Here is a 112,323-nt window from a genome sequence, read left to right on the forward strand (position 1 = left end):
AAGTCATGGCCCGAGGCGCCGAGGCCGTGCAGCCAGATGACGGCGGCGGTGGGGTTGGGACCGGTTTCAACGACGAGGGGCTTATTCATATATACTGCGCTTGTTTTACTGCTGGATGGCGTTTGTGTCACATCATACTCAATTTACCAGTGCATTTGGCGGCTTATCCCTGTTCCGCTACAGCCGCAGCCGGACCCGTACAGAGGCTAACCTGCAAGCGTGGGATGCGGCCGATACGCTGCTGTTGGCGCATCTGGCCAAGCAATCCACCTTGGGGCGGGTATTGGTGCTGAATGACAGCAGCGGTGCCTTGGTGTGCGCATTAGCCCAGAGCGGCCGCGCAGAGGCCATTACCAGCGCGGGGGATTCCTGGGTGGCACAGCGCGCGGCAGAGGAAAATCTGGCGCGCAACGGCCTGACCGGCGTGAACTTTTGCTCAAGTATCGATCTGCCCGATGGCCCGGTGGATACATTGTTGATCAAATTGCCCAAGGCGCTGCGTTTGTTGGCGGATCAACTGTGTCGTTATCGCGCCCTGTTACATCAAAACACGCAAGTGATATTTGCCGGTATGGTCAAGCATATGAGTGCGGGCCACTTCACTACCATTGAATCGTTACTCGGCCCCACCACCACGTCACTGGCAGAGAAAAAAGCGCGGCTGATTTTTGCCCCGGTGGCGTTGCCTGCATCGCCGTTACCTGCGCCTGTGCAATACCAGTACCAGGGCCTGCCACTTATCGCCCTGGCCAATGTATTCAGTGGCGAATCACTGGACATTGGCGCACGCTGCCTGCTCAAACATTTTCCCGAACAGTTGCCGGGACCACGGGTGGCAGACCTGGGCTGTGGCAATGGCATTCTGGGTTTGTGGGCGGCAAAAAAACTTCCAGACGCGCGCGTGGATTTTTATGACGAATCCATGATGGCGGTTGCCAGTGCAGAACAGAATGCCGCGGCCTGGGGGCTGGCAGATCGCTGCCGCGCCATTTGTGGCGACGGCATGGCACTGGCGGAAGACGAGACCTACGATGTGATTCTGTGCAATCCGCCGTTTCATCAACAACAGGTGGTGGGGGATTTTATTGCCCGGCAGATGTTCCATGACGCGCGCCGCTGCTTGCGGGCGGGCGGCGAGCTGTGGGTGGTGGCCAACCGGCACATGAACTATCACCAAAGCCTGAAGCGGTTGTTCGGCGATTGCACTACCCGCAGCGACGACACGAAGTTTGTGGTGCTGACCTCGGTAAAAGCGTGATGGCGTGTCCCAAGTGCCATTATCAGCGTAAACCCACCGATCAGGGACATCCGGATCTTTGCCCGGCCTGCGGCATTGCGATCAATAAGTGGCGCCCGGCGGATGAGCCAGAAACCGCTGTGCGCACGGTTGAGGCGCGGCCGGGTCTGGTCGAAACACTGTTAGTGCCAGCCCGCGACGGATTTTTGTGGCCACGTGCGGGCTTGTGGCTGGCGTTACTCTTGTGGACCGGTTGGTTTGCAATGCACGGCATCGATTGGGAAGTGATTGGTGGTTCCTTCATGCATAACATCAATCTGCCGTTTCACGAATTCGGCCACGTTGCGTTTTCGCCCTTTGGCCGGTTTATGGCGATACTGGGTGGCAGCCTGTTCCAGCTGATATTGCCCTTGGGGCTGGCGGCGGCGTTTGTGTTGCAGCAGCACAATAATTTCGCCGGCAGTGTATGTTGCTGGTGGTGTGGCCAGAGTTTTGTGGATCTGGCGCCGTATATTCAGGATGCGCCATACCGGGCGTTGCCCTTGGTGGCGGGTATGGGCGAAGAGGCGCACGACTGGGGCAATTTATTGACCATGACCCATAGTTTGCATTGGGCGAAGCCCCTGGCAAACATCAGCTTTTTTGTCGGGTTAGTTTTGATGGGATTGGCGCTTTACTGGGGCTACCAGTTATTGCGTAAACAAAAACAAGCGGAGGCTGTATGAGTATTGCAATCGGGTGTTTGATTCTGGCGGCGGCATTGATTTATATCGCCAAAATTCCGGTGGCGGTAGCCATGGCCAAACTCGATGGTCGCTACGATAATCACCATCCCCGGGCGCAACAAGCCCGGCTTACGGGATTTGGCGCACGGGCGCTGGCGGCTCACCAGAATGCCATTGAAGCGTTTCCACTGTTTGCGGCCGGGGTCCTGGCCGCACTCTGGGCGGGGGCGGCACTGGAAACAGTGAACACCTTGTGTATCGTGTTCATCGTCGCACGGGTGATTTATATGGTGTTGTACTGGATGGACCTGGACAAGCTCCGGTCCACGGTCTGGTTCGTGGGGTTAATTGCGAGCTTCTGGCTTATGGCGTTAGCGGTCTGAGTCACAAGAAACGCGGAAATAGAGGGCACTATGGCATCGTTGCAGGAACAATTGCTGAAAGCAGGCTTGGCCGACAAAAAGAAGGCCAAGGAAATTAACAAGCAAAAACGCAAAGACAAACAGGTCGCACGGCGCAGTACCGACGCGCCTGTGGACGAGATAAAAGCGGCGGCAGAAGCGGCGCGTTTGCAAAAAGTCGAGAAAGACCGGGCGCTCAATGCCGAGCGGGACGCACTGGCACAGGAAAAGGCCATCGCGGCACAAATCCGGCAATTGATTGTTACCAATCGTCAGTCCAAGAAAGGCGGCGAGCTGGCATACAACTTTACCCACGGCAAAAAGATCAAAAAAATCTACGTTACGGAAGAATTGCAAAAACACCTGATTGCCGGACGGCTGGTGATTGCCATGCTGGACGAGCAGGCGGAAATCGTGCCGCGGGTGATCGGCGAAAAAATTGCCGAACGCAATGCCGACCTGGTGATTTTACCCGCGCAGGCTGCCGAGGTGCAGGAAGATGATCCCTATGCGGATTATCAGATCCCGGACGATCTGATGTGGTAAAGCTGTCAGCAGTGCTGGTCCAGTAAAAGGGTGTTGCCGTCCGGGTCTGTCAACGTGAGGCTGGCCGGCCCCTGCGAGTTGGGATCGACTTCCGAATCCAGCGCAATGCCCGCCGCTTTCAGTGCGGCCTGAATGTCCCGTATATCGGGGGCGTCCGGATTTTCCGTGCAGTCCTGATGCCAGCGTGGGTTGAAGGTGAGTATGTTGTTGTCGAACATGCCCTGAAACAGGCCAATCACGTGCTGGCCATTCTTCATAATCAGCCAGTTTTGCGCGATGTCGCCAGCGATCTCGTTAAAACCCAATGCCGAGTAAAACTGCCTGGAGGCGTGAATATCTTTGACCGCCAGGCTGACAGAAAATGCGCCTAAATCCATCGTGGTTCTCCTCCTGATTAGCGAAAGGCGCCTCAGCGCCCTTGGTGTTCTTTAACGATACCCTGCCAGGTTTTTTCGATAGCCGGTACCAGGTCCTCGAACGCGGCGCGTTCGGTGATGACCCGCATGTCATCCACGGCATCGGTGGTGCTCCAGACACTGGCAGCTTTGCTTTCTTTGGCAGTTGCTTCGGCAATGCCATAGAGAAATTCTGTGCGCACATCGAACAATGCCGCGGTGGCGGTGGTTGTCACCGATACGTCTTTGTTTTTCAGAAAGCCAAGGGCAATAGTATTGAGTGGCGCAAATTTTTGTTCGCCAGCGTGGAAGCTGGTATCAAAGGTATATATTAGCAGCACATCCGCGCGCAGGCGGGCGGCGGCCTGGCGGAGATCCTTGATGGAGTCCAGCCGGGTGGGCAGTAAAATCTGGTTGATCGGTGCCACGCCGCGCACGCCGGGCATTTGGTTCAGGCGCTCGATATCCGTTTCGGACTCTGCTTCCCGCGTGGTCATGACGCTGTAGCGGCCGTGACCGTAGCTGGCTTGTTTGTAATTCTGGTAGCCGGTGGCCTGAATGCGTGCAATGGCGATGTTGGCGGGGAAATTGGCGGCGGGTTGTTTTGACATCACTTCATTGATGTCATTGTCGGCCAGCTCGTTGAGCGGCGCACTGCCGCCGGGGGTGGTGTAAGACGCGCAGCCGGCCAGACCCGCGAGCACTAACAGACTGAGAAACAAAGCTTTCATTGCGTGGTTCCTTGAGCAATAGACGGCCTGCCAGAGTCTACACCCACTTGGCGGGTGCTCCAACCAAGGGGACAAATTGTCGTAAGTGTTGTGACACATCAGGTATTGGCCGCACGGGGCGTTATAATCGGCGTTTGTCTTCAACGCCTTGGTCAGGCAGGTGGAATTGATGAAGTCCGAATCGGAAATGATCGCTGCGGTGACACAGTGGGTAGAGGACGTGGTCATTGGCCTCAACCTGTGCCCGTTTGCACGCAAGCCCCAGCGGGCGGGCCTGGTGCGCTATCAGGTGTCGGGCGCCCGGGACGAAGAAGCACTTCTGGCCGACATGGCCTACGAGTGCGGATTACTCGCCGAACTGCCGGCCAGTGAACTCGAAACCACCCTGATCATTGTGCCCGGATGCCTGGCGGCGTTTGAGGACTACAACCAGTTTCTGGATCTGGCCGAGGCGCTGATTGCGCATTTGGGTTATACCGGTGAATTTCAGTTGGCGAGCTTTCACCCGGATTACCAGTTCGCCGGCACCGAGCCCGGGGATGCGGAAAATCTCACCAATCGCGCGCCCTATCCGGTATTGCACCTGATTCGGGAAGCGTCGATTGAGAAAGTCCTGGCGCACTATCCGGATCCTGAAGCCATACCCGAACACAATATCCGGCGCGTGTCCGCGCTGAGCGCAGACGAACGCGCGCGGCTCTTTCCGTATTTATTCGGTGGCCATTTGTCGGGTGGATAGCCGGCATTGAGACGCGCTGGCTGCAATGTGTATTCAAGCCGGTAAAGTAGGGCCATTGCTATTGCCTGAACCCTGGAGGATGTGAACATGACAGATCGGTTAACGCGGGGCGAAGCCATTCGCCGGCAAGTCATGGGGGACGCGCATGTAGATCGTTCGCTTAACAAGGTGTCGGACTTTGACCGCGATCTTCAACGCTACGTGATGGAGTCCGCCTGGGGCAGTGTCTGGGATCGCGACAGCGCGGTGTTGCCGCGCAAGACGCGTAGCCTGATGACTCTGAGTATGTTGATTGCGCTGCGCGCTACTGAAGAATTGAAGGGGCATGTGCGGGGCGCAATTAACAACGGTTGCTCCGAAGCGGAAATCCGCGAAGTCATTTTGCATTCGGCGGCCTACTGTGGTTGTCCCGCAGCGTTGGCGGCGAGCAGGGCGGCCGCGGAGGTGTTGGCCGAGCTGAAGTCAGCCTGACCCGGTCAGGCGAGGGGGCCGCGTTGCGCCCCCTGTGTCTCAATATCAGTTGCCGTCGGCACCTTCAACGGGGCCTTCTTCCTCGGCCGCCTGTGAAGCGGCAGCGCCTTCATACGTGCAATCCCAGCCCCAACCGCGCAGTTTGTCGGCAAAGCTATCGGCCTGGGCTTCACAGTAGCCGGCTTCATTCTGGGCCCGCCACAAGGTCTCTGAGCTGCCTTCCTTGGTGTACACCACTTCACAGGGGACTACCTGCCCCGGTGTGGTGTAAACCACGGCTACGCTGCGCTCATTGCCACCATTGGTGCAGGTGTAGTTGTTGGCCAGGGCGCTGGAGGCCAATCCCATCATGATCAGTGCGCTGATTGTTTTCATAGTGATGTCCTTGGTGTTGTTGCAGGTTCTGAGCCTCAGGCCGGGCTGTCGAACAGGGTGGGGTGCTCATTCAGGGCCTGATGCAAATTGAATTTACCTAACACACGGTAGGCGTCGAAATGCATCTCGTCAAAAAACTGGTCTGCGGTGCTGTCGTTGGGAAAGGCGTTGTCTGTGAGTGCAAAACTCTTGAGCAGCGTGGGGCTTTCAGGCGTGAGCAGGCTCTTCACGTAGATCAACACACCCTCTTTACCAGAGGCATAGTGAATGCGGCCGGTGGCAAAACAGCTGGCATGTTCATTGCCTTTTTTGCTCATCAGTTCGTCCACATCAATTTTGATCAGGCAATCAAAATCCGCTATGGCGTGCTGAATCAGCAACTGCAAATCGGACAAATTGGTTTCAGGGTCGGCACCGGCATCGCCGGCGATTATCACCGGCAGCTCGCGGCGCAATAATTCATACACGCCGAGGTTTTCGAAGTGGCCGCCATCGGTGAGGTGAATGTTGCTTTCCGTTTCACTCATGCCGATGCCAAACATTTCACGAAAAATCAGCCAGTAAGGCATGTGGCTGAAGCGGGCGCCGGCGGCGCGCGGTGCTTTGGTCCAGAAGCCCAAGCGGAAATTCAGCAGCGCCATCAGAAAGCTTAGCGCCCAGTTCGCGGTTTGCGCGGTACCCGGGTCCACGGCGGCACCGGAGGTGGTCATGGATTCGCCCAGGGTCATACGGCCAGACTGAAAAACTTCGCTCTTGGCAAACCCGGTCACGGGCGAGCCGCAGTAAAGCGGTGACAGGGTAAAACTGGCGCCGAGCCGATCGCGCCACAAGCGCTTTTTGGAATTGCGGGTGGTGAGTGTGGTATTGATCAGCGGCAGGGGTGCACCGGTTTCGGGGTTGAGGTTGCACAACAGCATATCGCCGGAATGGTCCCGGTCGTTGCCTTCCTTGCGCACAAAAAACGCATTGCACAAACGGGCCAGGTAGTAGCTGTGCATACTGGTGCGGTTAATGCTCGCGAAGGCGGCCAGCACCAGCGCAATACTGAGCCATATCCAGAAGCCGGTGGTTTCCACCAGCCCCATGTGAAACACCAGGTGATAACACAAGGCGGTGATGCCGTAGAGCAACAGGGTAATGCCCATCATGGCGAGCTTCGGGCGCAGTGCCCCGAATCTGAGCGCCGTGGCGCCGCCCACCAACGGCAACAGGTAGCTCATGTGTTTGCCAAGGGTCTCGATGGATTCTTCGCCGGCCATGGCCACCAGCATGTCGCCCAGTTGTGCCACCATGGGCAGGCTGCCAATCAGCCCCAGCACCAATGCTGCGGTGAGCAGATTGCCCATCCAGCGCCGGGGAGCAAAATTGTGACTGTGTATGCGCTGGCGCCAGAACGCCATGGTGGGAATCACCAGCAGGTAGAGCCCCAGGAAAAATCCGCTGAAACCAAGCGCAAGCAGGTAGCCCACGTGGCCTTCGATCTGATCCGCGCCCGGCATATGCCAGCCCTGGGGCCAGTCCACGGCGGCATGGGGCAGGCCAAACAGCCAGATCACAAACAACAATACCGGCAATACGATGAGCAAGTTGAATAGCGTACTGGCCAGCAGGGCCGCGAACAGCGTCATGCTGTTCACGCCTTTGCCGTCGATCAGGTATTTGCCGTGCGCGCGCAGCCAGCCCAGCACATTGCCGCCATTGGCGCGCTGACTGAACAGGTGGTCGTCGTCGGCGGTTTCGGCCTGATGCTTTAACCACTGGAAGCAGCTGCCGGTATAGCCGCCACCGGACACGGTGGACAGGTAATCCACCTGTTTCATCTTGCCGGCCTCAATCAGCGCTTCCAGAAAACCCAGATGAAAGCAGGCCGAGCGGATACCGCCGCCGGAAAACGCCACGCCCACGCGGGGTTTTGCCGGCGCAACGCCGGCCTTCTGCCGGCGTTGTTCAATCCAGCGGCTTTCGGCCGCACTCACATCGTCGAAGTTATGGGTTTCGCTCATGAAGCGTAATCCGCCAAACAGCTTTTTGATGGTTGGAACTGATAACCCACCGGGTTGTCGCGGTGTTGTTTCAGGTACTCAATCAGTGCCATGCGTTGTTCATGAGTGAATACAGGACCGATCACGCCCTTCGGTAATGGGTTGGCTTTGTAGTTGCTTTTGTACGCGCTCCATTGTTCCGGCGTGGCGGCAAAGGCGTGGCCGGTGTTGTGGTTGCCAGTGATGCTGGTGTCAAACCAGAAGCCGTTGTTTTCCTGATCGGGCAATGGTTCGTGTTCGTAGCCGAGTTTGACCGGGTCGTAGTCGCGGCGGCCTACAAAAAATTTCGTGGTGCGCTCGGCCGGGGGTACCAGCATTTCATAAATGTTGGGCACGGAACCGTTGTGCAGGAAGGGTGGGCTGGCCCACACACCGGCGAGGGGACGGGGTTTGTAGCCCGGCAATTGCTGGGGCAGGTCGAGCGTGCCGAAGCCTTCCAGACACATGATCTGCTCGTAGCTCAGGTTGTTGTCCTGGTAGTAACGGTTTTTGATCAACAAACCAATTACGTTCAGGCCCAGACCTTCGGTGATCGCAGCCGGGTCGATGGAGGCCAGCGTTTGTTCGATGTTTTGTTGGGCGAAATTGAGATCCCACCACAGGGCATTAATCTGGCACTGGGTGCTGCAGCTCAATTGCTTGTAGGGTGATTTCGCTGCGCTCAGTTTGTAAGAGGGCTTGAGCTCAAACTGATCCAGTACCGCTTTGATGGCCGGCGCAGGCGACGGTTGGAAACCGTTGTCGGCGAGGGTATCGGGTACCGGGAAGCCGGCGGCCAGTGTGGTGAAGGCCGCGCGCGCGTCTTCACTCAGTTTTTCGCTTTCGGCCAACGCCTGCAGACGTGCCAGCATGTCGCGCGCCAGTTGGCGTTGCAGCAGCGGATTCAGTTCGCGTTTGATGGTGTCGCGGGTGATCCCGGCCGGGGTCAGGTCGTAGGTTTTGTCGATGAACCCGCGCGCGGCGGTGGGGTCGGTGCCGATATGGTCCAGATCGATCACTTCAATCAGCCACTGATCTTCCACGTTGGTTTTCAATGGCGCCTCGGCCATCTGCCGGGGTTTGCTGGATACGTGCGGGCCGTGGCACTCCACGCAATGGTTTTCAAACAGGGCTTCGCCCTGTGCGGCCAGGTCGTGATCAATGGCGCCAAACAGGGCTTCCGGCCACTCGGGCTCCTGCAGGGTCTGCAGTGTGTGCTCGATTTTTTCAATGTCGGCGATCAGTACCGAGCTGCGGAACTGTTCGCTTGCCGGTAACGGCTCGCCTTCGGGCGTAGTGAGCGGAATGACCGCACCAACACCCAATGCTTCGCCCACATTGCGCGCCAACGGCTGGGCTACGGAGCCGTTGTACTGCACCCAGTTGAACTTCCAGATATTCCACAGGAAGGGGTAGCTCACCGGGGCTTCTGACACCTGCATGTTGGATTCGATCAGGTGATCACCGAACAGGGTGTTGGCAATGCGCCCCAACGCGTCGGTGCGTCCATAGCCTTCCCGGGTGGGGTAAAAGTGGGCCAGCGGGTTATTTTGTTTGATCTCCACAAACGCTTTTACCGTGTCAAACAACTCGGCTTTGAGTTTGTCTTTGTCGCCGCCATCTGCGAGTACCTTGTCCGCAAAGCGATTGAATTTCATCGGGTTGGCCCAGGTTTCCACCAGTGCGGTAATCAGACTGGGACCGAAGGTGCCACGGTTGAGGTCGGTAAAGGCGTGCATGGCCTGGCCACCATCCACTCGCACAGCGTAATTAATACCGTCTTTCTTGTAGTGCAGTTCACCCATGTGACAGGCGGCGCAGGAAATATCCAATACGTCTTCGCCCAGATCCTGATTGAAATGCTTGGTAAAGCCTACCGGCAGATGATCCGGGTTGGCACTGCTGGCGACCGGGTCCACAATGAATTTGAACCGGCGCATGTTGGCCGGGTCGGCAAAACGCTGTTCGGACAGCGGCATTTCCAGATTGATAAACCAGTTGTACCGCAACGCGGTCAGGTTTGCACCCTGCGGCACGGAGGTGCCTTGCGGTGTGTAGTAGTAGGTATCGCGTTCGGCCTGGGTCCAGTTCTGGTTCAGGTACACGGTTTTTTGCGTGACTTCTTCCGGCGGTTGCAGGCTTTTAGAGGTCTCCACAAAAAAGACGAAGCCGCCGACGACCAGCGCCGCCGCTGCAAAGCCCAGAATGAGCAACCACTTGATGAGTTTTATGATCCCTTTCATGGGTGTATTCCTGTCAGTGGGTGTGATTAAAGTGATTTGAGGTATTCGATAAGTGCGCGTTTATCTTCCGGGCTCAGGTGCGTGCCAAACAGGTGGCCGGCATTGCTGTTGCCTGGCAAGCGGGTGTCGAAGTCGCTGACCTGATCGGCCGCCAGCACCTCGTCCGACAAACCGACATTGACCGGATCGAACTCGACTTTGCCCACGGCGAACTGGGTCCGTCGTTTTTCCGGCGACAGCATTTCTGCCAGTGTCGGGACAGAGCCATTGTGCAGGTAAGGTGCGGATGCCCAGATGCCGGATAAAGGCCGCGCTTTGTAATAGCGCGGATCTTCATCAATCGGCGCATCCTTGACCTTATGCGCACTCAGTACCCCTTGCATGGTGGCGGCCAACGGGTGATCCAGCAATGCGCCGATGGTGGCGTGGGCCACCAGCTTGATGGCCGGTGCGGTTGCACCGAATTCCGGGCCAGCGGCAAACAGCAGTTTGCGGCCTTCAAAGTCGCCGGTTTGTGCCTGATTGCCGAGGAAGTTATCCACCATGGTGGGGTCGGTGCCCACCTGGTCAAGGCTGACTTTGGTGGCCTTGATCATGCGGTCGGGGTCGTTACGGTCCGACAGAGCATGACAAGCCAGACAGTTTTCGGCGTACAGGGTTTTGCCCTGCGTCACGAGATCGGAGTTGAGCGCACCCAATACCTGGGTTGGCCACTGCGGCGAGGTGAGTTTATACCAGCGATCCTGAATGGGACCGAGGTTGTTGATTTCGATGCTGGATTTGTAGCCCAGGCCATGATCGTTGTGGTGAATGTCCAGATCACCAAAGACCGCGAGGGCGGTGGTGGCATTCTGAATGAGTGGACCGGGGCCGGCATTGGGAGCGGAGGCGTTCCACTGCACCAGATCCATGTGCGGGGCATCCCACAGTACCGGATAACTCACCGGGGCGTCGGGGTCGCGGCGGTTTTCCTCAATGCCCAGAAAGGACACGGTTACGGCGTTGAATATCTGCCCGAACGCATCCAGTCGCCCGCGACCGTAATGGCTGTCGGTGCGATTGATGTGCTGGCGTTTGATCAGCGATTGGGTCCACTGGCTCACCTGTTCCCGCAGCGCAGGCTCCGCTTCGCCTACGGCCTGGGCAAAGCGGCTGAATTTTTCGTTGTCGCGCAAGGTGGCATTGAGCGCATCGATGACACTTTGTTCGAACAGCTGGAATTCCAGCATGGCCTGGCCGCCATCAATGTGGATTTGCTGATTCTGGTAGTAGACCTGACCCGAGTGACAGGCAGAGCAGCCAAGCCCGACCCAGGCGTGACCGTCGCGCGGCGGCGTGACAGTAATGCCAATGGGAAAATTGTCCGGGTTGGTGTCGCTCGCGCCGGAAAATGCGAAACCGAAACGACTCAGATTTTCTTCACTGGCAAAGGGCGATGTGTCATTGGCGCGTTCGAGCGCCTTGAACCAGGTGTCAGGCAATACGCGCGAGCCGAAGGTGGTAAACCAGGAAAATTCCCGGTCGGCATCGGTCCAGTTCTGGTCCAGCAACAGCATGCCGGTGTCGGTGTGAGTGGATGGTGTTTCAGGTGTGGAAGGGTTACAGGCGGCGAGCAAACCCGCAACCGCAAAGAGCAGCACCCCGTTCTGCCCTGGCAATGTGTTCACAATATGTCCTTGTGGCCTTGGCGGCTGAAAGTCAAAAACCGTCCCTGTGGCCCTGTTAGTTGTACCATCAAACAACCGGCGATAAGTGCCGGGTGTGAGGAAATCAGGCCCGCTGAATAAAACTGTGGAGGGTTGGTAACCGTCAGCCAGCGTTTTGTCGTTTTGATCATTATTCACGCTTGCCGGGTTTGGTACACAAACCGACAGAAAGCTGGCTTTTTTTACCACATTTACGCGCCAATTACATGTCATCTGGCGGCCTGTTGGTTTATTTACCGGCCATCAATTGGCACAATTGCGTTTGGTTTCAGGTGACCTGATGTTGGATTACGCGCCAACAGGCCAATCGCCGTGCCGTGCAGAGCGGAAGCACGACACGCGATAGATAAAAGATCAATCAACAAAAACAAACCAATAACAAGAACCGGGGGTGCCTATGCGCGCCATATTGCTATGGGGGATGCTACTGCTTGTCGGTGGCGTGATAACAGACGCCAATGCGCGCAGTATTGCGGTGACGGGGGATATGCCCGCCGCCACGGTGCAGGATCGCATGGCCTTCTATGAAGATCCGGATGCGCAGCTCAGTTTCGAGCGCCTGCGCGCGCGCGCGCCGGAATTGATGCAGCAGGCAGATGCAATGCCCACGGGCCTTGGTTTCAGCCGTTCGGCCTATTGGGTCAGCATTGAATTGCACAACCCGTCATCCGAGCCTGTGTCGGCCTTTGTGCGTCAGGACTACCCGCTGATCGATCATTTGTCAGTGTGGATGCCGGATGGCACCGGCGGTTACCAGCATTGGGAAACTGGCGATCGCACACCCTACGACACCCGTCCGATTGCGGTGCGGGATTTTGTGTTCCCCTTCACGCTGGCGCCGGGCAGCACGCAAACGGCCTATCTGCGGTTTAAATCGGACGGCCCCATCAATCTTGGCTTGTCGGTGGTGAGTGCGCCGGCACTGCTGAATATCACCAGCAGCGAGCAGTTATTGTTTGGCGCCTATTACGGTGGCTTTCTGGTGTTGGTGTTTTACAATCTGATTTTATTTCTGGCCGTAAAAGACTCCGCCTACGTGTACTACATGGTCTATGTGGTGGCCTACGGGTTTTATATGTCGGTGCACAACGGTCTGGCGTTCCAGTACCTGTGGCCTGGCAGCCCTTGGGCCGCGAATCAGAGCCTTTTACTGTTGCTGGGCATATCCCTGTTGTTCGGGCTGCATTTTTCGCGGGTGGTGTGTTCCACCCGGCGATGGTCGCCCGGATTGGATCGGGTGGCGGTGGTGCTGCTGGTGACCACTGCGGCGCTCCTGCTGGTGACGCCTTTCGTCGCCTATCAATACCTGATTCTGGCCTATTCGCTGCTCACGGTTTTGGTGTGCGTGACTATTCTGGTGTTGGGTACGCTCAGCTGGCTCAAAGGCTCGGTGCCGGCGCGCTATTTTATGGTGGCCTGGATTGGCCTGATGGTGTCGGTGCTCATCTACATGGGCAAGCAGTTTGGCTTCTTTCCGCACAATTTTTTCACCCAGAACAGTTTTCAGATGGGTTCGCTGGTGGAAATGGTGCTGCTCAGCCTGGCGCTCGGCGCGCGGGTGAACGAGATGCAGAAGCTGGGCTTTTCCGATGCGCTCACCGGCTTGGCAAACCGCCGGAAGTTTGACCAGGTGCTGCCCCTGGAACTGGAAAAATGGCATCAAAGCAAAAGCAGTTTTGCCCTGCTGGTGATGGACATAGATCACTTCAAACGCATTAACGATGAGCACGGTCATGCGGTGGGCGACAAGGTTCTGGCTGCGCTGGGCCAATTGCTGCGCAAAAATGTCCGGCGTCCGAGCCTGGCGTGTCGTTTTGGCGGCGAGGAATTTGTGCTGTTGCTACCCGGTGCCGGTGCCGAACAGGCCATGGGGCTGGCGGAACGTTTACGTGTACTGGTGTCGACCAAGCCGCTGGCCGAGGTGAATGTGACCGTGAGCATCGGGGTGGCGGTGTGTGATTCCTTTGCCATGACCCGGTCGGGCGCCTTGTTTGAGGCCGCCGATACGGCACTGTATGCGGCGAAACAAGCCGGTCGTAATCAATGTCTGTTGTATGAACTGCCGACCGAAGAGCGCCGTCTGGTGGAGGCCGTTTAGTGGTTCAACAAACAAAAAAGGCGATCGTTGGATCGCCTTTTTTATTGGAGCGACGCTGCCGCTCTTACTGCGCGTCAGGTCTTATTTCTTTTTGCCTGCGGGCTTGGCGGGTGCTGCTACTTTGCCAGCGGTATTTTTGGCGGCTGGTTTGGTTGGCACTTTAGAAGTCGCGGGTTTTTCAGTCTTAGCCATTTCAGTCTATCTCCTGGATAGTTGGCGGCAAGGTTCTTTACTTGCTGCGCCGGTTACCAACACCGTGTTGGCAACCATAAATCTATACCTTTTATGGCACTTGGCAAGGGGGCGGAAAAAATATTTTTCCGGCTCGATCCGTGCGCACTATTTTGGCGGCAAACTCAACGCAAAGGTCTCGGAAAGTTCGACCCAGGTAGACAGCTGTTCCTCGGAATCCACACCGGCGGCGGCGATGTAAACCATGCCGCGCAGGGGCTTGCCGGTAAAATCCATTTGCCGTACGTAGGGCACCTTCAGGCAGGCTTCGTAGCGATCCGGTCCGACCCGGGCCATGAGCTCTTCGCCCACCACGCCGCAACACATATTGCCATTGAGCATCATCGCCAGGCCGCCAAACATGTTGCGTTCACTGTAGTTGTCATGGTGCTGTAACTGGTCGCGGATGCGGCCAGCCAGCGCTTCAGAGTAGGCCATAGATTATGCCCTCCTGGGTTTCACGTAGATGAGTCGTGCTGTGGTAATCCATTTGCCGCGCAGTCGCTGTGGCGAGGTCGGGCGAGCTGAAACGCGCGACCAGGTGCAGGGCAAGATCGATGCCGGCGGATATGCCGGCCGAGGTTGCCAGCGAGCCGTGGTCGATGAACCGCACGTCCCGCTCGAGCTGCAAGGCGGGAAACTGTTGATGCAGCGCTTCAAAATCTTCCCAGTGGGTTGTGACTGGCCGATGATCCAGCACGCCGGCCTGTGCCAGTAAAAAAACGCCGGTGCACACGCTGGCCACGCAACGCGTTTGTCTGGCCGCCTGCGCAAGCCAGTGCATCAAGTCGGCATTTTTTTGCGCAGCGTCGGTGACGCCGCCGGGGACGATTAACAGGTCAAGCGGTGCCTGTGACAGGTCGGTATCCGCGCGGATGGTCAAGCCGGCGCGGGCGCGGATAGCGGGTTGCTGGGCGAGCGTGTGGGTGACAAACGGTGCCGGTTGGTTGTGTCGCTGTGCGACCCGGGTTGCCGTGGTGAACACTTCGTAGGGGCCGGCAAAGTCGAGCAGCTCTACATCGTCGTATAGCAGTATGCCTACGTTAAGCATAACGTCATTCCTTGGATGGTTTATTCGCATCCCGGGCGAACAGGTCTGGCGGGCAGGTGGGCAAGCGCACCACAACAAACGCCCCCAGTAACAACAGGCCAATGCCTGCCAGACGGACCGCGGTCGATTCGATCAGCCAGAGCGACACGCCACCGAATAATGCGATTGAACCAAGCGCGATGCGTTTAATGGCAGGATCAATGCAGCGCTGCGTTTGCCAGCGCAAAATCATAGGACCAAAGGTGGCGTTGCCCAGCAACCAGTTGTACCAACGTTCTGAGGAACGGGCAAAACACGCAGCCGCCAGAAGCAAAAAAGGTGTGGTGGGCAGCAGAGGAAGGGCTACACCTAAAGCCGCCAGCGCCACACATAAAAAGCCTAGCACTAAATACAGTGTTTTTCCTGTAAATACAGGCTTTTTCATTATTTGATCCCGGCACTGAAGCATTGAAATAAATCCATTAAACCCCATTTGGTTTTTGAGAGGTAGTCATCCATGAGCGAAAAACTGCGGCTGGTTTGCAGCCAATGCCAGACCATTAACCAATTTACCCCCGAACGACTGGCCGATGGTCCCAAGTGCGCCAAGTGCAAACAGGCGCTATTGAATGCCTCGCCGGTAGAGGTGAATGCCCACTCACTGCAGCGACACATTGCGCACAACGGTGTTCCGGTGCTGGTGGATTTCTGGGCGCCCTGGTGCGGCCCGTGCCGGCAATTTGCGCCGGTGTTCAGCCAGTTTGCCGCTGCTCAACCTGCCATCCGCTGCCTCAAACTCAATACCGAAGCCGAACCGGCTGCCGGGTCCGCTTTCCAGATTCGTTCTATCCCAACGCTCGCCTTATTCCTTCAAGGCAGGGAACGGGCGCGTATCTCGGGCGCGTTGCCGCCGCAGCAGTTGAGCCAGTGGGTGCAGCAACAGTTGGGGTGACGTGACGCACGGAAATGACGCCTGCACTGGACTAGAATCTTCTGACCGATACAAACAGCGGGACCGCGTTATGTTTTCTCTCTCCAAACTTCATCAATCCCTTTTTCTGACCCTGTTGGGTGCAGGCCTTACCGCCTGTGGCGGTGGTTCCGGTTCAACAGAAACGGCCACCTTTAATCTGGCCATTACCGACGGGCCGGTGGAAATGGCGGACGCTGTACGGGTCACGTTTACCGAAGTGGAATTGAAACCTGCCGGTGGTCCGGCTGTCTCGATTACCCTGGACGAACCGTTGACTCTCAACCTGTTGGATTACCAGGGCAGCCTGAGCGAACCCTTGGTGCAGAATGCGACCCTGCCTGCCGGCGAATACAATTGGGTGCGATTGGGTGTGGCCGATAACGCCGAGATAGAAATCAGTGGTGCCATCTATCCGTTGGAAATTCCCAGCAGCGCACAATCGGGGTTGAAACTCAATCGCGGTTTCACCCTGGCCGCGGGCGGCGTGTCCAGTTTCACGATTGATTTTGATCTGCGCAAATCAGTGCATCAGGAAGGCACGGGCGATTATAAACTGCGCCCGACATTACGCATGGTAGACAATCTGGAGGTGGGCAGCATTTCAGGCACGGTGGCTGAAAGCTGGATTACCGACGTGGAGTGCAACAATGGCGACAATAACGACACCGGCAATGCCGTGTATTTGTTTGCGGGTGCGGACGCCGAGGTAGCGGATATCAGCGGCGCGGCCACTGATCCCATCGCCACCGCGAGCGTGAACTGGAACAGCAACGCGTCGGCGTACGAATTCGGCTTTGGCTTTGTGGCTGCAGGCGATTACACCCTGGCGTTCACTTGCGATGCGATTCTGGATGACCCGATGGTAGTGGATGTGCTGGCATTCAGCATTCCGGTGAACGCCAGCGTCAGTGCCGATGCCGATACGCAAGTGCAGATCGGCGTGCCGGTACAATAAACTCAGCGGCCGATCAGATCGCGGGCAATGATGAGTTTCATGATCTCGTTAGTGCCCGCGTAAATCTTCTGGACCCGGGAATCCGCCCACGCGCGGGCCACCGGGTATTCCCACATATAGCCATAGCCTCCGTGCAGCTGCATGCATTCGTCAGCCACTTTGCATTGCAGGTCGGTGCAGAGTAATTTGGCTTTGGCGGCGGTGGGCACGTCGAGTTTGCCCTCCAGGTGCAGTTCCAGACACTTGTCGACAAAGACCCGCTGCATGGTGATTTCCGCGCTCAATTGGGCCAGCACAAACTGGGTGTTCTGGAACTGGCTGATCGGTTTGCCAAAGGCTTTGCGCTCGCGCACGTAATCGAGCGTGTGTTGCAAAATGGATTCCGCCGACGCCACCGCATTAATGGCAACCGACAAGCGCTCCTGCGGCAGTTCCTGCATCAGGTAAATAAATCCCTGACCTTCCTGGCCCAATAAATTGGCTTTGGGCACGCGCACGTCCTGGAAAAACAGCTCGGAAGTGTCCTGCGCTTTCATGCCCACTTTTTCGAGATTTTTACCGCGGCTGAAGCCGGGGCTGTCGGTGTCCACCAGCAGCAGGCTGGTACCGGCGGCGCCGGCACTGGGATCGGTTTTGGCAACAACGATCACCAGGTTGGCGAGTTGGCCGTTGGTGATAAAGGTTTTGGACCCATTCAATACGTAGTGATCGCCGTCGGGCATCGCCGTGGTCTGCACCGATTGTAAATCGGAGCCGGTGCCGGGTTCGGTCATGGCGATGGCGGTGATGATCTCGCCGCTCACACAGCCGGGCAGATAGCGCTGTTTTTGTTCTTCGCTGCCCAAGCGGATCAGGTAGGGCACGGCGATATCGGAGTGCAGGCCCCAGCCAATGCCGGACAGACCTGCGCGTGAGACTTCTTCATCGACAATGGCGTTGTAGCGGAAATCCACGCCCACGCCGCCGTAGGCTTCCGGTACAGTCGGCGCAAGAAAACCCTGCTCGCCGGCTTTGAGCCAGAGCGCCGGGTCCACGTGGCCCTGCTTTTCCCAGTCGGCGTGGTGCGGCGCAGCTTCGGCGGCGAGGAAGCGGCGCAGGTTGTCGCGAAAGAGTTCGTGTTCGGCGTCGAACAGGGTGCGGGGGATCATGGCGTCTGTCTCCTGTGAGTCATCGGATTAAATTACCGCCTGGCTGACGGCCCGGCTATGACCTCAGGTGACATTTGCGCTGACCTGAACGATATAATCCGTTATCCCCTTTCCGGAACAGACCCATGCGACGCAACCGTTTTGATCACACCGGCGAAGGCCTCAGTTGGCAGACCTTCCGCACCCTCGTGCCGTTCCTGTTCGAATACCGCACCCGGGTGGCCCTGGCCCTGGCCTGTCTGGTGTTGGCCAAGGTGGCGAGTGTGGGGCTGCCGTTTGTGCTCAAGTACCTGGTGGATGGCCTGGATGCCGAAGCCGGCACGCTGGTGGCCTTGCCGCTGGGGCTCTTGTTGGCCTATGGCGGGGTGCGGCTCAGCACGGTGCTGTTCGGCGAATTGCGCGATACCCTGTTTGGCCGGGTGACCGAGCGGGCTATGCGTCGGGTAGGCCTGAAAGTATTCGAGCACCTGCACAACCTCGATCTGGCCTTTCACCTGGATCGGCGCACCGGGGGGTTGGCGCGCGACATTGAGCGCGGTAATTCCGGTATCAGTTTTTTGCTCCGGTTCATGGTGTTCAATATCGTGCCCACCCTGTTGGAAGTGGGCATGGTGGTGGGGGTGTTGCTGATTAACTACGCGCCCGGTTTTGCCCTGATCACGCTCGCCTCGGTGGTGCTGTATGTGGCGTTTTCCATTTGGGCCACCGAGTGGCGCACGGGCTTTGTGCGTCAGGCCAATGAAGCCGAATCCGCTTCCAGCGCCCGCAGTGTGGACAGCCTGCTGAATTTCGAAACGGTCAAATACTTTGGCAACGAAGCTTTTGAGGCCGAGCGCTACGATCGCGAGCTGGCCGCGTGGGAGCAGGCCCGGCGCAAAAACCGGTTGAGTTTGTTCGCGCTCAATGGTGGGCAGGCGCTGATTGTGGCCAGCGCCATGACCGCCATGATGGTGTTGGCGGCAATAAAGGTGCAGGCCGGTGACATGACCATTGGCGATTTTGTGTTGATCAATGCGTTCATGATGCAGATTTTTTTGCCGCTGAATTTTCTCGGGTTTGTGTACCGGGAAATGAAAGGCGCCTTTGCCGGTATTGAACGCATGTTTGCATTGTTGCGGCGAGCACCTGCCGTGCAGGATAAGGCCGACGCGCTGGCGCTGACGGTGCCTGAAGGCCGGGTGAGTTTTGAGCAGGTCAGCTTTGGTTACAGCCCGGAGCGGTCGTTGATTGACAACCTGAGCTTTGAGGTTGAACCGCGCCAGAAACTGGCGATAGTGGGCCCGAGCGGTGCGGGTAAATCTACCCTGTTTAAACTGCTATTCCGGTTTTACGATATTCAGTCCGGCTGCATCAGAATTGACGGTCAGGACATCAGCCAGGTATCGCAGCACAGCCTGCGCCAGGCCATCGGCGTGGTGCCGCAGGATACGGTGTTGTTCAACACGTCCATTGTGGAAAATGTCCGTTATGGCCGGGTCGACGCCACCGATGAGGACGTGCGCGAGGCCCTGCGCCTGGCGCATCTGGATGAATTTGTGGCGCGCTTGCCCGAGGGTTGGGATACCCAGGTGGGCGAGCGCGGCCTGAAGCTTTCCGGTGGTGAAAAGCAGCGCATTGCCATTGCCCGCGCGTTGCTTAAGCGGCCGCCGATCATGGTGTTTGACGAGGCCACCTCGTCGCTCGACAGCCAGGCTGAACGAGCGATCATGACCGCCATTAACGAAGTGGCCCGGCACCAGACCACACTGGTGATTGCGCACCGCTTATCAACAGTAGTGGATGCGGATCAGATACTGGTATTGCGCGAAGGCCAGGTGGCAGAGCGGGGCACCCACCCGCAGCTGCTGGCCGCGGGCGGGGTCTACGCGGGCCTGTGGCGCGCGCAGCAGCAGGAATGATATTTTCTAATCGCTAGCTGCTAGTTTCTAGTATCGGGCCAGCGCGATATCAGCGGGCAATGGTGCGTCGCCCCGGAAGAACTGCAGTTCAGCGGCCGATACCGGCTGGCCCAGAATCATGGTCAGTTCGCGCGCGATCGCATCGGCATCAACACCTTCCGGCAAGGTGTCGGTCTGGCTCAGTTTCTTCGTGTGTTTATCCAGCGCAGAGGTGCCGCCGGCGGGGAGATAAATGGCACCGGTGGTCAAGTCGACGGCAAAAGCGACCACGCCGGGTAAAATGCCAAAGAGCAATCCGGCTGCATCCAGGATCACGACGGTCGGATCCACCTTGCCATCGGTTTGTCCCACCCGCTCGGGGTAGAGAAAATAGCCACAGCCCGCGAGCTGCAGGGCCAGAAGGTAAACGGCGATTTTTTTCATAGTGGGTATCTACTTGCGTTGTTTAGAGTCTTTATAGGCGCCAGGGGTCAGGCCTGTCCAGCGTTTGAATGCCTTGTAAAACACGCTGGGGTCGGAAAACCCCATTTTATAGGCAATGTCCTGGGCTGGCAGTGCGTCATGTAACAAAAAGTGAATGGCCAGCCGGCAGCGCACGGCATCTTTGATTTCCTGAAAACTGTTGCCTTCCTCTTTCAACCGGCGTCGCAAGGTCTGGCTGGTGAGGTGCAGGGCGTCGGCAACCTGCTCCAGACTGAACTCTTCGCCGGTGCCGCCCTGATCCACCGCCTGATGCAAAAACTTGCGCACCTGTGCCGACACGCTGGCATCGCGCCGGTAATGGCTCAGCAGGCTGGCGGGCGCCTGTTCCAGAAACAGTTTAAGACTGGCTTCGGTTTGCTGAATGCGCTCCTCTAAAAACCGGCTGGCAAAGGTGACCTGATTTCGGGTTTGTCCATAGTGCGGTTGGATACCAAAGATGGCTTCGGCTTCTTGTTCAGCCTCCGGCCCCGGACTCGGTGCCTCAAAATCGATGCGCGCCACCAGCAGCTTTTTATCGATCAGCCAGCTGGCCCAGCGGATAAAAATCAGCGCCAGGGTTTCCATGTAAAACAGGTTGCTGAGTGGTGCCGGAGGCGGTGGTTGTTGGCTGAAAATGAAGCTGGCTTCGCTGTCGTTTTCGGTCAGCGACAGCTGAATATCATCACTCACCAGGGTAAAAAAACGCCCGGCGCGTTCATAGGCTTTACGCAGATTGGCGGTGCCAATGCAGGCGTGGCACATCATGGCAAAGGTGCCGGGTTTAAGGGCGCGGGCACTGTAGCCCCCGGTTTCATCGCCGGTGAGTGCCCACACGTGCTGCATTAACAGCACGTAGTCGTCTACCGGTAAACGCTCACCGCGGGCGATGGCGGCCAGGCAATCGGGTTTGCGCGCTAGCGGTGCTAACAGCGTCGAGCGGGAAAAGCCCAGGTGTTCGGCACCCACCAATAAGTGTTCGACATAGTGGTGGGCAACGCTGTGATTCATGCTGGCGCGGGATCAGATGCCCGGCTCAACCGGCGCATGCAGGGTTTCCACTTCGCCATCGCGCCCCAGCAGCAACACGTCCGCCGGGCGGTTGGCAAACAGGCCGTTGGCGATCACGCCGACTATCTGGTTGATGGCTGCTTCCATGGCGGCGGGCTCGGTAATGTGCAGGCCATGCACATCGAGGATTTCGCCGCCGTTATCGGTGATGACACCGGCGCGGTGCACCGGGTCGCCGCCGAGCTTGACCAGCTGCCGGGCCACATGCGCCCGGGCCATGGGAATCACTTCCACTGGCAGGGGGAATTGGCCCAGGGTTTCCACCCATTTGGAGCCGTCGGCAATGCAGACAAATTCCTGCGCCACGGCGGCAACAATTTTTTCCCGGGTGAGGGCGGCGCCGCCGCCCTTGATCAGGTTCAGGCGTGGGTCGGTTTCATCGGCACCATCCACATAGACCACCACCTCATCGACCGCGTTCAGGTCGTACACCGGGATGCCGTGAGCCTTCAGGCGCTCGGCCGAGGCTTCACTGCTGGCCACGGCGCCATCGAAATGGCCCTTGATGTCGGCCAGGTAATCGATGAAGTAGTTGGCCGTGGAGCCGGTGCCGACGCCCACAATGCTGCGGGTGTCCAACTTGGGTTTGATGTAATCCACGGCGGCGCGGGCGACGGCCTGTTTCAGCTGGTCCTGGTTCATTGTGTGCTCCTGAGGCTGGGTCGGGGATTATAACAGGGGGTGAAGGCGGGGCATAAATTGTTTACTATCGCTTTCCGCGCACGAATGTCGCGCAAAACGGATTTTTTTACCCAAAAATTTCCCACTTTTCAGTCTTTTGGTCCGGTTCAGAGTCAGTTATGCCAGAGTCCTACATCAAGCGCATCCTCAATGCGCGCATTTACGATGTCGCCGTGGAAACCCCCCTCGACGAGGCGCGGGCTCTGTCGATTCGTCTGGACAACCGGGTGTTGCTCAAGCGCGAAGACCTCCAGCCGGTGTTTTCATTCAAAATCCGCGGTGCTTATAACAAATTGCTGCAGCTGAGCCAGGCCGAGCGCGAGGCCGGTGTGGTCACTGCCAGTGCGGGCAACCACGCCCAGGGACTTGCCTTGGGCGCGCAGAAACTGGGTGTCAAAGCCACCATCGTGATGCCGCGCACCACGCCCTCTATCAAAGTGGATGCCGTCCGGGCCCGGGGCGCGCGCGTGGTATTGCACGGTGATGCGTTTGACGAGGCTTTAGCGCACGCGCTCAAACTCACCAAAGACAAGGGCATGACCTATGTGCCGCCCTACGATGACCCGGATGTGATCGCCGGCCAGGGCACCATCGGTCTGGAAATCCTGCGCCAGTACCCGGGCGATATCGATGCCATTTTTCTCGCCGTGGGTGGTGGCGGCCTGTGCGCCGGCGTCGCCGCTTACATCAAGTATGTGCGCCCCGACATCAAAATCATCGCGGTGGAACCGGAAGACGCGGCCTGCCTGAAAGCGGCCATGGAAAAGGGTAAACGCGTGGTGCTGCCGCAGGTGGGCCTGTTTGCCGATGGCGTGGCGGTGGCCCAGATCGGCAAGGAACCCTTCCGCGTGATGCGCAAAACCGTGGATGAATGCATGACCGTCAGCACCGATGAGATCTGCGCTGGCATCAAGGATATTTTTGAGGATACCCGCTCCATTGCCGAACCCGCCGGTGCAGTGGCGCTGGCCGGCATGAAAAAATACGTGGACCAGCGCGGCGTCAAAGGCCAGACCCTGGTGGCGGTGGTGAGTGGTGCCAATACCAATTTCGACCGGTTGCGATACATTTCCGAGCGCACGGAAATCGGTGAAAAGCGCGAGGCGATTCTCGCGGTCACCATTCCGGAGCGCCCCGGTGCCTACAAACAGTTTTGCCAGGCCATCGGCAAGCGCAATATCACCGAGTTTAACTACCGCTATGGCGACCCGAGCGCTGCGCGGATTTTTGTGGGGGTGTCGGTAACCACCGACCCGGCCGACCGGATTTCCCTGGTGGCCGAGTTGCAGGCCAAGGGCTACCCGGTCGCCGATATGACCGACAACGAGATGGCCAAGCTGCACATCCGTCACATGGTGGGCGGTAAGGCACCGCAGGTCAGCCACGAACGCGTGCTCCGGTTTGAGTTCCCCGAACGCCCCGGTGCGCTGTATAACTTCCTCACCAAGGTGGCCGGCCGCTGGAACATTACCCTGTTTCACTACCGCAACCACGGTGCGGCTTATGGGCGGGTGCTGGTGGGCATGGCCGTGCCGCCGGCGGAAACCCAGATGCTCACCAGCTTCCTCGATGACCTGGGCTACCCCTGGTGGGATGAAACCCAGAATCCGGCCTACACCTTTTTCCTGGGTGCCAACGGCCTGTCCTCAGAGCATTGAAACCCGCGCCAGCACTGGCGTGTGACGGGGTTCTCAGGTTTTTGGATTGGTACTTTCCGCTTAATTGGTGCGGCTGTATGCTTTTTATTCACAAAATGCCTTTTAAGTAGTTGGGCTTTTAAGAAGTTTCGGGTATAAATATCGCCCCCGTCTGATGTTTTCGTTGGGTTGGGGCGTGGATGCAGGTTGTCCACTTAAAAAAACAAAGGTGATGTCATGAAAAACGATGTACTGACCATCACTGCGCTGGTATTTGTTATTGGGGTTTTGGTAACGGGTGTATTCAGTAGCGAGTGGTTCGAGGATGAACCGGAAGTGCCCACCGCCCTGTTGCAGGGTGTGGCGACGCGCTGATCAGTAGCTAGGGAAAGCGCACACTGCCGTAAAGTCTGGTAGTTTGAGCGCAGCGATACAAGATGTATAAAAAAGGGTGCCTTCTGGGCGCCCTTTTTTTATGCCTGCTTAAACCTTAAAACCCGCCAGCAGGGTCTGCAGGTTCACCGCCAATTCGTTCATATTTCGGCTGGCGTTGGCCGCCTGGCCAATGTTGCTGGTGGTGCTCATGGATTGCTGATCGATTTCCGACAGGTTTTCGTTCAGCTCAACGATGACGGCCGATTGTTCTTCCGCGGCGGTGGCAATCTGAATCGACATCTGGGTAATCTGATCCACGGCCGCGTTGATGGACGTGAGTGCTTCGTTCGCAGCGGTGGCTGAGTCAACAGTGGCCATGGCGTCACTGGCTGCAGCGCGCATGCCTTCCACAGCATCTTCCACTCCCGATTGCAACGCACCTAGCATCTGTTGAATGTGCAAGGTGGAATCCTGAGTTTTGCTGGCCAGTGTGCGCACTTCATCGGCGACCACGGCAAAACCTCTGCCTTGTTCGCCCGCGCGCGCGGCTTCGATAGCGGCATTGAGGGCGAGCAGATTGGTTTGTTCTGCGATACCGCTGATCACATCGAGCACGGAATTGGCGTCGCTGGCCTGCTGCTGGACTTTGCTGATCAACTCCGAGGTGTTTTCCACCAGTTTGGCGAGCGACGCAATCTGTTCTTTGGTGGTATTCACCGTGCTGGAGCCATCACTGGTCAGCTTGTTGGCGGTTTGTGCCTGCTCGGCGGTGAGGTTGGTGTTCTCGGCAATTTCGGTCACGGTTTTTGACAGCTCTGCAACCGAGGCCACCAACGCCCGGATGGCATTGTTCTGCGCGGACATGGTGGCGCGGTTGGCGTCACCGAGTGTGTGCATGTTATCCGAGGCTGCGCGCACTTCATCGGCTGTGTGTTTGGCGCTGGCGACGGTTTTCTGCAGTTTATCCATGAACAAATTGAAGCTGGCAGACAGGCTGCCCAGTTCATCTTTGGTTTTCAGCCGGGTGCGGCTGGTGAGATCGCCCTCACCCCGCGCAATGTCGGCCATGGTGGCGTTGATCTGGTTCAGACCCTGGGTGAATAAGGGCGGGAGCACAAACAGGGCCAGTGCGCCAAAGGCGCCGGCAACCACCAGTAAGACGGTTGCATGCGTGCCGGCATCATCGGCGTCCTGTTGTGCTTGCGCGACAAACCGGGTGACTGCGGCCTGGTGCGCCTCGCCGGCCTGGTCGAGTCTGCTGCGCAGGTCGGAAAACCGCTTGGCGACGTCACCGTAGCTGAGCGCGGTCAGGGCTGGGTCGCCCGCTTCCAGCAACGCCCGTTGTCTCAGCAGGCTTGCCGATGCGCTGACCCAATCGGCATGAAGCTCCCTGATGGCCTGTGACGGTGCCACTTGTGCGATAGCGGGTGACAATTGGCTGGCCTGGAGCGCGCGGTCGAGCGCCTGCTGCTGATTCTCCTTCAGGCTTTCATTCAGCGACCCGTAGTTGGGGTTGTCGGCGCTCAGGAATACCAGGCTTCGCTCGGCGGCCTGGGCCTGGTACATGTCCCGGTCGGCCTGCAACAAGAGGTCGAGCGCATTCAGGTATTTGTTGCCGAGCTCTTCTGCATCTCCGGCCAGCGTGTTTTTGATCATCAGGCCGTTGATGCCCACCATCAGATTGAGCACCAATAGCAGGCCAATGGGCAGGCTGATTTTCCAGCGATAGGAAAGATTGTGGAACCAGGTCATGAATTGCTCCGGAGAATCGACAGGGCATGCTCAGTATGTCGGCTGTTAGCCGCGAGCCCTTAGTCGTCAGTATAGGCAGCAATCAGACCGCGTGAAGGCGCGCTTCAGTCGCGATGGCGTGCAAGGGCACGTCCCAGGACGCCACAGGCAGCCGTACCACTTGTTGGCAGCTGTGCGCGAGGCCGATGCGCTTGCCTTGGGGGCGCGGATGGCCCGGTCTGTGGCAGAAGGTGCGGTCGTAATAACCGCCGCCCATGCCCAGGCGGCCGCCGCACAGGTCAAAACCCACCAACGGCAGTAAAACCAGCTGCAGCAGCCAGGGCTGACGTTGCGGTGCGCTCGCTGTGGGTTCGGGAATGCCAAAGCGGTTGGCGCGCAACATTGTGCCGGGGCGGTAGCGCCGGAAGTGCAACCGGCCATTTTTCTGCACTACGGGCAGGTAACAATGCTTGCCGGCCGCCAGTGCCAGGTTGAGCAATGGCCGCGGGTCCAATTCGCCATCGGCGGGCAAATAAAATGCCACGTGTTTGGCGCGCGCGAACCAGAGATGCTTGTGCAGGTGTTCGGCCAGCGCAAGTGCCGCGCTTTTTTGCTGGCGCTGGGGCAAGGCGCGTCGGCGCGCACGCAATTCGCGTCGGAGCGATTGGCGTTGGGCGTGAATCTGATCGGAATAGGCAGTCATAGATAAAGTAGGACCCCGAGTGTGCCGTAGCCGGCTTGGCCTTGAACCCGATGGTTCAAGGTGGCGGAATCTGTGGTGAATCAGGCTTTCCGACGCGCGGACATGCACACCAACACCAGCTAGACGCCGCCGGGTATAAATTTATCGGCTCGAGGACTTGCCGGACAAACGAACACCTCAGGGAGGGCTTTATTGTAACCCCGAGGCCCGCAAAAACAATCTTGACTTATCGAAGGAAATTTATTCCGCGTCAAGTTGCGCCAGGGTTTTATCCAACCGGCTGATCAGCGGGTGCAGGTCTTGTGCGGGTGCGGCGTTGCCAGATTTACCTGCCACCAATAATTCGTGGCTCAGGTTCAGGGCCGCCATCACGGCAATGCGCTCGAGGCCGATCACATGGCCGGAGGCGCGGATCGCGCGCATGCGTTCATCCAGTTGCCGGGCAGCGGAAGACAGCGCATCGCGCTCTTCCGGTGGACAAGCCACCTGATATTCGCGGTCCAATATGCGCACAACGACGGCATTGGCGGGGGGCTTGCTCATGCTTATCCCTCTGACTCCAGGCTTTTCAGACGCTTGATCATGGCCTCCACCCGGCTGCGGGCCAGTTCGTTTTTCTCGACCAGCCGCAGCTTCTCCTGTTGCCAGGTGGCCTCGCGGGCCTTGAGCGCGGCATTTTCTTTGTCCAGCCGCTGGCACAGCTCGATGAGCTGATTGAGCTTGCTTTCCAGTTGCGCGTATTGAGATTCGGCCATGATGTAGGGAGTTTGGTGGTACCTTTTGACGAATAACTATATGCAGCCCGTTGGCGGGGGTCAACAAGTGTTCAAGTAATTTCTCACTCATGTGAGGCATGTGCCCGAAAAATAAAGCTTTTTTGGTGCTTTTGGGCTAACGGGCCAGGCACTGGCGTCTGTTCAGCGTGGCGGCTTCTGGTAGCATGGCGGCAAATCACGCTATTCACCCGATGCAGGACCCCGTTATGTCTGATGTACCCGCCCCCGCCATGCCCGGTTTTGACGGTTTTGCCGATCAGTTGCTGGTGGCTAAATCCCTGGCCAGCCCGACCGATCTGCAGGGTGTGTTGTGTGGTCGGCTGTGCGGTTCGAAGGGCCTGAATCAGGCCCAATGGCACGACCTGGCCAGGTTGTTGATGGATCTTGAAACGCTGCCCACGGATCTGGTCGCGCAGCTGGACGCGCTGCACGCGGCGACGCTTGGCCAGTTGGCCGGTGAAGGCTTCGACTTTGATTTACTGTTGCCGGATGACCACATTGAACTGGCCATGCGGGTGCAAAGCCTGGCCAGTTTTTGTTCCAGTTTTATGCATGGCCTGGGCGGCGCCGGCATTAAAGGCGATACTCAGTTTTCAGCCGAAGCGGCCGAAGCCCTGCGCGATCTGGCGGCCATTGCCCAGATGGAAGCCGATACCGAATCCGACGAAGCGTCATTCATGGAAGTGGCCGAATATGTGCGCATGGCGGTACTGACACTGTACATGGAACTGGCACCACGCAAAGACGTGCATTAACGGAATGCAATGATGGGCATCAGCAAAGCGGAATTTGCGCGCCGGCGAAAAACCCTGATGGGCATGATGGAGCCCAACAGTATCGCCATTGTGCCCACCGCGCGGCCGAAAACCCGCTCGCGCGATACCGAATACCCTTTCCGCCCCGACAGCAATTTCTGGTACCTCACCGGCTTTACCGAGCCCGAGGCGGTGTTGGTGTTGCTGCCTGGCCGCAGCCACGGCGAATTTGTGCTGTTCTGCCGCGAGCGCAATCCGGAAAAAGAAATCTGGGACGGCGTGCGTGCCGGGCCTGAAGGTGTGATTGATAGCCTCGGTGCCGATGATGCGTTCCCGATCGACGATATCGACGACATTCTGCCGGGCCTGATTGAAGGCCGCGATCGGGTTTATTACGCCATGGGGCGCGATGCGCTGTTTGATCGCCGGGTGATGAACTGGGTCAACCGCATCCGCGAGAATATCGGCCAGGGCGCTGTGCCCCCGGGCGAATTTCTCGATCTGGATCACCTGCTGCACGACATGCGCTTGTACAAAAGCGCGGCGGAAATCCGCCTGATCCGCACTGCCTGCGAAATATCTGCCGATGCCCACCTGCGCGCCATGGCGGCATGCACGCCCGGTATGATGGAATATCAGCTGGAAGCGGAATTGGTGTACGAATTCACCCGCCGCGGCGCGCGGGCGCCGGCCTACCCGAGCATTGTGGGTGGTGGCGACAACGCCTGTATTCTGCATTACATCGATAACAACAGCAGCCTGCGCAGCGGCGATCTGGTGCTGATCGACGCCGGTTGCGAATACCAGGGCTACGCGGCCGACATTACCCGCACGTTTCCCGTCAGTGGCGCTTTCAGCCCACCGCAACGCGCACTCTATGAGCTGGTGTTGGCAGTTCAGGAGGCGGCGATTGCAACACTTAAACCCGGCGGCCATTGGAACCAAGCGCACGAAGTGTCGGTGCGGGTCATGACCGAAGGCCTGGTTGCCCTCGGCTTGCTGGAGGGTGAACCGGCGGCGCTGATTGAAAGCGGTGCCTACAAAGCGTTTTATATGCACCGTATCGGTCACTGGCTGGGCATGGACGTGCACGATGTGGGCGATTACCGGGTGGGCGATCAGTGGCGGGTACTGGAGCCCGGCATGGTCCTGACCGTGGAGCCCGGTCTTTACATCAGCCCGCAGGATGAGCGGGTGGCGAAAAAATGGCGTGGGCTGGCGATCCGCATTGAGGACGACGTACTGATTACCCGCGATGGCTGTGAAATTTTGTCCGGCGGCGTGCCGAAAACCTGCGACGCCATCGAAGCGCACATGGCGCGCGCGCGCAACCGGAAAAAAGGCACAGCGCAGGAAAGCCTGTGGTAAATCAACAGCCACCTGAAAAGCTTTGCGGTATTATCCGGTTATGACTCAAGCTTCTGAAATATCCGTCAGCGCAACCGACATCGCCATAATCGGCGGTGGCATGGTGGGGGTGACGGCGGCCCTGTTACTGGCGCATGCCTTGCCTGGCAAACGCATCCGGCTGTTGGAGCGGTTTGCGCTCAACAACCAGACACCCTACCAACCCAGTTTTGATCAGCGCGCCACCGCCATTGCGGCGGGCAGCTTTGAGGCCTTAGCCGCGCTCGATTTACTGGCTGAACTGAAACCGCTGAGTGGCAAAATAACCCAGGTCCAGGTCTCCGACCGGGGCCATTGGGGCCACGCCAGCATCGATGCCGCCGAACACAATCTGGATGCGCTCGGTTGGGTCGTGCCCAACGCCGCGCTCGGGCAATGTTTATTGCAACGGCTTGCGCAAACGCCGGCGATTGAATGTCTGGCGCCGGTGGACGTAGAGCACCTGCGAGCGGGCGCAGACGGATTCACGGTGGCCACGTCGCGCGGCAGCTTCCATGCTGGCCTGGTGATTCTGGCCGACGGTGCTGAACACAGCGCGCTGAAGCAATCCCTTGGCCTTGCCACCACCCACACGCGCTATCAACAGCAAGCGGTGATTGCCAATGTGCAAACCGAGTTGCCGCATCAGGGCCGTGCGTTCGAACGCTTTACCGATTGGGGGCCGATGGCATTGCTGCCACTGGCGGGCAGCCACGAGGCCGCACTGGTGTGGACGCTGAACGATGCACAAGCCGACATAGCGACCGCCGATGACAACGAATTTTTAGCCCGCTTGCAGTCGCGTTTTGGCGACCGGCTGGGCCGGTTTGTGCGCGTGGGCAAACGCGATAGTTATCCATTGGCGTTGGTGCAAGCGCGCGAGCAAGTGCGCTCGCATCTGGTGTTGCTGGGCAATGCGGCGCATTTTTTACACCCGGTGGCGGGCCAGGGTTTCAATCTGTCGGTGCGCGATATCCACTGCCTGGCACAGGTGCTGGCTGAGAGCAACGAGCCCTTGGGTTCGCTTGCGCAGCTCGAGCACTACCTGGCGCTGCGGCAAAAAGACCAATGGCTCACCACCGAATACAGTCATCAGCTGGTGCAATGGTTTTCTAGCAGCGATTGGCTCAATGTGTTGCCGCGCCAGTTGGGCCTGATGCTGATTCAGGCACTGCCCGCACTCAAGCACGGCATTGCCCAGCAATCGCTGGGTCGCAGTCTTATTAACCGGCCCACGGGGCCCGTGGGTGAACGCGCTTTATGACCGAAACTAATAGGCGAAATGCCGATATTGCCGTGGTGGGTGCGGGCCTCGTGGGTGCGCTGTTCGCATTGCTGCACGCGCGCCGGCATCCGCAGCAACAGGTGCTGTTGTTGGAAGCGGGGGCGGATACCGCGCACTTTGATGCCGGCGGCTTTGACCCCCGGGTGGTGGCGCTGACGCAAGCGTCGGTGAATTTATTGGACGAGGCCGGCATCTGGCAGAAAGTGCTGACCGCGCGCGCCTGCGCCTATACCGCCATGGATGTGTGGGATGCCGAAGGCACCGGCGACATCCAGTTTTTTGCCGACGATGTGCATCAGCCGCAGCTGGGTTTTATTGTGGAAAACAGCCTGTTGTTATCGCACCTGCATCAGGCCATAAGCTATACGCCCAATATCCAACTGCAATTAAACGCGCGGGTAAAACAGCTGTTGTTGCCTGCGGCGGATGCAAACGGTGATGCGACTTTGTTGCTGGCATCGGGTGAAACGCTCCGCGTGCAATTGATTGTGGCCGCCGATGGTGCCCGCTCAAGTCTGCGTGAATTGGCTGGCCTTGCCACGCGCGAATGGGATTACGGTCACGACGCCATCGTAACCACCATCCGCACGCAAAAACCGCACGACTTTGTGGCGCGTCAACGCTTTATGCGCTCGGGGCCGTTGGCGTTTCTGCCGTTACAAGCCAGTGCGCAGGCGGCCGCGCAAGAATTTCATTGTTCGATTGTCTGGTCGGCAGAAACCCCTTTGGCCAAACAGCTGATGCAACTCGGTGATGACGAATTTTGTGATTCACTCACGCGCGCGTCCGAGGCGTGTTTAGGTCAGGTAGTGCACGCCGACAAACGGTTTGCCATTCCCTTGCGCCAGCGCCACGCCGTGGATTATATCCGGCCGGGTTTTGCCCTGATTGGCGACGCGGCACACACCATTCACCCGCTCGCTGGCCAGGGCGTGAACCTGGGTATCAAAGATGTGGCGGCATTATTAACTGAATTGGATCGCGCGTCTGCACGCGGTCTGGCGCTTGGCCATGGCGCCACGCTGCGCCGTTACCAGCGCGCCCGCAAGGCCGACAATCTGGCTACCATGGCGGCGATGGAAGGCTTCAAACAATTATTCGGTGCCGATCATCACTTGTTGCGCTGGTTGCGCAATGAAGGATTGAAGCTGGCAAACCGTTCCGGCCTCGTGAAGCGGGAAATGATTAAACAGGCAATGGGATTGTGATGATGAAATATGCACAGGCTGTGTTGGTTACGTTCATGCTGGGTGCCTGTACGGCCAATGTGGACCTGGACTGCGATGCGGCAGAAACCCTGTCGCGCGAATGGGGCGAGGGCCTGACGGCGGTGGTAGCGGAAGGCGAAGGGGAACCGCGCAGTGTGGGAAGCTACAGCGTACGCGTGTATGAAGCTAGAAATGGCGAAAACGATCGCGACTTTTTTGTCACCGGCCTGATCTTCGCGCGCGACGGGTTTTTAGTGGATCTGGATCTCGTGGATATCGACGGCGACCAGAACCCGGATCTGATTGTGAGTTTTGAAAGCGCCGGTTCCGGCAGCTACCTCACCGCCCACGCCTGGCGCCTGTTGGACAATAAACTCAGCTCGGTCGCCATGGTCGAAGGCTTGGCGCCCGGCACCGACGTCACCCAGGCACTGATCGCGCAAGTGGCGTCCCTGAATGCGCTGGAACCTGAATAACAGACGTTAGCGGAAGGACCCATGAGTCTCGATATACAACTAGTTGATTACCACAACGCACAACAGGCCGCCGATCTGGTTGCCCTGCTCAATGCTTATGCCCGGGATCCGATGGGTGGCGGTGAAGCGTTGAGCGATTACACCCAGCAGCATCTGATTGAGCAGTTACGCGCGACGCCCAATGCACTCAGTCTGATTGCCTACCTCGACAACGAAGCCGTGGGCCTGCTCAACGCATTCCAGTCCCTGTCAACGTTTGCCGCCAAACCCCTGTTCAATATCCACGACCTGGCGGTGACACCCTCGGCCCGGGGCCAGGGCGTTGCCAGCGCGCTGATGGGCAAACTCGAAAATATCGCCCGCGCTCGCGGCGCCTGCAAAATCACGCTCGAAGTACTGAGCGGTAACCTCACGGCCAAAGCGCTGTATGAACGGCAAGGTTTTAAAAGCTACCAGCTGGACCCTGCTATGGGTCAGGCCGAGTTTTTGCAGAAATACCTGTAGTTCACTTCTGATCAAATAATCGCCAGGTTGGTTGTTTGTTGATGCTGTCGGCCCGCTGGCGGCCGTCTGGCGTCACCGACAAGGGCCTGAATCGGGCAAATTTCCTCCCAACGGAGACGAGGTCACTATGATTGTGAAAAAACTGAGAGAGCAACGTTCCTGGTCACAGGAGCAACTGGCTCAGATGGCAGGTGTAAGCCTGCGCACCATTCAGCGGGTAGAGGCGGGCAACAAAGCCAGCCTGGAAACCCTCAAAAGCCTCGCCGCCGTGTTTGAAGTTGAGATCACCAAACTGACGGAGGAAATCATCGTGATCGATAAAGATTCAACCACCTGGCAAGCGGAACCCTGGTATATCCGGTTTTTTCTGTACGGCATATGCCGCCGCAGCCATATGTTGGCCATCGAGGTCATTGCGCTGGTGGCGGGTATCGTATTGTTGTTCCTGGGTGCCGAGCCCTTGTCGGTGGCCTTGCCACTGTTGGCCGCCTATTCCAATGCCAAGCTGTTGGCCTATATCGACCAGCGCGCGCACTGGTGAGGGGGCCGCATGGATTTTATTACCACTTTGACGGCGGACGCCGGTCCGCTAGGGTGGGCTGTGTTAATTCCAGGCGTGGTACTGCTCTGGTTTTTGCCGGCGTTGCTGGCCCTGGCTTTTAATCCCAGTCAGGCCAGGCTCATCGCGCTGGCCTGTGTGCCGGCGGGACTTTCCTTTGTGGCCTGGGGTGCACTGTTCGTGTGGGCGATCACCGGGCGAGTGGCTGACCGCTTCCTGCAGCGCACCACACGCTGAAGGTGACTGGTATACGCCAGCCTGCGTTTACCCCACCGAACCATCCCACCTTTTGCATCCGGCAGAGGTGGGATTTTCCATCTCAGCGCCACGGATTTCGGGATCAGCCGGTGTGTACCGCAACGCCATTGGCATCAAACACGGACACATTCACGGCAAAACCCTGACGCACGCTCTGGGTGACCACACAGAAGTTCTCAAATTGCGACAGCGCCCGTTCCAGGTGCGGAATATCGCCTGCATCGACGCCCAACTGCAGATTCACATCCAGATGATCCACCCGCCAGCGACCATCCTGGCGTGCAAGGTAGCCCTCGACTGTCGCGCTGACCTGTCCAGGGTCTTCTTTGAATTTCCTGATCGCAAACGTGAGGCTGGCGGCCAGGCAATTGGCTGCCGCCGCTGCCAGCAAGCGGGCGGGATTGGGTCCGCTGTTCGCACCCAGGGGTTCGGGTTCATCTGTCAGCAGCGTGCCGGCATCGCCAAAGTCCACCTCGAACCGATAGCCATCGAGCAGTTTCAGGGAAATACTGAAAGGTTCCTGCGCGTTCATAATTGTTCCTGTTGACGGGTTGTTGTCTCAATAATATTAGATTTAACTAATATTTCTTTGCGCTGAATCAAGACCCCACACCGACGGCCGCTGGCTGAACGTTTAAGAGGTACTCACGGCCTCGATTAAGAAAACGATCGCTTCTCCCGGCGGATTCACCCCGATTTGGTCGAAAAACAAACAATTTCAACCCTGTCGTACCACTGGCGGCCCATTGGCGTCACCGACATTGGCATTTCTGCGCCAAATTGTTGCTCAACGGAGACGGGCCCGCTGTGATTTTTCAGGCAGCGCGACATTGCCCGCTTCCGACAATGCAATCGAGATCACCCGACGGATGGAGGACATTTTTGTGATCAATAAAGAGTCGACCTATTGGCAGGCGGAACCCCGTTTCATTCGCATTTTGTTGCTGGGCGTTTGCCGGCGCAGTCATATGCTGGCCATTGAACTGATCATGCTCGCGGTAGGCGGTGTGTTGCTGTTTCTGGGAGCAGAGGCGGTGTCGGTGGCGCTGCCATTGGTGGGTGCGTATATCAATGCCAAGTTAATGGCATACATTGATCGGCAGGGGCATTGGTAACGTGACCTGCCAGCTTGTGGCGAAGCGATGAACGGCCGCAAGCACCAGGCTCTGAGCGAGCTTGCTTGTGGAGCAAATAAGTTAAGAGGATCAACACGTGGTTTGATCCACAATGAAAGGAACAGGGAATGATTAAAAAGACCGTGAGTGTATGCCTACTTTCAGCGGGATTCCTATTTGGTGTGGTCAGATTGCTGGTCGGCGCTGCGATGCTGGCGCAGCTGGGTGGATTGCTGGCTGAGCCTGCGCTGGCCGAAGGTATTGGCAACGTCAGTCAGTTCATGGCTGAGCGGGCAGACATCCAGCTATTGCCACTGCCGGTGCCGGTATTTTTTGCCAACATTGCACTGATGGGGTGCTTGTTGATTGCGGGCACAGCCGGGGTGTTTTTCCGCAAATCTTGGGGGTTCTATTGCTTGTATGGCTACCTGATGCTGCACGGCGCCTTGTTTGTCATATATCTGGAGGTAAACCCCAAATTGATTTTATGGGTATTCCAGTGCATCGCGGTGGTATGGTTGGCGAACGTCCGTCCACCCATACGCCCTCAGCAGGTTTAGGTATGAAATTGAACGCGATTCATCATGTCGCCATTATTTGCTCGGATTATGCGCGCTCAAAGTATTTCTATACAGCGTTGTTGGGTTTGCACATAGTGGCTGAAAATTATCGGCCCAACCGGCAATCCTACAAATTGGATCTCGCGCTGCCCGATGGCGTTCAGATCGAACTTTTTTCCTTTCCCAACCCGCCGGCGAGAGTGAGTCGGCCAGAGGCGCGGGGATTGCGGCATCTGGCCTTCAGTGTTGCATCACTTGCTGACGCTGTTGCGCATTTGGAAGCGGCGGGGGTAACAGTTGAACCCATTCGGGTGGATGAATTCACCGGCAAGCGCTTTACGTTTTTTCAGGACCCGGATGGCTTGCCGTTGGAACTCTATGAACAGTAGGCGTCATTGCCAGCCCCAGGGTGCCGCCGGCGCGCGAACCGGTTGGGTTAAATCGAAATCCACCCGGAATTCGCGCGCTTCGCGCACCATGCGGTAGGTGAAGGTGGTCGGGTAAAGGTAAAACTGCCAGGTGTTGCCCATGGATTGCGGAATGGCCTCGCGCACGAACAGCGCTTTGGTGAAATCATCTGCCGGGAACGACTGCACCTGTGGCCAGCCGGCCTCGAGGGTGTGGCCGCCGTACTGGGTGAGCGTGTCTTCACTGCCGTCTTTGTGCCGGTGATCGTGTTTCAGTTGCAGGCTATTGGCCGTGCGCGTGAGCACCCAGGTGCGCGATGCGTCGCCGCCTACGTGAAAAGGGATAAGAATCTGATCATCACTGCACTGGCGCACATGCATCACCAAGGGCTTATTGCTGAAGGCATCGCTGGGTGCGTTATCGACGACGATTTTGCCCGCAAAGGCTTTACCGCACAGGGTTTTCAGGTTCTGAAAAAATGTATCCTGTGGTGTGTTTGCGGCGAGCGCTGGCAATGACATTGAAAGCAGGCAGATTGCGAGCAGGTTGTGCAGACGCTTGATCATAGATTCATTTCCTTGGGTAAAAGTTCAGTCACGCTGATTCGGGAAAAACACAGACCGCAGCCAATTCCACCAGCCGTTGTCGCCCATGACGTATTTATCGAGCTGATCCTGATTCCGGTAGTAGTGCTCCGGGTTCCGGAACAATGAGGCGCGTGTGAGCATTTTGCGGTTGGGGTTGAGTGATTTGACTACCTTGGCAGGGTTGCCGGCCACGACCACATTGGCGGGCACGTCCTTGGCAACCACACTGCCGGCACCCACCACGCTGTTGTCGCCAATGGTTACACCTTTACAGACGATGGCGCTGTCACCGATCCAGACGTTGTTGCCAAGCGTGACCGGTTTGGAGCAGCGGAACGGTCGGGTGCGGTTATACAGGCCGTGCCAATCGGAGTCTGAGATGTAAACATTGGCAGCCAGCATGCTGTTGTCGCCGATGCGAATACCCACGTTGGAAGCGATGCGCGCACCGGGCGAGATCAATACGTTGTCGCCAACGTGAATTTCACCCTGACTTTGTTTGCCTGACCAGCAAGTGAACTGCACCGGATTATTGCGCGCGGAAATGATGTGCACACAGCGGCCCAGATGAATACGGCTGCCAAACACACTCACACTCCAGGGCGAAACGACCTGCAAGCCCCGGCCACAAGTATCAAATTGGGGTTTGAGAAAATGGCGGGTGTAAAACCGGACAATCCGGTTACTCAGCCACTTCAATGCATAGGGTCGATTGTTTTTGCGCATGTTGATGAAGTTCTGGCTTGGCAGCCCTGTGGTTCCTGTATTAATGGCTCAGGATACCACTTTATTGTGCAACGACGGGCGCTGGATGTTATTGCTGTTGCCGCCTGAGTGAGTGGTTCGGAAGTAAGCCGGCCCTTGCTACGGCCGGCTTTTGTTTCGGTCAGGTGTCAGTTTGCGGTAGTTTCTGTGTCTGGCTTGTCAGAACCAAAGTTGGGCCCGCCATATTGTTCAAACCACCACAAAATATACGCCACCTTGTTCATCAGGTTGGATGGCCGGGCAGCGATGCTGTGGCCGGCTTCGGGAATGCGCACCATGGCGGTGTCGACGCCGGCGAGTTTAAGTGCCTGATAATACTGCTCGGTTTCCGACATGGGCGTGCGGTAGTCAGCTTCGCCGGTGAGCAACATGGTGGGGGTTTTTACTTTGCCCACATGGCTGATGGGTGAGCGCGCCATATAATGCGCGATATCTTCCCAGGGTTTTTTCGCGAACCAGTAGCGGGTGAAGTAGGGATAGAAGTCGGCGGTGAGCGTGAAACTGAACCAGTTGATCACGGGCTTGGCCGCCACCGCGGCAGCAAAGCGATCGGTGTGGCCAACGATCCAGGCGGTGAGGACGCCGCCGCCGCTGCCACCGGTGACGAACAATTTTTTCTCGTCGATAAAACCGCGCGCAATCACTGCGTCCACACCGTCCATCAGATCATCGTAATCGTGCGACGGGTAATTGTGGTGAATCTGGTTTACAAACTCAGGTCCATAGGAATCGCTCCCGCGGGGGTTCAGGTACACCACCACATAGCCGGCCGCTGCAAATAATTGCATTTCGGCGGCGAAACGCGGGCCATAGTTGGCTACGGGGCCGCCGTGAATTTCCAGCATGAGCGGGTATTTTTTACTGGCATCAAATGTCGGTGGGTAGACAATCCAGCCCTGAATCGGCAAGCCGTCAACGCTGGATTTTACGGTAAAGCTCTCGGCCTTGCCGGTGCTGACCCGGGCGAGAAAATCGTCGTTGAGCTGCGTTAACAGCCGTTGTTTTTTACCCTCGAGCAGTGCCAGCTCAGCCGGTCGCTGGCTGTCGCTATGACTGAAGGCCACAAGGTCATCGCGCACGCTGAAGTGGCCGCTGGCATAGGGGCGGCCGAGGCTGGTGCCGCCCAGTTCGCGGGTAAGCTGAGTGCGCTTGCCTTTCAGCGGTTGCCAGGCAATGACCGACTCGCCCTGATCGTCGTAACTGATATACAGCCCCTTGCCGTCGTCGCGCCAGTGGTAGTCGCCAATATCGCGTTCCAGATCGGCGGTCAGTGTGGTGACTGTGCCGGACGCCAGGTCCTTGATGGTCAAACGGGTCACTTCATAGAGTCTTTTCTGGTCATCAAAACCCAGATAGGCAATGCGTTTGCCATCGGGTGACAGACGCGGGTGTTGGTCTGGCCCTTGGCGATTGGTGATCGCCTGGCTTTCACCTGTGGCGAGATCGAGGCGGTACACCTCGCTGTTCAGCACATCGGTTTCCGGTGCGGGCGTGGCGGAAAAATAGAGTGTTTTTCCATCGGGGCTCACACTCAGTGGGCCATTGTGGTCCAGCTTGGCGTGGGTCAGTTGACGCGCGCGGCCGCCATTGGCATCCATCACAAAGATCTGGTCATAACCGGGGCTCAGAAAACCGGCGCCATCGGCGCGGTAGTAAGTCTGGTCCACCAGCACCGGCGGCTTGGCCCAGTCGGCTTTTTCCGGCTTGCCGGGCAAACTGACAGCAGGTTTGGCAGGCACTTTCACGAACTGGGTGAAAAACAGTTGGCTGCCATCGGGCGACCAGGTGAGGTTGCCGGCGCCCTGATCGAGTTGGGACAGGCGCGCGGTCTGGCCGCTATCGAGCCAGCGCACATAGATCTGGCTGCCGTCTTTGCCGCTTGCGATGTAGGCGAGCCGGTCGCCATTGGGTGAGAGGACCGGCGAGCGGTCGTTGCCAAGGCCTGTGGTCAGCGGCGCTATCTCGCCACTGCGCGTATCCGCCGCCCACAGGTTGCTGCGTTGGCGGTCGGCGTTGATGTCCATGTAGTTGCGTACAAAGTAGACGGTTTTGCCGTCTTTGCTGATCTGGGTCTGGCTGACGTATTCCAGGTCAAACACATCATCCAGCGCCATAGGCGCAGCGTGAGAACTGGCAACCATCATCAATTGGCTGGTAAACAGGCCGGCGGCCAGCAGGCGTGGCAGTGAAAGCATAGGGGGCTCCCGCGCAGGTTTATTGTTAAGGTTTGGTTAAAGCGTACCAGTTAACAGGACGAAGTGCTGACGACAGGGCCCAAGTTTTCGGAAAGAGGAGGAATGGGGTCTGCATTCATCCAACCCCCGACCAGCGGGTTCTACCGCCCGCCACGCCTGTCTTTTGCGGTATCCTTGCGCCTTTGCCCAATTACCAGCGAGCGCGTTTCATGGAGTTAGCACAGGCCCCCGGTTTCGATATCAACACTGTCAAAGGTTTTCTGGCCGACGATGAAGGCGAAGGCCTGTATCAGTTGGCGCTGACGGCGAGCCAGATGGGGCCCTGTTTAGAGGTGGGCAGCTATTGCGGCAAGTCCACCGTGTATCTGGGTGCAGCCTGTCAGCACAATGGCCAGACCTTATTTGCGGTGGATCATCATCGGGGCTCGGAAGAGCATCAGCTGGGCGAGGAATATCACGACCCGGATTTGTACGATGCCAAGGTGGAAAAAATGGACTCCTTCCGCGTGTTCCGCGACACCCTCAATCGCGCGCAGTTGGAAGATACCGTGGTGCCCCTGGTGGCGGCATCACCGGTGGCGGGCCGGCATTGGGCCACACCGCTGGCGCTGGTGTTTATCGATGGCGGCCACGCTTATGAAACCGCGCTTGATGATTACCGCACCTGGGCCGGCCACGTGATCAAAGGTGGTTTGCTGCTGATTCACGATATCTTTCCCAACCCCGCCGATGGCGGTCAGGCACCCTACGATATTTACAAGCTGGCGTTGGCGTCAGGACTGTTTGAAGCCCTGCCGATGATCAACACGCTCGGTGTTTTGCGCAGGCTCTGATCCGATTTGATTTCCCGCCACGGCCGGCGGCAACAGCACCGATTCGGTAAACAATCTGGCGGCGCCCGTGTGGCCGGTCAGGGCATCGGCCGCCAATAAAATTGCACCGCTGGTCCAGGTGGTTTTTTCTTCCGGCCATACGCATTGCTCGCGGAACTGCCAGCCCATCCAATAGCCGCCATCGGCCGGGTCGAGGAACTGGTGCAGCCAGCTGTAGACATTGACCGCGCGCGCGTGATCATCGATGGCCAGCAGCGCCATGGTCAGTTCGCAACTTTCGGCAATGGTGACCCAGGGTTCGTCGCTCACGCAGCGGCAGCCCAATTCTTTTTCCACGAACGTGTGCCAGCGCGCGTCGATGCGCTCGCGCGCTTCTTCGCCCTGATAAACCCCGGTGAGTACAGGGTAAAACCAATCCATGGAATAGCGTGATTTGGACTCCCAGGTGCGGTCGAATCGCTCGGGTTTATTGCGCAGGGCATCCACCACTTTGTTGCGCGCGCGACGCCAGTGGGCACAGGTTTCGCCCAGGGTGGCGGCAATGTTCACCGCGCATTCCAGGCTTTTGGCAATGGAGCTGTTGGCGGTGATCAGCGCATCGCCCAGGCCCTTGCCCTGCTCGTTTACCGCCCAGTCAATTTCGCCGTGACTGCTTTGAAAGCGCAACACAAAATCCACGGCGCTTTGCACCATGGCAAAATGTTTTTTCAGAAACGGCTTGTCACCGGTGACCAAAAAATGGTGCCAGATACCGGTGGCCACATAGGCGACAAAATTGGTTTCGCGTTTTTCCCGGCACAGGGGTTGGCTGTTGGCATCGTAGTGATTCCACCAGCTGCCGTCGGGCAGTTGATGGTGCGCAAGCCAGTCGTAGGCTTTTTCGGCGGCCTGAGTTTCGCCGGCGATGGAAAGCCCCATGGCCGCTTCCACGTGGTCCCAGGGGTCGGCTTTGTCGCCGCGGTACCAGGGAATCAGGCCGTCATCGAATTGTTGCGCCAGAATGTAGCGCACGGTGGGTTCCAGCAATGTGCGCGGGAAGCGACCTTTTTGTAACAGCAGTGAGGTCACGGTTTTCTCCCGGCGTGATAATAAAACACAACGCTTTTGCCCATAATCGGGTTCAGCAGTTTTTCCAACGTTTGGGTAATCCAGGGTTTCTGCATCAGGTCCCACACCAGTAACTTGTGGTACAGCCGGATCAGGCGCGACTGTTCCTGTGTGTCCCACAGCATGCACTTGAGCCACCAGTAAGGTGAGTGCAGGGCGTGCGCCCAATGTTTTTTGTAGCGCGAAAAGCCCTGTTGCTGGATTTCTTTATCGAGCGAGCCGGCGTTGAAAATACGTACGTGGCCGCCTTCCACTTGGTGGTACTCGCTGGAAAAATGCCAGCAGATTTTTTCCGGCCAGGCGCGCGGCACGCTGATGGCAAGGGTGCCGCCCGGTTTCAGTACGCGCTGGATTTCCTTCAGTGCGCCCTGATAGTCGGGCAGGTGTTCCAGCACTTCCGAACAGATGATTTTGTCGAAACTGTGATCGGCAAAGGGCAACTGCAGCGCGTTGGCGCACTGGAGATGAAAGCTGCGCTTGCCGTCGTTTACTGCAAAGGGTTGTTGACGTTCGCGCGTGGTGGCTAGGTCCTTGAGCGACAGGTCCACGCCGAATACATCCACTTCGCCGGCAATGTAGGCATTGATGGCATGGCGGCCTTCACCGCAACCCAGGTCGAGCAGTTTGTCGCCGGGCGTTAAAGGGAAGTGTCTGAAATCAACCGTGAGCACGCTGGGCCTCCGGCGCAGGTGCGACCACGTTGTTGCGATAGTAATGGGTCAGTTGCTCGGCCACTTTCTGCCAACTGAAGGTGCTTTCAATGCGCGCGCGGGCTTTCTCTGCCAGCATCTGACGCCAGGCGGGCTTATCGATCAATTGGGAAATCGCTTGTGCCAAGGCGTTGGCATCGCCGGCGGGCACCGACAGTGCGGCGTCGCCCACCACTTCGGGAATGGCGCCGCCATCGGTGGCCACCAGCGGTAAACCGCAGGCCATGGCTTCGCCGGCGGGTAACCCGAAACCTTCATACAGTGACGGCACAACAGCGATTTCGGCGGCGTTGTAGCGCGCCACTAACGCTTCGGTGCTGATACCGGACACAAATTCCACCGCATCGGTAAGCGACAGGGCTTTCAGTCGCTGTTCGGTTTCGCCGCCGGCGTGCAATTTGCCAATGACCGTGAGCGATATGTCCGGGTAGTGCGGCCGCAATTGGTGCATGGCTTCCAGTAAATAGCGCAGGCCTTTGAGTGGCTGATCGGCCGAGGCAGTGGTAATCAGGCTGAAAGGTTTTTTTATTGCCTGTGGATCGGGCTTGAACACGTGCGTGTCGATGCCATTGTGAATCAGGTCGATGCGATCGGAGGCGCGGTCAAAACACTGGGCAATATCCGCGCGGGATTGCTCCGATACGGTCACCACGTGATCCAGTTGTTGCACCACTTTTTTCTGCATTTTCAGAAAGGAGTGCCAGCGTTTGATCAGCAGGCGCATGCCCCAGTTGTCTTCGGCGGCCAGCTTCAATTCCAGATCGCGGGTGATGGGATGGTGCACCGTGGCCACCACCGGCAGGCCGCGATTCTGAATATCGAGCAGGCCCCAGGCCAGGCATTGATTGTCGTGCACCAGGTCATACTGGTGGCCGTGGCGCTTCAGGTATTTGGCCACCCGGCGGCCAAACGTATAGGGCTCGGCAAAGCCGCCGGTGATTTTTGACCACCATTCAAAGGTGTCGGTATAGCTTTTCAGGTGGCTGAGTTTCAGTGCCTTGAAAGGTTCTTCTACCGAAAATAAGTCCAGACTGGGCATTTTGATCAGCCGCACACCGTCCACCAGTTCGGGGTAAGGTGGGCCGGAAATCACATCCACCTGATGCCCATAAGCCAGCAATGCTTTGCTCAGGTAATGCAGGTAAATGCCCTGGCCGCCCACAAACGGATGGCTGCGGTAGCCCAGCAGGCAAATGCGCAAAGCAGGTTTGCCGTCGGCGGCGAGCGGGCGGGCGTGTTGGTCCAGGACCTGAGTCAGTGCATTCATGAAAGGGGGTGGCCCTGGTCACAATCAATCGTTTGAATGACTGATTATAGAGAGAGGGTCAAATGCCGCCAACCTCGCATGTCGACTTGGGGGTCAGTTACGCGCGTTCAGGGGCTGGCAAAAAAGGCCGGCAGATGCCGGCCAAGCAATGTTGCGCTTCGACCGCCCATGCCCCCCGCATTGATCTGCAGAGGAGCGCTGGCGGTGAAGCGCTACAGGGATGGTGCGGGTCAGAAGCTGAAACGCAGCCCCAGTTCAAGGGAGCGGCCTGGCTCTGGTGCATAGGCGCGCAGGAACGACGTGGCGTTGCGGATTTCCTCATTGGTGAGGTTTTTACCGCGTAAAAACACCAGCAGGTCCTGATTCGCGCCCAGATTGAAGTTGCGACTGGCGGTCAGGTCGACGCGGGTGTAGCCGTCTACCGCCAGCTCCTCTTCGCCCGGATGACGCTGCTTGTCCACTTGTGTGGTGCGCAATTCTGCATTCCACAGCTCGTCGGCGTAAGCCAGTGCCAGGCCCACGCGTGGCGGGGTGATGCGGGGTACGTCGCCGCCATTATCCAGTTTTGCGCGCACGCTATCGCCGAACAGGCTGACTTCCCAGTTACCCGCGAAGGGCAGGCCCACCGAGGCTTCGGCACCGTAAAAACGGGCGTCTTCCTGGGTGTATTGGTAAACCGGCAGTTCGTCCTCTTCCTCGCCGGTGTTGGCCTTGTAGATGAAGTCGCTGATCTGGTTGTTGAACAGGTTTACCTGGACGTGCAGCGGGCCTTCATAGTGGTAAGCCAGCTCGAAGTTGTTACTGGTTTCCGGGTCCAGGTTTTCGTTGCCCCGAATGTAGTTCTGTTCGGCCAGGTGCGGCCCATTGGCAAACAGTTCTTCCACCGCCGGTGCGCGCTGGGCGCGGGCGATACCAAAGGTCAGGTGGCTGGCATCCGAAAGGTGCCAATGAGCGGCACCCGAGGCGCTCAGAGTGCTGAAGTCGCGCTCAATATGGCCTTGCGGCGCTACTTCTGCCCATTCGCCGCGCAGGCCCAGTTCCAGTACCCAATCGCCCGTGGTGTATTCCTGCAACGCGAACAGGCCAGCATTGCTGATGTCGGATTTGGGGATAAACGCTTCCTCGCCCAGCGCCGAATAATCCCGCGTCTGGTACTGCAGGCCCACGGCGCCGCGCATCTGCTCGCTGGTGCGGTGGACCAGCTCGGCCCGGCCTTCCCAGGCTTTGTTGATAAAGCGGGTGCCGATTTCGTCACCTTCCAGCTCGGCGTGCTCATAGTCGGTATAGCCCAGGCGGTAGGTGAGCTTCTCGGCCCAGCTATCCTGCATGCGGTGTTCGCCTTTCAGATCGTAGCGGGTCTGCTGCATGTCGATGCGGATAAATTCCTCACCGTGCTCTTCCTCGTGGTGCTCTTCTTCCTCTTCGTGCTCTTCCTCATGTTCGTCGTGATGAACATGGGCGCCGGGGGGAATGCCGTAGTTGTTATCCGCCTGTGAGAACGCCAGGCCTATAAAGCCCTGGTCGTAGTGAAAGCTGCCGCCCAGGCTGTAGTTGCTGCTCTCCATGTCGGTATTTTCCACCAGACCGGAAATTTCTTCTTCGCCTTCTTCCTCATCGTGCACCGAAGGGTGGTGGGCCTCGCCGGGAATGCGCATTTCGTCGGCGCCGAGCGCCAGTCCGTTCACGTGCCAGGCCCATGTGCCGTTGCCGCCCTGCAGGAACGCCACGCCAGCCTGTTGTTCATTGACGGACTGATACCGGACTTCGCCGGCGCCCTCAATGCCGTCTATGGGTGCGCTGGGGATGCGGTTGTCGATCACGTTCACCACGCCGCCGATGGCGTCATTGCCGTAACGCAACACGGCCGGGCCGCGCAACACTTCGATACGTTCGGCCAACAGGGGCTCAACGGTGTTGGCGTGGTCCGGGCTGGAGTTGGCTACGTCGCCGGTGCCCAGGTGGTCCTGCATGACTTTGACCCGGTTGGCACTTTGGCCGCGAATCACCGGTGCACCCACGCCGGGGCCAAAGCTTGCCGAGGTGATGCCGGGTTCCTGTTTGAGGGCATCGCCCAGGGTGGCGGAGGCCTGGCGGCGCAATTCATCGCCGGTCAGGACCGAGGCCGGCTGGGTCAGGGTGTCGCCGGTTTTATCGAACGGCGAAGCGGTCACGATGACCTCTTCAATGGCGGCGTGCAGGGGCAGGCTGGCAAAGCCGGCGGCAATGATAGACAGGCGCAAAGCGCGCTTTTTTAAAGCAAACATCCAATAATCTCCGGGCGCCAATAGGGGCGCCCCGCTGGTTTAACGGTTCAGTGGTTAAGCAGAAACAGCGGGAGAGACAGGGGGATCGCGTTTGCCGCGCTTGTCGGCACCGCGCAGATGGCGGTGATAGGGCGAGGTTTCGAGCCAGCTGCCGCGATCGGGCGTATCGAGCCGGGGCTGGGGGTTGTCATCACAGGCCAGCGGGGTGGACTGCTGGCACAGGTAACACTCGGGTGAAAACTGGCTGTGATCGTGCTGGCCCTCAATGACCTGGGCGAACGCCATGGAAACCGCGAGCAGGGCCGCGAGTAACCAGACTTTCTTGTTCAGCCAGCGTAGGTGCATTGAGGTCACGATTCAGGGTCAGATCGCAAAATTGTACTCCCCTCTAAGGTCGGGGGCCAGTTGTTTAGGTTGTACGTGTGCTGTGGCGGGTCGGATGGGTGCTGGTCAGCTCCATGGCTAACGGCTAAGCTTATAGCGCTAAGGGATTCAGTCTGATCAGAGGGATGGGCACTTGCGCGAACAACACACGGTATTAGCGACTGCTGACAAGGGCGTGCTGCGCATTCGGGTCTGTGGAAAGTTGGGATTGAACCTGCACAGCGAGTTTCGTCGGGCCTATCAGCCCCTGCTGCGGGGTGTTGAGCGCTGTGAAGTGGACATGGCCAATTGCTCGGGGATCGACAGCTCTGGCATGGCCTTACTGTTGATACTGCGCGATCAGACCAAGCTGGACGCCGAGCAATTAATCATCAGCCACTGCAACGAAGATGTGGACCGCGTGCTGGGTTATGCCAATTTCAACAAGCTTTTTACCATAATTCCCTAAACCGCCCTCACTCACCTGCCCGTCTGGCTGGGCAGGTCAGGCCCTTACCTATATAATCCCCGCTCCCTGAAAATCGTGAGTCAGATCCATGCAGGAGCGCACCGCTACCGTCGCCCGTGACACTTTGGAAACCCAGATTTCCGTGTCGTTGAATCTCGATGGCAAAGGCCAAGGCAAATTCAACACCGGCGTCCCCTTCCTCGAACACATGATGGACCAGATTGCCCGCCACGGCATGATTGACCTGGACATCACTTGCAAGGGCGATACCCACATCGACGATCACCATTCAGTGGAAGATATCGGTATCACCATCGGCCAGGCCATTGCCAAGGCGGTGGGGGATAAAAAAGGTATTCGCCGCTATGGTCATGCCTATGTGCCCTTGGACGAAGCCCTGTCGCGCGTAGTGATCGACTTCTCCGGTCGCCCCGGTCTTATCATGGAAGTGCCCTTTACCCAGAAGCGCATCGGCAACTTTGACACCGAACTGTTCTGGGAGTTTTTCCAGGGTTTTGTGAATCACGCTCAGGTGACGTTGCACATCGATACCCTGCGCGGTTTTAACGCCCACCATCAGATTGAAACCGTGTTCAAGGCCTTTGGCCGTGCACTGCGCATGGCGCTGGAGCCGGACCCGCGCATGGCGGGCCAGATGCCCTCGACCAAGGGCAGTTTGTAAATGGCACAGACAATTGCCGTGGTCGACTATGGCATGGGTAACCTGCACTCAGTGTCGAGCGCGCTCGCGCATGTGGCACCGGATGATCAGATATTGGTGACCGCCGACCCGACTCAGGTGCAGGCGGCCGACCGGGTGGTGTTTCCCGGCGTGGGTGCCATCCGCGATTGCATGGCCGAGATCCGCCGGCTGGGCTTTGATGTGCTGGTGCGTTCGGAAGTGGCCAGCGGCAAACCCGTCTTGGGTGTGTGCGTGGGCATGCAGGCACTGATGAACCATTCGGAAGAAAACGGCGGCGTGGATTGTATTGGTCTGGTAGACGGCGAAGTGAAATTCTTCGGCGAACCATTACTGGACGCCGGCGGTCAACGGCTGAAAGTGCCGCACATGGGCTGGAATCAGGTGGCGCAAACCGAGCATCCCCTGTGGGCAGGCATTGAAAACATGAGCCGGTTTTATTTTGTCCATTCCTATTACGTACAGGCCGCAGACCCGACGTTGGTGGTAGGGCACACCCATTACGGTGTGGATTGCCATGTGGCACTGGCGCGCGACAATTTGTTTGCCGTGCAGTTTCATCCGGAAAAAAGCCATACCGCCGGCCTGCAATTGCTGAAAAACTTTGTGAATTGGCGCGCCTGATACGGCCGCCATTACCTCTCCTGACTCGGAACTGATTTGTTATGTTGATTATCCCCGCCATCGACTTAAAAGACGGCCAGTGCGTGCGCCTGCGCCAGGGCCTGATGGATGATTCCACCGTATTTTCCGACGACCCGGTTGCCATGGCGGCCCAATGGGTCGAACAAGGTTGCCGGCGTTTGCATTTGGTCGACCTGAACGGTGCGTTTGAGGGCAAGCCGGTGAACGGCGAGGTGGTGACAGCTATCGCGCGCGCCTACCCCGATCTGCCGATCCAGATTGGCGGCGGTATCCGCTCGCCGGAAATCATCGAGGCTTACCTGAAGGCGGGCGTGCAATACGTGATTATCGGTACCAAGGCGGTGAAAGAGCCACAGTTCGTGACCGACATGTGCAAGCAGTTCCCCGGCCACATCATTGTCGGCCTGGATGCCAAAGACGGCCTGGTGGCCACCGATGGATGGGCTGAGGTGAGCAATGTGAAAGCCACCGACCTGGCCGTGCGGTTTGAAGCCGATGGCGTTGAATCCATTGTCTACACCGACATCGCCCGCGACGGCATGATGCAGGGTGTGAACGTGGAGCAAACCCTGGCCATGGCACGCGCTTCCAGTATCCCGGTCATTGCCTCAGGTGGCATCACCAACATGGACGACATCCGCGCGCTGAAAGCGGTGTCCGATCAGGGTATCTGCGGCGCCATTACTGGCCGTGCCATTTATGAAGGCACGTTGAATATGGCTGAAGCCCAAACTTACTGCGACAACTGAGGACGCCACCATGGGCCTGGCCAAGCGCATTATTCCCTGTCTGGATGTGGAGAACGGTCGCGTCGTGAAAGGCGTGAAGTTTCTCGATATCCGCGATGCCGGTGACCCGGTGCAGGTGGCGCGCCGCTATAACGAAGCCGGCGCCGATGAAATTACCTTTCTCGACATCACCGCGTCGCATGAAGAGCGGGAGACCACCGTGCACACGGTGGAGTCCATTGCCGCCGAAGTGTTCATCCCGCTGACCGTGGGTGGCGGCATCCGCACCGTGGCGGATATCCGCCGCATGCTCAACGCCGGTGCCGACAAAGTGTCGATCAATTCGGCGGCAGTGTTCAATCCGGATTTTGTGAAGGCCGCGTCCGATCGCTTTGGTGCCCAGTGCATCGTGGTGGCGATCGATGCCAAGCGCGTCAGTGCCGAAGGCGAAACCCCGCGTTGGGAAATCTTCACCCACGGCGGGCGCAAGCCCACCGGGCTGGATGCGGTGGAGTGGGCGGCGAAAATGGCCGACTTCGGCGCCGGTGAAATCCTGCTCACCAGCATGGATCAGGATGGCGTGAAAAGCGGCTATGATCTGGGCGTGACCCGTGCCATCAGCGATGCGGTGGCTGTGCCAGTGATTGCCTCAGGTGGCGTGGGTAATTTACAGCACTTGGTGGATGGCGTGATTGAAGGGGGTGCCGACGCCGTGCTGGCGGCCAGTATTTTCCATTTCGGCGAATATACCGTGGCAGAAGCCAAAGCTTTTATGCAGGCCCAAGGCATAGAAATGCGCCTGTAAGGGTAATTGCCAGGCACGCAAAAACCGGCAATACCATTGCCGGTCTGAAAATCCTGACCTGACGTTGAGTTTAGGCGGCGTGACGGCCGTAGCGAGTCAGCGTCTCTACCATCGGTGCGCCGGCACCCATGATGAAATCGATAAACTCGGAAGCGCCGGTGCGGGCTTCGCCCAAGCTGTCAAAAGGACCAATGGCCACACCTTCGCGGGTGTTGTAATACCAATAGTCGTCCTTTTTGAAAAAACGCTCGTTACGGTTGGGAATGTTTCCCTGTTCGCCAATTCTCTGCAAGCTCATAGCTCAATACCTTTTCAGTTGACCTGCGTCCTTAGCTGGCTGGCCTTTGTCGTGTTGCTATCTCTGGCCACGGTATATCCCGGGCTACCCGGGTTGCCGGCGCGCCGGCATTTCCGCCCTTCGTTATAGGCGAAAATTTATACAACATGCCTGTCGTACGGTAAGTTTATCCGCAGAGGTCAGATCTGTTTATACGAATTGGGAATATAGAAATACGGTTTTTATTTGCTCATTTCGTGGAAGCCTGTCGCCACGGGGCTTTCAGCGCCCAGAATCGGTCCAAAGTGTGATAAGAATCTCTCTCAAAATGAGAAGCAGTTCTCATATATTGAGACACTGGTACCAGTTTAACCGTGGCATTGAGCTTTGCCTGATTGGCGCGCAAGACTGCCAGGGTGTCTGGGTAGGGATGACCAATTGCCAGGGCAAAGCCCTGTTCATGGGCAATATTGAGCGCCTTATCAAGCTGTACCTGAATCGCAGCCGCTGACGGTTCATTGTCGAGAAATACATCCCGCTGCACGGTCTCGAGCCCGGCCCGTTTGGCTTCTTGCCAGGCCACGCTGCGACGGCTGGTTTTGCTGTCGAGGAAATACAGCCGGCGCGGTGCCAGGGTTTCCATGACCGCGCGCATGGGTAACACCATTTCGGTCAACCGGCTACCCATGTGGTTGTTAATGCCACTCGCCGCCGGGAAACGGTTCAGGTGGTCGTTGACCAGTTGCTGGATGGTGCCGCTGTCCATAGTGTCATACAAGCCGCCAGCATCCAGCCGGTTGCCGGCCTGGGTTGCCATGGGGACATGCAACATGTATTCGCGGCCGTTGAGCCAGGCGCGCTGGGCCAGCGCCTGACTGTGGGGCGCGCGTGGTAATACCGCAAAGGTGAGTTCGAGTGGCAGGGCAATCAGGTCTTCCGCGATCTGGCGCTTGTAGCCGATATCGTCGATGACAATGGCCAGCAATGGCTTGTCTGCCGGGGCTGGTTCTGCGCCTGCTGCCAGGGATAGCAACAGTGCGCAGCAGCAGGCGATCGCTCTCACTCGTCGGCGTGGTTGGCGCTGAGTACTTGATTCGGCGCGGGCTTTTTCAGGGGCGAGGGCTGGCCGAACAGTTTGTGACTGCGCAGCAGGTTCACCGCCTCAAACAGCTGGTTGTCGCGCTCCAGCAGTTCCCGGTGGTCCTGTTGGGATGACTCGCGGTTTTTCGCTTTGCTTTCTTCGCCGCCGTTGGCGTTATCCAGGTGGCCGGACAGGTCGGCTTCGGTGACCGAGGAGCGGGGCCGCAAGGCGGTCAGCTTGGCGCGCTCAACATGGATATCCGGTACGATGCCCTGGGCCTGAATCGAGCGCCCACTGGGGGTGAAATACAGCGCCGTAGTGAGCTTGATCGCGCGTTCTTCGCTGATGGGGATGACGGTCTGTACCGAACCTTTGCCGAAGCTTTCGGTGCCCAGAATAATGGCGCGACGGTGATCCTGCAGGGCGCCGGCGACGATTTCAGACGCCGAGGCAGAGCCGTCGTTGATCAGCACCACAATCGGCAGGCCGTTGGTCATGTCGCCTTCGGTGGCACTGTAGCGGTTGTCGGCATTGTCGATCCGGCCTTCGGTGTAAACGATCAGACCCTCATCCAGAAACGCATCCACCACTTCAACAGATGCTTGCAGGACGCCGCCCGGGTTGTTGCGCAGGTCCAGTACAATGCCCTGTACCGGCTTTTTGGCGTCCTTCATCACCTTGTTCAGGGCGTTGACCATGTCGCTGCCGGTGCCCATCTGGAACTGGGCGATACGAACATAGGCGTATTGTTGCTGCAGCAGGCTGGCGCGCACGCTTTTCACTTTAATGGCCGCGCGGGTCAGTTCGATGTCGCGCGGACCGTCCTCGCCTTCGCGCACAATGGTGACGATAATTTTACTGCCCTTGGGGCCGCGCATGGCTTTGACGGCATCGTTCAGGCTCATGCCTTTCACGGATTTATCGTCCAGCCGGATAATCAGGTCGCCCGCTTCTATACCGGCCTCCGCGGCCGGCGTGTCGTCCATGGGTGCAATCACTTTGACCCAGCCGTCTTCCATGCCCACTTCAATGCCCAGGCCACCGAACTCGCCGGTGGTATTGACCTGCAGGTCCTCAAAGGAATTGGCATCGAGATAAGCGGAGTGCGGGTCCAGCTCAGACAGCATGCCTTTGATGGCGTATTCCAGCAGCTGGCGGTCGCTGACCGATTCCACGTAGCCCTGCCGGATGTGGTCATACACTTTGGTGAAGGCGCGCAGGTCGTCCAGTGGCAGTACACCCAATTCCTGCTGTGTGTCTTTGCCGGTAATCTTCGGTGCATCCTCGCCGGCGGACTCGGTCGCCAGGCACAAGGTGCTGCCGGCGGCGAGCAGACCCACAAACAGCGCGCGGGTCAAACGAGTGGGGCGGGCAAATAATTTCATAGGGACAATCTACTCCGGCGGGAATCGGGGGTGTCTGTACAGTGTAATCCAATGACACTGGCTTTGTTGATAGTCAGACCTTTAATTCATACGCGAGTTCTGGTGCTTTGGCGCTTTTTCTCAACCTCTGCACCAGTGTGCCGGGTCCACCGGCTTGCCGGCGTGGCGGATTTCAAAATAAATGCCGGCTTCGGCCTGGCCGCCGCTGGTACCGGCGCGGCCGATGAGTTCGCCGGCAGTGACCCAATCGCCGGTTTCCTGATACAGCACCTGGTTGTGGGCATACAGGCTCAGGTAATTGTCGCCGTGATCGATCACCATAAGCATGCCCTGGCCGCGCAGATAATCGGCGAACACCACCCGGCCGGCGTGAATGGCTTTTACTTCACGGCCCTCGGGGGCCAGAATTTTCACGCCCTGCCAGCGCAATTCGCCGGCCCGGTTAGCGCCGAAGCGCGCGCCCATCTGGCCTTTGGTGGGCCAGCCCATTTTGCCTTTACGGCTTTTAAAGCTGTCGCCTGCCAGGCCCAGCGCGGTATCGCTGAGCTGGCGCACGACCTCGGCCAGGAGTTTTTCCAGGTTGGCGCGGTCGGCCTGGTTTTTACGCAGCTTCTCATCCTTGGCGTTGATGGCGGCATTGAGTTTTTTCAGGGTGCGATCGCGCTCTGCCCGGGTGGCTTTGAGACTGGCATGGCGCTGGCTGAGTCTGGCCTGGCTTTCGGCCAGTTTCTGCGTCTGACGGATCAACTCGGGCTCGATCTGCGCCAGCTCGTCCAGGGTGGACTGGTAGTGCTCAATGGCGTCCTGGCGTGCACTGACCAGATGGCTCTGGTACACCGCCATGCGTGAAAGGTGTTGAGGATCCTGTTGGCGCAGCAACAGTTGCAGCTGGTTTGGGCTGCCGGCTTTGTAGGCGGTGACCAACTGCGTACCGAGGTGTTCTGCCTGTTGTGCCTGCGCCTGCGTCAGTTCGCGTTGGCGGGCATTGAGGTCAGCTAGCTTTTTTTTTCGGCGGCCAGCTGCTTGTTGATGCGTTCGATATCCTGCATCAATTTGGAGATTTCACTTTCATTGCGTTTGAGTTCCACGTCCAGGCTGTCGCGCTGGGATTTGGCATCGTTCAGCTCGTTTTGCAGCTTCTGGATAGTGGCCTGTAATGCTTCAAGCTTGGCCTGGTATTCAGTCTGGTCCTGTGCCAGCGTTGGCAGGGCGAACAGGGTCAGGAGCGCGGCGAGAGAAATTGCCTTCATGGAAATCAGCCTTGTTGTCATGCGAGAAAGTTCCAGCGCCCAGAATACTGATCCGGGCGCCGGATTGCTACTTTCTTATTCCTGAATCGTGATCAGGCTCTTACCGGTCATTTCTGCCGGTTGGGGCAGGCCCATCAGGGTCAGCATGGTGGGCGCCACGTCGGCCAGTGAGCCGCCGTTGCTCAGTGCTGCGCGGCGTGGTCCTGCGTAAACAAAAGGCACCGGCAGGGTGGTGTGTTGGGTGCTGACCTGGCCGGTAGCCTCGTCGAACATCTCTTCCACATTGCCGTGGTCGGCGGTGATCAGCGCTTCGCCGCCGACTTTTTCCAGTGCCGCCAACACGCGGGCCAGTGCACCGTCCACACACTCGACCGCTTTGACGGCGGCGTCAAACACGCCCGAGTGGCCCACCTGATCGCAGTTGGCGTAGTTGCAGATGATGGTGTCGAATTTGCCGGATTCGATCGCTTCAATCAGCTTGTCAGTCACTTCACCGGCGCTCATTTCCGGGGCCAGATCGTAGGTGGCGACTTTCGGCGATGGCACAAGAATGCGCTCTTCGTTGGGGTAGAGGGCTTCCTGGCCGCCGGAGAAGAAAAATGTCACGTGCGCGTATTTTTCCGTTTCGGCGATGCGCAGCTGGGTTTTACCCTGGGCGGCCACATAGTCGCCGAAGGAATTGGCCATGGACTCGGGCGGGAAGGCTACGGGTGCCGGAATGTCTGCAGCGTATTCGGTGGTTTGCACGAAGGCGCCCAGTTGAGGCACCAGCTCGCGGGTAAAACCATCGAAGCTGGGCTCCACAAACGCGCGGGTAATCTGACGTGCGCGGTCGGGGCGGAAGTTCATGAACAGCACAGCATCGCCATCGTTGATGGTGGCGACTTCCTCGCCTTCACCGCAGATCACGGTAGGCTTCACGAACTCATCATTTTCATCCCGCGCGTAGGCGGCGTTGAGGCCGTCGATGGCGTTATCGGCATCGTAATCGGCGGCACCCAGCACCATCAGGTCGTAGGCAGCCTGGACTCTGTCCCAGCGGTTGTCGCGGTCGAGTGCGAAAAAGCGACCGCAGATACTGGCAATGCGGCCGGTGCCCAGCTGGTCAAATTTTGCCTGGGCGCGGGCCAGCGGCGCTTCGGCGCTGCGCGGCGGCGTGTCGCGGCCGTCCAGGAATGCGTGCAGATAAATGGCTTTGGCGCCCCGCTGGGCGGCCATGTCTATCATGGCGAGAATGTGGTCGTCGTGGCTGTGCACGCCGCCGGGCGACAGTAAGCCCAGGATGTGAACCGCTTTGTCGGCGGCCACGGCCTTGTCGATGGCCTCGCAATAGACCGGATTCTGGAAAAAGTCGCCGTCGCTGATGGCCTTATTGATGCGGGTAAAGTTCTGGTACACCACCCGGCCGGCGCCCAGGGTCATGTGGCCCACTTCCGAGTTGCCCATCTGGCCTTCGGGCAGGCCCACGGCCATGCCGGAGGTGCCGATCAGGGTCTTGGGGTTATTGGCCCAGAGCTTATCCCAGGTGGGGGTATTGGCGGCCATAATGGCGTTGTGGGCGCTATTTTCGGAATAACCGAAGCCATCGAGAACAATTAATACCAGCGGCTTGTTGGCGGACATAGTTTTTCTTGCCTGTTTTGTACAACCTGTGAGGGCCGCGATTGTACCCGCTTGGGGATGACAACTCTATTGCCGGGAGCGAGTAAAGCCGCGCCTTCCATGCTTTTTTGGCACCAACTGGGTATACTTGCCGCCCCCGCCAATGCTGTGAAGGAAGCGACGTGGAACTGATTGTATTTTTGACTGAACAGTGGATGCTGGTGTCCCTGTTCCTGGTGCTGGCCTACACCTACATGTGGCGCGAAAAATCCAAGGCCGGTGCAACCTTGTCGGTGCACCAGCTGACCGCCGTGGTCAACCAGGGCAATGCCCAGTTGGTAGACCTGCGCGACAGCGCGGAATTCCAGGCCGGCCATATCGTGGACGCGATCAATATTCCGCACAATAAACTGGAAAAGCAGCTGTCGGAGCTGGAGCGTCACCGCGCCAAAACCCTGGTGTTGGTGGACAAGCTGGGCCAGCACACCGGTGCCGCCGGTCGTTTGCTGCGGGACAAAGAATTCAACGTGGTGCGCCTGAACGGCGGCATGGCGGAATGGACCGGGCAAAACCTGCCGGTGGTCAAGGGCAAGGGCTGATGTTGTAACACGGCGGTTGAAATCTGCTCCAACCGTCGTCATTTACTTAGTCAGTCATTACGAGGTCACCCCATGGCACAGCCAGTTACCGTCTACAGCACCAGCATTTGCCCCTACTGCGTCCGGGCCAAGCAGTTGCTTACCCAGAAGGGTATCGCATTCGAAGAGATCAACCTGGACAAGCACCCGGAGCAGCGAATGGACGTGATGAAGCGTTCTGGTCGTCGCACTGTACCTCAGATCTGGGTGGGGGAAACCCACGTGGGGGGCTTTGATGACCTTTGGGCCCTGGACCGGGCCGGCAAGCTGGACCCATTGGTGGCCGGCGAGGCTTGAAACCCAGAGGTTTGACCCCATTAATAGGGTTCAGTCGGCGGCACGCTTGCCCAGAGCTGAACCCATAACAACAACGTTTTAAGGCAAGTTCCCATGACAGAAGAAATCCAACCCACAGGCGCAGGCGTCGAGATTCCCACCGAGCCAAATCAGCAATTTGCGTTGCAGCGCGTATACCTCAAGGACTTGTCGTTTGAAGCACCCATGGGTGTGAAGGCTTTCATGAAAGACTGGAAGCCCTCGGTTAACCAGGAGCTGAACACCAAAACCTCGCGGGTTGATGGCGATAACTATGAAGTGGTGCTGACCATCACCGTGACCGTATCACTGGGTGAAGAAACGGCGTTCCTGGCGGAAATCCAACAGGCCGGTTTGTTCCACATTGCGGGTCTGCCCGAACAGGCACTGCCGCAAATCCTGAACACCGCGTGCCCGCAAATCCTGTTTCCCTACGCGCGCGAGACCATCGACTCCGTGGTTGTCAAAGGCAGTTTCCCTGCATTGATGCTGCCCCCGATTAATTTTGATGCCCTGTTCGCGCAGGCCGTTGCACAAGCCAAGGCAACTGCGCCGGAAGGTGAAGCGGCAACAGAACAGTAACCGCGCGTTGCTGGAAGAAAAACGGTGCTCAGGCGCCGTTTTTTTTTATATATGCGCTGTGCAAGGCCGCATTCTTACATAGAATGCAGGTGTCACTCATAAGGAAGCGGTTGGTTTGACTATTGCCCGGCTGTTGTTATTGTTTTGCCTGTGTGCCTTGGCTTGGTGCGCACGCGCTGAACTATTGCTGGACGGCGTTCGTGGCGACGTGGCGGACAATATTCTGGTGCACACCAGCCTTAACGACGAGCCTTGCGACGCGCCCCGTTGGCGGATACAGCAGCGGCGACGGGATCTGGCTAAGCAAGTCAATCTTGCCCTGCAGGCCTTTGGTTATTATCGCGCCAGCTTTACCCAAACCTTTACCGAAACGCCGCAGTGCTGGCAACTCACGCTGACCGTCGAGCCCGGGCCCCGGGTGCTATGGCGCAACATCGACGTACAATTGCTCGACCAGCCGCCGGCGCTGGATGAAAGTGTACTGATGCTGGTCCAGCAACCGCCCCTGCTGCCGGGTGCGGGCCTGATCCACAAAGACTACGACAATTACAAAGCCAGCCTGCTCGACAGTGTGAAAGCGCAGGGTTATTGGCGCGCGAGCTTTGCGCAGGCGGAGCTGGCCATTCACCCCGATGACCTGGCGGCCGATGCGCACTTGCACCTGCAGCTGGGGCCGCGCTACCAGTTTGGTCAATTCAACTTCAGTCCGGTACCGCTCGATCAGGATTTATTGCACCGGCTGACCGGCGATGTGGAAGGTGAGCCCTACACCGCCGACGCGCTGCAGGATATTTATGCGCAACTGCAGGCGAGTAACTATTTCCGCAGTGTATTGATTAATCCGCACATTAATCAGAATGACGACGACCAGATTGTGCCGATGGACGTGGACCTGAGCATGGCCAGTCAGACCAGTTTTGGCGCTGGCGTGGGTTTTTCCACCGATCAGGGGCCGCGGGTGCGGGGTGACTACCAGAATCGCTATTTCAACGAATGGGGCCACAAATACCGGCTGGATGCGCTGGTATCGCGCGACCTGCAGGAAATGTCGGGCACCTACACCATTCCCCGTGCCGAGGCCTACCGGGAATGGTACGAAATCAGTGGCGGCTGGATTCGTGAGAGTACCAGTAGCTACGAATCCACCGCCACCACCACCCGTGTGCGCGCGGTTGAAGCCTTTGCCGGCGATTGGATACTCAACACCGGCGTCAATCTGCGGCGGGAAAGCTACGTGATCGGTTCCGAACCGGCCGATGAAAAATGGTTGATTGTGCCTGGTGCCGGTTTCAGTTGGGTGGATAGCGAAACCGCTGTGCGGCAAACCTATGGTTTGCGCTTTGAGGCCGAACTGACAGGCTCCAGTCAGTACTGGCTGTCCGATGTGGATTACCTGCAATTGCGGTTGAAAGGCAAAGTGATTTTTCCATTGGGTGAAAAAGGCCGGCTGCTGACGCGGGCAGAAGTGGCCGGTACCCTGAAAGACGATTTTTCTGAATTACCCCCTTCAGTGCGATTTTTTACCGGTGGCGATAACAGCGTGCGGGGTTACGCCTATCAGTCCATCGGCACCGAAAACGCCGAGGGTGAAGTCATCGGCGGCAGTCATTTGGCGGTGTTGAGCGCCGAGTACGATTATTTGTTTTTACCCAATTGGTCAGCGTCGGTTTTTTTTGATGCGGGCGATGCATTTGATAAAGCGGTCAACTACAAGCGCGGCGCCGGTATCGGCGTGCGTTGGTATTCACCAGTTGGCCCACTGCGGCTGGATATTGCGGTGCCGCTGGATCGGGAAGCCGGCGACGGCAATTACCGGTTGCACATTGCGGTCGGAGCCGATCTCTGAATGCGGTGGCTACGTAAAATAACACTCTATTTCGGCGGCACCTTGTCGGTACTTATCATTGTGCCGACGCTGTTTTTGGCCTGGCTGTTATTTACCCAGCAGGGACTCAATTGGGTCTGGTCGCAAGTGCAACCGGTGTTGCCGGTAAACGTTCAGGTCACGCGATTGGAAGGTACCTTGTGGCGCGGAATTGATATGCGCCAACTGGCGGTGACGGCGCCGGCGGAGTTCGGCTTTGAAAGTCTGTCGGCAACCGAAGTGAGTTTGCGTTGGCAGCCGTTGGCGTTGCTGGTGGGGCGGGTCGACGTGGAAAGCCTGCGCGTGGAACAGCTGCGCGTGGTGGTGCCGGCGGAACAACAAACCGATCAACCGGACCAGCCGTTGGCGTTGCCGGTGCTGGAATTGCCCGTCAATCTGATCATCAAGCGAATACAATTGCGCGGTACGGAAGTGGTGTTGGGTCCGGACACGGTGCGCGTGCCCGACCTGCAACTTCAGGCGGCCTGGGCGGGCACCCGCCTGGTGGTGGGAAAATTCAAACTCAGGTTTGATGACGTCGATTATAACCTCGGTGCCCGGATCAATTTTGCCGAGGAGTTGGCCTACGACGTTGCGATAAAAAGCCACGGTGTCAAAACCAAGGGCAAGTGCTGGGTCATACAGTCGGAGCTTGCCTGCGACGGCGATCTTGCCTGGAGTAATCTGTCACATCCCTATACCGGCGAGATGGCATCGCCTAACGGCAATCTGCAACTGTCTTTGCGCGGTCAGTTGCTGGACGTGATCGGCCGCGGTGACTTTATTTATCCGCTGGCAGAAGCGCCCATCAATACGCTGGTTGATCTTAAAGGCCAGGTGGATTTTTCCCGCCAATACGCCCGTGTTGATACCTTCGAAGCACGCTTTGCCGATGGTGATGTTGCCGCCAGTGGCGACATGCATTGGCGCGAGCTTTTCGACATGACACTGGCTGTCAATGCGAACAAGGTCAGTCTTGCCCATTGGTTGCCGGCCTGGCTCGATGAAGCCACCGCATCGACGGTTGCCAGACTGAATCTGCACGTGGTTGATCGCGGCGTGGAGCTGTCGGTCGACGCAGATGCACTGAGTTTGTACCTCGGTGGCAAGCAGATCGATGGACGTTTGCAGTTTTTGCTGGACCCGGATGGCCTGGCGTTTCAGAACGCACAATTAACGGGGCCGGGCACGGCACTGAACTTCAATGCGGACTGGCGCTTTGCGCAGGGTGTGGAAATTAAGGGCACCTTGCGCAGCGATCAATTGCAGGCGCTGATACCGGAAATCCAGGGCGCGGTGAACGCCGACATTCACCTGGATGATCGCGGTGATCGGCTGTATCTGACCTTTGATGCGGTGGCAGATGCGTTCGCGGCGGGCGACATCAGCGCCGCGCGTGTGGCGTTGCAGGCAAAAGCCAACACCCGCGATAGCACTGAACTGCGTTCACTGCAGCAGTTTCTCACGATCAACACGTTCGAACTTTCTGTCGACCAACTGGCGTTGCAGGACCAGGTACTGGGCAGCGCTGCCGTTTCTGTGGCGGGCAACGCGCAGTCCCATCAACTGGATTTGACCTGGCGTGATCTGCCTGCACCGGTACAGCTGGACGCCCTGTCACTGCGCGGCCAATGGCACTGGCCGGATAACCAGCCACTGGAAAAATCGGTCTGGCGAGGACAGCTGAACAGTCTTGCGCTTACCGAGACATGGCACAGCAACCCCTGGCTGCTGGCCGAGGCTGCCGGCTTTTCCGTGGGCGTGGATCAGCAGAACATCGAACCCTTCTGTCTGGTGCAAAATCAAACTCGCATGTGTTCTGACCTGTTGCGTCGATCCAGCGACGGCGCCTTGCAAAGCCAGGGACAATTGACGGGCTATTACGTGGACAGGGAGCGTGCCATTCTGGCGCAGTTGCAGCAACCGCTGGCTGCCGGTGTCCAATTGCGAGGTCAGTTCAACGCCTACTGGAAACTGGCGGCCGGTCCGGCATTGCTTTCTGGTCCGCTCGCCGTTGAGGCCGGTGCCCGTTGGCTGGATGCGGGCATGAGTCTGATAGAGGAAGATGGGGTGCAAATCGATTTGCCGATCGAGCGATTTGAGCTTGAAATCAAGGGCGACCAGAAACGCACGCAGATTGATGGCAATGTGTTGCTCGATCAAAACCAATCTTTTGTACTCTCTGGTATGTTAAACCAATGGACCACGCCCCAAGGCGAGTTATCGCTCGCGCTTGCGGGCGGCATCAATACATTCTCCTATCTTCAGCCGTTCGTACCGGATGTTCATTCTTTAAAAGGACGGGCAAAGGTTGACCTTGAGATGACACTGCCCATGGTGGAGGGCGACGCCCGTTATGCCGGCCAGATTGAAATCGCAGATGTTTCGTTCACAGTGCCTTCGGCCGGCACTGATGTATCGGGTTGGTCTTTGTCGGCCGTGGCCGGCAAAAACAAATTGCAGGTAGATGGCCAGGGCATGGTGGGTAAAGGTCAGGCGACAATACAAGGCCAGGTCACCGGCGCGGATGCCAATTCACTGTTCAATGCAGAAATGCGGGTTGCCGGCCAACGTTTGCAGCTGGTCAATCTGCCGGATATGCAGCTGAACGCCAGCCCGGATTTGTCGTTGGTAGCGGATGGCAGGCGATGGCACTTGTCGGGCGCTCTGGCGATTCTGGATTCCCACGTGTTGTTGCGTGAAATTCCGGTCAGTGCATCCGGTTTATCGGAAGATGCCAGGGTATACGATGACAGGAAAGAACAGGAAACGCCCTCGGGTCTGGTGTTGTTTACGTCCGACGTGACGCTCAATGTGGATAAAAATGTTACTTTCGAAGGCTTTGGCTTGCAGACCGATGTGGCGGGCAGTCTGCGTTTTACCCGCGATGAGGATAAAACCCAGAATGCCCAGGGGATCATTAAACTGCCAACGGGAAAATTCCGCAGTTATGGCCAGAAACTGGATATTGAAAACGGCCAGATTATTTTTTCCGGGCCCGTCGATAACCCGGCGCTGGATGTGCGCGCCGCGCGTAAAGTCGACAATGTTACGGCAGGCATCTGGCTGCACGGTACCGCCAAGCACCCCAAGACCGAAGTGTATTCCAATCCGAGCATGAGTGAAGCTGATGCGCTCGCCTATATCGTCACCGGCAAGGCAATATCGGAAAGTGGCTCGGGCGAGTTGGTGGATATGCAATCGGCGGCGTTGAATCTCGGTCTCAAACAGGCCTTGCCGGTCATTCAGCGGGTGGGCAACCAATTCGGCATTACCGACATCTCGCTTGAGGACAACGCACAGGGTGAAAGCAGTATTGCCGCCGGCCGCCGCATCAACGATAAAGTTTATGTGAAATACGTGTATGGATTGTTGGGCGCAGCCGGTAATTTTGTTGTGCAATACAACCTCACGGACCGGCTTAAGATAGAAACCAGTTCTGGTCGGACGCAGGCGATTGATATGACCTACAGTTGGGATTCCAAACCGCCCAAACCCAAAACGGATAATTGAACCTGCCCGCATCTGCCATAAAAATTTCATCTGGCCGTCAAGATTGATTCATTCTGGCACTCAATACTGGTGCCATGAAACGAACAACCTTAGATCACTTGCACAGCGTTGATGCGCGCTTTTTCCTGCTGGTCAGTGCCTACCTCGGCGGCGGTGGCTCGCGTACAACGGCGCGCTTGATCTCCCGACTGGCCGACGGCCCCTTGTACCTGGTCATCGCGTTGGGGTTTGCGGCCTGTGACGGTGAGCGCGGTTTGCGATTCCTGACCTTTGGTTTGGCCTGTTATGCCCTCGAAGTACCACTCTATTTACTACTGAAACGTTTTTTCAAGCGCGAACGACCGTTCAGGCAACTCAATTGTTGGCATGGGTTTGTGCCAGCGGATGAATTCAGCTTTCCTTCCGGGCATACGGCCGCGGCGGCGGTCTTTGCTGCTCTGCTGGGCATTTACTATGTGGACAATGCCTTCCTGTTGTGTGCGGGGGTGTTTTTGGTAGGTGCGTCGCGGGTGGTGCTTGGGGTGCATTTTCCTGGCGATATTTTTGCTGGTGCGATATTGGGCATTAGTTGTGTGGGTGTCATGGCTTTTGGCTTGTTGCCATAGGAGGCGAGTTCGGTGAACAAAATTCTCTATGGGGTACAGGCGACGGGCAATGGTCATATCACGCGTGCGCGGTTATTGGTGCCTTGGTTGCGCCGCGTCGGCTTTGACGTAGATGTGCTAATCAGTGGTCGAGAGCGGACTAAACTGTTTGGCCTGGATGAGCTGGGGCATTACCGGTTCCGGCACGGATTTACCTTTGCGTTGGACGATGGCCGGGTCGATGTCGTACGTACACTGTTAAATGCGCAGTGCAAGCGATTCTGGCGGGATGTTCGGAATCTGAGCTTAGATCAGTACGAATATATTCTTACCGATTTTGAACCGGTAACGGCTTGGAGTGCCAGGTTGCAGGGGCGGGAATGCATTGGGATTGGCCATCAATACGCGTTTCAGTATGCGGTGCCAAAGCAGGGATTTGATCCCGTCGCGCGAGCGGTGATGCGTTGGTTTGCACCCGTGTCTTTATCTTTGGGATTGCATTGGGACGGCTTTGGGGCCCCGATTTTGCCACCCATCGTCGATACGGGTACTCAACACCGTGCAAGCCTGCCAGGCCGGTATCTGGTGTATTTACCTTTCGATAGCATAACGCGGGTCATGCGCCTGTTGAATCAGTTTCCCGAGGTGCAATTTACATACTATTGCGCGGTGGATAGCCCCCAAGGTGCTGGGCATATCCGGCAAAAACCGTACTCGCGGTCTGGTTTTCAGGAGGATTTGGCCGGTGTTGAGGGCGTGATCTGTGGGGCCGGTTTTGAGTTGCCCTCAGAGGCTTTACACGCGGGCAAGAAATTGCTGGTTCAGCCCCTGCGCGGACAATTCGAGCAGGCCTCCAATGCGAAAGCATTGCAATTATTATCGCTGGCATCGGTGATGCACGATCTCGATCCAGAGTCGCTGCGGGCATTTATTTGCCAGCCGCCCGCCACCCCGATGCACTATCCCAATGTTGCCAAGGCGGTCGCCTTTTGGTTGCAGTCCGGCGCCAGAGAATCAGTCGATGCTCTGTCAAATCGATTGTGGCAAGCCGTGGCGATGGGTGCACCCCAGGCCGCATCGGGTATAAATCGTAGTTTTCTCAAGGCTGCTGAGCGTGCAGAGTATACGCCTGCGCCAGCGCGCGCAGTGCAGAGAGATACTGACGGATCAGTCGGGTCAGGTCTTCCTCGCTGGTCACAAACGGGCTCCGGCCAGGGTTGAAGTGGCTTAGAAAGCCGAGCCGCATGCGGCTGTAACTATTGTTGTAAGCGCTTGAAAATTCCATTGGGCCCATCGTAGGCCTTAATTTGGTGCGCAGAAAATAGTCTGCACATGCGACAAATCGCTCGTGTTTTTCAAAGACGACGCCGAAGAAACCTCTCACTCTGTCTTTGCGTTGCATGTCTTTGTCGAGCAGCCTATCTACGCTTTTTGGCCACTGGTTGAAATAGTCATCGATCAGATAGTCGCAATAATCGAGATTGATATAGTCGGGGTACTGGGTGCCGAAGGTTTTTTCTGCGTAAGCGCGGCCGGCAAGCTCTGTGTCACTTAAGGGACCGGCAACGGAGGCAAATGAACAGCAAAGGCCCACTACAGACAACCAAAAACCAGCTATTTTCCTCATTGCATTATTCCCGTGATTTTTCGGTCATTATATGCGCAGACAGAAAAAATATTCCCCCTAGTATTTGCATCGGCTCACGACAGCCGGTGTTGGGCATGCCGGTGCGCACTAATCCTCGTCGGCGTCGCTGCTATCATCGGTCATGCCCAGCTCTTTGAGCTTGCGCGTCAGCGTATTGCGGCCCCAGCCCAATAGGTTGGCGGCGTCGCGTTTGCGACCGGCGGTGTGCTTCAGAGCGGTTTCAATCAGCGCCTTCTCAAAGGTGGGCACTGCCTGGCTCAGAATGTCCTGTTGACCGCGCGCCAAGGCCTGGTCGGCCCAGGTGCGCAAGGCCTTGTCCCATTCGCCACTGACCGCGCCTTTCTCCTGCGCTTCCATCAGTTCCGGCGGCAGGTCGCTGACCTGTACCTCGCGACCCGAGGCCATGACGGTGATCCAGCGACAGCTGTTTTCCAGCTGGCGCACGTTGCCGGGCCAGTTCAGGTTACACAGAATATTCTCTGCATCTTTTTGCAGCACTTTGGGCTCCACGCCCAATTCGCGCGCGGCTTTTTGCAGGAAAAACTGCGCCAGTTTGGGTATGTCTTCCCGGCGTTCCGCGAGTTTGGGGATGTGAATGCGGATGACGTTCAGGCGGTGGAACAAATCTTCGCGGAAGCGGTGATCGGCCACCAGCTTTTCCAGATTCTGGTGGGTGGCGGCGATAATACGCACGTTCACTTTTACCGGCGTATGGCCGCCCACGCGATAGAATTCGCCATCGGCCAGCACCCGCAATAACCGGGTTTGGGTATCCGCCGGCATGTCGCCGATTTCGTCCAGAAACAGGGTGCCGCCATTGGCCTGTTCAAACCGGCCCTGGCGCTGGCCGCCGGCACCGGTGAAAGCGCCTTTTTCATGGCCGAACAGTTCGGATTCGATCAGGTCTTTCGGAATGGCGGCCATATTGAGGGCGATAAACGGGGACTGTTTGCGGGGGCTGTGGCGGTGCAGCGCGCGCGCGACCAGTTCCTTACCGGTACCTGACTCGCCGTTGATCAATACCGTGATATTGGATTGCGAAAGCCGCCCGATAGCCCGGAAAACTTCCTGCATGGCCGGCGCTTCGCCGATGATTTCCGTGCTGATTTCGTCGTCTTCGGTTTTGGGCATCTGCGCCTTTTGTTCCTGCGCATGTGCAAGTGCGCGTTTGGTGACGGCGACGGCTTCGTCCACGTCAAACGGCTTGGGCAGGTATTCAAAGGCGCCGCCCTGATAAGCCTGAACCGCGCTGTCCAGATCCGAATGCGCGGTCATGATAATAACCGGTACATCCGGATGGGATGCGTGCAGCTGCTCCAGCAGCGCAAGGCCATCGATACCGGGCATGCGAATATCGCTGACAATGGCGTCTGGCACTTCGCGGCCGATTTGGGTCAGCACACTGTCGCCGGATTCAAAGCTGCGGGTTTCCATGCCGGCCTGTTGCAGGGACTTTTCCAGTACCCAGCGGATTGAGCGGTCGTCGTCGATGATCCAAACGCGGTTAGTGTTTTGCATCGGGCTGTTCCATAGGTATGTAGATCGTGAATTGGGTTTGGCCGGGACGACTTTCGCATTCAATCAGGCCGTTGTGCTGATTGATCAGTTGTTGCGAAATCGCCAGACCCAGGCCCGTGCCTTCAGCGCGGCCTGAAATCATCGGGTAAAAAATATCTTCAATGAGGCCGGTGGGGATGCCGGGGCCGTTGTCCACTATGTCGATTCGGCACACCAATGGATGGTGAACCCGGCCAATGGTGAACTGGCGTTGGATGCGTGACCGCAGGCAGATAACACCGTGCTCAACCTTGTTTTCCATCAGAGCCTGCATGGCATTGCGTACGATATTAAGCGTGGCCTGCAGCAATTGTTCGGCATCGCCGGGCAAGTCCGGAATGCTCGGGTCGTAATCGCGGGTGATGGTGACGGCGCCCGCGCTTTCGGCGTTGACCAGAACACACACGCGCTCGAGAATCTGGTGGATATTGATGGGTTGAAGATTGGGCGGCGTGCGCGGGCCCAGCATGCGATCCACCAGATTGCGCAGGCGATCCGCCTCTTCGATGATCACCTGGGTGTATTCCTTCAGCTCGCCTTCTTCCAGTTCCCGCGCCAGCAGTTGGGCGGCTCCGCGAATACCGCCAAGGGGATTTTTGATTTCATGGGCCATGCCGCGCACCAGATTGCGGCTGGTATCTTGCGCCGACAGCAAGGCTTCCTCCCGCGAAATCCGCAGCAGGCGGTCCAGCGGCTGAATCTCAATCAGCAGGCCGCGTGGATTGGCCAGCGGTGTCACGCTGTAATCCACGGTGAGGTGGCTGCCGTGGCCGGTGGTCCATTCGGCCCGCCGACGGGTGAACTGGTGGTCGTTGGCGAGCGCCAGTTGCAGGTCCTTCAGGGCGGCTTCCGATTCGTGTACCACCGTGGCCAGGTTGACGCCCTCGACGCGCTCGCCGCTCACCGTCAGCAGCGCCTCGGCAGCCGGGTTCATGTGCCAGACGCGCAAATTGGCGTCGGCCACCACCACTGCAGTGTTCAGGCTGTCGAGCAGGTGCTTGTAGGAAACTTCGCTTTTGGTCACGGCAATACCTTGGGCCCTTGGGCTATTGAGTTGCTTCTGCAAAAACCAAACCAGAATGGTGATTTTCCCGGTTGTGGTCGAAATGGGGGCATCTGCACGCGCGCAGACGGTGCGGCCTGTGGCTCTAGGCTAGCGCAAAAAAAAGCCTTGCACCATATTGGTGCAAGGCTTTTGTGGAGGGGTTTATTTTGGTGCTGATCAGCCGCCGCGGGGAGATGGCTTGGGTGCTACGGTGCGGTGAACGTAAATGCTCATGGCGCCGGACTCGGCCAGTATGCGATCGTTCTGGTCGTAAATAATCACGGTCAGGCGGTGCTCGCCGCGTTCAATTTCCGGCACGGTGATACTGTTGCCCGTGGTGCTGCGGCCCAGCGGGCTGCCGTTGGACAGCAGTTGAAAGCGCAGGCCCGGGGTCAGTGGCCGGTTGGCTTCAAAATTGACCACCAGATCCCGCTCGCCCGGCGTCAACGTGGTGCCGGGTTGTGGGCCGGTAATCCGCACGCGGTAGGGCGGCAGTTCTGCCTGATTATCGGTTGGGTTGTCTGCCCGCTGGGGGGTATCGAACGCTGGGGCCCGGTTGGTCTCCCGAAGCTCGACTTCCTCCGCCCGCTCCGTTGGCCGATCCGTGTAAATAACCCGACCGTTTTCATCGGTGGTTTTGTAGACCTGCGCGCTTGCCGGCAATGCAATCAACAGCGCCAGGCAGGCGGCGGTGAATGGGTGCTTCATGGCGGTATCCCTGTGGTTAGCCTCCCGTGAGTATATCGGTTGGACACAAAAAAGGCCCGCGGGTTCCCGCGAGCCTTCTTCGTTTGCCATCGCCCTGTGCGGGCGATCACAACACCTTACACAGAGTAGTAGAGTTCGAATTCTACGGGGTGTGGTGTCATGTTTACTTTCTGGATGTCTGCTTTCTTCAGCTCGATGTAAGAGTCGATGAAGTCGTCAGAGAATACGCCGCCACGGGTCAGGAACTCGCGGTCTGCGTCCAGGTTGGCCAGGGCCTCTTCCAGGCTGGCACACACGGTCGGGATTTCCGCTTCTTCTTCCGGTGGCAGGTCGTACAGATCCTTGGAAGCAGCTTCGCCCGGGTGGATCTTGTTCTGAACGCCATCGAGGCCCGCCATCAGCAGTGCTGCAAAGCACAGGTAAGGGTTGGCAGTCGGGTCAGGGAAGCGGGTTTCAATACGCTTGGCCTTGGCGCTCTGTACGAACGGGATGCGGATAGAGGCAGAGCGGTTGCGGGCAGAGTAGGCCAGCATAACCGGTGCTTCGAAGCCGGGAACCAGACGCTTGTAAGAGTTGGTAGAGGCGTTACAGAAAGCGTTCAGCGCTTTCGCGTGCTTGATGATACCGCCCACGTAGTACAGGGCCGTTTCAGACAGGCCAGCATAGCTGTCGCCCGCGAACTGGTTGACACCGCCTTTGGAGAAAGACTGGTGTACGTGCATACCTGAACCGTTGTCACCGATCAGTGGCTTGGGCATGAAGGTAGCGGTTTTGCCGTAGGCGTGGGCTACGTTGTGTACGCAGTACTTCAGGATCTGAACTTCGTCAGCCTTCTTCACCAGGGTGTTGGCGCCAACACCGATTTCACACTGGCCAGCGTTGGCCACTTCGTGGTGGTGAATTTCAATTTCCAGGCCCATGGCTTCCATGGCGTTACACATGGCAGAGCGGATGTCGTGCAGGCTGTCTACGGGCGCTACAGGGAAGTAACCGCCTTTTACGCGTGGGGCGTGGCCGTGCTTGCCTTCCACTTCTTCGCCTGAGGACCAGGCCGCTTCTTCGGACTTGATCTTATAGAAAGACTCGCCCATGCCAGAGTTGTAGTGAACGCTGTCGAAGATGAAGAATTCGGGCTCTGGACCAAACAGGGCAGTGTCACCCAGGCCAGTAGAGGTCAGGTAGTCTTCGGCGCGCTTGGCAATAGAGCGTGGGTCGCGGTCGTAGCCCTGCATGGTAGAAGGCTCAACGATGTTGCAACGCACGTTGATGGTGGCTTCTTCGTAGAAGGGGTCCAGTACCGCTGACTCGTCGTCGGGCATCAGGATCATGTCGGATTCGTTAATGCCTTTCCAGCCAGAGATGGAAGAGCCGTCGAACATCTTGCCTTCTTCGAAGAAAGACTCGTTAACGGTGCTGGCGGGGTAGGTTACGTGCTGCTCTTTACCGCGTGTGTCGGTGAAGCGCAGGTCGATCCAGCGAGCTTCGTGCTCTTTAATCAGTTGTAACGTCTTTGACATGGATGCCTCCGAATGGTCAAACCGGTGTGTGAATTGTTGTGTTACATCGCGCCCTTCTTCTTTACTTGCGGTCATCTGGCAATTGCAGTGTGGGGCGCCGATGAAGGGTGACTCGAGAGGGGCAAAATATATGCCAATACTGTATTGCGTGAAAGACCCCAGAAATAGCGGGGCTCAGACGAAGGTACTGGCGTGCACAGGCTATTTTAGCACCACATTGGTGCGCTGCATGCGCTAAAGCACCATTATGGTGCTTATGTTTGAGAGTGCTGCGCCACGGCAGGGCAAAGGTGTGCTCAGCATGTATAATGCGCGCCCTTTTATCAGCCACCGAGCCGTCGCCACCATGTCAGGCGACCAGGATTGAGTCATGCATTTCATCGTTAAGCTTTTCCCGGAAATTACCATCAAGAGTGCGCCCGTGCGCAAGCGCTTCATCAAGCAGCTGCGCGACAACCTGCGCACCCAGCTTAGCCAGGTGGGCGAAGGTATTGCGGTATCGCGCGATTGGGAAAAGATTGAAGTGTCGTCCCCGTCCGATGATCCGGCCCTGTCCGCGCGGATTGCCGATGTGCTGGCGCGCACCCCCGGCATTGCCAACTTTGCCCGCGTGGTGGTGCACCCCTTTGTGGATATGCACGATGCGTTTGAGAAAACCCTGGCCATCTGGGGCGAGCAGTTGGCCGGTAAAACCTTTTGCGTGCGGGTCAAGCGCACTGGCAGCCACGATTTCTCCTCCATCGATGTGGAGAAGTATGTGGGCGGTGGCCTCAACCAGCATTCGGAGGCGGCTGGCGTGCGCCTGAAAAACCCCGATCTCACCGTCAAACTGGAAATCCGCGACGACACCCTGTACGTGGTGGAAGAGCAGGTAAAAGGTCTGGGAGGCTTCCCCCTGGGTTCACAAGAGGGGGTGCTGTCGCTCATTTCCGGCGGCTTTGATTCCACCGTGGCCAGCTACCTGATGATCAAGCGCGGCGTGCGCACCCATTACTGCTTTTTCAATCTTGGCGGCCGTGCACACGAGCTGGGCGTAAAAGAGGTGGCGTTTTATCTGTGGAACAAGTTTGGCTCTTCGCACCCGGTGAAATTTGTCACCGTGCCGTTTGAAGGCGTGATTGAGGAAATCCTCAAAAACGTGGACAACAGTTACATGGGCGTGGTGCTCAAGCGCATGATGCTGCGCGCGGCCAGCAAGGTGGCGGCCGAGATGGAGATTCAGGCGCTGGTGACGGGTGAAGCGGTGGCCCAGGTGTCGAGCCAGACCCTGCCCAACCTGGCGGCCATCGATGCGGTCACCGATACCCTGGTATTACGCCCACTGGTGGTCATGGATAAGGGCGACATCATCGACATCGCCCGCGCCATCGGCACCGAGGATTTTGCCGCCGCCATGCCCGAGTACTGCGGGGTGATTTCCGTTAAGCCCACCACGCGCGCGAAAATGGACCGGGTGCTGGAAGCCGAGGCCAAGTTTGACTTTGCGCGTCTGGACGCCGCCATCCAGGATCGTAAAACCCAGTATATTCAGGATGTGGTAGCCGATCTGGGCGAGGAGATCTCCGTCCAGCAGGTGGCCGACCCCGCCAATGCGGTGGTTATTGATATCAGGCATCCCAATGAAGAAGAGTTGCGTCCGTTGCGGTTGACCAACGTGGAGGTGCTCAGGATTCCTTTCTACACCCTGTCCAGCCAATTTGCGTCACTCGATGCGGGCAAACAGTACCTGCTCTATTGCGACAAAGGTGTGATGAGCCAGTTGCACGCCGAGCACCTCACCGCCGAGGGTGCTACCAACGTGGGTGTTTACCGGCCAGAGGCCAAGGTGGGCTGCAGCCTTTAATGGGTGGGCGTGGGCGCGAAGGTCAGCGCCATCTGGTATTGCTGCAGCAGCGTCTGCCCTTGCGCACTGTTGGCCACTTTCAGGAATGCCTTTTCCAGGGCGCGCTGCCGCGCATAGGCGTCGGGCAGGGTGTTGTTGACACACAGCGCGATGCCGATGGGCTTGAGCGCCAGGGTGCGCACCGGAAAGGCCGGGGTCTCCTGCGCCAGATTCAAGGTCATGCGCTCCCGGAAGTCCGCCAGCAGTCCGATGCGGCCGGCGTTAAAGCCGCGGGTGACCAGGTGGATGGCGTAGCTTGTGTCGAGGTCTGTACCCTCTGGCAGTAGCCGGGACATGACAAATCTGACCGATCTGGGCGCATGAACGGTGTGGTTGGTAAGTGCTTGCACGCTTGTCAGGTCAGGATATCTGTCACCATTCACGAACACGGTGGGGTGGATACGGGTCAGATCCGTTGCTGAGCAGAGGTATTGGCTGGCAAACGCCTGTCGGTATTCCTGGCTTACCAGCGCAACCTCCACTTTGCCTGCCTGTGTCAACTGAATGAAACGATTCAGTGGCACCTTTTGAATCGACAGCCGCTCGCCGGCATCCAGCGCTGCCAGGCGCAGCAGGTCCAGGGTCAGTCCCCTGGGACTGGGGTCGCCCGCATTCTGGAAATGAAACGGTGGGAAGTCCACAAAATAGTAGTGCAGCCGGTCCTGCGCCTGGCTCGCGAAGGCGCTGGGAATCAGTAACAGGGCGAGTAACAGCTGCTTCAAAACCGGGTATTCCTTGCTGTGTTCACACTTTAGTTTAGGCGGTCTACCAAGTCTTCGCGCATTTGACTGTTTATTGAGCACCGACACCGGTATAATGCGCGCCCTTTGTTTCCACCCTATTCACTCAGAGATACCCCTTGTGATCGAGAATTTACGCAATATTGCCATTATCGCCCACGTTGACCATGGCAAAACCACCCTGGTAGACAAGTTGTTAAGCCAGTCCGGCACCCTTGATCGCAAGAACGTGGGTACCGAGCGGATCATGGATTCTAATGATCAGGAGCGTGAGCGCGGTATTACCATTCTCGCCAAAAATACGGCTATCGAGTGGAACGGCTACCACATCAACATTGTGGATACCCCCGGACACGCCGACTTCGGCGGTGAGGTTGAGCGCGTGCTGTCGATGGTGGATTGCGTGTGTCTGCTGGTGGACGCGGTGGACGGCCCCATGCCGCAAACCCGTTTTGTAACCTCCAAGGCGTTTGAAAAAGGCCTGAATCCCATTGTAGTGATCAACAAGGTGGATCGCCCCGGCGCGCGTCCAGACTGGGTGATGGATCAGGTGTTTGACCTGTTCGACCGCCTGGGCGGCACCGACGAGCAGCTGGACTTCCCCGTGGTATACGCCTCGGCCCTGAACGGCATCGCCGGTCTGGATCTGGATGACATGGCTGAAGACATGACGCCCCTGTTCCAGATGATCGTGGACAAGGTGCAGCCGCCGGCGGTAGACCGCGATGGCCCGTTCCAGATGCAGATTTCTGCGCTCGATTACAACTCCTACGTGGGTGTTATCGGTGTGGGCCGCATCAAGCGTGGTTCGGTCAAGCCCAACCAGCAGGTGGTGATCGTTGATGACGAAGGCAAAACCCGCAAGGGCAAAATCCTGCAGGTGATGGGTTACCTGGGCCTTGAGCGCGTGGAAGAAACCGAAGCTTTTGCGGGCGACATTGTGTGTGTCACCGGTATCGAAGGCCTGAACATTTCCGACACCCTGTGCGACCCGCAAAATGTGGAAGCGCTGCCGCCGTTGATGGTGGATGAGCCCACCGTGAGCATGACCTTCCAGGTGAACGATTCGCCCTTCGCTGGTAAAGAAGGCAAGTTCGTGACCTCGCGCAATATCAAAGACCGTCTGGATCAGGAGCTGATCCACAACGTGGCGCTGCGCGTTCAGCAGGGCGACAGCCCGGACAAGTTCATTGTCTCTGGCCGCGGTGAGCTGCACCTTTCCGTATTGATTGAAAACATGCGTCGCGAAGGCTTTGAGCTGGGTGTGTCGCGCCCCGAAGTGATCCAGAAAGAAATCGACGGCGTGATTCAGGAGCCGTTCGAGCAGGTGGTGATCGACGTGGAAGAACAGCACCAGGGTTCTATCATGGAAGAACTGGGTCTGCGCAAAGCCGAAATGACCAACATGGAGCCCGACGGTCAGGGCCGTGTCAAACTGGAATTCATCGTGCCTTCGCGCGGCCTGATCGGCTTCCGCGGTCAGTTCCTGACGCTGACGTCCGGTTCCGGCATCATGACGTCGATCTTTGATCATTACGGTCCGGTCAAGCAGGGCGAAGTGGCCAAGCGCATCAACGGCGTGCTGGTGTCTATGGTGAAGGGCAAAACCCTGGCCTACGGTCTGCACCCGCTGCAGGATCGCGGCCGCTTGTTCCTGGGCGCCGGTGAAGAAATTTACGAAGGCCAGATCGTCGGTCTGCACAGCCGAGGCAACGACCTGGTGGTAAACCCCACCAAGGCCAAGCAGCTCACCAACGTACGCGCCTCCGGTACCGATGACGCGCTGACCTTGTCACCGCCCGTGCGCCACACCTTGGAGCAGGCGCTGGAATTCATCGAAGACGACGAGCTGGTGGAAGTGACGCCGCAAAGCATCCGCCTGCGTAAAAAGCTGCTCACTGAAAACGAGCGCAAGCGCGCGAAAAAGTAATCGCCCGTGTGATGAAAAAGACCGGCAGTTGCCGGTCTTTTTGTTTGGCAGTCAGTTGATAAATCAAAAGGTGTCCTTGTGAAATCCGGTAGCAAAAGTCCGCGTGGAAAATTCCCTGCGTCAAAAAAAACGCCCGCGCGTGGGTCGAGCAAAACCTCCGCCGGTTTTTCGGCTGCAGGACCCTGGGCTTTGATCTGGCAGGCGTGGCAGGCCCAGCCCGCGGGCACCCATCTGGACCGCTGGCTGAGTGCCAATCTCGCCAAATTGGTGCCGGCACCGGGCGCGCATGCCGCGTTAGTCACGCGCCTGCAGAAGGCGGTGGCGTATCAACAACTGATATGCGCGCTGGCCCATCAGTTTGAAGCCGGGCACGCCAATATCGACTGGCTGGCGTGGGACGCCAAGTGGACGCCCGAGCAGGTGACGCGTTTGTCAGCGTCGCAAATTGAGCAATGGCTGGATCTCCGGTTAAACCCAGAGCCCGCGCAAGCCGCACCTGAGTTGGCGAAGAAAATCCAACTGGCGCAATCCTTTCGCGCAGGCACGGAAAGCAATCCGTCATTGTTTGCTCTGTGGCATGGTTTGCGACCGGGTTGGATGGCCGCAATAAGCAAGCGCGCCGAACTCAGTGGTTGGTCTAAGGCGCAATTAAATGCATTTGCGGCCGCCCAGGCGTTGCCCCCGCCTTTGTGGTTGCGTCTGCAATCCGACATGACGCCTGAGCAAGCCAAAACGTCACTTGAACAAGACGGTGTGTTGGTTGAGCTGAGTGAGCAGGGCTTGTGCGCTCACGGGGGTAAATCCATCAAACTTAGCCAGCTGCACAAAGCCGGCGCGCTCGAAGTACAGGACCTTGCCAGCCAGTGTTTGTCCGGGCGGGTAGAGGTCCGCCCCGGCCAGAAAGCATGGGATGTGTGCGCCGGTGCAGGCGGTAAAACCCTCGCCATTGGCGCCGGCATGCATAACAAGGGCATGTTGCTGGCCACCGATATTCACGAACGCAAACTGCAAGAGCTGAAGCGTCGCGCCAAGCGCGCCGGGTTATACAACATCCGCTCGTTTGTATGGAGCGCCGACGCGCCCCTGGCATTGCCAAAAGAAGTGGCGCAGCAACAGGGGTTTGATTGGGTGTTGGTGGATGCGCCTTGCAGCGCCTCTGGCACCTGGCGGCGCAACCCGGAAGCGCGCTGGCGTTATACCACTGCAGATACCGAAGAACTCGTGCAATTGCAGCGCAAAATTGTCAGCAACGCCCTGCCAGCAGTGCGCCCGGGCGGCAGCTTCGTGTACGCCACCTGCAGTTGGGACGAGCGAGAAAACGAGCAGCAAGTCGCCTGGCTGTTGACGCAATACCCTGATTTCAGTTTGGTGTCCCAATCTTTACTCGGCTGTCCGGACATGGATTCAGATACGATGTTTGTGGCAGTATTCAGAAAAATGCCAACAGCCAGCTAGTCACCTTTAAGAGGACGCTTCAATGGCCCATGACCCACGCGATGAATTGCATCAGGAGTTACCCACAGACCATCCGGATACGTTGATATCCGCGATGCATCGGGTGATTCAGTGGGCCGTAAAAGTGCTGGCGGCATTGATGGTGATGGTTATATTGTTGGGTGTCGCTGACGTGGTCTATGTGCTGTACCAGAAGTTGGTAGAGCCTCCCATGTTTTTGCTGGATGTGAACGATATCTTCTATGTGTTCGGCGCCTTTATGGTGGTGCTGATCGCGATTGAAATTTTCATCAATATCCGGCTTTACCTTGGCAGCCATGTGTTTCCGGTTAAGTTGGTAGTGGCCACTGCATTGATGGCCATCGCCCGGAAAATCATTATTCTCGACGTCGAGAAATTATCCTACCAGTACGTGCTTGCGATCGGTGTCACCTTGTTGGCATTAGGCATTACTTATTGGCTGTTGACGCTGAAGCCCGCTGCGCAATCGGAGCATTGAGTCGTTCCAACGCAATTGCGGTTCTCTCTGGCGCAGGCCGACCGGCCCGGTGTATTCAAGGCGCTAAGCTGTCGGAAAAACGGAGGGCTGCCATGAAAATGCTTGCCAACGGGTTCCTGCTGACAGGCCTGTTATTCTCGCCAATCGCTTTCGCTTCCGGCTGTGATACCGGGCCTCATCGCCAATTCGATTTCTGGCTGGGTGAGTGGGCGGTCTCGGTGGAAGGTAAAGGCCAGGTCGGGCACAACCGCATTGAAAAAATTGTGGATGGGTGTGCCCTGCGTGAAACTTACACCACAGCAGGAAAATATCACGGCACCTCCTATAACAGTTACAGCCCGGTTACTGGTCAATGGCACCAGACCTGGGTGGATAACAGCGGATTGACGCTGTTGTTATCCGGCGGCTGGCGCGAGGGCACGATGGTGTTGTCGGGCGATGGCATCAGCCCCACGGGCACACCGGTGTTGCACCGCATTAGCTGGACGCCACTGCAGGATGGCGGGGTAAGGCAGTTGTGGGAATCGCGTCCCAAAAACAACGAAAACGCTGATTGGGTTAAGGTGTTTGATGGCCTCTACAGCCCGGTCAAAGCTGAATGAAAAACCCGTTCAGATTTGTACCGTGCCTTTGATTTGTGCGTATACCCACTGCCCCGGTGCCAGTCCCAGCTGGCGGATTGAATGACCGGACAGCAAGGCGCGCAAGGTTTGCCGGCCCAGCGCGAGTTCCAGTGTGGCGTAAGCTGCATCCGCATCGCCCAGAGATTGAATCCGGACTTTGACGATATTCAGAATGCTGCTGTCGTTCGCGCGTGTCAGCGCGATGCTGACGTCGCGGGCGTCGATGGCGATTCCCCGCTCGGTAATGTGTTGTTTGCCCACCAGCCGGATCTGTTGGCCGTCATCCAACAACAGGGTTGAAAATCCGTTCGCCGAAGGTTTTACCTCGCCGCATAAAATACTGAATGCGTGGCCGCGCTGTTGCACCAGAAGCGGGTGGTTGATCAGCGCCTGCAATTGGCCGTCACACAGCCGGGTTTTGTCCATCAGCATCAGATGATCGGCCACGTGCAGCAGTTCATCCAGTTGGTGGGTCACCATGATCACGGGCTTTTCTTTGCCGGCGGCTTTGATCAGCGCGAGCGCATTGCGCTTGCGTTCGGCATCCAGCCCGGTAAGCGGTTCGTCCAGTAAAATGGCCTGGCCCTGATGCGCAAGTGTACGCGCCAGCGCAACCCGGCGTTGCTCACCGCCCGACAGTTGGTTGGCCCGGGTGTGCAGTAAATGAGTGAGATCCAGTGCGTCGATCAACTGCGCGGGCAGCGGGATTGACTGGCCCAGCACAATATTATCGGCCACGGTTTTGTGCGGCAGCAGGCGCGATTCCTGAAACATCATGCCCAGCTTGCGCGCCGCGGGTGCAAGGGTTTGTGTGCCTGAAAGCCAGCGCTGTTGCCTGAAGCTGATGTTACCCCGATGGGGGTCCAGCCCGGCCAGTGCGCGCAGCAATCGGGTTTTGCCGCAGCCGGATTGCCCGAATAACACGGTCACGCCCTCGGTGGGCAGTGTCAGGTCTGGCTGCTGGGGCAGCGTCAACAGGTTGATGTGCCACCCGTTCATGACTTTTTCCGGCCGTAAATGGCAAGCAGGGCAACCACGGCAATGGCGAGCATGATCAGCGACAGTTGATGCGCAGCCGCGTAATCCAATTGTTCGACCGCATCAAAAATTGCGATCGAGGCGACCCGGGTTTCATCGGGAATATTGCCGCCAATCATCAGTACCACCCCGAATTCGCCCAGCGTATGGGCGAAGCCCAACACAAACGCACCGGCGAATCCTTGCTTGCACAGCGGCAGTACCACCTGGGCAAACTGTTGCCAGCGATTCAGCCCCTGCAGCTCAGCCATTTCGAGCAAACCTTTGTCCAGTTGCGCGAAGCTGGCTTGCAGCGGTTGCACCACAAACGGCAGGGAGTACACCATCGAGCCGATCACCAGACCGGTAAAACTGAAGGCCAGACTGCTGCCGGTGAGTGCCAGCCACTGGGCACCCGGCCATTGGTGGGGCGAAAACGCCAACAGCAGATAAAAGCCGATGACGGTGGGCGGCAACACCAGGGGTAGCGCCACCAGAATTTCGCTGGCGCGGGCGAGTGCGCTCGTGGATGCCTGCAGCCACCAGGCCAACGGAATGGCGAGTAACAACAACAGCGTTGTGCTCACCGCCGCCAGTTTGAGTGAAAGCACAATCGCCGCCAGGGCCGCCGCGTCAATCATCAGCGTTCACCGGATCGTAACCCAATGGCTGCAGCTGCCGTTGAGTGTCGGGGCTTAACAAAAACGTGATGAACTGCGTGCTCCGGGGCGACGGTTTTATGACCAACAATTGTTGGCGAATGGGCGCATGCAACTGCGCGGTGAGATTAAAGCGCGTGGGCGCATCCGCAGGCACCAAGGACCCCGCCAGCCAGGCGGTATTGATGTGGCCGGCGTCATACCACTGCCGCACCTGGGCAATGTTGGCAGCGGTTACCCGGGTGGCTGAGAGGGGTGCCAGTGATTGCATCAAGGTGTCGGCCGCCGCGCCGTAGGGGGCCAGAGCCGGATTGGCCAACGCAATTTTATCGCTCTTGCGCAACAGGCTCTGCCAGTCGTTTGCCGCTGTGCGGCTTACCAGCCAGAGTTGGCCCTGCGCATAGGTCTGCGGCAAATCACCACCAAGGCTGCTGTGCAATCTGGCGGGGTAATGGTCGTCGGCGGATAAAAAAATATCGAACGGGGCGCCTTGCAGAATCTGGGTCGCGAGTTGACCGGATGCGCCGCTGCTGATGACCAGTTCAATGCCGGTGGTGCGGGTAAACTCGGGCGCAAGTGCGGCCAGTGCCGGCCGGAAATTGCTGGCCACCGCCAGGCGCAGCGATTCCGCCACCGCAGTCATGGCGGTCATCATCAACAACAGTAAGATCGCTAAACGCATGGAAAGCTTCTGGCCGGCAACAAGCGTAGAGCCGCATGTTAGCAGAATTTCCGGTGACTACCTTGCGGGGGATCAATGGCCCGTGCGATGCAGGCGGCTCAGTGGTCCTGATGGTCCGACATCATGCGCGAGACGCTGCGCTCGGCCCGGTCAGATTCCTTTTTGAGCAGCTCGCGCAGGCGCGCCTGGTTGTCGATGCCAAGTGCCCGGCATTCAATGCCCAGCAGGTGGTCGCGCTGGTGGGCCAGTTTGCCCTGCATTTTGATCAGGTTGTTGTCGCCGGCTTCAATCGACAGGATGATTTCTTCGCCCGGCGTCAGGTCATGGGGCCGGATCAGCGCCGCCAGCGCGCCGTTGAACGACACGTCGACGATGTGTACGTCAAACTTCTTTTGGGTGGTCATGAGGGTGGCATAGGCGCGGTAGTGCACGCGCGGAAAGTAACGCCGTTCGCGGTTGTCGTCTGTGCTGGTGGTAGTCATTCCCTATAAACCTCTTCCAGGGTGTCCGCTTAAGGGTGGTCGCTGCCGGCCCGGAGGACATATATTAATACGTGAGTACCATTTGTGGTAGCGTTGGTTCAGTGTCAGGGCAGGTCGGAGACCAATTGCCTGAGCTCCCGTTCGGCGGCATCGGCGTCGCCGGTATTCAGGCTGATCAGTTGGCGCAGATGCGCCATGCTGTCCACATCAATTTCACAGCAATGCAGCCCCAATTGCCGTCCCGCCTGATGGGCCAGGCGCGCCGTCAGGGTAATGTGAGTCTGGTCGTCCAGCCTCAAATCCAGGCTCATGGGTTCATCGGCGAGGGGTTGGCTGTCGTCGGGCAGCAGCAGGAGCGCGCCCTTGAGCGAGATGTCGACCAAGGTGCAGTGCCATAGATGCTGTCCCTGCGTGAGTCTGATGGCGCGGGTAAATTTCACCCTTACAAAGCGGCGGCGATTGGTGGTTGGCATACTGAACCTCCTGAGCCTAAGTGTAGTCGCTGGCGCACCCGGCCGCGTGGCTTTACATGACGGAACCGGTGAACGGCCGGGTAAATGCGGTCACTGTCGCCTTGTCTTTGATCCTTCACATTTGCGTGCCCGCATCCGGCCCTTATAATGGCCCTACTCTCAGGGAGGACACCCGATGCCCAAATACACCGTCTTAGTTTTTTTTCTGGCCGCGCTCGCTCTGGCTGCCTGTGGTCAGGAACGTGCGCCCATCGCCAGTTCTGCTGCGCCCGCGGCTGAGCATAAAGCAGAGGCCAAGCCTGCGGTTGCCGAAGCGGTAGAACAGATTGCCGATAGCTGTATCGACACCAGTAAGATCAACCCGAATCGCATGTGTACGATGGATTACAATCCGGTTTGTGGTTGTGACGGCAAAACCTACAGCAACGCCTGTGGCGCAACCAATGCCGGCGTCACCAGCTGGACCAAAGGTGAGTGCCCCTCCACCCATTGATGCCACGATTTAACGCCCCATCGCCCGATGGGGCCAGGCTTTTGCAGGCTCTGAATGCGCTATCTGATTACCACCCTGGCCCTGCTGTTCACATCCATAGGGTCAGTGGCCGAAGCGCCCGCTCAGCGACTGGTATCGCTCAATCTGTGTGTGGATCAGATGCTGCTGCGGTTTGCGCCGCGCGAACGCATCGCCAGCGTCACCTATTTTGCCGACAACCCGCTCATGTCGCCGTTGGCCGGGCAGGCAGCAGGGCTGCATAAAAACCACGGCCTGGTGGAAGAAGTCATTCCGCTCGGGCCCGATCTGGTATTGGCGGGTGAATACGGTGCGCGCGAAGCCGCTGAACTGCTGCAGGCGCTCGGGTTTAGCCTGCAGCGCATCCCGCTGCCCTATGCTCTGGATGACATAGAAGGTCATCTGGATCGCATGGCAGTTATTCTGGGTAACCCGCCTGCACTGCTCGAGCACAAAGCCCGCTGGCAGGCGCGCAAAACCCGGTTGCAGGCCGCGGCGGCCGCTCTGCCCGAGAGCGAAAAACCCACGGCCCTGATGCTTGGCCCCAACCACGTGGCGCCGGGTGCGGGCACGCTGGAACATGAAATGCTCACCCTTGCCGGTTTTCGCAATTGGGCTGCGTTGGCGGGCAAACAGGGCTTTGCCAGTATCAGCCTGGAACGGCTGGTGATTGATCCGCCAGATGTATTGATTGTGGATCGGGTCGCGGCCGGGCATTTTTCCCTCGCCCATGAAGTGCTCAGTCACCCTGCTTTGGATGCGGCGCTGGCACAGGGCCGTTTGGCCAGCCTGCCCGGCAACCTGAGCGTGTGCCCGGCGCCCAATATCAACGAACTGATCACCGTGCTGGTGGATTTGCGTCAATCACTGGCTGCACGGGAGCGCCCATGAAAACCCTGATACTTTCCGCCGTATTGCTCCTGCTGGCCGCTGTGTCGTTAACGCTGGGGGTGGCCGATATTTCGCTGCTGGATGCCGCCCGCGATGCCTGGGCTGGCGAACAAAGTGCCGCGCGCAGTATTGCGTTTGATGTGCGACTGCCGCGCACCTTGTTGGCGTTGATTGTGGGCGCAGGGCTGGGCATGGCCGGTGCTGCCATGCAGGGCCTGTTGCGCAATCCGCTGGCCGAGCCGGGCGTGCTGGGGGTGTCGTCGGGTGCGGCCCTGGGCGCGGTGATTACCTTGTATTTTGGCTTGGCGGCCTGGGGCTGGGGCGTGCTGCCGGTGGCCGCCATGCTCGGCAGCCTGATCGCGCTGCTGGCCATCTATGGGCTGGCGGGTAAAAGCAAAAGCCTGCTGGTGCTTATTCTTGCGGGCGTTGCGTTAAACGCCTTGTTCGGTGCCCTGACGGCGGTGGCGCTCAACTTTGCCAAAAACCTGTTCGCCCTGCAGGAAATTATTTTCTGGCTGATGGGCTCGCTCGCCAACCGCAGTAACGATCATTTGCTCGTCGCCGCGCCCACCATTGCCATGGGCATGTTACTCATGTGGCATCGACGCGCCTACCTGGACGCGCTCACGCTGGGCGACGATACGGCGAGCAGCCTGGGTTTTAACGGCAATCGCGAACGCATCCTGATTTTGCTCGGCATTGCCCTGGCCGTTGGTGGCGGGGTGGCAGTCAGTGGCGCCATTGGTTTTATCGGTTTGATGGTGCCGCACTTGCTCAGGCGGTGGGCCGATTACCAGCCGGGTAAATTGTTGATGCTGTCGGCCTTGGGCGGCGCACTGCTGTTGTTAGGCGCCGATCTGCTGGTGCGCCATCTGGATCTGGTGCGGGAGCTGAAGCTGGGTGTGGTCACGTCCTTGTTGGGTGCGCCTTTCTTTATTTATTTGCTGATGAAAAGCAAACGCCAATTTTTATAACGGACAGGAAAAACGATGACGCGGCTCACCAGTGAAAACTTGTCCTATGCCATTGACCAGGCGCAACTGCTGCGCAATATCAGTTTTTCAGCCGAATCGGGTCAGCTGATCGGCCTGATCGGCCCCAACGGCGCGGGCAAATCCACACTGCTGAAAATGCTCGCGGGGGTGTTGCCTGCCAGCAGCGGGCAGGTGCGGCTTGCCGATACACCGCTGAACCAATGGCCGGGGCCGGCGCGGGCAAAAAAACTCGCTTTTCTCGCGCAACAGGAGCAGCCGGCCTGGTCGGTAAGTGCGGAAACGCTGGTGGCGCTCGGTCGCCTGCCTTACACCGGCAGCACCCAGGTGGCACTGGAAAAAGACGCGGGTATTATCCGCATGGCGTTGCAGGCGGCCGGTGTGGATCATCTGTCACAGCGCGCGGTGGATACACTGTCCGGCGGCGAGCTGCGCCGGGTACAATGCGCGCGCCTGTTCGCCACCGTGGCCGATGTGTGGCTCGCCGATGAGCCCATCGCGGCACTGGACCCACTGCATCAGCTTCAGATCATGCAATTGCTGAAAACCAAAGCCGAAACCGGGCTGGTGATTGCCGCCCTGCACGATCTCTCCATTGCCGCGCGCTATTGCGATCGTTTGCTATTGTTGAATGATGGTGAATTGGTGGCCGATGGTGCGCCGCAGGCGGTGCTTACCGAACAGAACCTTGCCCAGGTTTATCGTATCCGTGCCGATATAACCACCACGGCCAAAGGTTTACACATTGCCGCGGCGGAGCCGTTGGTTTAGGGAGCTGTTGTTCCCGTTAAGTGCGCTTGCCCAGACGGTATTGGGCCAGTGTAAAAAGTCTGAAGCTATGTCTGAATCTTTACCGTCCATTTCTGTGCTCAACCAATGGTGCGCTGCGCACAAGATCAATCTGCGCTTTTTATCCATTGGTACACGCAGCCCGCGCCTGATCAGCCAAGGCAAGGCGCCGTTGACCACCGACAGCCTTGCGCGCGCCGAGGCCATCGCCAGAACATTGCGTACAGATGAATGGCACGCGCTGGCCGACATCCACTGCGACGGTTTCCCTGAACAAATCCATTATCAGGTCGTCACCTATTCCCAGATGCTCGCACTGCGCGAAGCCGGCACAATGCCCACGGGTTTATCGGCTACCGTGCTACCCATAAACCACGAAAAACAAACGCTGCTATTACAAAAACGCAGCGCCAGCTCGCACCTTTACCCCGGCTACCTGAGCCTGCTCGGCGGCGGCTATGCACCCGCCGTGGACGACGCCGGCGACGGCGCCAACCCCCGCACTACTGCCGAGCGCGAATGCTTTGAAGAGTCCAATGTGCAACTCACCATTCCGGATAACTGCCTGGTTGCCATTACTCAGGAAACAGATGTTGGCGCGATTCAGATTAATTATCTGGGCATAGCGTCAGACTTTGCCAACGCCAAAGCGGATGAACAGGAAGGCTTGTTGGTGGAAGTACCAGTGCCGGGTGAGGAGGCCATTGCGGACCTGAAAAATCACACGGACTTGCTGAAAGGCTGTTTAGCAGCCTACCTGTCTCAAACCACGTGTAGGGTGGAATAAGCGCAAGCATATTCCACCAAAACCCATTAAGAATCGCAATCCATTGTTCGTGGAGTATCAGGGTTTTCCAGGCTAAACGTCTCTATTCTGATCTTTGATTGGTTTTTTCCCTTGGCGTTTTCTGCAGGCAAAGCTCCAAAAGATGTGTTTGATATATACATAGCTTCGGCAAAAGGACCATGCCTGATTCTACTTTTCAAGTCAGTCGCCAAATGGTCACCAGATTAGGATGGTAGCACCGCTAGGTAAAGGCAGCGGTGCTATCGTGCGCAACTCAGAAGTTCACATTAAAACCGGCAGAAAAGTAGATTACATCTTCTTCAATGATGGTGGCTTCCAATTCGAAGTTGCCTGCGTCCGACTGACGGAAGCCCAGGCCAAGGCCAACGGATGCGCCTGTGTCGGATGCACTGTAACCGCCTTCGGCGTCGATGGTTTCGTTGATAATGCCGGCCTTGGCTTTGAAGTAAACGTTGCCACTAGACCGAAATACGCCATAGCCCGCCAGTGTTTCAACGGAGAAGTCCACATTGTCCGGACCGTAGTAGCTGGGGTTTTCGAAAGAGCCATCGCTCAGAGAGCTGGTGTATTGGCCTTCAATTGCCCAGTTGTCTGAGAAGTGATAGCCCAGCTGAATCCCGACGTTAAACGGGTTGGAAGCATCGCCCAGGTCCACGTGCATAATGCCGAGGTTGGCGCCTGCGTAGAACCCTTCTTCTGCGATGGAAGCTGTGGTGAAACTGCCGGCGGCAATAGCTAATGCGGTTGTAGCAAGAAACTTTTTCAAGACATAGTCCTTTATTATTGATTGGTGGGGCGGGATAGTATTATTACCAAATCAATTTGGCAAGATCGTGCCAGTTCGGTGAAATAACCCTATAAAAATAGGGGTTAAAGAGTTGGTTCCTATGGGTCCATGCCAGGATCTTTTTGATTGAGAGTGCTGATGGTGGGCTCTGTCTGGCAAAAAGTTGAATGGATTAAACGCAGTCCCTATGCGCTGATTACGAATCAGGACTCGAACGCCTTGCACCGACGCTTGAACCAGTTGATCCGTTTTTGAATATTGTTCGGACAGTTATCTGTGCAAGTGTATGTAAGCTCAGAGATGCGGGTAATGGCCGGGTTCTGTTCGACAATTTTGCCGTCAATCACGTGTTCAAATCCATGGCCTGCGCTGGTGAACCGGTAATAGTTGCCGATATCGCCAATAAGCACCTTGTCCTGAGCGGACGCGTATACATCAAAGCGCCACATATTCCAGCTGCTCCAATTAAAACTGGCCAGACAGCGGTTCATGGCTTCACCCACGCTGGGTTTTGCTTCGGCGTTTGTTTGCGATTCAGCAATCCCCGGTATGCTGGAAATCAGCAGCGCGATCAGCATCAGGTATCCTTTGAACATGTGCCATTCCTTAATTATTTTTCTTGCTGTGGAAGAATAAGGTAGTGTACTCATTGTGTCACGCACTGTACGGCTGCTGTTTGGGGTCGATTGCATTATGAGCGGCACTGTGTGACTCAGTGCCGCGCGTCATTTTTACGTTGGATTCTTGGCGAGGTGTACTTTCGTGCGCGGCTCGTCATGCCCGCTTTGTGGAAGCTGACATTTCACTGTGCCGATAGCCATAAACGCCATAGATAACGAGCCCAATCAGGCTCCAGATACCGAACCGTTCGATGGAAATTGCCGGCAAGCTGATAAACAGGAGCACGCAACCCATCAGGGCGATGCCAGCGACCGCATAGACGGCGGGGCAGCGGAACGGCCGGTGCCAGTTTGGTTGCTGATGGCGCAGCAACATCACGGCGATGGCAACAACAATGAATGCGAACAAGGTGCCTGTGTTGGACATCTCGGCAATCTGATCCAGCGGCAACAGGCCTGCGAGAACGGCAACCAGCGCCGCGGTGAGCCAACTCAGGCGCGCGGGCGTGTGGTAGCGGGTATGCAGGCGGGTGAGTGAGCGTGGAATGAGTCCGTCCCGTGCCATCACAAAAAATATCCGGGTCTGGCCGTACAGCATCACCATAATCACTGTGGGCAGTGCGAATATGGCGATCAATGCGATGACATTGCCCAGTTGTTCGTAGCCGAGTGTCCGCATCACGTACGCCAGAGGTTCAGGGTTGCCCGCGAGGGCTTTGTAGTGCACCGCGCCCAGTGCAGCCAGAATCACAAGCAGATAGATCAGCGTACAAATGACGATTGAGGCAATCACGCCGATGGGGATGTTGCGCTGGGGGTTTACGGTTTCCTCTGCCGCCGTGGAAACCGCATCAAAACCTACGTAGGCAAAAAATATCAATGATGCCGCTGCCAACACGCCGCGCACCAGACCGTCTTGCTCGCTGGCCCAAAAACCGTAAGGCATGAAAGGTGACAGCTTGTCTGGGCTGAAAAATGTCAGTGTGACAGCAATAAAAATCAGCAGCCCGATGAGTTTGGCACCTACCAGGAATGCATTCAGCCGAGCAGATTCGCGCGTGCCCCGGACCAATAGTGCTGCGATACAACCCACCAATAGCACTGCCAGCAGGTTGATGCCGCCTGTCTCTGTGTTGGTGAAATAGCCGGTGCGCAACCACAGGGGCAGCGCGAGGTCATAGTGTGCCAGCAGGCCGTTAATATAGCCGGCCCAGCCCGCCGCGACGGCTGCCGCCGCCGCGGTGTATTCCAAAATGAGATTCCAGCCCACCAGCCACGCCAACCATTCCCCCACCGAAAGGTAGGCGAAGCTGTAGGCGCTGCCAGCTACCGGCGCCATGGCCGTCAGTTCGGCATAGGCCAGGGCGGCAAACACGCACACCAACCCCGCGATAAAAAACGATAACAGTAAGCCTGGCCCGGCGCGTTCTGCGCCCAACGCCGTAAGCAGAAAAATACCGGTACCGATAATGGCGCCAATGCCCAGAAACGTCAGCTCAAAGGCACCCAGCGTGCGTTGTAAGGGGGCGCGCTCGGCGCCCCGGGTCAGGTCTTGCTGTGATTTAATGCGGTTCACAGTCATGGCCCGTCAGTGTTTCAATATGCCAACCAACTGGCTCACCGGCGTTGGCTGATGCAGGGCCAGATGCGTGAGTTTGCGCATTTGTGTCAGGGTGATAATCGAGCGCATTTCGTCACTGGCGCTGTCCATGATGACGAGCTCCTGCAGTTGTTTTTGCAGCATCAGCTTTGCCAATTTGCGGACCGACAATTGTGAAAAGGCACTGAGCTCAATGGCCAGCAACGCGGACAATGGTTTCATCAGTTGCCGGGCGTCCATCAGCGCAAGATCAAAACCCGCCTGCTGCAGACTCATGCGGTTTTCCAGCAACAGCACCGATTCGAGAATGCAACCCAGTATCTCGTGCTGACTGTTGACCACCAGGCCGAAGTCATACGGCGATTGGATAACCTGCTCGGCGGCGACCTCAAGGTGGGTTGATCCACTGAAGCAGGCGGGCGGCAGATCGCGGAAATCCCGGAACAGTGCCAGTGCCGGGGAGTGGGCGAACAGCTCGGGGCTGGCAGTTTTTTCGATGATGGTTGTGCGGGCGCGTTTAATGCTATTCAGAGCGAACATAGGAGATCCTTTGCAAGGCAAATACAAGACGTTTTTTAAGCAGTGTAATCAGGCAGAAAAACGTTCTGGCGGTGCGCGCACCGCTGCAAAGGTATAGGTTCGCGTGGGGACGAAACGGGTGAAAGCCAATGGATAGCCGCTGCTGGTGACCACGGTCCACAGGCATTGGAATGCCGTGGTGAGGGGCGCCGGCGGCGTATCCTGGCGCTCGATCTGGGGCGCAGTGGAAGCGAGTTCCACACTGGCCAGAAATGATTTGGGTGCGTTGGTTTTGCTATGCAGGTGGTAAAGCTGGGCCGAGCCCAGGGCCAGCAATAAACTCAAACACGCCAGCAACGACAAACCATTAAATGGGCTGCGGCGTTGGGGGCTTGGATTGTTTATTACTGGGTAGGGCAGCAACCGGCGGGGCAGCATAGGAGTCCAGCGCTATCTTAAGGTGTGAAAAATCTCAGCGCGACTCAATATTCCTCCTGTGCCCGCAAAAACACAATATGGCGGCAAACTATTTTTTCAGCCGGCCTTTTTGTCGCCTTGTGACGGCCCGCGTCGGGCGTCTGGTGGGGTGTTTTGTGCGCGATAGCCAGATGGCGTTGTGCCTTGCCAGCGTTTAAAACTGCGCCGGAAACTGGCGCCATCGTGAAACCCCAATTGCAAGGCAATGGCATCCACACTCAGTTGCGGGTTGTTGAGTAACTGGCAAGCGCAGCGATGCAGATAGGTGGTCTGCAAGTGATGAAAACTGGTGCCTATTGCGCGGAGCCGGCGATTGAGTGTCCGGCTGCTCATGTGTAAATGCGTGGCCGCCTGGTCTTGGGTCCAACGCTGGCCCGGTGTTTCGCTGAACCATTGCATCAATATGTGCGGTAGCGCGTCAGCGGACTGCCCCTGTGATTGCAGGGCCTGTTCGCACAGCGCAAGTGCAAGGGCGTGTTGTGCTGCATCGGACATCAGGGACGGGCGGGTCAGTAAGGTGTTGTTTAAAAACAACCGGGCGACGGAAGAGCCCAGGCGGATCCTATCCGCATAGGGATGAAAGAGGTCCGGGCTGTCCGAAGGTTCAAACTGCGGTAACTGGATTTCGCCGTCAAAGGCGGCGCCGGTATAGCTGCTGATGGCAGAACACAGGGCCGCGGTGGTGGTGTGGGTAAGAAACCGGGATAAGCATTTCAGTGGCAGGCGGGGTTCAAGTTGGAGCCACCAGCCCGAGGCGTGCTTATTTATAGAGAGCGAAAAGACCGGTGCGCGTACGGGCAGGTATCGCTCCAGCAGTTGCAATGCGCTGCCGAGGTCGGCTGCACTGTAAAAGGCCGTACCCAGTTGGCCGTGTAAAGCCAGTTGCATTTGCAGACCCAATTGCCAGCCAAGTCGGGGTTCCGGGTATTGCGCAAGCAGGTGTTCCAGCAGCGGCCATTGGCTCTCCAGAGGTGCCTGTGTCGGATGGGTTTCCAGGCCGCAGGCTGCCACCAGCGCGCGTGTGCGTGCGTCATTGGCGCCCGTCGCCTGCAATAGCAGGCGCAGGTAACTGGTAGGGAGACTGGCGGTCAATGGCTGTGTTCCTCAGCAGCAGTTGAATCCAGTGTATCCCGCATGGCGCAAAATGTCCCCCTCTTGTCACGGCCGGTCATGGCAGAGTGTTAGCCAAAGGCCGAAGCTGTTTGAGTGCTTAATCGGGGGCAAAAAAATGGATGAAGCTTTTAAAACGTTGTTGCAACGCCCGCAGTTCGCGTGGCCCACATTGGCGTTGTTGGTGGGCTGCTGGTTGGCATTCGGATTGTCTACCGCGTTGGGTGTGAGTGGCTATTGGTGGTGGGGCTGGAGTGTCGCGTGCAACGCCCTGGCGGCATACCTTGTATTTACGGTGGGTCACGATGCCAGTCACGGCAGCGTGAGCCGGGTGCGGTGGCTGAACGATACGGCCGGATTGTTCAGTACCTTATTGCTGTCGCCCATTCCGTTTTTTCGTTTGTTCCGCTACGTCCACATGCAGCATCATCGCCACGTGAACGAACCCGGCGCCGATCCGGACCACTATTGCGGTACCGGCCCGCGTTGGCAGTTGCCGCTGCGCTGGGCGACGCTCGATCTGCACTATCTTTACCTTTACTTTCAACCCGCCTGTTTCACCAAGCGGTCTGTCGCAGATCAGCGCGCCATTGTATTGGCGATGGGCTTTGCCTTTTTGGTGTTTATTGGTTTTCTGCTGTCGCCCTGGTTCGCTGAATACCTGCTATTTTTTATCCTTCCTTCCCGGATTGCGGTTTTCTTGCTGGCCTTGTGTTTTGATTTCCTACCCCACTACCCCCATACGGTAAAAGCCAGTGAGGCGCCTTACCAGGCCACGGCTAACCGGCTCGGCGCCGATTGGCTCTTGTGCCCGTTATTGACCATGCAAAACTATCACTTGTCGCATCATCTCTATCCATCGGTTCCGTTTTACCGCTACCGCAAAGCCTGGTTGGCGCGGGAGGCTTTTCACGAGTCACAACTGCCGGCAACACAAACGCCGTTGGGCCTGCGACCCTTGCAAAGAGGCATGGCAGAGGCTCAGTAATCATTTCCTGAAACGAAAAATAATGGGGCGATGGTATTTTTCACTGCGGGCAGGGTACTTGAGGCGAATAGTTCATCCGGGCGTCAAGGTATGGAAAACGAAGGGCCGCCAGAGCGGCCCTTGTTCGGGTTATTGCACTTGGTAGATCGTTGTTGTGCCACTCACTTCGTTTCCCACCACCAATAAGGCGTCAATAGAGGGGCTGCTTTTAGGGGGCCAGGTCGCCGGCATCCACGCCCTCACTATCGCAAAGGTCGCTCTTATCGGCAACCAGACCGTTGCATGTGTACAGCCTGTGGCAGGCCGGATGGTTGCCACAGTAGGTTCTTTACTGTGTGTGGGTGCCTCAGGCCAGAGCGGGTTGCGCTTGCGATGGCGATGATTTTTTCGGCCAGTACCATAAAGCCGCGAGCACGAGGAGGCTCACCAATTGCGATACCAGGCTGGCCTCCAGGCCAAAGCCTCCGCCGCTGAGCCAGACGGGTGCATCGGTGATGTGCGCCACCAGCAGGCCCTGAGTTTCGTGGCCGCTGACGGCGACGCCCATCACGCTGCCTTGCATCCAGTTCCAGCCCAGGTGCAAACCAAATGGCAGCGCCAGACTTTTAGTGCGCCAATAGGCGAGGCCAAAAATGAGTGAAGCGATGGCAAGGTCTGTACAGGCGCGCAACTGTACCCAGCCTTCCATTTCGGGGTTTTCCAGATGACCAAACGCAAAAATAGCGGCCACCAAAAACTGTGCGCCGATAAAACCGATGCCATCGATAAGGCGTTGAAAGATAAAGCCCCGGTGTAACAGTTCTTCCATTAAAGCACCAAGTGCAAAACCCCATAGCCCGATGAGCAGAATGTTCATCGAGGCATTGGGGTTTACTGAAAATTCCACGCCGCCAGCAATCCAGATGGGAATGGCGACCGCCAATAGCCAGGCGATGCCGAGCGCCGTACCCAGTAAAAGCTGCGCAAGCCAGCGGCGATCAAATTGCAGGCCAACCTGCCCCAATGTTTGTTTGCGCAAGCGCATGCAAATCCAGGTAATCAAAAAAATCAGCAGGGGTGGGATCGCGTCTACCACTGATTCCGGGACGTTAACGTCGCGCAGCTGGGTACTCAGCAATCGATACAGGGTTGCGTTATCACGATCAGCCCGATGAACAGCAGAATCCACCAGCCGTTGCGCCATTTCCCTTCGGCGTTAAAAAATATTTTTTTCATTTATGTTTGCTCCCGGATAATTTTTTGTAATTTTCCATTGGATTATTGGTGAAGCCAGTGGGCAGTGACAGTACAGCTCGGTCGATGGTACCTGCGATACGACCAGTCGAGCGATGATGCAACCGCCTGACAGGATTGGGGCTTCTACCACCAATGGCACAGGTCGTGGTGGTTGACCCTGTGGGTGAGCAGAGTAAACTGCGCGCCATCGCACGCAGGTGCCAGGGTGACCACCTAAGGATGAGTGGTCATGCTCTGGTTAAATGGGAAACCGGTGAAACTCCGGTGCTGCCCCCGCAACGGTAAGGCCGAACTGAACGGCCAAGCCCGATACCGGCCTGAGGCGCGCTTGAAGCAGATGATTGCTTCAGGCACTCAATGTAGCGGAGGGCTGCATGGTGAGCCGATATTGCCCACTTTTCTCCCTCCCTCAATTTATCTTAAAAATTGGGGAGCCCCTATGAAGACCAAAGTACTCGCGCTGGCCGTTGGCCTCGCATCCACCACTGCGCTGGCTCAGACCGTGCAGGACGAAATTGTGGTGACGGCCACGCGCACCGAAACGCCGCTATCGCAGACCATTGCGCCGGTTACCGTGCTGACAGCAGAGGATATTGCTGCATTGCAGGTGGTGGACGTGCCCGAGCTGATCAACCGGTTTGCCGGTCTCGATCTGGTGCAAAGCGGCGGCCGTGGCGCCACCGCCAGTGCGTTTGTGCGCGGTACTAACAGCAGCCATTTGTTGGTACTGGTGGACGGTGTTCGCATCGATTCGGCGACCTTGGGGGCGAGCGCTATCCAGTACCTGGACCCGGCCTCGATCGAACGCATTGAATTGGTGCGCGGGCCTCGTTCGAGCTTGTATGGCTCCGATGCCATTGGCGGCACCCTGCAGATCTTCACCCGCAAGGCCAGCAATGAGGGTGCAAATCTGGCGCTGAATGTGGGTTATGGCTCGCACAATGAGCAGCGCTATCGGCTCGCCGGCGGTTTCAAATCTGACACCGCCAACCTGAATGCCACGCTCAGCCACCACACCACCGACGGTTATGACCGCACGCTGAACGAAAGCTATGGCGATGCAGATGACGATGCTTATAGCGTAACCAGTGCGAGCGTGTCGGGCGAATTGAGCCTGACCGATGCAACCGCCGTTTTTGCCAGCGCGCAATACCAGACCGGCGAAAGCGATACAGACCGTCTGTGCAATGATGCCTGGGGCCCGTGTAATCCCGTGTCGCTGCCCTACACCGAGTTCAGCAATGGCATATTGGATGCCGGTATCAAATCCCAGGTAAACGATCTGTGGCGGGCGGAATTGCGGGCCGGCGTTGCTCAGGACGAATCTGAAAACTTCGATCATGTACCCGGTGTGGCCGAGTCAGTTTGGGGCGGCACCAATACCTTTACCACCGAGCGCCGTCACGCCAGTTGGCAGAACGACCTGGCCGTGGCCGAAGGCCAGTTGGTGACGCTGGGTCTGGACTATGAGCGCGAGTCAGTGGATTCCAATAACGTAGCGTACGACGAAGATTCGCGTACCACGCAGGCGGTTTTCGGACAGTATCAGGCGCAGGTGGGCAATCACTCATTTGTACTGGGTGCGCGCACGGATGATTCCGACCAGTATGGTCGTAAAAACACCGGCAACCTGTCCTGGGGCTGGGCGGTGGACGAGGCCTGGACTCTCGTGGCTTCGGCCGGCACCGGTTTTAAGGCGCCGAGTTTTAACGATTTGTATTGGCCGTTTTCCGGTAACCCGGACCTGAAGCCCGAATCATCGCAAAACCTGGAAGCGGGCGTGAAATACCGCGACGGCGAACTCTACTTCGCCATGAATGCCTTCCAGAACAACATTGACGACCTGATTGCCTGGGCGCCCGTGGACCCGAGCGACCCATTCAGTGCCTGGTTGCCCGGTAACGTGAACAAGGCGGAGATTCAGGGTAGCGAGCTGGAGCTGCAAAACCGCTTCGGCGATGTGCTGGTGAGCGCCAATTACACCTACCTTGAGCCGGAAGACAAAGCTACCGGCAATCAGCTGATCAATCGTGCCAACCAGCTGTTCAACCTGGACGTGAGTCGTGCCTTTGGCCCGGTGACGCTGGGTATGGTGATTGAAGCCCGTTCCGCGCGTTACAGCGATGCCGCCAATTTGAATAAGGTGCCCGGCTACGGTTTGTTGCATGCCCGCGCCAGTTGGGCGGTGACCGAACATTTCAGCCTGGATGCGCGCATCAACAACCTGCTCGACAAGGAGTACACCGTAGTGCGGAACTTCCGCGAAGACGGTATCAACGGCTTTGTGAGCGCCAACGTCCGCTTCTGATAAGACGACGGGGTCAGACTTTCACCAAAGTACCAAGGGGTCGGACCCCTTGGTACTTTGGCGCAGGGGAGTCTGGCCTGACCGGGTCTGACCCCGTATTGCGACTCCGTATTGCGCCCACATTGCGTGACCCCGCATTGCGGGATGTGGCGCTTATCTCGTCCTACTAGTTCCTACCACTATAACTACAGGAACTGCCATGAACCGCTGGATTCTCAGTGGCTTGAGCTGCGCAGTCGCCCTGGCGCTCAGTGCCTGCGGTGAACCGGACAAGCCAAAACCCACGCTCGAATTACCCGATAAAGATCCTTTCCCCTCCACCTATCAGGTGCCGGCAGCCAATACCCTGCTGATCAAAGGCGCGCGCATTCTGGTGGGCGATGGCACAGAACTGACCCATGCCGATGTGGTGGTAGCCGATGGCGTGATCAAGGCGGTGGGTGAAGGCCTGCAGGTACCGGAAGGCGCAACTTTGGTGGATGGCCGTGGCAAATGGCTGACCCCCGGGCTGATCGATGTGCACTCGCACATGGGTAACTACCCGGCGCCGGCGACGGACAACCATGCCGATGGCAACGAAATGACCAGCCCGGTCACCGCCCAGGTGTGGACCGAGCATTCGGTCTGGCCGGAAGACCCCCAGTTTGAAAAAGCCCTGGCCGGTGGCGTCACCACCGTGCAGATCCTGCCGGGCTCCGGCAATCTGATCGGCGGGCGCGGCGTGACCTTGAAAAACGTACCCTCGGTCACTGTGCAGGGCATGAAATTTCCCGGCGCGCCCTACAGCCTGAAAATGGCTTGCGGCGAAAACCCCAAGCGGGTTTACGGTTCCAAGGGCCAGCTGCCGTCTACCCGTATGGGCAATATGGCGGGCTACCGCAACGCCTGGATAGAAGCGGCGGAATACCGGAAAAAATGGGCCGATTACCAGAAAAAAATCGAAGCGGGCGAAGAGGCTGACGTTCCGGGCCGCGACCTGCGTCTGGAAACGCTGGCCGGCGTGCTGGATGGCGAAATCCGCGTGCACAACCATTGTTACAAGGCCGATGAAATGGCGCAGATGATCGATATGTCGAAGGAATTCGGCTACGAGATTGCCGCCTTTCACCACTCGGTGGAAGCCTACAAAGTGGCGCCGCAATTGGCGCAGGAAGGCATTTGCGCGGTGATGTGGGCCGACTGGTGGGGCTTCAAGCAGGAAGCGTTCGATATGGTGCGCGAGAACATTGCACTGGTGGATTACGTGAAGGGCTGTGCGATTATCCACTCGGATGACCCCATCCAGATTCAGCGCCTGAACCAGGAGGTGGCCAAAGCCATGAGCGCGGGCAACCGCCTCGGGTTGGGGCTGACGGGCGCGCAGGCGATCAAATGGGCCACCCTGAACCCGGCCAGATCGCTGGGCCTTGAGGACAAAATCGGTTCCGTGACCGAAGGCAAAAACGCCGATCTGGTGTTGTGGGATGCAGACCCCATGAGCGTTTACGCGCACGCCGAAAAAGTCTGGATTGATGGCAGTTTGCGCTACGACCGGCTCGACGCCAGCGTGGCCCCCACCAGTGATTTCAACCTGGGTATTCTGCAAGCCGGGGAGGTGCGCCCATGAACCGTTTGACTAAAACCCTGGCCAGCGCATTGATGCTGAGCCTGCCCCTGTGCGCGGCGGCGGAATCGATCCTGATCAAAGGCGCCGATATTTATACCGCCAGCAAAACCTTGCCGGCCACCGACTTGTTGATTGCCGACGGGCGCATTGAAGCCATGGGCAAAAATTTGTCCCTGCCGGCCGATCGCGTGATTGACGGCAAAGGCAAATCCGTTACGGCCGGATTGTTCAACAGCTACACCCAGCTGGGCGTGGTGGAAGTGGGTGCCATTGAACAGACGGTGGATTTCCACACGGAGCGCACCGACATTACCGCTGCATTGAAAATGGCCGACGCGTTTAACCCGCAGTCCACCTTGCTGCCACACAATCGCGCCCATGGCCTCACCCACGCGGTAATCATGCCGGAATCCGGCAGTGGGTTGTTCTCGGGCACTGTTGCGCTGGCACAGTTGGGCAACAGTCCGCGCATCGTGCAGAAAAACCTGGGCGTAGCGGTGGATTACACCGAGTATGGCATCAGCCTGGCAGGCAACTCCCGTGCCGCGGCTATCGCTTTGTTGCGCCAGGCGCTGACCGACGCCCGGGATTTTGCGGCCAATAAAAAAGCCGCGCTGGCAGGCGAGACCCGGGAATTTTCCCTGAGCCTGATGGACCTGGCGGCTTTGGAGCCGGTGATCAAAGGCGAAACCCTGTTGTTTGCCCGCGTGCATCGCGCTGTGGACATTGTGCAGATCCTCGATCTGGCCAAGGAATACCAACTGAAGCTGATGTTGGTGGGCGTGCAGGAAGGCTGGATGGTGGCCGACAAAATTGCCGCCCAGGGCGTGCCGGTGCTGATGGACCCGATTGATAACCTGCCCACGGGTTATCAGTCGCTGGGTGCGCGGCTGGACAATGCGGCGCTGCTGCACAAGGCTGGCGTGCCTTTGTTGTTTACCGGCATGAGCTGGCACAACACACACAATGCTTATCTGGTGCGTCAATCTGCCGGCAATGCCGTGGCCAATGGGCTGGACAAAACTGTCGCCATTGCCGCCATGACCGCCAACCCCGCGCGCTGGTTCAAAGCACCGGTAACGGGCGATCTGGCAAAAGGTGGCGTGGCCGATCTGGTGCTGTGGAGTGGCGACCCGTTGGAGGTTACCAGCGAGCCGGTATTGGTGATGGCCGGGGGTGAAACGGCGTCGATGGTGACCCGCGCCACGATGCTGCGCGACCGTTACTTCGAGCGCCTGAAGCCTGCCAAGTAAGCAGTGATAAAAGCGGCGCAAGCCGCTTTTTTACTTTTTGATTCAGCCTGCGTTAAGCCCACCTGCCGCTATAATTCAAAAAACGCAAAATACAGACTGCTATGAAAAAGATCATCTATTGCCTATTGGCCGTTATGGCCCTTCTCGCCGGTGGTTGTGCCACCATGAACAAACAGGAATGTGAAGTGGCCGACTGGTATGCCATTGGTTATCAGCACGGGGTGCATGGCCAGGGCACCGGCAAATACAAGGAATACGCCAGCGATTGTGCCGATCACAACATCAAAGCCGATTTCACCGCTTTCAAACGCGGTCATCGCGCCGGTCTGGACGAATACTGCAGTTACGATACCGGCCGGAATCTCGGCCAGAACGGCAGCAGTTACAATACCCAATGCGAATCCGGCCGCTACCCGGAATTCGAGCGCGGTTATCACTTGGGCTTGGAGGACTACTGCAATTACGACAATGGCCTTATCTCGGGCGAGAACGGCTACAGCCTTAACCGCGCGTGCAATGCCTACCCGTCGTTTGGTGCCGGTCACGAGGCGGGCTATGCACGGTATGAAATCCGCCGCAGCATTGCGTCGCTAGAACAAGAGCTGAGCGATATCGAAAGCCAGATTTCTGCAGAACAAGCGTTGATTGCCGATTCGGAAGCGCTGATTATCAGCAAAGATGCAACTGTGGATGAGCGCACGCAGGCGCTGATTGATATCAAACTGCACAGGGAAGAAATTTCCAAACTGCGCAAGGCGCGCCATCGCGTTGAAGCCAGTCTGAGTGATTTGCACATGCAGCTGGACGGACCCGGCTTGCGGTGATTGGTGTCATATAGATGGGGTCGAAGGTGGAATGCGCTATCGCTTATTCCACCCTACAAAAGCGCCCAAATCCCGTAGGGTGGAATAAGCGTAATGCATTTCACCAATCCCGCGATCAATCACCGCACGGATGAATAAGCGTAATGCATTTCACCAATCCCGCGATCAATCACCGCACGGATGAATAAACGCAACGCATTCCACCAATCCCACGATCAAGCACCGCACGGATGAATAAACACAATGCATTCCCCCAGCCCCGCGCCCAAACCCGTAGGGTGGAATAAGCGATAGCGCATTCCACCAACCCCGCGATCAATCACCGCACGGAAGAATAAACGCAATGCATTTCACCAACCCCGCGTCCAAACCCGTAGGGTGGAATAAGCGATAGCGCATTCCACCATTGCATTCCACCTTCGCAATCCACCCATTTCTCGCCTAAACCTACCGCTCCCACTCATTCGCCAACACGCCCAACATCACCACCCAGGCGGCGATGTTCTGGTTGAAATCCTCAACCACAATTTTATCCAGCGTGTCGTCGGCGGTGTGGTGGTAATCGAAATAATCGGTGCCGTCCTGCTTCAGTCGGAACACCGGCACACCTTTTTCCGCCATGGGAATAATGTCGGGGCCGCCGCCGGTGGCTTTGTTGCCTTTGTAGTCGATGCCCAGGGGTGCCATCAGGTGCTTGATGCGTGCCACCATCGCAGCGTCTTCGCGCGCCATTTTCGTTTCCCAGGCGTAGATCCGGCCGGCACCGAAATCGGATTCTGAGGCGATTACATGATTTTTCAGCAGCGCTTCGTTGTCGCGCGCATACGCTTTAGCGCCGAGTAAACCCTGTTCTTCATTGGCAAACGCAATCACGCGCAGGGTGCGCGCGGGGCGATGCTCGGGGTGCAGGAAAAACGCGGCGGCGGCGGTGGTGATGGCCACACCGGCACCGTCATCCAGGGCGCCGGTACCCAGATCCCAGCTGTCCAGGTGGCCGCCAATCACAATGCGCTCGTCGGGTCTGCTGCTGCCGGTCACTTCCGCAATCACATTGTGCGAACGGTATTCACCGGTAAAGCCCACGTCGATATCCAGTGCCACTTCCACCGCGCCTTTGACCAGCAAACGCTCCAGCTGATCCGCATCGGGATTGGACAAGGCTGCCGCCGGAATGGTGGGGGTGCCAGCGCTCAGGCTCATCATGCCGGTGTGGGGAAAACGGTGGCTGTCGGTGCCGATGGAGCGGATCAACAATGCGCTGGCGCCTTTTTTCTCGGCCGTGATCGCGCCCTTGGCGCGCGCGATCACCGCTTCACCGTAACCGGCGCCGTCGATGTGTTTGTCCATGCGGTTGCGGATGAACACGATCTTGCCTTGCACTGCGGCATCATCAACGGCTTGCAGGGCGGCGAAGTCATCCACCATGAATACCTCGGCGCTCAGCTTGCCACCGGCCGAGCCACCCAGCGCGGTGATGTGCAATGGCTGGCTGCTGTTGCCGATCACGGCCGCGCGTTCATGCTTGCGCTCCCACAAAGGAAACACCACCGGCTCCAACCAGACCTTGTCGAAGCCCATGGTCTTGAAGCGTTGCTCCATCCATTTGACCGCGCGCGCATCGGCCTCGGTACCGGGCATGCGGGCACCTACTTCGGTGGTGAGGTCGCTCACCAACTGGTAGCCGGTCATGTCGGTCAGCGCGCGATCGCGCAAGTCAGCCAGCGGGTCCTGTTGAATTTGCGGGGTGGTGCAAGCGGTGAGCGCCAGTAGCAGGGCGCCGGTGAACAGCGAGCGCATGGGGTTGTCTCCAGCCAAAAACCGGCAAGTCTAGGGGGTAAATTGAGTTGATGGAACCCGATAGAGCATACCCGCGCGGGATTTGGTATAAGGGGGCAGAAAAATGAATAAGAGAGCAATCTATGGCGGGTTTCAATGGTCGCCGCGTGGCGTGGCAACTGCATAAATACCTTTCCTATCTGGTGTTTGCCCAGGTGTTTTTCTGGGTCGCGGGCGGGGTGTTGTTTGCCACCCTGCCGTTTAAAGCCTGGGTCAAAGGCGGTGACTATATCGAAGCGCCTGCTGCGCCGGTGATTCACGCCGGGCAACTGGACACCGCCTTAGCGACCCTGACCGGGGTCACGCGGGTAGAGGCAGTGGCTTCGGCCAATGGCGATTTGCTGCGGGTGGAAAGTCCGGACGGTGTGCATTGGTTTGATGCCCGCGGCTTTGCCGCGCCGCTGGCCGATGCCCTGGCCGTTGAGGCGTTCGGGCAATCCCTGCTGAAAACCCCGGCGCAATCGGTATATGTGCGCTGGCTTGCGGATACAGAAACCCGCTTGGGCATTGTGGATGAGCTGGGCGGGCAGGTGGGCGTCTGGCAGATGACGGTGGATGACAGCTACCGGTTGTATTTCGGACCCGAGGGGCAATTCCTGAAAGTGAGGACTGACTACTGGGTTTGGTTCGATGCCTTCTGGCGTCTGCACATCATGGATTACGGGCTGGGCGAGGATTTCAACAACACATTGCTCAGGGTATTTTCCTGGCTGGCCTTGTTGTTTGTGCTGTCTGGGATGGTGCTGAGCTACTTTGCGGCCAGGCAACAATGGCGGAAATCCAGCCCGTTTAAATAAAAATAATTCTCATTTGTGTTGACTAGCAAATAATAATGGTTATCATTTGCAAAAAATGACTGACAATCCATTATTGGGGAACACACGTGAACACGCAGGGATTTGCCATTGGGCTAATGGCGGCCGCGATTGCCGGCCAGGTATGGGGTAATACAGATCCGGTGGCGGCAACCGCCACCGACGGGCAGGACAGCATGGAAACCGTGCAGGTCTGGGCCACGCGAGTGAAGAGTTCTTCCGTATACCTGGGCGAAACCCAGATCGTCACCCGTCAGGCCGATCACCTGAGTGAATTGATGCGCGATATCCCCGGTGTCGACATCGGCGGCACCCATTCGGTGAATCAGCGCATCAATATCCGCGGCCTGGATGACCGCAACCTCAATATCACCATCGATGGCGCGCGCCAGAACAATTACCTGTTCCACCACATGGGCAACCTGTTGGTGAATCCGGATATTCTGCGGTCGGTGGACGTGGATGTGGGTGCGAACTCGGTGTTGGCTGGCGCGCTCGGTGGTGCCGTGCGGTTTGAAACCAAGTCGGCTGCCGATCTGCTGCAGGGGGCGTCCTTTGGTGCGCGCGCGCAACTGGGTTACAACACCAATGCAGCCAGTTCCGGTTCGCTCACGGCCTATGGCAAGCTCACCGATAACACCGATCTGCTCGGATACATCAATCAGATTGACCGGCGCAATTTCAAAGACGGCAATGGCACCGAAATTCTGGGCAACGACGGCCGCCAGATGAATGGTCTGGTGAAGTTCGGTGTGGACCTGAACCCGGATCATCGCCTGACGCTGACTTACGATCGCTACGACGATCGCGGTGATTACACCCCCCGGCCCGACATGGGTGTGGCCACCAACAGCAGTATCTCGGGCGATGTATTGTTTGATACAGAATTCGGCCGGCAAACACTCAACCTGGGTTACCGGGGTGCTCTGGGCGATGCCGGCGAGCTGGTGATCAACGGCTACCAGGCCCGCTACACACTCTGGCGCGACGAGGAAAACCTCTACGGCACCGGCGAAGTGGAAGGTCGTGCAGACAATACCGGCGTGGTGTTGTTGGCAACGCAGGATCTGCATTGGGGGCTGGATCACGCGCTGACGCTGGGTGCCGAATGGAACGACTACCAGACCGAGTACATCGAAGAAGGCGCAGCACTCGGGGCCGAATCCCAGGATGCGCGCGCAATCTATTTGCAGGACCGGCTGAGCCTCACCGACAGTGTGTTCCTGACACCGGGCGTACGCTATGACCAGATCCGCAACGATTCGGTCAACGGCAATGAAACCTACGGCGATTGGAGTTTCGCGCTGGCAGCCGAATGGCATCTCACGCAAGGGCTGCAACTGTTGGCCAGCAGCACCGAAGTGTTCAAGGCGCCGGAGCTGACCGAAGTGCTGGTGGGCGCGGGCTTTGGTAAGCCGGCCAATCCCGACCTGAAAGCCGAACAGGCCCGCAACGACCAGATTGGCGTGCAGTTTTCCCGGGACGCCATCCTCGGCGCCGATCAGTTCACGGCCGGTTTTAATCTTTTCCGCACCCACATCGATAACGCCATTCAGTATTCCACCCGTACCGGCGATAGCAATGTGGGCAAGGTGGACATTGACGGTGGCGAGCTGAGCCTGGTGTATGCCGTGGGGCAATTCAATGCGCTGTTCACTTACGCGCGCTCACGCTCCGATACGCACGGCCAGACTGCCAGCGGCACACTTGAACGCGAAGTGGGCGACAGCGTCGGATTGGAGCTGGCTTACACCCTGGCCGAATGGGATCTGGTGTGGACCAGTCGCCTGATTGAGGATGAACCCTCACAGGATAAACCCGGCTACGACATTCATAACGTGTCCTTGCGCTGGCAACCGGCGGCCATCGATGGCCTCTATCTGGTGGCCGGTGTGGACAATATTTTCAATGCCCAGTACACCTCACATGCATCGCGCGTGGGCGAATCCAATCATCCGCGCTTCGGCCATTTGGTGCTGAATGATTACGAGCCGGGTCGCAATGTGAAACTGACGGCGTCTTACAGTTTTTAGTTTTCCGTGCTTAACCGCATGTCTCAGTTGGGGCCCGCCAGGGCCCACTTTTTTATTGAATAAAGTATGAAGCCGCAATGGAGTAAGTGGGCCAGGACCACGCACTGGATCAGTTCGGCGCTGGGCTTGCTGAGCCTGCTGTCGTTTTCGGTGACCGGTATCACCCTCAATCACCCGGACTGGTTCTCGGCCAACCGCTCGGTCGAGCAGCGCACGTTGGTGTTGACGGAAAGTCAGCACGTTCATTGGCGTCAACAGGGTGAGCGCGCACAGTTTGAGCTGCTCGCGCAGTTACTGGACCAACAGTTTGCATTGCCGTTGCCGCAGCGTTTCGAACAGGACGACGTGGAATGGGTGTTTGATTACCCCAAACCGGGCGGCGTGATCACCGTGGTGTTTGATGTGGAAACCGGTGAACTTTTTTATGAAGAGGTCAATGACGGCTGGGTGTCTTTGATCAACGATCTTCACAAGGGCAGACACAGTGGCCGTGTCTGGTCCGGGTATATCGATATCACGGCGCTGGTGTGTATGTTCTTTTCGTTAACCGGGCTTTGGTTGTTATGGGTGCATGCGCGCAAGCGGCTGTCCACCTGGCCGCTGGTGCTGGCGGGCGGATTGGTTCCGTTGTTTATCTATGGGATTTTCGTGCTATGAAAAACGGGTTTTTGTTTTTGGCTCTGCTGGTTGCCCATGCAAGACAAGCCGCTGAACTCAGGGTACAGGTAGCGATACCGCAATTGGATGTGGCGGAGTACCACCGCCCCTATGTGGCCGTATGGATTGAAAACGATCAGCGTAAAACCGTAGCACAAATCAGCCATTGGCTGGAACAGGAAAAATGGCATCGCGATTTGCGCAGCTGGTGGCGGCGGGGCGGCAAGTCCCTCGCGCTGCCAGTGGATGGGGTTACCGGCGCTACCCGCAAACCGGGGCGCTATGAGCTGGTTCAGCAGCTGGAGTTAATGCCCGGGAAGTATGTGCTGAATGTGGAAGCCGTGCGCGAGGTGGGCGGCCGTGAGCATATCAAACTGCCTTTTGTCTGGCAGGGAAAAAGCCTGACTTCACAGCAGCAAGGAAAACATGAACTGGGCGCCGTAGCTTTTACCCTGGCGCCCTGAGGCAATCAATCTATGGATAAATCTATGCAGATGATCAGCAAGCAAATTTTCGTATTTATTGCCATTGCCCTGTTCAGCGCGAGCAGCATGGCGCATAAACGTTGGCTGTTGCCAAGCGATTTTTCGCTCAGCGATGCGGAGACCGTGATCGTGGATTACAGCGCAAGCAACAACCTGTTCTATGTGGACAAGGCGATGCCGCTAAATGATCTGCGGGTGCTCGATCCCGCGGGCAACGAAATGGCGCCGTCATCCGTGGTTAACATGTCGCGTCGCACCAGTGCAGAGATTGCCATTGATCAGCCGGGCAGCTATCGCTTGCAGGCCGGCAGGTCACCCATGTATTTCGCCGCCTGGCAGGTTCCGGGTGAAACGCAGCCGCAACGCGCGCGCGGTAGTCTGGCGTCGCTGAAAGAAAAAATTCCGGCCAACGCTACACAGGTTAAATGGATGCAGTCGTTGTCCTGTATCGAAACCTACATTTCTCTGGGTGAGCCGAATCTGAATGCGCAGATCAAACAGCCTGCGTCACAAGGGCTCAGTATGGTGCCCGTGTTACACCCCAACCTTGCTTATAGCGACGAACCGACAAAGCTCCGGTTTTTTCTCAACGGCGAGGCGGCGGCCAATCTCACGGTAACGGTGACACCTGAAGGCACCCGCTATCGCGATATGCAGGGCGATCAGCAATTCAGCACCGATGCCGAGGGCTATGTGACGCTGCATTGGCCGGGCGCGGGTCGATTCCTCGTGGAAGCAGAACACGCTATTCAACACAGCGAAGGTCAGTTTGCAGAGACGTTTTTCAGCTACTACCTGACGCTGGAAGTCCTGCACCCATAGTGTTCCGCGCAATTTGGTATAGTGTGCGTTTTTAATCGGAGCACACCATGACCGACGATAAAGCCGAACGCCATAAATCCCGCATGCAACAGCGCAAGGCACTGGTGGATGCGGGCATTGCGCGCGCCACCGAAGTGCGCGGCGTGGTGATCGTGCTCACCGGTGACGGCAAAGGCAAAAGTTCTTCTGCCTTCGGCACGGCGGTTCGCGCACTGGGTCACGGTTATAAGGTGGGCATAGTGCAATTCATCAAGGGTACCTGGGAGTGCGGTGAGCGAAACATTCTGCAAACCCTGCCCGGTGTGGAATACCATGTGATGGGCACGGGCTTTACCTGGGAAACCCAGGATGCCGAAAAGGATAAGGCCGCTGCTGAAGCCTGCTGGACAGAAAGTGAACACCTGTTGCGGGACCCTGAAATCAAGCTGGTGGTACTCGATGAGCTCACCTATATCCTCAATTACAAATACCTCGACAAAGACCGGGTGCTGGATGCCATCCGCCGCCGCCCACGGGATCAGACCGTCATCATCACCGGCCGCGGCGCAAAAAAATATCTGGAAGACCTGGCCGATACCTTCAGTGAAGTAAAAGCCATCAAGCATGCGTTTCAGTCGGGCGTGGCCGCGCAAAAGGGCATTGAATGGTAGTTGCGATGGCCTGAGCCACAGTTACGACCAGTGAGCTTGAGCTTCGGTGGGGATGCCGTAGTGTGCTAGGGTTAGCGGGTGCACTGCGCCCTCATACTTTCAAACGGAGCTTGCTATGTTGAAAAAGCCGCTGGCCCTCGCGGCCCTGCTGTATGCCGGTCAGACCTTTGCCGGACCCCTCACCGACTCGGTTGAAATCCCCTACGAGAGTTTTACCCTCGATAATGGCCTGCGCGTGGTGGTACACACCGACCGCAAGGCGCCCGTGGTGGCGGTGAATGTCTGGTATCACGTAGGTTCCAAGGATGAAAAGCCCGGCAAGACCGGCTTTGCGCATTTGTTTGAGCACCTGATGTTCAATGGCAGCGAAAACTATCCGGGCGAATTTTTTGAGCCGTTTGAAAAAGCCGGCGCCACCAACATGAACGGCACCACCTGGCTGGACCGCACCAACTATTTTGAAACCGTACCCACGCCGGCGCTGGACATGGCCTTGTGGATGGAATCCGACCGGATGGGCCACATGCTGGGCGCCATCGACCAGGCCAAACTGGATGAGCAGCGCGGCGTGGTGCAAAACGAAAAGCGTCAGGGCGAAAACCAGCCCTATGGCCGCAGTTGGGATATTCTGCAAAAAGCGGCATTCCCAGAGGGGCACCCTTACTCCTGGAGTACTATTGGCTCAATGGAGGATCTGAATGCCGCCTCGCTTGAGGATGTCAAACAGTGGTTCAATGAGTACTACGGCGCGAGCAATGCCGTGGTGGTGTTGGCGGGTGATATCGATGTGGCGACTGCCAAAGCCAAAATGGAAAAGTATTTCGGCTTTGTGCAGCCGGGTGAGCCCATCGACCGGCAGAAAGCCTGGGTCGCCAAGCGCACAGATACCAAGCGCGTAAAAACCCAGGACCGCGTACCCCAGGCCCGTTTGTATAAAAGCTGGAACACCGCAGAGCTTGCCAGCACCGACGCCGACGTCATGCAGATGGTGGGCGAACTGCTGGCCGGTGGCAAAAACTCGCGCCTGTACAAGCGGTTGGTGCATGAAGACCAGATTGCCACCAGTGTGAATGTGGCGTATTTCCCGTTTGAGCTCGCCAGCTTGTTCACCATCATTGCCGATGCCAAGCCCGGCGTCAGTCTTGCTGAGATTGAGCGCGTGATCGACGAAGAAATCGCCTTGTTCCTGAAAAAAGGTCCGAGCAAAAAAGAACTGGAACGCGTGCGCACCAGCTTGTTTGCGGGCTTTGTCCGCGGCGTGGAAAAAGTCGGCGGCTGGGGCGGTAAGTCCGATATTCTGGCCAGCAATGCGGTGTACATGGGCGATCCGGGTGCCTACAAGAAAAGCCTGCTGACCATGGAAGAAGCCAGTACGAAAACCGTTCAATCGGTTGCCAAGCGCTGGTTGTCCGAAGGCGATCTGGTGTTGGAAGTCACACCCTTCCCGAAAATGGCCGCGTCTGGTCAGGATGCGGACCGCAGCCAGGTGCCCGATACCGGTGCCGTACCCCAATTGTCCTTTCCGGCAATTGAACGCACCGAATTGTCCAATGGCCTGAAGGTGGTGTTTGCCCGTCGCGATACCGTGCCGCAGGTGAACATGTCGCTGCAATTTGATGCCGGTTACGCGGCCGATTTCGGCAGCAAGCTCGGTCTGGCCAAGCTGGCCTCCGGCACCATGTTGGAAGGCACCAAGAAGCGCGACGCGCTGGAAATTGCCGAACAGCTGGAATCCTTGGGCGCCGAGTGGACTGTCAACAATAACGTGGATCAAACCACCTTTGGTTTGTCTGCGTTGAAAACCAATCTGCGTCCCACGCTGGAGATTTATGCCGATATCCTGGGGAATCCTGCGTTCCGGGAAGCGGATGTTGAACGCAAGCGTTCACTCGCCATTGCCGGCATCGCGCAGGAAAAATCCCAGCCGGTGTCGATGGCACTGCGCACTTTGCCACCACTTTTGTACGGTAGTGATCACGCCTACGGTATTCCGCTTACGGGCTCCGGCACGGAAGAGAGCGTTAAGGCCATCACCATTGAGGACATGAAAAATTTCCATCAGCAGTGGATACGGCCCGATAACGGCACCCTGATTGTGGTGGGCGCGATGGCGCTGGAAGAACTGAAGCCGGAGCTCGAGCGCACGCTGGGCAAATGGGATGCGCCCAAGTCCGCCAAAGGCGAGAAAAAACTGCATGCGGTGGCAGCGCAGGACAGTGCAAGTGTCTATCTGATCGATAAGCCCGGTGCACAGCAATCGGTGATTCTGGCCGGTCAATTGGTGCCGAGTGCAAAAGACGAAAGCAATCTCGCTCTGGATATGGCCAATACCATTCTGGGCGGTGCTTTCACCGCGCGCCTGAACATGAACCTGCGCGAAGACAAACACTGGGCTTATGGTGCCTATACCTTCATGTTGGATGCGCAGGCGCAGCAGCCGCTGATGGCCTATGCACCGGTGCAAACCGACAAAACCAAGGAAGCGCTGGCCGAAGTGCAGAAAGAATTGCGCGACTACCTGGGCAAGCGTCCCGCGACCCAGGAAGAGCTGAAGCGCTACCAAATGAACAAAGTGGCAAAACTGCCCGGCAGCTATGAAACCATGAACGCCGTGCTCGGCGCGATGGCGGAGCAGGTGCGCTTTGATCGCCCCGATGACGATGTGGTGACGTTTGCCAAGCGGGTCCAGTCACTCACGGTCGAGCAGGTGCGCGATGTGGCCAGGGCAGAAATGACACCGGAAAATCTGGTGTGGGTGATTGTCGGCGATCTGGAAAAAATCCGCGCCGGCGTGGAATCGCTCAAACTCGGGAAAGTCCAGGTACTGGATGCCGATGGCAAACCGGTGAAGTAACCTACCGGGGTCAGACTCGGTCGAGTCTGACTCCGCTGTTTTCGTTCAATATTCTACAGGCTCATGGATTGGCGTAGCGTTTGTGACGCACGGCGCGACAGATCCACCTCCATTCCATTTTTGAGCCAGACCCTCAGGTTGCCGCTGACCCAGACTTCCAGCCGTTCAATGCTTTTCAGATTAATAATGGTTTGCCGGTTGGCCCGCAGAAAAACTGCAGCGGGTAACCGTTGCTCCAGCTGGTTGAGTGAGCGGTGTATCATGGGTTTCGAGTTTTCCATGATGACCTGGCTGTAGTTGCCAGCGCTTTCAAAGCCGTGGATGCTTTTCAGCTCTACAAAAAAACACGCGTCATCCTGCTTGATGAATACCGAGCATTCCGGTGTCAGTGGTTCGGCGTTAGCGTCTGCCGGCTCATCCTCTCCCAGTGCTTTTTGCAGTGCCTGAGACAGGCGCACCGGCTCTACCGGCTTTAGCAGGTAATCCACTACCCGGTGTTCAAATGAACGCAGTGCGTATTGATCATAGGCAGTGGTAAAAATAACCTTGGGTGCGTAGGTGAGTGCGTCCAGCAATTCGAAGCCGTTGAGTCCGGGCATTTGAATGTCCAAAAACAACAGCTCGGGTTGAAGCTGGTTTAATGCTTTGATAGCAACCTGCGGGTCGCCAAACTCTCCCACTATGTCAATGCGCGTTTCCTTTTTAAGCAGGTTTTGTAATTCCAGTCGTGCCAGACGGGAGTCTTCCACTATCGCTGTTTTCATGGGAACTTGGCCTCGGTCCCGGTGGGCAGATGTAACTCGGCGGTCACCACGCCCTGGGATTCGGTCAGCGAAAAAAAGGCTTGGTCGTCATAGAGCAATTTAAGTCGCTGTTCAATATTTCTGATGCCTATGCCAGTACCTGTGCGAGTACTGGTGCCAGCACCAGTGCCGAACCCGCGCTGGGTCTGGCTGGCATTGAGTCTACCCGGGTTGCGCACCTTAATGTGCAACTGGTTGTCGTGTTCTTCAATCAGCAGTAGTAATTCGCCGCCACTTGGTGTTTCACCGATGCCATGCTTGAGCGCATTTTCAATCAATAACTGCAGCATCATACGGGGCACAATGATCTTGTCGGATGTGATGTTTATCTGGCTTTGAAAACGCAATCTTTCTTCGAATTGGATTTCGGCCAATTGAATCGTGGCATTCACTATCTTCAGCTCATCTGTGAGGCTGACCCACTGTGAAGCGTCGGTCAATCCGTGCCGCAGCAGGAGTGACAATTGTGTCAGCATGTCGCGGGCGCGATCCACATCTTCCAACATCAGTGCGCGGATATTATTCAGGCAGTTAAACATGAAGTGCGGATTAATCTGGCCATAAAGCGCGTTGAGTTGAGCGTCTTTGAGTGAATTTTCCAGCTGCAAGGCATACAGGGTCTTTTGCTGCCAGCGGCGTAAATAGCCGATGGTAAAGTACAGGCAAAACCAGATGAACACGAACGGCGTAATGGCGGCAAAGTTTCCGGCCACCAGTGCCGGCGAAAATTCCGGGGCAAGACCCAGAAAGAGCGCCAGCGCAAGATCAGTCAGCAGCAGACCGGTGATCACGGTTGCCAGCCCGGCCAATGCGGTGGTGGCGAGCCCGGCCGCCACCAACAAGGCCGGATGCCAGTCCAGCCAGCGATAGTGTTTGATGACGCGCCGGCATAACCAGGTGAAAAATGCGCCACTGCTGAAAATCGCAAGGGAACCCACCAACTCGGCCAGGTGAAAGGCGCCCAGTGACGCCGTGCGCACGATCAGATTCAGCAGCGTCAATGCACCCCAGCCGCCAAGATGGCAGAGCCAGAAGATGCGTTGGTTTGCATTTGCCATAGGGTCAGGGCTCATGGATTGTGCGGCCAGATTACCAAGCCCACAAAGCAATGCCAATGTAGTCAAATGCCAATAGATAGATGCTGAGGTAAGCGAAGCCGAGCGCGAATAACCCGCTCAAGCCCCGTGCCAGGCGCCCGGCTTCCAGACGGTGCCAACGCCACACGCATAGCAGGTTAACCGCACTCAATAAACCAAACAGCAAACTGCCGATAGCAATCGCGAGGGTTTTGGCATTGACCAGACCCACGCTGTCGAGTGTCAGCTGGGTGGCAGCCAATAGGGCGCCAAGCAAGCCAAAACTGGCGCACAAGGGCAGCACGCGCAGCAGCACGCGTTGATAGCCCCTGATCTTTCCGCGCCAGTAGTTGATCAGCCAGATGGGTGCATACAGCACGCACAGGGGCAGGAGTAAGGCACTGAACCCTACCGTCAGCAAAAACCACCAGGCGGACACTACGCTGATTTTTTCAAATTGTTGGCCGTCGATATGAATAAATTCCTGGCCGTTTTCTTGCCCGAATACCACCGTGGCATGCGCTCGCTTGCCTTCAACGAACAGCTGTTGACCTATATGGGTGGTGTGCTCCTCCGAGCCAATCAACGGGTTGAAGACAAGCTCGCTGCCTGCAGCCTCCGCTTTGATTACGGCGGCAAAGTACATCAGTCCGGCCATGATCTCATTCCGGTGGTTCACTAATCGGTAGTAGCCGTCGATATCTGGCGAAATAGCGTCCCGGGCTATGACTGGCGTGGCGGGTGTGGCGGCCAGCAGATAGTCTGTCAATACGGATTGCACGCGGCGCATGCTGCCGGTATGGCTGTTCAGCATGATCACAAAGCCCCGGTCCAATTCGCGCGAATACAACAGCGAGGTCACAAAGCCGGTAATGCCGCCATCGTGGCCGTACCAGCGGTGGTTGTTCGCGCTGGCCTGGTAGATGCCCTGACCATAGCCAAAGCTCAGGCCTGCGCGCGCAGCTGAACTGCTGGTGGGGGATTCCATGTCCGATACAGTGCCCCGGGCCAGCGCAAGTTCCGATTCAACCCGGGTGGACAGCAGGGCGCTGCCGAGCGTTGCCAGATCCTGTGCGTTGCTGAGCAAGGCACCGGCCGGACGCAGGTAAATAGGCGTAAAAGGCACCGGGCCTGTGTCGTCATGCCCGCCGGCCAGAGCGTCGATAGCTTGCCCGCTCTTGTAGAAGCGGCTGGCAGACATTCCCAGCGGTGCGATGACTTCATTCTGCACATAGTGCTCAAACGGCTGACCGCTGAACTTTTCAACCAGGTAACCCAATATGGCGTAACCCGGATTGGAATAGCTGTGCCATTGGCCGGGAGGCCAACGCACCGTTAAGGCCTCCGCATCGCGGTTGATCGCCTCCAGCAGGGCAATGCCCGAATACGTGTGATCAAACATATTTTTAAAGTGCATGTCATCCAGCCCGGCGGTGTGCTCCAGTAAATGAATGACGCGCACGGGTGATGCGGGATACGGATTGCTGATGGCGATTTCCGGTGCCAGTTCCTGAACGGGTGACGCGAGACTGAAGTGGCCAGCCTGAATCATTTTCTGGACGGCCAGCGACACCAGTATTTTTGACGTGGAACCGGCACGCAGCAGGTGCGCATCGCTCATTGAGGATTGGGTGTCGCGGTGGCTCTGTCCCAGACTGCGAAGCCAGCGCACCCCATGACTATCAAACAGGGCCACCTGGGCACCGGGTATATTCTCCTCCAGCAGGGTAGTCAGCAGTTGCTGTTCCAGCGCTTGATAGTCCGTTGGCGCAGCCTCTTCAGCGAACACACCGGTGTGATTCACCAACAGCGCACCCATCAACAGTAATCGTAATAATGTCATATCGGCCTTTCCCTTTTTGCGATGCTGGCAGGATAGAATGACCACACGAACGGTGTTGCTGTTTTACACCAGCGGTCAAAGTCAGTGATGGGGTGAGCCCCGGTAGTTTGGAAAGTGCAGTGAAAAACCCCACATGTATCATGGTGCAGGGCACCACCTCAGATGCCGGTAAAACCACCTTGGTGGCCGCCTTGTGCCGGATTTTTTATCGGCAGGGTGTAAGGGTGGCGCCCTTCAAACCGCAGAATATGGCACTCAACTCGGCGGTTACGGTGGACGGGGGTGAAATCGGCCGGGGGCAGGCGGTACAGGCGCGTGCCTGTGGCGTTGCACCGCATTCGGATATGAATCCGGTGTTGTTGAAACCCAACTCCGATACCGGCGCGCAAGTCATATTGCAGGGGCAAGCCCTGACTAATATGGAGGCGGCCGGCTTTCACGATTACAAGCAAGTGGCGATGCAGGCCGTGCTGGCAAGTTTCCGGCGGTTGCAGTCGCAATACCAGACTCTGGTGGTGGAAGGTGCCGGCAGCCCGGCGGAGATCAACCTACGCGCAGGCGACATTGCCAACATGGGGTTTGCCGAAGCGGTGGATTGCCCGGTCATCCTGGTGGCCGACATAGACCGCGGCGGTGTGTTTGCGCATTTGGTCGGGACGCTGGAATTATTGTCCGAGACCGAGCGGGCGCGGGTGATTGGCTTTGTGATCAATCGCTTCCGGGGCGATATCGGTTTATTGCAGTCCGGTCTGGACTGGCTTGAAGCGCGCACCGGCAAACCGGTGCTGGCGGTGGTGCCTTTTATCCAGGGGCTGCACACAGAGGCTGAAGATGCATTGACGGCCAATACGGCGGCGCAGAGTGATCGGGCGTTAAAAGTGAAAGTGCCGGTGTTTTCCCGCATCAGCAATCACACGGATTTTGATCCGCTGCGATTGCATCCCCAGGTGGATTTTGAATTTGTCGGGCCAGGCGGTTCGCTGGCGGGGGCCGATCTGATAATTTTGCCCGGTACCAAAAATACCCGCGCGGATCTGGATTTTCTGCGCGCGCAGGGTTGGGACACGGCATTGCAAACCCATTTGCGATACGGCGGCAAACTCATGGGCATCTGTGGTGGTATGCAGATGTTGGGCGAGCAGGTGGATGATCCGATCGGCGTGGAGGGTGCACCGGGCAGCACCCGGGGCCTCGCTTATTTGCCGATCACAACCCGCATGGGGCAGGTAAAAACATTAACAAATTGTCAGGGCCAATTGCGCTTACCCGGACAGGCGCAGCCAGTGCCGGTGACCGGCTATGAAATCCACGCCGGTGTGACCGAGCCGCTGCAAGCCTGTGATGGGTTGATTGTGGGTGAGGACGGTGTTGTCGATGGTTTCCGTTCTGCCGATGGCAATATTGTTGGCTGCTACTGGCACGGTGTGTTCAATCAGCCCGACGCGTTAGTGGCAGTGCTTAACTGGGCGGGGTTGACCGATTCAGTGGCGGCCGACTATGAGGCGTTGCTGGAGGCCGAGTTGGACCGATTGGCGAGTTGCGTGGCGCAGCATTGGCAGGAGCACAAATGGAACGACGCGTTGCAGGCTTTTATGGCCCGCTGAAATAAAAAAGCCCCGGTGACCGGGGCTTTTTGCTGACCTGTGTAACGATCAGGCTTTCTGGCGGCGGCGACAGGCGACCAGGCCGATCAATCCCAGACCCAGCAGTGCGATAGAGCCTGGCTCAGGCACGGTGATGTCTGCGGTGGCATCGAGGAAGTCATTGCCACAGGACATGGTCCAGTGTGCGTCCATATTCAGTACTGAACCGGA

Annotated in this window: 114 protein-coding genes, 1 other RNA gene and 1 riboswitch (2 of these 116 cut by a window edge); of the genes, 59 read left to right on the forward strand and 56 right to left on the reverse strand. The window is 57.7% G+C overall.

Features of this window, described 5'->3' with window-relative positions:
• Window positions 1-89, reverse strand: the beginning of a protein-coding gene (locus M5M_RS13745; protein ID WP_015048091.1) for an alpha/beta hydrolase. 574 nt of this gene lie to the left of the window's left edge; 89 of the gene's 663 nt are visible here — the first part of the coding sequence; its start codon is at window positions 87-89; its stop codon lies off the left edge, out of view.
• A 35-nt stretch (window positions 90-124) separates the two neighbouring features.
• On the opposite strand from M5M_RS13745, the gene M5M_RS13750 reads away from it, so the two are divergent.
• The 4 genes from M5M_RS13750 to M5M_RS13765 are packed head-to-tail and all read left to right on the forward strand — an operon-like array spanning window position 125 to window position 2,909.
• The gene (locus M5M_RS13750; RefSeq protein ID WP_162141171.1) at window positions 125-1,258 is read left to right on the forward strand and encodes a methyltransferase; all 1,134 of its coding nucleotides are present in this window, start codon (window positions 125-127) and stop codon (window positions 1,256-1,258) included.
• Window positions 1,258-1,962 (forward strand): hypothetical protein, encoded by a 705-nt coding sequence (locus M5M_RS13755; RefSeq protein ID WP_015048094.1) that lies wholly within the window; start codon window positions 1,258-1,260, stop codon window positions 1,960-1,962. The genes M5M_RS13750 and M5M_RS13755 overlap by 1 nt, the downstream gene beginning before the upstream one ends.
• On the forward strand, window positions 1,959-2,345 hold the full coding sequence (locus tag M5M_RS13760; RefSeq protein WP_015048095.1) for an MAPEG family protein: 387 nt from the start codon (window positions 1,959-1,961) through the stop codon (window positions 2,343-2,345). Before M5M_RS13755 ends, M5M_RS13760 begins: the two co-directional genes overlap by 4 nt.
• 30 nt (window positions 2,346-2,375) lie before the next feature.
• Window positions 2,376-2,909 carry a DUF2058 domain-containing protein gene (locus tag M5M_RS13765; RefSeq protein WP_016389552.1) on the forward strand — a complete coding sequence of 178 codons (534 nt, stop codon included), beginning with the start codon at window positions 2,376-2,378 and terminating at the stop codon, window positions 2,907-2,909.
• A 5-nt stretch (window positions 2,910-2,914) separates the two neighbouring features.
• Here the strand turns inward: M5M_RS13765 and M5M_RS13770 are convergent, their stop codons facing one another.
• Both M5M_RS13770 and M5M_RS13775 read right to left on the reverse strand, forming a co-directional pair.
• Window positions 2,915-3,286 carry a VOC family protein gene (locus tag M5M_RS13770; RefSeq protein ID WP_015048097.1) on the reverse strand — a complete coding sequence of 124 codons (372 nt, stop codon included), beginning with the start codon at window positions 3,284-3,286 and terminating at the stop codon, window positions 2,915-2,917.
• A 32-nt stretch (window positions 3,287-3,318) separates the two neighbouring features.
• Window positions 3,319-4,035: a hypothetical protein gene (locus M5M_RS13775; protein ID WP_015048098.1), complete on the reverse strand. Its 717-nt coding sequence runs from the start codon at window positions 4,033-4,035 to the stop codon at window positions 3,319-3,321.
• 169 nt (window positions 4,036-4,204) lie between these two features.
• On the opposite strand from M5M_RS13775, the gene M5M_RS13780 reads away from it, so the two are divergent.
• Both M5M_RS13780 and M5M_RS13785 read left to right on the forward strand, forming a co-directional pair.
• Complete coding sequence (locus M5M_RS13780) at window positions 4,205-4,774, forward strand: DUF1415 domain-containing protein (RefSeq protein WP_015048099.1); 570 nt, start codon at window positions 4,205-4,207, stop codon at window positions 4,772-4,774.
• Between the two features lie 87 nt (window positions 4,775-4,861).
• Window positions 4,862-5,245 carry a carboxymuconolactone decarboxylase family protein gene (locus M5M_RS13785; RefSeq protein ID WP_015048100.1) on the forward strand — a complete coding sequence of 128 codons (384 nt, stop codon included), beginning with the start codon at window positions 4,862-4,864 and terminating at the stop codon, window positions 5,243-5,245.
• 45 nt (window positions 5,246-5,290) lie between these two features.
• Here the strand turns inward: M5M_RS13785 and M5M_RS13790 are convergent, their stop codons facing one another.
• From M5M_RS13790 to M5M_RS13805, 4 genes are read right to left on the reverse strand one after another with little or no spacing between them, the layout of a single operon-like run.
• Complete coding sequence (locus tag M5M_RS13790) at window positions 5,291-5,620, reverse strand: hypothetical protein (RefSeq protein WP_015048101.1); 330 nt, start codon at window positions 5,618-5,620, stop codon at window positions 5,291-5,293.
• Window positions 5,621-5,655: 35 nt separating this feature from the next.
• Window positions 5,656-7,623, reverse strand: coding sequence for a patatin-like phospholipase family protein (locus M5M_RS13795; RefSeq protein WP_015048102.1), 1,968 nt, complete (start codon window positions 7,621-7,623; stop codon window positions 5,656-5,658).
• The gene (locus M5M_RS13800; protein ID WP_015048103.1) at window positions 7,620-9,884 is read right to left on the reverse strand and encodes a di-heme-cytochrome C peroxidase; all 2,265 of its coding nucleotides are present in this window, start codon (window positions 9,882-9,884) and stop codon (window positions 7,620-7,622) included. The genes M5M_RS13795 and M5M_RS13800 overlap by 4 nt, the downstream gene beginning before the upstream one ends.
• A gap of 26 nt (window positions 9,885-9,910) precedes the next feature.
• Window positions 9,911-11,551 carry a di-heme-cytochrome C peroxidase gene (locus M5M_RS13805; RefSeq protein ID WP_144062465.1) on the reverse strand — a complete coding sequence of 547 codons (1,641 nt, stop codon included), beginning with the start codon at window positions 11,549-11,551 and terminating at the stop codon, window positions 9,911-9,913.
• A gap of 436 nt (window positions 11,552-11,987) precedes the next feature.
• On the opposite strand from M5M_RS13805, the gene M5M_RS13810 reads away from it, so the two are divergent.
• Entirely contained in the window at window positions 11,988-13,688 is a 1,701-nt protein-coding gene (locus M5M_RS13810; RefSeq protein ID WP_016389556.1) for a diguanylate cyclase, read from the forward strand.
• Window positions 13,689-14,027: 339 nt separating this feature from the next.
• Here the strand turns inward: M5M_RS13810 and M5M_RS13815 are convergent, their stop codons facing one another.
• Genes M5M_RS13815 through M5M_RS13825 form a run of 3 tightly spaced genes read right to left on the reverse strand, consistent with a single transcriptional unit; the run spans window position 14,028 to window position 15,442 of the window.
• Window positions 14,028-14,357 carry a TfoX/Sxy family protein gene (locus tag M5M_RS13815; protein ID WP_015048105.1) on the reverse strand — a complete coding sequence of 110 codons (330 nt, stop codon included), beginning with the start codon at window positions 14,355-14,357 and terminating at the stop codon, window positions 14,028-14,030.
• Window positions 14,344-14,970, reverse strand: coding sequence for a DJ-1/PfpI family protein (locus M5M_RS13820; protein WP_015048106.1), 627 nt, complete (start codon window positions 14,968-14,970; stop codon window positions 14,344-14,346). Before M5M_RS13820 ends, M5M_RS13815 begins: the two co-directional genes overlap by 14 nt.
• Window positions 14,971-14,974: 4 nt before the next feature.
• Complete coding sequence (locus tag M5M_RS13825; RefSeq protein ID WP_211216989.1) at window positions 14,975-15,442, reverse strand: YbaN family protein; 468 nt, start codon at window positions 15,440-15,442, stop codon at window positions 14,975-14,977.
• 24 nt (window positions 15,443-15,466) lie between these two features.
• On the opposite strand from M5M_RS13825, the gene trxC reads away from it, so the two are divergent.
• Window positions 15,467-15,901 carry a thioredoxin TrxC gene (gene trxC / locus M5M_RS13830; protein WP_015048108.1) on the forward strand — a complete coding sequence of 145 codons (435 nt, stop codon included), beginning with the start codon at window positions 15,467-15,469 and terminating at the stop codon, window positions 15,899-15,901.
• 70 nt (window positions 15,902-15,971) lie between these two features.
• Window positions 15,972-16,877: a DUF4382 domain-containing protein gene (locus M5M_RS13835; RefSeq protein WP_015048109.1), complete on the forward strand. Its 906-nt coding sequence runs from the start codon at window positions 15,972-15,974 to the stop codon at window positions 16,875-16,877.
• Window positions 16,878-16,879: 2 nt separating this feature from the next.
• On the opposite strand, the gene M5M_RS13840 is transcribed toward M5M_RS13835, so the two are convergent.
• On the reverse strand, window positions 16,880-18,025 hold the full coding sequence (locus M5M_RS13840) for an acyl-CoA dehydrogenase family protein (RefSeq protein ID WP_015048110.1): 1,146 nt from the start codon (window positions 18,023-18,025) through the stop codon (window positions 16,880-16,882).
• A gap of 125 nt (window positions 18,026-18,150) precedes the next feature.
• On the opposite strand from M5M_RS13840, the gene M5M_RS13845 reads away from it, so the two are divergent.
• Complete coding sequence (locus tag M5M_RS13845) at window positions 18,151-19,923, forward strand: ABCB family ABC transporter ATP-binding protein/permease (RefSeq protein WP_015048111.1); 1,773 nt, start codon at window positions 18,151-18,153, stop codon at window positions 19,921-19,923.
• A gap of 27 nt (window positions 19,924-19,950) precedes the next feature.
• On the opposite strand, the gene M5M_RS20515 is transcribed toward M5M_RS13845, so the two are convergent.
• The 3 genes from M5M_RS20515 to rpiA are packed head-to-tail and all read right to left on the reverse strand — an operon-like array spanning window position 19,951 to window position 22,095.
• Window positions 19,951-20,346 (reverse strand): hypothetical protein, encoded by a 396-nt coding sequence (locus tag M5M_RS20515; protein ID WP_015048112.1) that lies wholly within the window; start codon window positions 20,344-20,346, stop codon window positions 19,951-19,953.
• Between the two features lie 9 nt (window positions 20,347-20,355).
• A complete protein-coding gene (locus M5M_RS13855; RefSeq protein ID WP_016389563.1) occupies window positions 20,356-21,393 on the reverse strand; it encodes an AraC family transcriptional regulator in 1,038 nt (345 codons plus the stop codon).
• Window positions 21,394-21,405: 12 nt separating this feature from the next.
• Complete coding sequence (gene rpiA, locus M5M_RS13860; RefSeq protein ID WP_015048115.1) at window positions 21,406-22,095, reverse strand: ribose-5-phosphate isomerase RpiA; 690 nt, start codon at window positions 22,093-22,095, stop codon at window positions 21,406-21,408.
• 158 nt (window positions 22,096-22,253) lie between these two features.
• On the opposite strand from rpiA, the gene ilvA reads away from it, so the two are divergent.
• Window positions 22,254-23,792 carry a threonine ammonia-lyase, biosynthetic gene (ilvA, locus tag M5M_RS13865; RefSeq protein ID WP_015048116.1) on the forward strand — a complete coding sequence of 513 codons (1,539 nt, stop codon included), beginning with the start codon at window positions 22,254-22,256 and terminating at the stop codon, window positions 23,790-23,792.
• 216 nt (window positions 23,793-24,008) lie between these two features.
• The gene (locus tag M5M_RS20400; RefSeq protein ID WP_016389566.1) at window positions 24,009-24,146 is read left to right on the forward strand and encodes a hypothetical protein; all 138 of its coding nucleotides are present in this window, start codon (window positions 24,009-24,011) and stop codon (window positions 24,144-24,146) included.
• Window positions 24,147-24,254: 108 nt separating this feature from the next.
• On the opposite strand, the gene M5M_RS13870 is transcribed toward M5M_RS20400, so the two are convergent.
• The 5 genes from M5M_RS13870 to M5M_RS13885 all read right to left on the reverse strand — a co-directional run bounded on the left by M5M_RS13870 (window position 24,255) and on the right by M5M_RS13885 (window position 27,335).
• Complete coding sequence (locus M5M_RS13870) at window positions 24,255-25,898, reverse strand: methyl-accepting chemotaxis protein (RefSeq protein ID WP_016389568.1); 1,644 nt, start codon at window positions 25,896-25,898, stop codon at window positions 24,255-24,257.
• 82 nt (window positions 25,899-25,980) lie between these two features.
• A complete protein-coding gene (locus M5M_RS13875) occupies window positions 25,981-26,580 on the reverse strand; it encodes a 5-formyltetrahydrofolate cyclo-ligase (protein ID WP_015048119.1) in 600 nt (199 codons plus the stop codon).
• Window positions 26,581-26,588: 8 nt separating this feature from the next.
• Window positions 26,589-26,767: non-coding RNA, 6S RNA (gene ssrS, locus M5M_RS19980), on the reverse strand.
• A 53-nt stretch (window positions 26,768-26,820) separates the two neighbouring features.
• Window positions 26,821-27,123, reverse strand: coding sequence for a cell division protein ZapA (locus tag M5M_RS13880; RefSeq protein ID WP_015048120.1), 303 nt, complete (start codon window positions 27,121-27,123; stop codon window positions 26,821-26,823).
• A 2-nt stretch (window positions 27,124-27,125) separates the two neighbouring features.
• A complete protein-coding gene (locus M5M_RS13885) occupies window positions 27,126-27,335 on the reverse strand; it encodes a TIGR02449 family protein (protein WP_015048121.1) in 210 nt (69 codons plus the stop codon).
• Between the two features lie 227 nt (window positions 27,336-27,562).
• On the opposite strand from M5M_RS13885, the gene M5M_RS13890 reads away from it, so the two are divergent.
• The 8 genes from M5M_RS13890 to M5M_RS13925 all read left to right on the forward strand — a co-directional run bounded on the left by M5M_RS13890 (window position 27,563) and on the right by M5M_RS13925 (window position 33,766).
• Window positions 27,563-28,111: a UPF0149 family protein gene (locus M5M_RS13890; protein ID WP_015048122.1), complete on the forward strand. Its 549-nt coding sequence runs from the start codon at window positions 27,563-27,565 to the stop codon at window positions 28,109-28,111.
• Window positions 28,112-28,123: 12 nt separating this feature from the next.
• Window positions 28,124-29,479 carry a Xaa-Pro aminopeptidase gene (pepP, locus tag M5M_RS13895; RefSeq protein WP_015048123.1) on the forward strand — a complete coding sequence of 452 codons (1,356 nt, stop codon included), beginning with the start codon at window positions 28,124-28,126 and terminating at the stop codon, window positions 29,477-29,479.
• 40 nt (window positions 29,480-29,519) lie between these two features.
• The gene (ubiH, locus tag M5M_RS13900) at window positions 29,520-30,761 is read left to right on the forward strand and encodes a 2-octaprenyl-6-methoxyphenyl hydroxylase (protein WP_015048124.1); all 1,242 of its coding nucleotides are present in this window, start codon (window positions 29,520-29,522) and stop codon (window positions 30,759-30,761) included.
• The gene (locus M5M_RS13905) at window positions 30,758-31,990 is read left to right on the forward strand and encodes a UbiH/UbiF/VisC/COQ6 family ubiquinone biosynthesis hydroxylase (protein WP_015048125.1); all 1,233 of its coding nucleotides are present in this window, start codon (window positions 30,758-30,760) and stop codon (window positions 31,988-31,990) included. The genes ubiH and M5M_RS13905 overlap by 4 nt, the downstream gene beginning before the upstream one ends.
• Window positions 31,990-32,466: a PliI family lysozyme inhibitor of I-type lysozyme gene (locus M5M_RS13910; protein WP_015048126.1), complete on the forward strand. Its 477-nt coding sequence runs from the start codon at window positions 31,990-31,992 to the stop codon at window positions 32,464-32,466. The genes M5M_RS13905 and M5M_RS13910 overlap by 1 nt, the downstream gene beginning before the upstream one ends.
• A 21-nt stretch (window positions 32,467-32,487) precedes the next feature.
• A complete protein-coding gene (locus M5M_RS13915) occupies window positions 32,488-32,970 on the forward strand; it encodes a GNAT family N-acetyltransferase (protein ID WP_015048127.1) in 483 nt (160 codons plus the stop codon).
• A gap of 127 nt (window positions 32,971-33,097) precedes the next feature.
• Window positions 33,098-33,511: a helix-turn-helix transcriptional regulator gene (locus M5M_RS13920; RefSeq protein ID WP_015048128.1), complete on the forward strand. Its 414-nt coding sequence runs from the start codon at window positions 33,098-33,100 to the stop codon at window positions 33,509-33,511.
• 9 nt (window positions 33,512-33,520) lie between these two features.
• Entirely contained in the window at window positions 33,521-33,766 is a 246-nt protein-coding gene (locus tag M5M_RS13925; protein WP_015048129.1) for a superinfection immunity protein, read from the forward strand.
• Between the two features lie 103 nt (window positions 33,767-33,869).
• Here M5M_RS13925 and M5M_RS13930 read toward each other — a convergent pair whose 3' ends face one another.
• Window positions 33,870-34,319: an OsmC family protein gene (locus M5M_RS13930; protein WP_015048130.1), complete on the reverse strand. Its 450-nt coding sequence runs from the start codon at window positions 34,317-34,319 to the stop codon at window positions 33,870-33,872.
• A gap of 352 nt (window positions 34,320-34,671) precedes the next feature.
• Here M5M_RS13930 and M5M_RS13935 point away from each other — a divergent pair, with 352 nt between their 5' ends.
• The 3 genes from M5M_RS13935 to gloA2 all read left to right on the forward strand — a co-directional run bounded on the left by M5M_RS13935 (window position 34,672) and on the right by gloA2 (window position 35,851).
• Window positions 34,672-34,902: a hypothetical protein gene (locus M5M_RS13935; RefSeq protein ID WP_144062467.1), complete on the forward strand. Its 231-nt coding sequence runs from the start codon at window positions 34,672-34,674 to the stop codon at window positions 34,900-34,902.
• 128 nt (window positions 34,903-35,030) lie between these two features.
• Window positions 35,031-35,462 carry a hypothetical protein gene (locus tag M5M_RS13940; protein ID WP_015048132.1) on the forward strand — a complete coding sequence of 144 codons (432 nt, stop codon included), beginning with the start codon at window positions 35,031-35,033 and terminating at the stop codon, window positions 35,460-35,462.
• 2 nt (window positions 35,463-35,464) lie between these two features.
• Complete coding sequence (gene gloA2, locus M5M_RS13945) at window positions 35,465-35,851, forward strand: SMU1112c/YaeR family gloxylase I-like metalloprotein (RefSeq protein ID WP_015048133.1); 387 nt, start codon at window positions 35,465-35,467, stop codon at window positions 35,849-35,851.
• A 3-nt stretch (window positions 35,852-35,854) separates the two neighbouring features.
• Here the strand turns inward: gloA2 and M5M_RS13950 are convergent, their stop codons facing one another.
• From M5M_RS13950 to M5M_RS13960, 3 genes are all read right to left on the reverse strand, one after another.
• Window positions 35,855-36,436, reverse strand: a complete 582-nt coding sequence (locus M5M_RS13950) for a hypothetical protein (RefSeq protein WP_015048134.1) — start codon at window positions 36,434-36,436, stop codon at window positions 35,855-35,857.
• 24 nt (window positions 36,437-36,460) lie between these two features.
• Window positions 36,461-37,183 (reverse strand): acyltransferase, encoded by a 723-nt coding sequence (locus tag M5M_RS13955; RefSeq protein ID WP_015048135.1) that lies wholly within the window; start codon window positions 37,181-37,183, stop codon window positions 36,461-36,463.
• 167 nt (window positions 37,184-37,350) lie between these two features.
• Complete coding sequence (locus M5M_RS13960) at window positions 37,351-39,417, reverse strand: S9 family peptidase (RefSeq protein ID WP_015048136.1); 2,067 nt, start codon at window positions 39,415-39,417, stop codon at window positions 37,351-37,353.
• A gap of 209 nt (window positions 39,418-39,626) precedes the next feature.
• Here M5M_RS13960 and M5M_RS13965 point away from each other — a divergent pair, with 209 nt between their 5' ends.
• Complete coding sequence (locus M5M_RS13965) at window positions 39,627-40,250, forward strand: class I SAM-dependent methyltransferase (RefSeq protein ID WP_015048137.1); 624 nt, start codon at window positions 39,627-39,629, stop codon at window positions 40,248-40,250.
• Here the strand turns inward: M5M_RS13965 and M5M_RS13970 are convergent.
• From M5M_RS13970 to M5M_RS13990, 5 genes are all read right to left on the reverse strand, one after another.
• Window positions 40,191-41,318 carry a prenyltransferase/squalene oxidase repeat-containing protein gene (locus tag M5M_RS13970; RefSeq protein ID WP_015048138.1) on the reverse strand — a complete coding sequence of 376 codons (1,128 nt, stop codon included), beginning with the start codon at window positions 41,316-41,318 and terminating at the stop codon, window positions 40,191-40,193. The genes M5M_RS13965 and M5M_RS13970 overlap by 60 nt on opposite strands.
• Window positions 41,315-42,028 carry a class I SAM-dependent methyltransferase gene (locus tag M5M_RS13975; RefSeq protein WP_015048139.1) on the reverse strand — a complete coding sequence of 238 codons (714 nt, stop codon included), beginning with the start codon at window positions 42,026-42,028 and terminating at the stop codon, window positions 41,315-41,317. The genes M5M_RS13970 and M5M_RS13975 overlap by 4 nt, the downstream gene beginning before the upstream one ends.
• The gene (locus tag M5M_RS13980) at window positions 42,015-43,334 is read right to left on the reverse strand and encodes a glycosyltransferase family 4 protein (RefSeq protein ID WP_015048140.1); all 1,320 of its coding nucleotides are present in this window, start codon (window positions 43,332-43,334) and stop codon (window positions 42,015-42,017) included. The genes M5M_RS13975 and M5M_RS13980 overlap by 14 nt, the downstream gene beginning before the upstream one ends.
• A 230-nt stretch (window positions 43,335-43,564) precedes the next feature.
• The gene (locus tag M5M_RS13985) at window positions 43,565-45,598 is read right to left on the reverse strand and encodes a TonB-dependent receptor (protein WP_015048141.1); all 2,034 of its coding nucleotides are present in this window, start codon (window positions 45,596-45,598) and stop codon (window positions 43,565-43,567) included.
• Between the two features lie 54 nt (window positions 45,599-45,652).
• Window positions 45,653-45,943: a hypothetical protein gene (locus M5M_RS13990; RefSeq protein ID WP_015048142.1), complete on the reverse strand. Its 291-nt coding sequence runs from the start codon at window positions 45,941-45,943 to the stop codon at window positions 45,653-45,655.
• A gap of 172 nt (window positions 45,944-46,115) precedes the next feature.
• Here M5M_RS13990 and M5M_RS13995 point away from each other — a divergent pair, with 172 nt between their 5' ends.
• From M5M_RS13995 to hisF, 5 genes are all read left to right on the forward strand, one after another.
• Window positions 46,116-46,430 carry an STAS domain-containing protein gene (locus M5M_RS13995; protein WP_015048143.1) on the forward strand — a complete coding sequence of 105 codons (315 nt, stop codon included), beginning with the start codon at window positions 46,116-46,118 and terminating at the stop codon, window positions 46,428-46,430.
• Window positions 46,431-46,518: 88 nt separating this feature from the next.
• Entirely contained in the window at window positions 46,519-47,112 is a 594-nt protein-coding gene (gene hisB, locus M5M_RS14000) for an imidazoleglycerol-phosphate dehydratase HisB (protein WP_015048144.1), read from the forward strand.
• Window positions 47,113-47,754 (forward strand): imidazole glycerol phosphate synthase subunit HisH, encoded by a 642-nt coding sequence (gene hisH / locus M5M_RS14005; protein ID WP_015048145.1) that lies wholly within the window; start codon window positions 47,113-47,115, stop codon window positions 47,752-47,754. It begins immediately after the preceding gene.
• A 41-nt stretch (window positions 47,755-47,795) separates the two neighbouring features.
• The gene (gene hisA / locus M5M_RS14010; RefSeq protein ID WP_015048146.1) at window positions 47,796-48,524 is read left to right on the forward strand and encodes a 1-(5-phosphoribosyl)-5-[(5-phosphoribosylamino)methylideneamino]imidazole-4-carboxamide isomerase; all 729 of its coding nucleotides are present in this window, start codon (window positions 47,796-47,798) and stop codon (window positions 48,522-48,524) included.
• 10 nt (window positions 48,525-48,534) lie between these two features.
• Complete coding sequence (gene hisF, locus M5M_RS14015) at window positions 48,535-49,308, forward strand: imidazole glycerol phosphate synthase subunit HisF (RefSeq protein ID WP_015048147.1); 774 nt, start codon at window positions 48,535-48,537, stop codon at window positions 49,306-49,308.
• A gap of 70 nt (window positions 49,309-49,378) precedes the next feature.
• Here the strand turns inward: hisF and M5M_RS14020 are convergent, their stop codons facing one another.
• The 6 genes from M5M_RS14020 to gpmI all read right to left on the reverse strand — a co-directional run bounded on the left by M5M_RS14020 (window position 49,379) and on the right by gpmI (window position 54,924).
• Entirely contained in the window at window positions 49,379-49,606 is a 228-nt protein-coding gene (locus M5M_RS14020; RefSeq protein ID WP_015048148.1) for a DUF6316 family protein, read from the reverse strand.
• Window positions 49,607-49,835: 229 nt separating this feature from the next.
• Window positions 49,836-50,618 (reverse strand): divergent polysaccharide deacetylase family protein, encoded by a 783-nt coding sequence (locus M5M_RS14025; RefSeq protein ID WP_162141170.1) that lies wholly within the window; start codon window positions 50,616-50,618, stop codon window positions 49,836-49,838.
• 26 nt (window positions 50,619-50,644) lie between these two features.
• Complete coding sequence (locus tag M5M_RS14030) at window positions 50,645-52,051, reverse strand: S41 family peptidase (protein ID WP_015048150.1); 1,407 nt, start codon at window positions 52,049-52,051, stop codon at window positions 50,645-50,647.
• A 120-nt stretch (window positions 52,052-52,171) separates the two neighbouring features.
• Complete coding sequence (locus M5M_RS14035; RefSeq protein WP_144062468.1) at window positions 52,172-52,975, reverse strand: murein hydrolase activator EnvC family protein; 804 nt, start codon at window positions 52,973-52,975, stop codon at window positions 52,172-52,174.
• Between the two features lie 71 nt (window positions 52,976-53,046).
• Window positions 53,047-53,322, reverse strand: coding sequence for a hypothetical protein (locus M5M_RS14040; RefSeq protein WP_144062469.1), 276 nt, complete (start codon window positions 53,320-53,322; stop codon window positions 53,047-53,049).
• 54 nt (window positions 53,323-53,376) lie between these two features.
• Entirely contained in the window at window positions 53,377-54,924 is a 1,548-nt protein-coding gene (gpmI, locus tag M5M_RS14045) for a 2,3-bisphosphoglycerate-independent phosphoglycerate mutase (protein WP_015048153.1), read from the reverse strand.
• Window positions 54,925-55,085: 161 nt separating this feature from the next.
• On the opposite strand from gpmI, the gene M5M_RS14050 reads away from it, so the two are divergent.
• From M5M_RS14050 to M5M_RS14080, 7 genes are all read left to right on the forward strand, one after another.
• The gene (locus tag M5M_RS14050) at window positions 55,086-55,502 is read left to right on the forward strand and encodes a rhodanese-like domain-containing protein (protein ID WP_015048154.1); all 417 of its coding nucleotides are present in this window, start codon (window positions 55,086-55,088) and stop codon (window positions 55,500-55,502) included.
• A gap of 72 nt (window positions 55,503-55,574) precedes the next feature.
• Window positions 55,575-55,838 carry a glutaredoxin 3 gene (gene grxC / locus M5M_RS14055; RefSeq protein ID WP_015048155.1) on the forward strand — a complete coding sequence of 88 codons (264 nt, stop codon included), beginning with the start codon at window positions 55,575-55,577 and terminating at the stop codon, window positions 55,836-55,838.
• 93 nt (window positions 55,839-55,931) lie between these two features.
• Window positions 55,932-56,438 carry a protein-export chaperone SecB gene (gene secB / locus M5M_RS14060; RefSeq protein WP_015048156.1) on the forward strand — a complete coding sequence of 169 codons (507 nt, stop codon included), beginning with the start codon at window positions 55,932-55,934 and terminating at the stop codon, window positions 56,436-56,438.
• A 115-nt stretch (window positions 56,439-56,553) separates the two neighbouring features.
• Entirely contained in the window at window positions 56,554-58,284 is a 1,731-nt protein-coding gene (locus tag M5M_RS14065; protein WP_015048157.1) for an autotransporter assembly complex protein TamA, read from the forward strand.
• Window positions 58,285-61,815 (forward strand): translocation/assembly module TamB domain-containing protein, encoded by a 3,531-nt coding sequence (locus M5M_RS14070; RefSeq protein WP_015048158.1) that lies wholly within the window; start codon window positions 58,285-58,287, stop codon window positions 61,813-61,815.
• Between the two features lie 74 nt (window positions 61,816-61,889).
• On the forward strand, window positions 61,890-62,420 hold the full coding sequence (locus M5M_RS14075) for a phosphatase PAP2 family protein (RefSeq protein ID WP_015048159.1): 531 nt from the start codon (window positions 61,890-61,892) through the stop codon (window positions 62,418-62,420).
• 12 nt (window positions 62,421-62,432) lie between these two features.
• Complete coding sequence (locus tag M5M_RS14080) at window positions 62,433-63,620, forward strand: glycosyltransferase family protein (protein ID WP_015048160.1); 1,188 nt, start codon at window positions 62,433-62,435, stop codon at window positions 63,618-63,620.
• 514 nt (window positions 63,621-64,134) lie between these two features.
• On the opposite strand, the gene glnG is transcribed toward M5M_RS14080, so the two are convergent.
• From glnG to glnA, 4 genes are all read right to left on the reverse strand, one after another.
• Window positions 64,135-65,565, reverse strand: a complete 1,431-nt coding sequence (glnG, locus tag M5M_RS14090) for a nitrogen regulation protein NR(I) (protein WP_015048162.1) — start codon at window positions 65,563-65,565, stop codon at window positions 64,135-64,137.
• Complete coding sequence (gene glnL / locus M5M_RS14095; protein ID WP_015048163.1) at window positions 65,552-66,628, reverse strand: nitrogen regulation protein NR(II); 1,077 nt, start codon at window positions 66,626-66,628, stop codon at window positions 65,552-65,554. The genes glnG and glnL overlap by 14 nt, the downstream gene beginning before the upstream one ends.
• 198 nt (window positions 66,629-66,826) lie before the next feature.
• Complete coding sequence (locus M5M_RS14100) at window positions 66,827-67,357, reverse strand: DUF4124 domain-containing protein (RefSeq protein WP_015048164.1); 531 nt, start codon at window positions 67,355-67,357, stop codon at window positions 66,827-66,829.
• Window positions 67,358-67,473: 116 nt separating this feature from the next.
• Entirely contained in the window at window positions 67,474-68,874 is a 1,401-nt protein-coding gene (gene glnA, locus M5M_RS14105; RefSeq protein WP_015048165.1) for a glutamate--ammonia ligase, read from the reverse strand.
• A gap of 370 nt (window positions 68,875-69,244) precedes the next feature.
• Between glnA and thiI the strand changes: the two genes are divergently transcribed.
• Window positions 69,245-70,717 (forward strand): tRNA uracil 4-sulfurtransferase ThiI, encoded by a 1,473-nt coding sequence (gene thiI, locus M5M_RS14110; protein WP_015048166.1) that lies wholly within the window; start codon window positions 69,245-69,247, stop codon window positions 70,715-70,717.
• Here the strand turns inward: thiI and M5M_RS14115 are convergent.
• On the reverse strand, window positions 70,714-71,478 hold the full coding sequence (locus M5M_RS14115; RefSeq protein WP_015048167.1) for a hypothetical protein: 765 nt from the start codon (window positions 71,476-71,478) through the stop codon (window positions 70,714-70,716). The two genes, thiI and M5M_RS14115, sit on opposite strands and share 4 nt — an antisense overlap.
• A gap of 139 nt (window positions 71,479-71,617) precedes the next feature.
• Here M5M_RS14115 and typA point away from each other — a divergent pair, with 139 nt between their 5' ends.
• The 4 genes from typA (at window position 71,618) to M5M_RS14135 (ending at window position 75,982) form a co-directional block, all read left to right on the forward strand.
• Window positions 71,618-73,426, forward strand: a complete 1,809-nt coding sequence (gene typA / locus M5M_RS14120) for a translational GTPase TypA (RefSeq protein ID WP_015048168.1) — start codon at window positions 71,618-71,620, stop codon at window positions 73,424-73,426.
• A gap of 189 nt (window positions 73,427-73,615) precedes the next feature.
• Window positions 73,616-74,881 (forward strand): RsmB/NOP family class I SAM-dependent RNA methyltransferase, encoded by a 1,266-nt coding sequence (locus tag M5M_RS14125; RefSeq protein ID WP_016389589.1) that lies wholly within the window; start codon window positions 73,616-73,618, stop codon window positions 74,879-74,881.
• A 22-nt stretch (window positions 74,882-74,903) separates the two neighbouring features.
• A complete protein-coding gene (locus M5M_RS14130; RefSeq protein ID WP_015048170.1) occupies window positions 74,904-75,380 on the forward strand; it encodes a phosphate-starvation-inducible PsiE family protein in 477 nt (158 codons plus the stop codon).
• A 92-nt stretch (window positions 75,381-75,472) separates the two neighbouring features.
• On the forward strand, window positions 75,473-75,982 hold the full coding sequence (locus tag M5M_RS14135) for a hypothetical protein (protein ID WP_015048171.1): 510 nt from the start codon (window positions 75,473-75,475) through the stop codon (window positions 75,980-75,982).
• A 9-nt stretch (window positions 75,983-75,991) separates the two neighbouring features.
• Here M5M_RS14135 and M5M_RS14140 read toward each other — a convergent pair whose 3' ends face one another.
• The 5 genes from M5M_RS14140 to M5M_RS14160 form a co-directional block, all read right to left on the reverse strand.
• Window positions 75,992-77,002, reverse strand: a complete 1,011-nt coding sequence (locus tag M5M_RS14140; protein WP_015048172.1) for an ATP-binding cassette domain-containing protein — start codon at window positions 77,000-77,002, stop codon at window positions 75,992-75,994.
• Window positions 76,999-77,661 (reverse strand): molybdate ABC transporter permease subunit, encoded by a 663-nt coding sequence (gene modB / locus M5M_RS14145; protein WP_015048173.1) that lies wholly within the window; start codon window positions 77,659-77,661, stop codon window positions 76,999-77,001. Before modB ends, M5M_RS14140 begins: the two co-directional genes overlap by 4 nt.
• The gene (gene modA / locus M5M_RS19655) at window positions 77,654-78,361 is read right to left on the reverse strand and encodes a molybdate ABC transporter substrate-binding protein (protein ID WP_015048174.1); all 708 of its coding nucleotides are present in this window, start codon (window positions 78,359-78,361) and stop codon (window positions 77,654-77,656) included. The genes modB and modA overlap by 8 nt, the downstream gene beginning before the upstream one ends.
• Before the next feature lie 98 nt (window positions 78,362-78,459).
• The gene (locus M5M_RS14155; RefSeq protein ID WP_015048175.1) at window positions 78,460-78,843 is read right to left on the reverse strand and encodes a PilZ domain-containing protein; all 384 of its coding nucleotides are present in this window, start codon (window positions 78,841-78,843) and stop codon (window positions 78,460-78,462) included.
• Between the two features lie 104 nt (window positions 78,844-78,947).
• Window positions 78,948-79,316, reverse strand: coding sequence for a PilZ domain-containing protein (locus M5M_RS14160; protein WP_015048176.1), 369 nt, complete (start codon window positions 79,314-79,316; stop codon window positions 78,948-78,950).
• 175 nt (window positions 79,317-79,491) lie between these two features.
• On the opposite strand from M5M_RS14160, the gene M5M_RS19985 reads away from it, so the two are divergent.
• From M5M_RS19985 to M5M_RS14185, 5 genes are all read left to right on the forward strand, one after another.
• Entirely contained in the window at window positions 79,492-79,809 is a 318-nt protein-coding gene (locus tag M5M_RS19985) for a Kazal-type serine protease inhibitor family protein (protein WP_016389594.1), read from the forward strand.
• 54 nt (window positions 79,810-79,863) lie between these two features.
• Window positions 79,864-80,718 carry an ABC transporter substrate-binding protein gene (locus M5M_RS14170; protein ID WP_015048178.1) on the forward strand — a complete coding sequence of 285 codons (855 nt, stop codon included), beginning with the start codon at window positions 79,864-79,866 and terminating at the stop codon, window positions 80,716-80,718.
• Entirely contained in the window at window positions 80,715-81,692 is a 978-nt protein-coding gene (locus M5M_RS14175) for a FecCD family ABC transporter permease (protein WP_015048179.1), read from the forward strand. The genes M5M_RS14170 and M5M_RS14175 overlap by 4 nt, the downstream gene beginning before the upstream one ends.
• Before the next feature lie 15 nt (window positions 81,693-81,707).
• Window positions 81,708-82,481, forward strand: a complete 774-nt coding sequence (locus tag M5M_RS14180; RefSeq protein ID WP_015048180.1) for an ABC transporter ATP-binding protein — start codon at window positions 81,708-81,710, stop codon at window positions 82,479-82,481.
• 67 nt (window positions 82,482-82,548) lie between these two features.
• The gene (locus M5M_RS14185; protein WP_015048181.1) at window positions 82,549-83,286 is read left to right on the forward strand and encodes an NUDIX hydrolase; all 738 of its coding nucleotides are present in this window, start codon (window positions 82,549-82,551) and stop codon (window positions 83,284-83,286) included.
• Between the two features lie 274 nt (window positions 83,287-83,560).
• Here M5M_RS14185 and M5M_RS14190 read toward each other — a convergent pair whose 3' ends face one another.
• From M5M_RS14190 to M5M_RS14215, 6 genes are all read right to left on the reverse strand, one after another.
• Window positions 83,561-84,073: an outer membrane beta-barrel protein gene (locus M5M_RS14190; RefSeq protein WP_015048182.1), complete on the reverse strand. Its 513-nt coding sequence runs from the start codon at window positions 84,071-84,073 to the stop codon at window positions 83,561-83,563.
• Between the two features lie 224 nt (window positions 84,074-84,297).
• The gene (locus M5M_RS14195) at window positions 84,298-84,690 is read right to left on the reverse strand and encodes a hypothetical protein (protein WP_015048183.1); all 393 of its coding nucleotides are present in this window, start codon (window positions 84,688-84,690) and stop codon (window positions 84,298-84,300) included.
• A gap of 178 nt (window positions 84,691-84,868) precedes the next feature.
• Window positions 84,869-86,296: an APC family permease gene (locus tag M5M_RS14200; protein ID WP_015048184.1), complete on the reverse strand. Its 1,428-nt coding sequence runs from the start codon at window positions 86,294-86,296 to the stop codon at window positions 84,869-84,871.
• A 6-nt stretch (window positions 86,297-86,302) separates the two neighbouring features.
• Entirely contained in the window at window positions 86,303-86,854 is a 552-nt protein-coding gene (locus tag M5M_RS14205) for a hypothetical protein (protein ID WP_015048185.1), read from the reverse strand.
• Window positions 86,855-86,902: 48 nt separating this feature from the next.
• Window positions 86,903-87,178 (reverse strand): hypothetical protein, encoded by a 276-nt coding sequence (locus M5M_RS14210; RefSeq protein WP_144062470.1) that lies wholly within the window; start codon window positions 87,176-87,178, stop codon window positions 86,903-86,905.
• Between the two features lie 189 nt (window positions 87,179-87,367).
• Window positions 87,368-88,402, reverse strand: coding sequence for an AraC family transcriptional regulator (locus tag M5M_RS14215; protein ID WP_015048187.1), 1,035 nt, complete (start codon window positions 88,400-88,402; stop codon window positions 87,368-87,370).
• A gap of 136 nt (window positions 88,403-88,538) precedes the next feature.
• On the opposite strand from M5M_RS14215, the gene M5M_RS14220 reads away from it, so the two are divergent.
• The gene (locus M5M_RS14220) at window positions 88,539-89,408 is read left to right on the forward strand and encodes a fatty acid desaturase (protein WP_015048188.1); all 870 of its coding nucleotides are present in this window, start codon (window positions 88,539-88,541) and stop codon (window positions 89,406-89,408) included.
• A gap of 346 nt (window positions 89,409-89,754) precedes the next feature.
• On the opposite strand, the gene M5M_RS14225 is transcribed toward M5M_RS14220, so the two are convergent.
• Complete coding sequence (locus M5M_RS14225) at window positions 89,755-90,591, reverse strand: CPBP family intramembrane glutamic endopeptidase (RefSeq protein ID WP_015048189.1); 837 nt, start codon at window positions 90,589-90,591, stop codon at window positions 89,755-89,757.
• Between the two features lie 252 nt (window positions 90,592-90,843).
• Window positions 90,844-90,979, forward strand: a riboswitch (cobalamin riboswitch).
• 104 nt (window positions 90,980-91,083) lie between these two features.
• Between M5M_RS14225 and M5M_RS14230 the strand changes: the two genes are divergently transcribed.
• The 4 genes from M5M_RS14230 to M5M_RS19665 all read left to right on the forward strand — a co-directional run bounded on the left by M5M_RS14230 (window position 91,084) and on the right by M5M_RS19665 (window position 96,635).
• Window positions 91,084-92,952: a TonB-dependent receptor domain-containing protein gene (locus tag M5M_RS14230; protein ID WP_015048190.1), complete on the forward strand. Its 1,869-nt coding sequence runs from the start codon at window positions 91,084-91,086 to the stop codon at window positions 92,950-92,952.
• Window positions 92,953-93,151: 199 nt separating this feature from the next.
• Entirely contained in the window at window positions 93,152-94,558 is a 1,407-nt protein-coding gene (locus tag M5M_RS14235; RefSeq protein ID WP_015048191.1) for an amidohydrolase, read from the forward strand.
• Window positions 94,555-95,811 carry an amidohydrolase family protein gene (locus M5M_RS14240; protein ID WP_015048192.1) on the forward strand — a complete coding sequence of 419 codons (1,257 nt, stop codon included), beginning with the start codon at window positions 94,555-94,557 and terminating at the stop codon, window positions 95,809-95,811. The genes M5M_RS14235 and M5M_RS14240 overlap by 4 nt, the downstream gene beginning before the upstream one ends.
• A 101-nt stretch (window positions 95,812-95,912) precedes the next feature.
• Window positions 95,913-96,635, forward strand: coding sequence for a DUF2799 domain-containing protein (locus M5M_RS19665; RefSeq protein WP_015048193.1), 723 nt, complete (start codon window positions 95,913-95,915; stop codon window positions 96,633-96,635).
• Between the two features lie 447 nt (window positions 96,636-97,082).
• Here the strand turns inward: M5M_RS19665 and M5M_RS14250 are convergent, their stop codons facing one another.
• The gene (locus M5M_RS14250) at window positions 97,083-98,432 is read right to left on the reverse strand and encodes a M28 family peptidase (protein ID WP_015048194.1); all 1,350 of its coding nucleotides are present in this window, start codon (window positions 98,430-98,432) and stop codon (window positions 97,083-97,085) included.
• A 122-nt stretch (window positions 98,433-98,554) separates the two neighbouring features.
• Between M5M_RS14250 and M5M_RS14255 the strand changes: the two genes are divergently transcribed.
• The 7 genes from M5M_RS14255 (at window position 98,555) to M5M_RS14285 (ending at window position 106,787) form a co-directional block, all read left to right on the forward strand.
• Window positions 98,555-99,268 (forward strand): hypothetical protein, encoded by a 714-nt coding sequence (locus M5M_RS14255; RefSeq protein ID WP_015048195.1) that lies wholly within the window; start codon window positions 98,555-98,557, stop codon window positions 99,266-99,268.
• Between the two features lie 86 nt (window positions 99,269-99,354).
• Window positions 99,355-101,319, forward strand: coding sequence for a TonB-dependent receptor domain-containing protein (locus M5M_RS14260; protein WP_016389603.1), 1,965 nt, complete (start codon window positions 99,355-99,357; stop codon window positions 101,317-101,319).
• A 66-nt stretch (window positions 101,320-101,385) separates the two neighbouring features.
• On the forward strand, window positions 101,386-101,976 hold the full coding sequence (locus M5M_RS14265) for a PepSY-associated TM helix domain-containing protein (RefSeq protein ID WP_015048197.1): 591 nt from the start codon (window positions 101,386-101,388) through the stop codon (window positions 101,974-101,976).
• Window positions 101,973-102,440 (forward strand): DUF2271 domain-containing protein, encoded by a 468-nt coding sequence (locus M5M_RS14270; RefSeq protein ID WP_015048198.1) that lies wholly within the window; start codon window positions 101,973-101,975, stop codon window positions 102,438-102,440. The genes M5M_RS14265 and M5M_RS14270 overlap by 4 nt, the downstream gene beginning before the upstream one ends.
• A gap of 12 nt (window positions 102,441-102,452) precedes the next feature.
• The gene (locus M5M_RS14275; protein ID WP_015048199.1) at window positions 102,453-103,283 is read left to right on the forward strand and encodes a DUF4198 domain-containing protein; all 831 of its coding nucleotides are present in this window, start codon (window positions 102,453-102,455) and stop codon (window positions 103,281-103,283) included.
• 47 nt (window positions 103,284-103,330) lie between these two features.
• A complete protein-coding gene (gene cobO, locus M5M_RS14280; RefSeq protein WP_015048200.1) occupies window positions 103,331-103,933 on the forward strand; it encodes a cob(I)yrinic acid a,c-diamide adenosyltransferase in 603 nt (200 codons plus the stop codon).
• Window positions 103,934-104,048: 115 nt separating this feature from the next.
• Window positions 104,049-106,787 (forward strand): M16 family metallopeptidase, encoded by a 2,739-nt coding sequence (locus M5M_RS14285; RefSeq protein WP_015048201.1) that lies wholly within the window; start codon window positions 104,049-104,051, stop codon window positions 106,785-106,787.
• A 53-nt stretch (window positions 106,788-106,840) separates the two neighbouring features.
• Here the strand turns inward: M5M_RS14285 and M5M_RS14290 are convergent, their stop codons facing one another.
• The 3 genes from M5M_RS14290 to M5M_RS14300 are packed head-to-tail and all read right to left on the reverse strand — an operon-like array spanning window position 106,841 to window position 110,509.
• On the reverse strand, window positions 106,841-107,551 hold the full coding sequence (locus M5M_RS14290) for a LytR/AlgR family response regulator transcription factor (RefSeq protein WP_015048202.1): 711 nt from the start codon (window positions 107,549-107,551) through the stop codon (window positions 106,841-106,843).
• A complete protein-coding gene (locus tag M5M_RS19670) occupies window positions 107,548-108,648 on the reverse strand; it encodes a sensor histidine kinase (RefSeq protein ID WP_015048203.1) in 1,101 nt (366 codons plus the stop codon). The genes M5M_RS14290 and M5M_RS19670 overlap by 4 nt, the downstream gene beginning before the upstream one ends.
• A 31-nt stretch (window positions 108,649-108,679) precedes the next feature.
• Window positions 108,680-110,509 carry a serine hydrolase domain-containing protein gene (locus M5M_RS14300; RefSeq protein ID WP_015048204.1) on the reverse strand — a complete coding sequence of 610 codons (1,830 nt, stop codon included), beginning with the start codon at window positions 110,507-110,509 and terminating at the stop codon, window positions 108,680-108,682.
• Between the two features lie 140 nt (window positions 110,510-110,649).
• Here M5M_RS14300 and M5M_RS14305 point away from each other — a divergent pair, with 140 nt between their 5' ends.
• Entirely contained in the window at window positions 110,650-112,113 is a 1,464-nt protein-coding gene (locus M5M_RS14305; RefSeq protein WP_029880035.1) for a cobyric acid synthase, read from the forward strand.
• 48 nt (window positions 112,114-112,161) lie between these two features.
• Here the strand turns inward: M5M_RS14305 and M5M_RS20520 are convergent, their stop codons facing one another.
• A protein-coding gene (locus M5M_RS20520) for a PEP-CTERM sorting domain-containing protein (RefSeq protein ID WP_015048206.1) crosses the window boundary here: on the reverse strand, window positions 112,162-112,323 show its 3' end. The gene runs 615 nt beyond the window's last position; the window shows 162 of its 777 coding nt (coding positions 616-777); the start codon falls outside the window, past its right edge — the gene reads right to left on this strand; its stop codon occupies window positions 112,162-112,164.

The organism is Simiduia agarivorans SA1 = DSM 21679 (assembly GCF_000305785.2).
Lineage (GTDB): Bacteria > Pseudomonadota > Gammaproteobacteria > Pseudomonadales > Cellvibrionaceae > Simiduia > Simiduia agarivorans.

Excerpts from the sequence above, each read along its gene's own strand:
- M5M_RS13755 (WP_015048094.1), top strand. The coding sequence starts at position 1,258 with ATGGCGTGTCCCAAGTGCCATTATCAGCGTAAACCCACCGATCAGGGA.
- M5M_RS13760 (WP_015048095.1), top strand. The coding sequence starts at position 1,959 with ATGAGTATTGCAATCGGGTGTTTGATTCTGGCGGCGGCATTGATTTAT.
- M5M_RS13765 (WP_016389552.1), top strand. The coding sequence starts at position 2,376 with ATGGCATCGTTGCAGGAACAATTGCTGAAAGCAGGCTTGGCCGACAAA.
- M5M_RS13770 (WP_015048097.1), bottom strand. The coding sequence starts at position 3,286 with ATGGATTTAGGCGCATTTTCTGTCAGCCTGGCGGTCAAAGATATTCAC.
- M5M_RS13775 (WP_015048098.1), bottom strand. The coding sequence starts at position 4,035 with ATGAAAGCTTTGTTTCTCAGTCTGTTAGTGCTCGCGGGTCTGGCCGGC.
- M5M_RS13780 (WP_015048099.1), top strand. The coding sequence starts at position 4,205 with ATGAAGTCCGAATCGGAAATGATCGCTGCGGTGACACAGTGGGTAGAG.
- M5M_RS13785 (WP_015048100.1), top strand. The coding sequence starts at position 4,862 with ATGACAGATCGGTTAACGCGGGGCGAAGCCATTCGCCGGCAAGTCATG.
- M5M_RS13790 (WP_015048101.1), bottom strand. The coding sequence starts at position 5,620 with ATGAAAACAATCAGCGCACTGATCATGATGGGATTGGCCTCCAGCGCC.
- M5M_RS13795 (WP_015048102.1), bottom strand. The coding sequence starts at position 7,623 with ATGAGCGAAACCCATAACTTCGACGATGTGAGTGCGGCCGAAAGCCGC.
- M5M_RS13800 (WP_015048103.1), bottom strand. The coding sequence starts at position 9,884 with ATGAAAGGGATCATAAAACTCATCAAGTGGTTGCTCATTCTGGGCTTT.
- M5M_RS13810 (WP_016389556.1), top strand. The coding sequence starts at position 11,988 with ATGCGCGCCATATTGCTATGGGGGATGCTACTGCTTGTCGGTGGCGTG.
- M5M_RS13815 (WP_015048105.1), bottom strand. The coding sequence starts at position 14,357 with ATGGCCTACTCTGAAGCGCTGGCTGGCCGCATCCGCGACCAGTTACAG.
- M5M_RS13820 (WP_015048106.1), bottom strand. The coding sequence starts at position 14,970 with ATGCTTAACGTAGGCATACTGCTATACGACGATGTAGAGCTGCTCGAC.
- M5M_RS13825 (WP_211216989.1), bottom strand. The coding sequence starts at position 15,442 with ATGGGGTTTAATGGATTTATTTCAATGCTTCAGTGCCGGGATCAAATA.
- trxC (WP_015048108.1), top strand. The coding sequence starts at position 15,467 with ATGAGCGAAAAACTGCGGCTGGTTTGCAGCCAATGCCAGACCATTAAC.
- M5M_RS13835 (WP_015048109.1), top strand. The coding sequence starts at position 15,972 with ATGTTTTCTCTCTCCAAACTTCATCAATCCCTTTTTCTGACCCTGTTG.
- M5M_RS13840 (WP_015048110.1), bottom strand. The coding sequence starts at position 18,025 with ATGATCCCCCGCACCCTGTTCGACGCCGAACACGAACTCTTTCGCGAC.
- M5M_RS13845 (WP_015048111.1), top strand. The coding sequence starts at position 18,151 with ATGCGACGCAACCGTTTTGATCACACCGGCGAAGGCCTCAGTTGGCAG.
- M5M_RS20515 (WP_015048112.1), bottom strand. The coding sequence starts at position 20,346 with ATGAAAAAAATCGCCGTTTACCTTCTGGCCCTGCAGCTCGCGGGCTGT.
- M5M_RS13855 (WP_016389563.1), bottom strand. The coding sequence starts at position 21,393 with ATGAATCACAGCGTTGCCCACCACTATGTCGAACACTTATTGGTGGGT.
- rpiA (WP_015048115.1), bottom strand. The coding sequence starts at position 22,095 with ATGAACCAGGACCAGCTGAAACAGGCCGTCGCCCGCGCCGCCGTGGAT.
- ilvA (WP_015048116.1), top strand. The coding sequence starts at position 22,254 with ATGCCAGAGTCCTACATCAAGCGCATCCTCAATGCGCGCATTTACGAT.
- M5M_RS20400 (WP_016389566.1), top strand. The coding sequence starts at position 24,009 with ATGAAAAACGATGTACTGACCATCACTGCGCTGGTATTTGTTATTGGG.
- M5M_RS13870 (WP_016389568.1), bottom strand. The coding sequence starts at position 25,898 with ATGACCTGGTTCCACAATCTTTCCTATCGCTGGAAAATCAGCCTGCCC.
- M5M_RS13875 (WP_015048119.1), bottom strand. The coding sequence starts at position 26,580 with ATGACTGCCTATTCCGATCAGATTCACGCCCAACGCCAATCGCTCCGA.
- M5M_RS13880 (WP_015048120.1), bottom strand. The coding sequence starts at position 27,123 with ATGAGCAAGCCCCCCGCCAATGCCGTCGTTGTGCGCATATTGGACCGC.
- M5M_RS13885 (WP_015048121.1), bottom strand. The coding sequence starts at position 27,335 with ATGGCCGAATCTCAATACGCGCAACTGGAAAGCAAGCTCAATCAGCTC.
- M5M_RS13890 (WP_015048122.1), top strand. The coding sequence starts at position 27,563 with ATGTCTGATGTACCCGCCCCCGCCATGCCCGGTTTTGACGGTTTTGCC.
- pepP (WP_015048123.1), top strand. The coding sequence starts at position 28,124 with ATGGGCATCAGCAAAGCGGAATTTGCGCGCCGGCGAAAAACCCTGATG.
- ubiH (WP_015048124.1), top strand. The coding sequence starts at position 29,520 with ATGACTCAAGCTTCTGAAATATCCGTCAGCGCAACCGACATCGCCATA.
- M5M_RS13905 (WP_015048125.1), top strand. The coding sequence starts at position 30,758 with ATGACCGAAACTAATAGGCGAAATGCCGATATTGCCGTGGTGGGTGCG.
- M5M_RS13910 (WP_015048126.1), top strand. The coding sequence starts at position 31,990 with ATGATGAAATATGCACAGGCTGTGTTGGTTACGTTCATGCTGGGTGCC.
- M5M_RS13915 (WP_015048127.1), top strand. The coding sequence starts at position 32,488 with ATGAGTCTCGATATACAACTAGTTGATTACCACAACGCACAACAGGCC.
- M5M_RS13920 (WP_015048128.1), top strand. The coding sequence starts at position 33,098 with ATGATTGTGAAAAAACTGAGAGAGCAACGTTCCTGGTCACAGGAGCAA.
- M5M_RS13925 (WP_015048129.1), top strand. The coding sequence starts at position 33,521 with ATGGATTTTATTACCACTTTGACGGCGGACGCCGGTCCGCTAGGGTGG.
- M5M_RS13930 (WP_015048130.1), bottom strand. The coding sequence starts at position 34,319 with ATGAACGCGCAGGAACCTTTCAGTATTTCCCTGAAACTGCTCGATGGC.
- M5M_RS13940 (WP_015048132.1), top strand. The coding sequence starts at position 35,031 with ATGATTAAAAAGACCGTGAGTGTATGCCTACTTTCAGCGGGATTCCTA.
- gloA2 (WP_015048133.1), top strand. The coding sequence starts at position 35,465 with ATGAAATTGAACGCGATTCATCATGTCGCCATTATTTGCTCGGATTAT.
- M5M_RS13950 (WP_015048134.1), bottom strand. The coding sequence starts at position 36,436 with ATGATCAAGCGTCTGCACAACCTGCTCGCAATCTGCCTGCTTTCAATG.
- M5M_RS13955 (WP_015048135.1), bottom strand. The coding sequence starts at position 37,183 with ATGCGCAAAAACAATCGACCCTATGCATTGAAGTGGCTGAGTAACCGG.
- M5M_RS13960 (WP_015048136.1), bottom strand. The coding sequence starts at position 39,417 with ATGCTTTCACTGCCACGCCTGCTGGCCGCCGGCCTGTTTACCAGCCAA.
- M5M_RS13965 (WP_015048137.1), top strand. The coding sequence starts at position 39,627 with ATGGAGTTAGCACAGGCCCCCGGTTTCGATATCAACACTGTCAAAGGT.
- M5M_RS13980 (WP_015048140.1), bottom strand. The coding sequence starts at position 43,334 with ATGAATGCACTGACTCAGGTCCTGGACCAACACGCCCGCCCGCTCGCC.
- M5M_RS13985 (WP_015048141.1), bottom strand. The coding sequence starts at position 45,598 with ATGTTTGCTTTAAAAAAGCGCGCTTTGCGCCTGTCTATCATTGCCGCC.
- M5M_RS13990 (WP_015048142.1), bottom strand. The coding sequence starts at position 45,943 with ATGCACCTACGCTGGCTGAACAAGAAAGTCTGGTTACTCGCGGCCCTG.
- hisB (WP_015048144.1), top strand. The coding sequence starts at position 46,519 with ATGCAGGAGCGCACCGCTACCGTCGCCCGTGACACTTTGGAAACCCAG.
- hisH (WP_015048145.1), top strand. The coding sequence starts at position 47,113 with ATGGCACAGACAATTGCCGTGGTCGACTATGGCATGGGTAACCTGCAC.
- hisA (WP_015048146.1), top strand. The coding sequence starts at position 47,796 with ATGTTGATTATCCCCGCCATCGACTTAAAAGACGGCCAGTGCGTGCGC.
- hisF (WP_015048147.1), top strand. The coding sequence starts at position 48,535 with ATGGGCCTGGCCAAGCGCATTATTCCCTGTCTGGATGTGGAGAACGGT.
- M5M_RS14020 (WP_015048148.1), bottom strand. The coding sequence starts at position 49,606 with ATGAGCTTGCAGAGAATTGGCGAACAGGGAAACATTCCCAACCGTAAC.
- M5M_RS14030 (WP_015048150.1), bottom strand. The coding sequence starts at position 52,051 with ATGAAATTATTTGCCCGCCCCACTCGTTTGACCCGCGCGCTGTTTGTG.
- M5M_RS14040 (WP_144062469.1), bottom strand. The coding sequence starts at position 53,322 with ATGACAACAAGGCTGATTTCCATGAAGGCAATTTCTCTCGCCGCGCTC.
- gpmI (WP_015048153.1), bottom strand. The coding sequence starts at position 54,924 with ATGTCCGCCAACAAGCCGCTGGTATTAATTGTTCTCGATGGCTTCGGT.
- grxC (WP_015048155.1), top strand. The coding sequence starts at position 55,575 with ATGGCACAGCCAGTTACCGTCTACAGCACCAGCATTTGCCCCTACTGC.
- secB (WP_015048156.1), top strand. The coding sequence starts at position 55,932 with ATGACAGAAGAAATCCAACCCACAGGCGCAGGCGTCGAGATTCCCACC.
- M5M_RS14070 (WP_015048158.1), top strand. The coding sequence starts at position 58,285 with ATGCGGTGGCTACGTAAAATAACACTCTATTTCGGCGGCACCTTGTCG.
- M5M_RS14075 (WP_015048159.1), top strand. The coding sequence starts at position 61,890 with ATGAAACGAACAACCTTAGATCACTTGCACAGCGTTGATGCGCGCTTT.
- glnG (WP_015048162.1), bottom strand. The coding sequence starts at position 65,565 with ATGCAAAACACTAACCGCGTTTGGATCATCGACGACGACCGCTCAATC.
- M5M_RS14100 (WP_015048164.1), bottom strand. The coding sequence starts at position 67,357 with ATGAAGCACCCATTCACCGCCGCCTGCCTGGCGCTGTTGATTGCATTG.
- glnA (WP_015048165.1), bottom strand. The coding sequence starts at position 68,874 with ATGTCAAAGACGTTACAACTGATTAAAGAGCACGAAGCTCGCTGGATC.
- thiI (WP_015048166.1), top strand. The coding sequence starts at position 69,245 with ATGCATTTCATCGTTAAGCTTTTCCCGGAAATTACCATCAAGAGTGCG.
- M5M_RS14130 (WP_015048170.1), top strand. The coding sequence starts at position 74,904 with ATGGCCCATGACCCACGCGATGAATTGCATCAGGAGTTACCCACAGAC.
- M5M_RS14135 (WP_015048171.1), top strand. The coding sequence starts at position 75,473 with ATGAAAATGCTTGCCAACGGGTTCCTGCTGACAGGCCTGTTATTCTCG.
- M5M_RS14140 (WP_015048172.1), bottom strand. The coding sequence starts at position 77,002 with ATGAACGGGTGGCACATCAACCTGTTGACGCTGCCCCAGCAGCCAGAC.
- modB (WP_015048173.1), bottom strand. The coding sequence starts at position 77,661 with ATGATTGACGCGGCGGCCCTGGCGGCGATTGTGCTTTCACTCAAACTG.
- modA (WP_015048174.1), bottom strand. The coding sequence starts at position 78,361 with ATGCGTTTAGCGATCTTACTGTTGTTGATGATGACCGCCATGACTGCG.
- M5M_RS14155 (WP_015048175.1), bottom strand. The coding sequence starts at position 78,843 with ATGACTACCACCAGCACAGACGACAACCGCGAACGGCGTTACTTTCCG.
- M5M_RS14160 (WP_015048176.1), bottom strand. The coding sequence starts at position 79,316 with ATGCCAACCACCAATCGCCGCCGCTTTGTAAGGGTGAAATTTACCCGC.
- M5M_RS19985 (WP_016389594.1), top strand. The coding sequence starts at position 79,492 with ATGCCCAAATACACCGTCTTAGTTTTTTTTCTGGCCGCGCTCGCTCTG.
- M5M_RS14170 (WP_015048178.1), top strand. The coding sequence starts at position 79,864 with ATGCGCTATCTGATTACCACCCTGGCCCTGCTGTTCACATCCATAGGG.
- M5M_RS14175 (WP_015048179.1), top strand. The coding sequence starts at position 80,715 with ATGAAAACCCTGATACTTTCCGCCGTATTGCTCCTGCTGGCCGCTGTG.
- M5M_RS14180 (WP_015048180.1), top strand. The coding sequence starts at position 81,708 with ATGACGCGGCTCACCAGTGAAAACTTGTCCTATGCCATTGACCAGGCG.
- M5M_RS14185 (WP_015048181.1), top strand. The coding sequence starts at position 82,549 with ATGTCTGAATCTTTACCGTCCATTTCTGTGCTCAACCAATGGTGCGCT.
- M5M_RS14195 (WP_015048183.1), bottom strand. The coding sequence starts at position 84,690 with ATGTTCAAAGGATACCTGATGCTGATCGCGCTGCTGATTTCCAGCATA.
- M5M_RS14200 (WP_015048184.1), bottom strand. The coding sequence starts at position 86,296 with ATGACTGTGAACCGCATTAAATCACAGCAAGACCTGACCCGGGGCGCC.
- M5M_RS14205 (WP_015048185.1), bottom strand. The coding sequence starts at position 86,854 with ATGTTCGCTCTGAATAGCATTAAACGCGCCCGCACAACCATCATCGAA.
- M5M_RS14220 (WP_015048188.1), top strand. The coding sequence starts at position 88,539 with ATGGATGAAGCTTTTAAAACGTTGTTGCAACGCCCGCAGTTCGCGTGG.
- M5M_RS14225 (WP_015048189.1), bottom strand. The coding sequence starts at position 90,591 with ATGGCGCAACGGCTGGTGGATTCTGCTGTTCATCGGGCTGATCGTGAT.
- M5M_RS14230 (WP_015048190.1), top strand. The coding sequence starts at position 91,084 with ATGAAGACCAAAGTACTCGCGCTGGCCGTTGGCCTCGCATCCACCACT.
- M5M_RS14235 (WP_015048191.1), top strand. The coding sequence starts at position 93,152 with ATGAACCGCTGGATTCTCAGTGGCTTGAGCTGCGCAGTCGCCCTGGCG.
- M5M_RS14240 (WP_015048192.1), top strand. The coding sequence starts at position 94,555 with ATGAACCGTTTGACTAAAACCCTGGCCAGCGCATTGATGCTGAGCCTG.
- M5M_RS19665 (WP_015048193.1), top strand. The coding sequence starts at position 95,913 with ATGAAAAAGATCATCTATTGCCTATTGGCCGTTATGGCCCTTCTCGCC.
- M5M_RS14250 (WP_015048194.1), bottom strand. The coding sequence starts at position 98,432 with ATGCGCTCGCTGTTCACCGGCGCCCTGCTACTGGCGCTCACCGCTTGC.
- M5M_RS14255 (WP_015048195.1), top strand. The coding sequence starts at position 98,555 with ATGGCGGGTTTCAATGGTCGCCGCGTGGCGTGGCAACTGCATAAATAC.
- M5M_RS14265 (WP_015048197.1), top strand. The coding sequence starts at position 101,386 with ATGAAGCCGCAATGGAGTAAGTGGGCCAGGACCACGCACTGGATCAGT.
- M5M_RS14270 (WP_015048198.1), top strand. The coding sequence starts at position 101,973 with ATGAAAAACGGGTTTTTGTTTTTGGCTCTGCTGGTTGCCCATGCAAGA.
- M5M_RS14275 (WP_015048199.1), top strand. The coding sequence starts at position 102,453 with ATGGATAAATCTATGCAGATGATCAGCAAGCAAATTTTCGTATTTATT.
- cobO (WP_015048200.1), top strand. The coding sequence starts at position 103,331 with ATGACCGACGATAAAGCCGAACGCCATAAATCCCGCATGCAACAGCGC.
- M5M_RS14285 (WP_015048201.1), top strand. The coding sequence starts at position 104,049 with ATGTTGAAAAAGCCGCTGGCCCTCGCGGCCCTGCTGTATGCCGGTCAG.
- M5M_RS14290 (WP_015048202.1), bottom strand. The coding sequence starts at position 107,551 with ATGAAAACAGCGATAGTGGAAGACTCCCGTCTGGCACGACTGGAATTA.
- M5M_RS19670 (WP_015048203.1), bottom strand. The coding sequence starts at position 108,648 with ATGGCAAATGCAAACCAACGCATCTTCTGGCTCTGCCATCTTGGCGGC.
- M5M_RS14300 (WP_015048204.1), bottom strand. The coding sequence starts at position 110,509 with ATGACATTATTACGATTACTGTTGATGGGTGCGCTGTTGGTGAATCAC.
- M5M_RS14305 (WP_029880035.1), top strand. The coding sequence starts at position 110,650 with ATGGTGCAGGGCACCACCTCAGATGCCGGTAAAACCACCTTGGTGGCC.